At 43.8% G+C, this 104,833-nt stretch carries 76 protein-coding genes; 42 read left to right on the top strand and 34 right to left on the bottom strand.

The window, feature by feature from the left end:
* Positions 1 to 265: 265 nt before the first annotated feature.
* Positions 266 to 709 carry a DUF2314 domain-containing protein gene (locus ACO1R6_RS05790; RefSeq protein WP_486262979.1) on the bottom strand — a complete coding sequence of 148 codons (444 nt, stop codon included), beginning with the start codon at positions 707 to 709 and terminating at the stop codon, positions 266 to 268.
* Positions 710 to 1,407: 698 nt separating this feature from the next.
* Positions 1,408 to 2,859 carry a tyrosine-type recombinase/integrase gene (locus tag ACO1R6_RS05795; protein WP_486262981.1) on the bottom strand — a complete coding sequence of 484 codons (1,452 nt, stop codon included), beginning with the start codon at positions 2,857 to 2,859 and terminating at the stop codon, positions 1,408 to 1,410.
* Between the two features lie 107 nt (positions 2,860 to 2,966).
* On the opposite strand from ACO1R6_RS05795, the gene ACO1R6_RS05800 reads away from it, so the two are divergent.
* On the top strand, positions 2,967 to 3,347 hold the full coding sequence (locus ACO1R6_RS05800; RefSeq protein ID WP_486262983.1) for a DUF2116 family Zn-ribbon domain-containing protein: 381 nt from the start codon (positions 2,967 to 2,969) through the stop codon (positions 3,345 to 3,347).
* A gap of 114 nt (positions 3,348 to 3,461) precedes the next feature.
* Here the strand turns inward: ACO1R6_RS05800 and ACO1R6_RS05805 are convergent, their stop codons facing one another.
* From ACO1R6_RS05805 to ACO1R6_RS05850, 10 genes are all read right to left on the bottom strand, one after another.
* Complete coding sequence (locus ACO1R6_RS05805; RefSeq protein WP_486262985.1) at positions 3,462 to 5,228, bottom strand: glycoside hydrolase family 28 protein; 1,767 nt, start codon at positions 5,226 to 5,228, stop codon at positions 3,462 to 3,464.
* A 27-nt stretch (positions 5,229 to 5,255) separates the two neighbouring features.
* On the bottom strand, positions 5,256 to 6,956 hold the full coding sequence (locus ACO1R6_RS05810; protein WP_486262987.1) for a glycoside hydrolase family 43 protein: 1,701 nt from the start codon (positions 6,954 to 6,956) through the stop codon (positions 5,256 to 5,258).
* A 36-nt stretch (positions 6,957 to 6,992) separates the two neighbouring features.
* Positions 6,993 to 7,991 (bottom strand): pectinesterase family protein, encoded by a 999-nt coding sequence (locus ACO1R6_RS05815; protein ID WP_486262989.1) that lies wholly within the window; start codon positions 7,989 to 7,991, stop codon positions 6,993 to 6,995.
* A 154-nt stretch (positions 7,992 to 8,145) separates the two neighbouring features.
* Positions 8,146 to 8,550 carry a VOC family protein gene (locus ACO1R6_RS05820; protein ID WP_486262991.1) on the bottom strand — a complete coding sequence of 135 codons (405 nt, stop codon included), beginning with the start codon at positions 8,548 to 8,550 and terminating at the stop codon, positions 8,146 to 8,148.
* Between the two features lie 88 nt (positions 8,551 to 8,638).
* On the bottom strand, positions 8,639 to 9,613 hold the full coding sequence (locus ACO1R6_RS05825; RefSeq protein WP_486262993.1) for a pectinesterase family protein: 975 nt from the start codon (positions 9,611 to 9,613) through the stop codon (positions 8,639 to 8,641).
* A 6-nt stretch (positions 9,614 to 9,619) separates the two neighbouring features.
* The gene (locus tag ACO1R6_RS05830) at positions 9,620 to 10,381 is read right to left on the bottom strand and encodes a rhamnogalacturonan acetylesterase (RefSeq protein WP_486262995.1); all 762 of its coding nucleotides are present in this window, start codon (positions 10,379 to 10,381) and stop codon (positions 9,620 to 9,622) included.
* A gap of 8 nt (positions 10,382 to 10,389) precedes the next feature.
* Complete coding sequence (locus tag ACO1R6_RS05835; protein ID WP_486262997.1) at positions 10,390 to 11,817, bottom strand: pectate lyase family protein; 1,428 nt, start codon at positions 11,815 to 11,817, stop codon at positions 10,390 to 10,392.
* Between the two features lie 132 nt (positions 11,818 to 11,949).
* Complete coding sequence (locus ACO1R6_RS05840) at positions 11,950 to 13,596, bottom strand: DUF4957 domain-containing protein (RefSeq protein ID WP_486262999.1); 1,647 nt, start codon at positions 13,594 to 13,596, stop codon at positions 11,950 to 11,952.
* Positions 13,597 to 13,634: 38 nt separating this feature from the next.
* Positions 13,635 to 15,485, bottom strand: coding sequence for a RagB/SusD family nutrient uptake outer membrane protein (locus tag ACO1R6_RS05845; protein WP_486263001.1), 1,851 nt, complete (start codon positions 15,483 to 15,485; stop codon positions 13,635 to 13,637).
* 18 nt (positions 15,486 to 15,503) lie between these two features.
* Complete coding sequence (locus ACO1R6_RS05850; RefSeq protein WP_486263003.1) at positions 15,504 to 18,773, bottom strand: SusC/RagA family TonB-linked outer membrane protein; 3,270 nt, start codon at positions 18,771 to 18,773, stop codon at positions 15,504 to 15,506.
* 856 nt (positions 18,774 to 19,629) lie between these two features.
* On the opposite strand from ACO1R6_RS05850, the gene ACO1R6_RS05855 reads away from it, so the two are divergent.
* From ACO1R6_RS05855 to ACO1R6_RS05875, 5 genes are all read left to right on the top strand, one after another.
* Entirely contained in the window at positions 19,630 to 20,658 is a 1,029-nt protein-coding gene (locus ACO1R6_RS05855; RefSeq protein WP_486263005.1) for a LacI family DNA-binding transcriptional regulator, read from the top strand.
* A gap of 750 nt (positions 20,659 to 21,408) precedes the next feature.
* The gene (gene rhaT, locus ACO1R6_RS05860) at positions 21,409 to 22,479 is read left to right on the top strand and encodes an L-rhamnose/proton symporter RhaT (protein WP_486263007.1); all 1,071 of its coding nucleotides are present in this window, start codon (positions 21,409 to 21,411) and stop codon (positions 22,477 to 22,479) included.
* Between the two features lie 223 nt (positions 22,480 to 22,702).
* Complete coding sequence (locus tag ACO1R6_RS05865; RefSeq protein ID WP_486263009.1) at positions 22,703 to 24,829, top strand: bifunctional aldolase/short-chain dehydrogenase; 2,127 nt, start codon at positions 22,703 to 22,705, stop codon at positions 24,827 to 24,829.
* Between the two features lie 259 nt (positions 24,830 to 25,088).
* Positions 25,089 to 26,372 (top strand): sugar isomerase, encoded by a 1,284-nt coding sequence (locus ACO1R6_RS05870; RefSeq protein WP_486263011.1) that lies wholly within the window; start codon positions 25,089 to 25,091, stop codon positions 26,370 to 26,372.
* A gap of 145 nt (positions 26,373 to 26,517) precedes the next feature.
* Positions 26,518 to 27,840 carry an FGGY-family carbohydrate kinase gene (locus ACO1R6_RS05875; RefSeq protein WP_486263013.1) on the top strand — a complete coding sequence of 441 codons (1,323 nt, stop codon included), beginning with the start codon at positions 26,518 to 26,520 and terminating at the stop codon, positions 27,838 to 27,840.
* Positions 27,841 to 27,884: 44 nt separating this feature from the next.
* Here ACO1R6_RS05875 and ACO1R6_RS05880 read toward each other — a convergent pair whose 3' ends face one another.
* The 9 genes from ACO1R6_RS05880 to ACO1R6_RS05920 all read right to left on the bottom strand — a co-directional run bounded on the left by ACO1R6_RS05880 (position 27,885) and on the right by ACO1R6_RS05920 (position 34,529).
* Positions 27,885 to 28,712, bottom strand: a complete 828-nt coding sequence (locus tag ACO1R6_RS05880) for a CPBP family intramembrane glutamic endopeptidase (protein ID WP_486263014.1) — start codon at positions 28,710 to 28,712, stop codon at positions 27,885 to 27,887.
* 166 nt (positions 28,713 to 28,878) lie between these two features.
* On the bottom strand, positions 28,879 to 29,430 hold the full coding sequence (locus tag ACO1R6_RS05885) for a DNA-3-methyladenine glycosylase I (RefSeq protein ID WP_486263016.1): 552 nt from the start codon (positions 29,428 to 29,430) through the stop codon (positions 28,879 to 28,881).
* A 138-nt stretch (positions 29,431 to 29,568) separates the two neighbouring features.
* Positions 29,569 to 30,069, bottom strand: a complete 501-nt coding sequence (locus tag ACO1R6_RS05890; RefSeq protein WP_486263018.1) for a GNAT family N-acetyltransferase — start codon at positions 30,067 to 30,069, stop codon at positions 29,569 to 29,571.
* Between the two features lie 84 nt (positions 30,070 to 30,153).
* Positions 30,154 to 30,705 (bottom strand): N-acetylmuramoyl-L-alanine amidase, encoded by a 552-nt coding sequence (locus ACO1R6_RS05895; protein ID WP_486263019.1) that lies wholly within the window; start codon positions 30,703 to 30,705, stop codon positions 30,154 to 30,156.
* Positions 30,706 to 30,848: 143 nt separating this feature from the next.
* Positions 30,849 to 31,265 (bottom strand): arsenate reductase ArsC, encoded by a 417-nt coding sequence (locus ACO1R6_RS05900; RefSeq protein WP_486263020.1) that lies wholly within the window; start codon positions 31,263 to 31,265, stop codon positions 30,849 to 30,851.
* A gap of 389 nt (positions 31,266 to 31,654) precedes the next feature.
* Complete coding sequence (locus ACO1R6_RS05905) at positions 31,655 to 32,125, bottom strand: DUF6428 family protein (RefSeq protein ID WP_486263022.1); 471 nt, start codon at positions 32,123 to 32,125, stop codon at positions 31,655 to 31,657.
* 57 nt (positions 32,126 to 32,182) lie between these two features.
* The gene (locus ACO1R6_RS05910; protein WP_486263112.1) at positions 32,183 to 32,509 is read right to left on the bottom strand and encodes an ArsR/SmtB family transcription factor; all 327 of its coding nucleotides are present in this window, start codon (positions 32,507 to 32,509) and stop codon (positions 32,183 to 32,185) included.
* Positions 32,510 to 32,732: 223 nt separating this feature from the next.
* Positions 32,733 to 33,566 (bottom strand): hypothetical protein, encoded by an 834-nt coding sequence (locus ACO1R6_RS05915; RefSeq protein WP_486263023.1) that lies wholly within the window; start codon positions 33,564 to 33,566, stop codon positions 32,733 to 32,735.
* A gap of 126 nt (positions 33,567 to 33,692) precedes the next feature.
* Positions 33,693 to 34,529: a DUF2726 domain-containing protein gene (locus tag ACO1R6_RS05920; protein WP_486263025.1), complete on the bottom strand. Its 837-nt coding sequence runs from the start codon at positions 34,527 to 34,529 to the stop codon at positions 33,693 to 33,695.
* 342 nt (positions 34,530 to 34,871) lie between these two features.
* Between ACO1R6_RS05920 and ACO1R6_RS05925 the strand changes: the two genes are divergently transcribed.
* Entirely contained in the window at positions 34,872 to 36,194 is a 1,323-nt protein-coding gene (locus ACO1R6_RS05925; RefSeq protein ID WP_486263026.1) for a BNR repeat-containing protein, read from the top strand.
* Between the two features lie 244 nt (positions 36,195 to 36,438).
* On the opposite strand, the gene ACO1R6_RS05930 is transcribed toward ACO1R6_RS05925, so the two are convergent.
* Positions 36,439 to 37,728, bottom strand: coding sequence for a dicarboxylate/amino acid:cation symporter (locus ACO1R6_RS05930; protein WP_486263027.1), 1,290 nt, complete (start codon positions 37,726 to 37,728; stop codon positions 36,439 to 36,441).
* A gap of 416 nt (positions 37,729 to 38,144) precedes the next feature.
* Between ACO1R6_RS05930 and ACO1R6_RS05935 the strand changes: the two genes are divergently transcribed.
* Positions 38,145 to 38,714, top strand: coding sequence for a hypothetical protein (locus ACO1R6_RS05935; RefSeq protein ID WP_486263028.1), 570 nt, complete (start codon positions 38,145 to 38,147; stop codon positions 38,712 to 38,714).
* A gap of 1 nt (position 38,715) precedes the next feature.
* Here the strand turns inward: ACO1R6_RS05935 and ACO1R6_RS05940 are convergent, their stop codons facing one another.
* On the bottom strand, positions 38,716 to 39,294 hold the full coding sequence (locus ACO1R6_RS05940) for an exonuclease domain-containing protein (RefSeq protein WP_486263030.1): 579 nt from the start codon (positions 39,292 to 39,294) through the stop codon (positions 38,716 to 38,718).
* A 289-nt stretch (positions 39,295 to 39,583) separates the two neighbouring features.
* Between ACO1R6_RS05940 and ACO1R6_RS05945 the strand changes: the two genes are divergently transcribed.
* The 3 genes from ACO1R6_RS05945 to rfbD all read left to right on the top strand — a co-directional run bounded on the left by ACO1R6_RS05945 (position 39,584) and on the right by rfbD (position 42,401).
* Positions 39,584 to 40,063, top strand: coding sequence for a hypothetical protein (locus tag ACO1R6_RS05945; protein ID WP_486263032.1), 480 nt, complete (start codon positions 39,584 to 39,586; stop codon positions 40,061 to 40,063).
* Positions 40,064 to 40,602: 539 nt separating this feature from the next.
* Positions 40,603 to 41,265 (top strand): hypothetical protein, encoded by a 663-nt coding sequence (locus ACO1R6_RS05950; protein WP_486263033.1) that lies wholly within the window; start codon positions 40,603 to 40,605, stop codon positions 41,263 to 41,265.
* Positions 41,266 to 41,540: 275 nt separating this feature from the next.
* Positions 41,541 to 42,401 carry a dTDP-4-dehydrorhamnose reductase gene (rfbD, locus tag ACO1R6_RS05955; protein ID WP_486263035.1) on the top strand — a complete coding sequence of 287 codons (861 nt, stop codon included), beginning with the start codon at positions 41,541 to 41,543 and terminating at the stop codon, positions 42,399 to 42,401.
* Between the two features lie 308 nt (positions 42,402 to 42,709).
* On the opposite strand, the gene ACO1R6_RS05960 is transcribed toward rfbD, so the two are convergent.
* The gene (locus tag ACO1R6_RS05960) at positions 42,710 to 45,325 is read right to left on the bottom strand and encodes an alpha-L-rhamnosidase-related protein (RefSeq protein WP_486263037.1); all 2,616 of its coding nucleotides are present in this window, start codon (positions 45,323 to 45,325) and stop codon (positions 42,710 to 42,712) included.
* A gap of 522 nt (positions 45,326 to 45,847) precedes the next feature.
* Between ACO1R6_RS05960 and ACO1R6_RS05965 the strand changes: the two genes are divergently transcribed.
* From ACO1R6_RS05965 to ACO1R6_RS05990, 6 genes are all read left to right on the top strand, one after another.
* The gene (locus ACO1R6_RS05965; RefSeq protein ID WP_486263038.1) at positions 45,848 to 46,567 is read left to right on the top strand and encodes an SGNH/GDSL hydrolase family protein; all 720 of its coding nucleotides are present in this window, start codon (positions 45,848 to 45,850) and stop codon (positions 46,565 to 46,567) included.
* A 193-nt stretch (positions 46,568 to 46,760) separates the two neighbouring features.
* A complete protein-coding gene (locus tag ACO1R6_RS05970; RefSeq protein ID WP_486263040.1) occupies positions 46,761 to 47,195 on the top strand; it encodes a nucleoside deaminase in 435 nt (144 codons plus the stop codon).
* Positions 47,196 to 47,479: 284 nt separating this feature from the next.
* Positions 47,480 to 47,752, top strand: a complete 273-nt coding sequence (locus tag ACO1R6_RS05975; protein WP_486263041.1) for a hypothetical protein — start codon at positions 47,480 to 47,482, stop codon at positions 47,750 to 47,752.
* A 169-nt stretch (positions 47,753 to 47,921) separates the two neighbouring features.
* On the top strand, positions 47,922 to 48,767 hold the full coding sequence (locus ACO1R6_RS05980) for a phosphatase PAP2 family protein (protein ID WP_486263043.1): 846 nt from the start codon (positions 47,922 to 47,924) through the stop codon (positions 48,765 to 48,767).
* Between the two features lie 254 nt (positions 48,768 to 49,021).
* Positions 49,022 to 49,804 carry a HipA family kinase gene (locus tag ACO1R6_RS05985; RefSeq protein WP_486263045.1) on the top strand — a complete coding sequence of 261 codons (783 nt, stop codon included), beginning with the start codon at positions 49,022 to 49,024 and terminating at the stop codon, positions 49,802 to 49,804.
* Positions 49,782 to 50,165, top strand: a complete 384-nt coding sequence (locus tag ACO1R6_RS05990) for a DUF3037 domain-containing protein (RefSeq protein ID WP_486263046.1) — start codon at positions 49,782 to 49,784, stop codon at positions 50,163 to 50,165. Before ACO1R6_RS05985 ends, ACO1R6_RS05990 begins: the two co-directional genes overlap by 23 nt.
* A 41-nt stretch (positions 50,166 to 50,206) precedes the next feature.
* Here ACO1R6_RS05990 and ACO1R6_RS05995 read toward each other — a convergent pair whose 3' ends face one another.
* The 5 genes from ACO1R6_RS05995 to rhaM all read right to left on the bottom strand — a co-directional run bounded on the left by ACO1R6_RS05995 (position 50,207) and on the right by rhaM (position 59,967).
* Complete coding sequence (locus tag ACO1R6_RS05995) at positions 50,207 to 50,500, bottom strand: hypothetical protein (protein WP_486263048.1); 294 nt, start codon at positions 50,498 to 50,500, stop codon at positions 50,207 to 50,209.
* 412 nt (positions 50,501 to 50,912) lie between these two features.
* Complete coding sequence (locus tag ACO1R6_RS06000; RefSeq protein WP_486263049.1) at positions 50,913 to 52,754, bottom strand: RagB/SusD family nutrient uptake outer membrane protein; 1,842 nt, start codon at positions 52,752 to 52,754, stop codon at positions 50,913 to 50,915.
* Between the two features lie 48 nt (positions 52,755 to 52,802).
* Positions 52,803 to 56,183 carry a SusC/RagA family TonB-linked outer membrane protein gene (locus tag ACO1R6_RS06005; RefSeq protein WP_486263051.1) on the bottom strand — a complete coding sequence of 1,127 codons (3,381 nt, stop codon included), beginning with the start codon at positions 56,181 to 56,183 and terminating at the stop codon, positions 52,803 to 52,805.
* 542 nt (positions 56,184 to 56,725) lie between these two features.
* Entirely contained in the window at positions 56,726 to 59,572 is a 2,847-nt protein-coding gene (locus ACO1R6_RS06010) for a glycosyl hydrolase (RefSeq protein ID WP_486263053.1), read from the bottom strand.
* An 83-nt stretch (positions 59,573 to 59,655) separates the two neighbouring features.
* Positions 59,656 to 59,967, bottom strand: a complete 312-nt coding sequence (gene rhaM / locus ACO1R6_RS06015) for an L-rhamnose mutarotase (protein WP_486263055.1) — start codon at positions 59,965 to 59,967, stop codon at positions 59,656 to 59,658.
* 397 nt (positions 59,968 to 60,364) lie between these two features.
* Here rhaM and ACO1R6_RS06020 point away from each other — a divergent pair, with 397 nt between their 5' ends.
* Entirely contained in the window at positions 60,365 to 61,615 is a 1,251-nt protein-coding gene (locus ACO1R6_RS06020; protein WP_486263057.1) for a redoxin domain-containing protein, read from the top strand.
* Positions 61,616 to 61,982: 367 nt separating this feature from the next.
* Here ACO1R6_RS06020 and ACO1R6_RS06025 read toward each other — a convergent pair whose 3' ends face one another.
* Both ACO1R6_RS06025 and ACO1R6_RS06030 read right to left on the bottom strand, forming a co-directional pair.
* Positions 61,983 to 62,999: a GntR family transcriptional regulator gene (locus ACO1R6_RS06025; RefSeq protein WP_486263058.1), complete on the bottom strand. Its 1,017-nt coding sequence runs from the start codon at positions 62,997 to 62,999 to the stop codon at positions 61,983 to 61,985.
* A gap of 279 nt (positions 63,000 to 63,278) precedes the next feature.
* Positions 63,279 to 64,151, bottom strand: a complete 873-nt coding sequence (locus ACO1R6_RS06030) for an AraC family transcriptional regulator (protein WP_486263060.1) — start codon at positions 64,149 to 64,151, stop codon at positions 63,279 to 63,281.
* Positions 64,152 to 64,423: 272 nt separating this feature from the next.
* Here ACO1R6_RS06030 and ACO1R6_RS06035 point away from each other — a divergent pair, with 272 nt between their 5' ends.
* The 14 genes from ACO1R6_RS06035 to ACO1R6_RS06100 all read left to right on the top strand — a co-directional run bounded on the left by ACO1R6_RS06035 (position 64,424) and on the right by ACO1R6_RS06100 (position 85,399).
* A complete protein-coding gene (locus ACO1R6_RS06035) occupies positions 64,424 to 65,167 on the top strand; it encodes a (Fe-S)-binding protein (RefSeq protein ID WP_486263062.1) in 744 nt (247 codons plus the stop codon).
* On the top strand, positions 65,160 to 66,551 hold the full coding sequence (locus tag ACO1R6_RS06040) for a lactate utilization protein B (protein ID WP_486263064.1): 1,392 nt from the start codon (positions 65,160 to 65,162) through the stop codon (positions 66,549 to 66,551). Before ACO1R6_RS06035 ends, ACO1R6_RS06040 begins: the two co-directional genes overlap by 8 nt.
* Complete coding sequence (locus ACO1R6_RS06045; protein WP_486263065.1) at positions 66,544 to 67,149, top strand: LutC/YkgG family protein; 606 nt, start codon at positions 66,544 to 66,546, stop codon at positions 67,147 to 67,149. Before ACO1R6_RS06040 ends, ACO1R6_RS06045 begins: the two co-directional genes overlap by 8 nt.
* A 344-nt stretch (positions 67,150 to 67,493) precedes the next feature.
* Positions 67,494 to 68,210 (top strand): 3-keto-disaccharide hydrolase, encoded by a 717-nt coding sequence (locus ACO1R6_RS06050; protein ID WP_486263067.1) that lies wholly within the window; start codon positions 67,494 to 67,496, stop codon positions 68,208 to 68,210.
* Between the two features lie 306 nt (positions 68,211 to 68,516).
* Positions 68,517 to 69,713 carry an alpha/beta hydrolase gene (locus ACO1R6_RS06055; RefSeq protein WP_486263069.1) on the top strand — a complete coding sequence of 399 codons (1,197 nt, stop codon included), beginning with the start codon at positions 68,517 to 68,519 and terminating at the stop codon, positions 69,711 to 69,713.
* A gap of 118 nt (positions 69,714 to 69,831) precedes the next feature.
* Complete coding sequence (locus ACO1R6_RS06060) at positions 69,832 to 70,935, top strand: FUSC family protein (protein WP_486263071.1); 1,104 nt, start codon at positions 69,832 to 69,834, stop codon at positions 70,933 to 70,935.
* A 495-nt stretch (positions 70,936 to 71,430) separates the two neighbouring features.
* Complete coding sequence (locus ACO1R6_RS06065; RefSeq protein ID WP_486263073.1) at positions 71,431 to 74,790, top strand: SusC/RagA family TonB-linked outer membrane protein; 3,360 nt, start codon at positions 71,431 to 71,433, stop codon at positions 74,788 to 74,790.
* Between the two features lie 27 nt (positions 74,791 to 74,817).
* The gene (locus ACO1R6_RS06070) at positions 74,818 to 76,317 is read left to right on the top strand and encodes a SusD/RagB family nutrient-binding outer membrane lipoprotein (protein ID WP_486263075.1); all 1,500 of its coding nucleotides are present in this window, start codon (positions 74,818 to 74,820) and stop codon (positions 76,315 to 76,317) included.
* 631 nt (positions 76,318 to 76,948) lie between these two features.
* Complete coding sequence (locus ACO1R6_RS06075; RefSeq protein ID WP_486263076.1) at positions 76,949 to 79,819, top strand: AsmA family protein; 2,871 nt, start codon at positions 76,949 to 76,951, stop codon at positions 79,817 to 79,819.
* Positions 79,820 to 79,975: 156 nt separating this feature from the next.
* A complete protein-coding gene (gene bioB / locus ACO1R6_RS06080; RefSeq protein ID WP_486263078.1) occupies positions 79,976 to 80,974 on the top strand; it encodes a biotin synthase BioB in 999 nt (332 codons plus the stop codon).
* A gap of 3 nt (positions 80,975 to 80,977) precedes the next feature.
* A complete protein-coding gene (locus ACO1R6_RS06085; RefSeq protein ID WP_486263080.1) occupies positions 80,978 to 82,108 on the top strand; it encodes an aminotransferase class I/II-fold pyridoxal phosphate-dependent enzyme in 1,131 nt (376 codons plus the stop codon).
* Positions 82,105 to 82,728 (top strand): dethiobiotin synthase, encoded by a 624-nt coding sequence (gene bioD / locus ACO1R6_RS06090; protein ID WP_486263082.1) that lies wholly within the window; start codon positions 82,105 to 82,107, stop codon positions 82,726 to 82,728. Before ACO1R6_RS06085 ends, bioD begins: the two co-directional genes overlap by 4 nt.
* Positions 82,729 to 82,844: 116 nt before the next feature.
* Positions 82,845 to 84,137 carry an adenosylmethionine--8-amino-7-oxononanoate transaminase gene (gene bioA / locus ACO1R6_RS06095; RefSeq protein WP_486263084.1) on the top strand — a complete coding sequence of 431 codons (1,293 nt, stop codon included), beginning with the start codon at positions 82,845 to 82,847 and terminating at the stop codon, positions 84,135 to 84,137.
* A gap of 74 nt (positions 84,138 to 84,211) precedes the next feature.
* The gene (locus ACO1R6_RS06100; protein WP_486263085.1) at positions 84,212 to 85,399 is read left to right on the top strand and encodes a beta-ketoacyl synthase N-terminal-like domain-containing protein; all 1,188 of its coding nucleotides are present in this window, start codon (positions 84,212 to 84,214) and stop codon (positions 85,397 to 85,399) included.
* 42 nt (positions 85,400 to 85,441) lie between these two features.
* On the opposite strand, the gene ACO1R6_RS06105 is transcribed toward ACO1R6_RS06100, so the two are convergent.
* A complete protein-coding gene (locus tag ACO1R6_RS06105; protein ID WP_486263087.1) occupies positions 85,442 to 86,422 on the bottom strand; it encodes a universal stress protein in 981 nt (326 codons plus the stop codon).
* A gap of 608 nt (positions 86,423 to 87,030) precedes the next feature.
* On the opposite strand from ACO1R6_RS06105, the gene ACO1R6_RS06110 reads away from it, so the two are divergent.
* Positions 87,031 to 88,059 (top strand): DUF6920 family protein, encoded by a 1,029-nt coding sequence (locus ACO1R6_RS06110; protein WP_486263089.1) that lies wholly within the window; start codon positions 87,031 to 87,033, stop codon positions 88,057 to 88,059.
* A gap of 9 nt (positions 88,060 to 88,068) precedes the next feature.
* On the opposite strand, the gene ACO1R6_RS06115 is transcribed toward ACO1R6_RS06110, so the two are convergent.
* Together ACO1R6_RS06115 and ACO1R6_RS06120 are read right to left on the bottom strand one after the other, a co-directional pair.
* Entirely contained in the window at positions 88,069 to 88,542 is a 474-nt protein-coding gene (locus ACO1R6_RS06115; RefSeq protein ID WP_486263091.1) for a hypothetical protein, read from the bottom strand.
* 183 nt (positions 88,543 to 88,725) lie between these two features.
* On the bottom strand, positions 88,726 to 90,582 hold the full coding sequence (locus tag ACO1R6_RS06120; RefSeq protein ID WP_486263093.1) for a pyruvate kinase: 1,857 nt from the start codon (positions 90,580 to 90,582) through the stop codon (positions 88,726 to 88,728).
* A 536-nt stretch (positions 90,583 to 91,118) separates the two neighbouring features.
* On the opposite strand from ACO1R6_RS06120, the gene ACO1R6_RS06125 reads away from it, so the two are divergent.
* The 9 genes from ACO1R6_RS06125 to ACO1R6_RS06165 form a co-directional block, all read left to right on the top strand.
* The gene (locus tag ACO1R6_RS06125; RefSeq protein WP_486263095.1) at positions 91,119 to 91,307 is read left to right on the top strand and encodes a hypothetical protein; all 189 of its coding nucleotides are present in this window, start codon (positions 91,119 to 91,121) and stop codon (positions 91,305 to 91,307) included.
* A 679-nt stretch (positions 91,308 to 91,986) separates the two neighbouring features.
* Positions 91,987 to 92,808 carry a hypothetical protein gene (locus ACO1R6_RS06130; RefSeq protein WP_486263097.1) on the top strand — a complete coding sequence of 274 codons (822 nt, stop codon included), beginning with the start codon at positions 91,987 to 91,989 and terminating at the stop codon, positions 92,806 to 92,808.
* Between the two features lie 74 nt (positions 92,809 to 92,882).
* Positions 92,883 to 93,791, top strand: coding sequence for a bestrophin family protein (locus ACO1R6_RS06135; protein WP_486263099.1), 909 nt, complete (start codon positions 92,883 to 92,885; stop codon positions 93,789 to 93,791).
* A 592-nt stretch (positions 93,792 to 94,383) separates the two neighbouring features.
* Positions 94,384 to 94,962, top strand: a complete 579-nt coding sequence (locus ACO1R6_RS06140) for an RNA polymerase sigma factor (protein ID WP_486263101.1) — start codon at positions 94,384 to 94,386, stop codon at positions 94,960 to 94,962.
* A 73-nt stretch (positions 94,963 to 95,035) separates the two neighbouring features.
* Complete coding sequence (locus ACO1R6_RS06145) at positions 95,036 to 96,199, top strand: FecR family protein (RefSeq protein WP_486263103.1); 1,164 nt, start codon at positions 95,036 to 95,038, stop codon at positions 96,197 to 96,199.
* 202 nt (positions 96,200 to 96,401) lie between these two features.
* Complete coding sequence (locus ACO1R6_RS06150) at positions 96,402 to 99,722, top strand: TonB-dependent receptor (RefSeq protein ID WP_486263105.1); 3,321 nt, start codon at positions 96,402 to 96,404, stop codon at positions 99,720 to 99,722.
* Between the two features lie 9 nt (positions 99,723 to 99,731).
* A complete protein-coding gene (locus ACO1R6_RS06155; RefSeq protein WP_486263107.1) occupies positions 99,732 to 101,564 on the top strand; it encodes a RagB/SusD family nutrient uptake outer membrane protein in 1,833 nt (610 codons plus the stop codon).
* Between the two features lie 84 nt (positions 101,565 to 101,648).
* Positions 101,649 to 102,608, top strand: coding sequence for a discoidin domain-containing protein (locus ACO1R6_RS06160; protein ID WP_486263109.1), 960 nt, complete (start codon positions 101,649 to 101,651; stop codon positions 102,606 to 102,608).
* Between the two features lie 345 nt (positions 102,609 to 102,953).
* Positions 102,954 to 104,833 (top strand): beta-N-acetylhexosaminidase (locus tag ACO1R6_RS06165; RefSeq protein ID WP_486263111.1); only part of this gene is annotated, 1,880 nt, incomplete at its 3' end.

Consider the following 104,833-nt stretch of genomic DNA (forward strand, 5'->3'; position numbering starts at 1 on the left):
AATCTTTTTTCCCTCCATAATATATGAACCAGTCGGGTTAATTTTTCCACCTGCCCATATGATACAACAGATAGCAAAATCAGCACTAGAGTAAGGAAGGGTTTTGAATTCATTATTTTATAAATAACAGCTAACGGAACGAAGCTTTGTAAAGTAGCGGGATTTGAAAAATTGCTGCTTCAATTACTTCCTACCGTTGATTTATGTGTTGTAGCTTAAATGTAGTTTGTCAGCCGCTATTTTACAAAGCTTGTGTTGTGCGCTATTATTTTCCTAATGAATGGTTCAAAAAGTCACCTGCTACCACAGAATCGGCCCTGTAAACAGTGAAATCCTCGATTTTCTTTAAATCAATTGATACGCTATCTCCGAATCGTACATTTTTGACTTTTATTGCATCATTTCCAATAGTACCGTAAGCAATGTCACCCCTTAACGAGTAAACATCAATCCACATATGTTCTACTCCGTTCTCATCCGTAAAGCTTGCGTTTACAAAAAAGTCGAGACTATCATTTGTTGGTGTAAAAAGCTTTTTAAATGTTATGATTTCAGTTTGTGCCCTTTGAACAGCGTCCTGGTAAGGCGAATCTGTCACACGAATAGTTCTTGTATTAGTGTCCCGTTCCCAGTTATTTGTTGTTGCACTCCTGTTCTCACAAGCCAACAAGAAAAGTGAAAAGACTATTAAGAAAAAATATTTTTTCATTAGTAGAACTCTATAGCGCACAACGGTCTCGTGTAAAAGGTCGGCTGGGAGACTGAAACGCAGTTTCATGTCGGACGGCAGACCGCTTGCAGGCAGAGATGGAACGTCGGCCGGGATAAAACCAGCTGCCTTTTACACATTGTTAGGCTGCGTTATTCTCTTTCTTCTGCTGATTCCTTTTCTAGTTTTGGCCTGATTTGCGAAAAAGAGCCGCTAAACAGCCAATCGAAGTTCACTAAGTTTCTGTCCGTCCGTTTTTGGCCTGTTTTTCTGAAATCAGGTCGAAAACGCATTCCTGGAGTCGGGTTGCACACGTTGCCGATAAATTCTTTCTGCTCAAACGCCTGGCCAATTCCTCTTCTGCAACCTTTCCTGGTCGAAGTTGGGCGGCGATTTCAATTATAGTGAAGCTAATCTAATTCTTTTCTTGGCTTCTTTGGTCGGTTTTCCAACTCTTGCTGAATTTTCTGCTTCAAGTCCGACGATAGTTCTTTTAATGCAGCCTAACTATTATGTATACGTAATAATTACGTTTATATCGCCTTTAACAGCAGATAGAAACTATTAAATAAAGTATTAATAATCAAACTATTACCCTTAATTAAATTTTTCATATTCGTTTAACCAATTACGGTTACAGAATTTCTGGTTCTATTTTCTTTTGAAAAATTAATTTTTTTTCCAATATATTAAAAAAGCTAAATATCTAAACCGTCTAAGGGGCTAATTATTTTCTCTAAGCCGTGCTGGGTAATATGGGTATATATTTCGGTGGTTTTGCTGGAATTATGCCCCAATAGTGCCTGAATATACCTAAGATCGGTTCCCTGCTCTAATAAATGCGTGGCAAATGAATGGCGCAGGGTGTGTGGTGTAGCAGCTTGCTTAATACCAGCTTTTTGCAAAGCCGCCCGAAACACATTCCGAATACTTTCTACCGAATAAGCCCCACCATCCTGGCCTTCAAACAACCATACTTTCGGCTTATATTTCCTGTAATACAGCCGTAGCGCATCCAGCAACCGGGGCGATAATAAGGTAGTACGGTCTTTGTACCCCTTGCCCCCTCTTATCAGTAACAAACGCCGTTGCGACTGTACATCTGTGAGCTTTAGGTTTATCACTTCGCCAATACGTAGGCCCCCGGAGTAAAGCAATTGCAGCAAACAACGGTGCTTTAGATTTTCAGGTGCTTTCAGAATAGCGGCAACTTGCTCTTTGCTCAATACTTTGGGTAACTTCTTTTCTTGCGCTGGTCGGTTTACTTCGGCTAAACCCATGTCCAGTCGGCCCAACAGTTTACAATAATAGAACTTAATTGCATTAATTGACTGGTTAATATAAGTATACGACTGTCCTTTGGCCTGTAAGACCATGTGATACTGATTTACCTGGCCCGGAGTAAAGTTATTGATACTATCTAACCCCTGCGCGGCATAGGTATTCAGAAACCGGAGCAGCAGGGCATGATAGGTACGCATGGTCCGGCGGCTATAGTTCAGCAACTGCATTTTTTCCAGGTAAGCCAAAGGGCAGGGCAAAAAATGCGGCTCGGCTACAAATAGTTGCTCCCACAGCTTTTTAAGTAAGCTTAGATCTTTTACCTGTATTTGCTGGGATAAAGCCAGGTGCGCCAAAGGTATAAGCTCGGCTACGAGTAAATGAAGTTTGCCAGCCTCCGCCCAAGTCAGAAAGCAACCATAAGTACGGCTCCATTTTACTTGCCTGAGTTCTTTTAAAGCCTTATACAAGTTGCTTTCGGGTGGGTATAGTAGCCGCAGGTACGTTTTGCCTTCGTGTTGGAGCGGCACCAGCTTTACAAGTGGCTTTCCGGCAGGCTTCGGTAAAGAAGTTATTACATCAGAATTGCCCGTGGTTAATACAGTTTTGCTAGCCGGGAGCCTGCTTGGGCGGTGTAAATACCGGGTATTTACCGCCGCCACGCCTGCAAAATGGGCTAAGGTTTGGGCCAGCGCTTGCGGCGAATGGTGCATTACGTAGCATTTATACGTTTTGCTGTATTTAATCCAGGAAGCTGTTTTTAATTTCTGGCTGATGGCCGGTTGGGGTTTGTTCCAGCACTTTATAAACGATTTGCCCTGGTGCTCCAAAAAATTTAGATAAAGTATGGGTAAAGCAGATGGTTGCATACGTAACAACAGTATAACCTAAAGATACACCTGCCCCTAGTCATAGCTTTTCATATAAGCGTATATATCCGTAAATATCCGCTTATAAATTCGGCTAATATGTTATTATGGAAAGTAGAACTTCTGTTTGCCAAGTCTGTGGACAATCTATTGTAGGCCGCAGCGATAAGAAATTTTGTTCAGACCATTGCCGGGCCCAGGTGAATAATCAGAAGAAAAAAATGGATACCGGCGAGCGGTTAATTTTAGATATTAATCGTATTCTGCGCAAAAACCGAAGCATCCTGAAAACGTTGAGTCCGTTAGGTAAAACCACTACCCGGCAAGCGTACCTCGTGTTGCAAGGATTTGACTTCAATTATTTTACTCACCAATACCAGACCCGGCAGGGCAATATTTATAATTTTTGTTATGATTATGGCTATTTGCTATTGCCTGAAGAAAAAATATTACTGGTAAATTGGCAAAACTATATGGTGCCAAAATAAGCTAACTACCCGCTATTCTTGTAAAAAAAGAGCCGGTTAAAAAATTAACCGGCTCTAAGTATCACTACTTACTCCTAATCTTATTGAAGAAAATGTAGCATAGAAATATTCCGGTTACTGCAAAACCAACGCTTTAGCATTTAAATCTTTACTTTTAGAAACCTGCTCATTCGGATTTTTAAAATCTGCCTTTGCCAGCTTAACATTTTGGGTGAGTGGCCCCATCACCTTCACCACGGGCTCTTTGGTATTGGCGTAAGTTAAACCCTGGATGTCGAAATTTTTGCTGTTATAAATGGTCAGTGCCGAACCTTTTTCGGCCAGTATTTTTACATTTTTAAGTTTAATACCGTCAGCATCTACGGCCGAAATGCCTTTTTTTGCTTTTAAAGTGGCATTTTCGAGGCTCACGTTTTGCAGGTTCATTTCGGGTAAGCCCTGCAGCACCAAGGCCTGGTCGGCACCGGCTACGGTAATATTTTTCATGTAAATATTCCGGAACGAAGGCGTTTCTTCGGTAACGGGCACCAGTTTTTCGTTGCGGGCTTCGGTGCTGGCTTTTTGGTCGGCCTCGAGTACCGGCGAGTTGCCACCGTAAAATAAATTAAAACTAATGGCTTCGGTCGGGATATTGATCATGTCGATGTTCGAAATCCAGATATTTTCGACGAGGCCACCCCGCCCCCGGGTGCTTTTAAAACGCAAGCCAATATCGGTACCCATAAACGTACAATTAGATACGTGCACATTTTTAACGCCGCCCGACATTTCGCTGCCTACCACAAAACCGCCGTGGCCGTGGTACACCACATTATTTTTTACAATTACGTTTTCGGTAGGTATGCCACGCTCCCGGCCATCTTTGTCTTTACCCGATTTAAAACAAATGGCATCGTCGCCTACGTCAAAAATATTATCGTGCACCACCGCATTTTTACAAGACTCTAAATCCAGGCCATCGCCGTTTTGCGAAAACCAGGGGTTCCGCACATTCAAATTCCGGAGCGTTACGTCTTCGCACATGAGCGGGTGCAAATTCCAGGCCGGCGAATTCTGGAAAGTAGGCCCATCCAGAAGTACTTTTTTGCAGCTAATCAGGCTTACCATTACCGGGCGCATAAAATCTTTTACGGCTTCAAACTGTTCTTTCCGGGTAAAATTAGGCACGTTAAAATTATCTTTGGTGTCGCCATTTTTCGAAATTTCCGACGGATACCAGGTATTGCCATCGTCGCTTAATACCCCACCGGAACTTACCAGGGTTTTCCATTGCGCCGCCGTAAGCTTGCTTTTCTTTACCGGCCGCCAGGCCTCGCCGGAACCATCAAACGTGCCGCTACCGGTAATGGCTACGTTCTCCAGGTTTTTACCCGAAATAGGAGATTGGCAACGGTACGTGTTCAGGCCCTCAAAACTGGTTTGTACCAGCGGGTAATCGTTTAAATCTTTGCTGAATATAACCATTGAGCCGGCCTCGGCGTGCAGGTTGATATTGCTGCGCAGCACAATGGGGCCGGTAAGCCACAAACCACGCGGAATAACTACCGTACCGCCACCTTTAACCGCCGCAGCCGCAATGGCTTTTTCAAAAGCTGCCGTATTTTTGGTCAGGCCATCGCCTACTGCCCCAAAATCAGTAATCCGGATGGTATTATTCGGGATTTGGGGCTCTTTAACCCGTGGCATACTAAACTCCAGGCCGGTATATAAATCGGTGGTGGTTTGGGTCTGAGCAGCCGTAGCGGTGGCGGTAGTAACGGGGCTGGCCGCTGCAGTAGCCGAACTGGTGGGCTGCGGCTGACACGCCGAAAATAATAGTCCGGAAAGGGCGGTTAATACGCCTACCCGGTATAACTTTAAATTATCTTTACGCTGATTCATTATCTATAAAACTAAAAGGTACATTCTTTATTTTGAAGCCGGTAAACTGGCATTGCTATTACTTTCTACAGGTTCTACCCGGAACCAGTCAAAATCGGCAAAGCCAGAATCGTTGGTCTGGGATTCGCGGGTACAGAAAAGCCCCATTTTAGCCCCTTTCCAGCGGGCCACTTCGGCCGGAAATTCCTCGCCTACGGCGGTAAAGGTTTGGCCATCGAGGCTGTAAGCAAAGCGGCATTTTGCACCGTTGGTTACCTGCACCCGTAAATAAATTGTTGGGTTATTTACTTTCAATATTTCTTTTTCCATCTCGGGCAACCCTTTTACCGCGTCTTTCCCGAGGGTATACACCAGGTACAGGCCTTCTTTTTTATTTTTGAGCGCCAGGTTAGCATAACTAAAACCCATAATTACCAGGCCGGCTTTTTCATTTTCGAGTTTAGGATTGGGTTTAAAAGTAAGTTTAGTGGTGGCCATAAATTCATCGGCCGGAAATTTCTGCAACAACACATTGGGCGCTTCCCACAAGTTTTTGCTATTGGCCGGCAGTTTATCAGAATACAGACGCAAAGCCCCACTGGCCGGATTTACAAAGGCCCAGGTAGCTTTGGGGTTGGCTTGCCACTGCCACTGCAAACCCAGCGTTGTGCCGTTAAACTCGTCGGTTTCGGGGGGTGTTTGGCGGGGATACGTTTTTTTAACATTTGGTTTGCGGTAAACCAGCACCGGTTCGCCTTTACCATCGCCATTTTTATCTTCTCCAATAACTGGCCAGTCGTTTACCCATTGCATAGGCTGCAGATGCACTACCCGGCCGTATTGTTCTTTGTCCTGAAAATGCAAAAACCAATCTTCGCCGGTGGTGGTGGTTACCCAGGCTCCCTGGTGCGGACCATTTACCGGCGTATGGCCCTGGTCCATGGCTACCTGGCGCTCGTAAGGGCCGTATACCTGTTTACTGCGCAAAATTAATTGCCAACCAGTAGCTACCCCGCCCGCCGGGGCAAAAATGTAGTAATAACCGTTGCGTTTGTAAAATTTTGGTCCTTCAATGGTGGGGTCCAGTTCGTGCCCGTCGTACACAATTTTACCTTCGTCCAGGGTTTGGGTGCCGGTCGCATTCATTTTTTTTACGGCAATTATACTTTTTATACCGGCCCGACTACCGGCGTAGGCATACACCAAATAAGCCTGGCCATCTTCGTCCCACAAGGGACACGGGTCAATCAAACCTTTGCCTTCGGCTACTAAAATTGGGTCGGACCACGGGCCGGTGGGGTGTTTGGCTTTAGTTAAATAAATACCAAAATCAGGATCGGGGTAATAAATATAATATTCTTGTTGGTGGTACCGGATGGCGGGCGCCCAAACACCTTCGCCGTGGCGGGGTACGGCAAAATGCTCGAACGGCGGCTGCCGTTTTAAGGCATGGCCAATGAGAGCCCAGTTTACCAAATCTTTCGAATGCAGAATGGGCAAGCCCGGTACATCTTCAAACGATGACGAAATCATGTAAAAATCATCGCCTACGCGTATCGCATCCGGATCCGAGTAATCGGCGTTTAACACTGGGTTTTTATAAGTACCATTGCCCTGGTCGGCGACCCACACTTTAGAGACATAAGGTTCTGTTTGCGGCCCAACCGATTGTTTTAAGCTTTTTTTCTGGGCGTAAATGCTAAAGTTTAAACAGGTTAGTAAAGCAGGTATTAAATATATTTTTATCATGTAAATTAAAAGATGTCGGCTTCTATTTAAACGAATTTAGCGTTCCGTTTGGGTAGGATTCCATTCATTTTCGCGCCGGAAAATATTGCCTATGGTATATTTTTTAATTTCCCTGGCGGTTAAGCTTTGTGCCCATTTTACCCGGCCTGTTGGGTTGCCGCCCGCGCCGGTACTGCCGTATTCGGCGTAGAAAGCAGTATTTTCGTTCGCCGGGTTACGCCAGTTATCCCAACCAGCCGGTACAATGTGGCTGCCCATTTCGGTCCGGATAAAAACAGTTTTGGCAGCAGGACGCCAAGGCCGGCCCAGGTAAACTTTCTGGGCTTCGGGCGCCGCTGTAAGTTTGCAGTCTAAGAAAACGTAGCCAAACTTTTGCGCCGGGCTGGTAGCCGCTGCCGTTATGTAAGAATTGGCTAAACTGTGCACGGTGCAGTTCTGAAAAACCGCAGTGGCTTCCCCGAAAATAAAATCAGTAGTACCTTCGATGTAACAATTTTGGTAATATTGGCGGCTCCCGGTAGTAGCGGTATATAAAGTATCCTGGTTGCCCAACAGCCGGCAATTCCGGATAATGATCCGGTCGCCTTCTACGTGCAAGGCTACCGCCTGCCCTACCCGGCCCGCCGTGTTTTGAATGGTTAAATTTTCGGCAATAAAATCATCGCCCTGCACCAGCACGGTATAAGACGTAAAGGTCATGTATTTGTCGTGGCCAGAGACGTCTTTGCCGCCCGGGTAAGGTTTGCCAGTGTGATCGTTGTGGGTAATGATGGTATTTTCCGGGCTCTCGCCCCGTAGCGTAATTTTCTTTTTCCAGGAAGGTATAATAAGCTTTTCGGGGTAAATGCCTTGTTTAATATGTATGGTAACTTGCTCCTGCGATAAATCGCGTACCGCATTTACAGCTTCCTGAATGGTCTTAAAATTGCCGCTGCCATCCTGCGCCACCGTAAAGGAAGTTGGGTAAGTTGTAGCCTGCCCCAGGACCGGCCACCCACTCAGAAATAATAAAAAAGTTAAAATAAATTTATGCATGAAAATAGCTTTGGGCTAGTTCCCCAATATTAAAAACAGATTCAATCCAGCCTCATTCTTACATACCACCCTGGCATCAGGCAATATTTTCGCTGCCGTTTACCGCTGTTTAACTTACCTCACGAATCTCACCCAGGCTTTTGGCCCGAATATTTTACTTGACCACTTCGGTTGCGGCTAACATGGGCTGACCTCTTTTACAAAGCTGAAGTGCCAACCCCCAGGGGTCGCGTAGCATTATTAAATGTGAGCCATCTGGCAGTTGCTGGTCATTTTCTAGGGTGGCGCCAGCCGCCAGCAGCTTCTCTTTATCGGCGGCAGGGTTGGCCGAAACAAACGCCAGGTGCACCTGTAAAGGATTCATTTGCCGGTAAGCCGGTACTTCGTTCGCCGGGTTGGTATAAATTTCAACCATAACCCGGCCGCTGTCGTCGGCCATAAAAGTGGTATAAGGCGCCTCTGTACTTTGCCTAATTATTTGCAAACCTAAATTTTGATGGTACCAATCGGCCATAGCCAAAGGTGCCGATACGTTTAAGGCAAAATGCTCTATTTTCATAATTTTAGTTAGCTAAATATTTCCTCCCGAAAAACTCAGGAGAACTGCTTTTTAGACTTGGTTAGTATGTAATCAGCCGTTGAAATAATTACCGCGCCGGAGTGGTATACGCTACTCCCGGTTGCCAATCGCCGAGAACTTTTTCCGGAGTAAAAGCTTTTGCTTCTTCATCGGTGAGCTGTTTGGCCCATTTTACCCGTGCTTTGGCGTTAGCCCCCGGACCGCTACTTTTGTACTCGGCGTAAAAAGCTGATTTTTCGGCTTCGGGTTTGCCCCAGTTGTGCCAACCTTCGGGTTTTATCTGGTTACCTAATTTACAGTTCAGAAATAAGGTTTTGGCGTAAGGCCGCCACGGCCTGCCCAGATAAAAAGAGTTTTCGGGAGCACTGCCGGTTATGGTGCAGTTCCGGAAAACATAACCGTACGCCGCACCTGGCATTGTAGAAGCCGCCGTAATATACCCGCTTTGCTTTGTATAAATTTCGCAGTTATCGAAGTAAGCCGTAGACCAGCCAAAAATAAAATCGACGGTACCTTCTATGTAGCAATTCTGATAATATTGCCGGCTTTTTTCGCCGTAAGTATAAAGGGTATCCTGGTTGCCTAAAAACCGGCAGTTTTTAAAATAAACCCGGTCGCCTTCTATCCGTACGGCTACCGCCTGCCCCACCGGTCCGGCACTGTTCTGGAATGTAATATTTTCGGCCGTGAAATCGCTGGCAAAAATAAAAAAGCTGGAGGAACCGGTGGTGCCAATTTCTTCGCCAAAGCGGTTCTTTTTCTGGGCAAAATCGTCGTAGGTCAGAATTGTTTTTTTAACATCTTCCCCCATAAAAATTACTGATTGTTTTGAAGCTGGCAGTACCAGTTTTTCTTTGTACGTACCGTTTTTAATAAATATAGTAGTCTTGTTTTTGCGGAAATCGGGCACGGCATTAATGGCTTCCTGCACGGTCTTAAACGTGCCGCTGCCATCCTGGGCTACAATAAAATCGTATTTGGTTTGGGCAAAAACCGGGTTAAACAAGAGCCAGGCCAAACTAAATATCAAAATATTTTTCATGTTACTTTATTCTTTATCCTTTTTAATAAACCGGGTGGCCAAATCCAAGTTCAGGTTCTTTATTTCGGCGTAAACCAGTTGGGCCATTTTACGGGCACCTAATTCGTTAAAATGGGTATTATCGTCTTTACCGGCCGGGTAGTTGGGGTGTTCGCCGGGAGTAAGTTGCAGAAATAATAATTTCGAGTTTTCCGGCCCCATTTGCTTGAGCAAGGCCTGGCTTTTCAGGTCTAAATCAATAAAGGCTACTTTCTGATCTTTGGCTACCTCCCGTACCAGTTGTGAATACGCTTCGTGGGTACTTACAAGGTTGCCGGCCGCATCGAAACTGCGCCGGGCCACCGGGGTTAACAGAACCGGAATGACTTTTTTCTGCCGGGTTTCGGAGACAAATTTTTTAAGATTCGCTATAAATTCTGCTTCGGTGGCGTAGCTTTTTTTGGTTTTCACCTCGTCGTTGTGCCCAAACTGAATAAACACATAATCGCCCGCCTGCAGATTCTCGGCTACTGGTTGCCACAGGCCTTCGGCGATAAAGGTTTTGGTGCTGCGGCCGTTCTTGGCCCGGTTATCTATTTCAACTGATGCATCGAAAAAATAGACAAACGGCATTCCCCAGCCCGTTTCGGGGTAGGCCGCGGTTTCTTTCCGGGCCATGGTAGAATCGCCGATTAAATATACTTTTATCTTTTTTTGCTGAGGCCAAGTAAATGCCAGCAAAAAGCTGATGCTTAGAACCCCACCTAAAACCAAAAATAAATTTCTCATTTAAAATGCTATTTAGAGCTGGTTAAGCTATTTAAATACACTTCGATATTGGTATAATATTTATCTAGTTTAAAGCCTGAGGCATCATTCGGGTCCTGCGGATTTAGGTTATTTTGTTTTTCCCAGCTATCGGGTAAGCCATCCTGGTCAGCATCGGGAGGTGCGTCAGTTGTTTTAAGTTCGGGCCAGCCTCCCACGTCTTTTTGCGAATCGATAAGGCCATTTTTATTTTTACCGGCCTGGGCATTGTTATTTTTTACAGCCGCTACTATCCGGGCATCTACCGCATCGCGTTGGTAACTGGCTCCGGCCCCGGCCAGAACTGCTTCATAAGCTTGTAAAGCCGATTGCTCCGGTAACGACAGCACGGCAAAAGCCTGATTTACCTTAACCGAATCGGGATGTTCGCATTGTACTCCACCCGCCCAGTTATTTTCCGAAATTTTAGAGTTGCCCTCCACCACATTGCCGTTCACAAAGAACTTACCGTAGGGTTGGGAAGGATTAATTACCCGGTTTCTTTTACTTGCAACCGTAGCCGGACCCGGCTTTAAATAATTATTAACAATATTGTACCGGCCTCTTTCTCCGCCGTAAATATTGTTTTCGCCCCAATTATAAACCACATTATTCCGGAAATCTACCAGTTCATTGGGCGAGTTAGGCGTAGTACTGGACCCACTGAAACGGGGCGTACGGCTGTTGTGATTGGCAATCAGATTGTAACTAAACGTAGCTCCTTCGCCGCCCCAAATGCCACCATAACCGTGGTCGCCTTTTTCGTGTACCGAGTGGTTCAGGCTTTCCGAAATAATACACCACTGTAGCGTAAAATTTTTGTTCCGGTAAAACGAGGCGCACTCATCGGTGGCCCAGCTCATAGAGCAATGGTCGATAATAATATTCTGCTGGCCTTTGTTGCCGCTGAAAGCATCGGCTTGCTGCCCTTTTTCGTCGCCCATCCGGAAACGTAAGTACCGGATAATGACGTTATCGGCTTTAATGCTAACGGGGTAGTTTTTAAGGCAAATACCGTCGCCGGGTGCCGACTGTCCCGCCAGGGTTAAATCGCCATTGTTTATATCTAAAGGCGACTCCAGGGCAATGTTGCCGGAAATAGTAAATAAAATTATGCGGGCACCTTTTTTCCGGATGGCTTCGCGCAAGCTGCCCGGCCCGCTGTCGTTTAGGTTGGTTACCAGAATTACTTTGCCGCCCCGGCCACCGGTGGTGTATTTGCCAAAGCCTTCGGCTCCTGGAAACGCCAAAGTTTGCCCGGGGGCTGGCGTAGTATTATTTTCCGGTACTGGTTTGCTTACCGGCTCCGGGTTAAGGGCAATACTTTGGCCGGTTGGCTGGGCACAACTGCCCGAAGTAAGCGCACTTATTAATAACCAGCTAAAACCTAATTTATACTTAATTGCGTTTTGTAACATTTTATGCTTTCAGTACCCGCTAAAAAGCCGGGTAGTTACTAATCAATAATCTTTAATAGCACCCGAAATAAGTTAGGTGCGGCAAATAAAAATTGCGGCCATTTCGGGCCGCAATTTTTCTGATACTGGCCATTAACGAGTCCACCGCTGATCCCCAATTGCCCCACCCGTTTTACCAGCTGTTCTGAGTTCAGAATTAGCCGGCAAGGTAAAGTTAGTAGTGGCCGCTGTCCATCCTAAATCTATTGTTTTATTATTAGCTAACTGAACATAGTTTGGGAACGTGAGCGCCACAACTGGTGTAGCACCCGTGGTTAGGTTAAAATAATTGTTGTTCTCAAATTTCATTTCAGAACCCGTAGCAGCGGCCCGTAACAAAGATGCACCAACCGTTGCACCAGGCTTCGGAACATTGGCCAGGATACTATTCTGCATTGTAAAATTAACCGGGTTAGCATTGGCATCGAACAACACATTATTGCGGTTTTCAAAACCAAAATTATTAATGGTAACTTGGTTAATTAACACTGTTGGTTTCTGGGCCATGGTAATATTTGTACCCCACGAAATAAATGCCCGCGCCGTATTGTAAAACGTAGAATTGGTTAGTTCCAGAGTATTAAACTCCATTTTATCCAGAAGAATATAATTATATGTAGAGGCCCCGTTATCGTACGCCAAACAATTATTAAATCGGATAAAATCAATTTTATGCGCATTGTTACCACCCCGATTACCTCTAATCAAACAATTGGCAGTATTATGAATAACGGCATTTTCCACCAAGATTGATTTAAAAGTCGTCGCATCGGCTTCAGCATTTAATCCCGACAAATTAATAAAGTAGGAAGCATTACCGGGCCCGCCATCAAACTCAATTCCGGATATTTTTATCCCGGCACCGGTTCCTTTTAAGGTAAATTCTTTGAAGAACACCTTTGTATTATTGGGATTGCCCGATACCGATTGCAATGTTATAAGCTTTTCACTGATAACCGTAGCCGCACCAGAAAGGTCGTAAGTACCGGACTCCAAGCCAATTACATCATTATTAGTAGCAGTGTTAATGGCCGCCGTTAATTCATCGGCAGTAGCTACCGTGAGGGTAAAGATACTTGGCTCTTTGGTGGTGAAAGTAACAACTCCTTTGCTTTTGGTGTTCTGGAAAATTTCGGCGGAGTAATTTGTATTTGGAAGTAAATTGGTAAGTAGCTTTTGATTAGCAGCAATATCGGTTGCATTAACCGGTACTTCCACCGGAGCACTGCCAGACCGGGTTAACACAATTTTAGTTAAGCCGGCAGTAGGACGCCAACGAAGCAAAACGCTTTTATCTTTTAAATCAGCGCTTAAGATGGGCTGAAAAATCTGCTCTCCCCGAATCATAAAACCGGAACTTACCACCCATTTAGATTCAGGAATATTATTTGCCGGATTGGTTTTAACCCGGGCAAAATATTTTTGCTTTACCGCTATATTCTCATCAGTGATAATTACACCCGCCGTATCGGTAACTACTGTATACACTACCGGACTTTGAAAAAGTGTATCTGTGGTAACTTCTACGGTGTAAGAAACTTCGGCTGGATTTACGTATAAGGCTTCTTTCCAGGTAAGCTTAACGGTTGTTTCGGCCCCGGATGCCTGGATGGCTCCCGTTGGCATAAACATTCTGGCCGGTACAAATTTGTCGGTAGTATCTTCTTTACAGGCGTTTAAACCCAATAAAGTTAAAACAACTACCGGTGCCAGCAAATTTAGAATTTTATATTTTTTCATGATGTATTCGCTAATATTTTAAAGTCTAAGGCCGCTGGTTAATAGCCGTAATCCTGGGTAAGGTTATAGTTCTGGTTCAGGATATCGGCATGAATCGGGAATAGCTCTTTCCGGTTTGGCTGAAACTGGCTGGCAAAACCCCGTACTGCCCCGGTAATGTGATCTTCGGTAACGGCCGCGCGCCAGTTGCGGGTGGTGTAACCGCTGGGGGCCGTACTGGCGTTTAATCCGGGTTCAAACATAACCTTGTTAATCGGTGCTTTACCATTCGGGAAATCGGCACTGTAAAAATCAAAAGAGGCTACTTCCTGTGGCACCGTTGGGCTGTTTAACAAAGGCGTTGGTTTAAAGTAAACGTAACGCGGCACAGTAGCATACTGGCCGGTACCATCTTTAAAGGCCCGCAGTTTATCGCGGGTTTCCTGAATTTTAGCAGCCAGTAAATTCCACCGGATTAAATCGTATTTCCGGATACCTTCGCCCCCAAACTCTAATAAACGTTCTTGTACAACGGCATTAAAAAATGTTTCTTTGGCGGTAGGTATGGTACCTATTTTATCTTCGTTACCCGCAAAGGCTCTTTTTCTTACCTGCTCTAAAGCCGAAATAGCCTGGACCGACGGGCTGCCATTCAGTTCATTATCTGCTTCGGCAAACATCAACAACACATCGGCGTAGCGTAAAAGCGGCCAGTTAATACCCAGCGTTTGGTTAGTGCCGGCAATACCGGTCCAATACTTCCGGAACTTACCATCCCGCATCAGGATTGAAGTAGTCAGGAGTTTATTGTTGGTGGCATCTACCTCAAAAAATGCAATGGTTACATCGCGGCGTACATCACTGGGGTTAAACTCATAAAAATAAGTCGGCAATGCCTCTAACTGACCATTGGCCTGACCAAAGCTGGAAGTCGCATTTATCCGCAAACCATTAGAATAACCTAACTTACTGTCGGTACGGGCGCCACCACCAAAGGCACCGGCTTCAAAGATTAACTCGTTGTTCGGGTCCTGGCGGTTACCGGTGTGCAAGCTCCGGAACACATTTTCATAAACCGGATTAAGGCCATATTGCCCACTCTGAATAATATCCCGGGTTTCGTCGTAGGCAATCTGGTAAAAATTGCGGTAATCGGGTTTGCGTTCCATCTGCCGCGACTCCCGTCGCAAGGAATACCCGCCCCGCGCCAAAGCAATGCGGGCACGTAAGCCTTTTACAGCCGCTTTGGTAACGCGCGTGCTGGGGTCGCCGGATTCAGTACGCCAAGGCACCAAATCAGATGCTACTTTTAAATCTTCGAGCAAGCGGTCGTAAATAATATCACGGTCGGTTTTAGGCAGGTATAAATCCGGGATATCAGCCGATGGCTCAAATTGGGCCGGAACATCGCCCCAGTTGCGAATGAGCTCGTAGTAAAACTGCGCCCGCAGGGTTAATACCTCGCCGTATAGTTTACGCATAGCGGCTTGCTCGGCAGCGGTACCGCTGGTATACAACGGCGAAACCGGAATATATTTGATACAAATGTTAGCCCGCTCAATGCCGTTGTACAACTGCAAAAAAGGGTTTTTTATCTCGGAATTATTTACATCTACGCCGTAGTGGCTAATGCCCCGGCGGTCCTGCCCGTTGTAATCGCCGGAAATCCGGAAATCTTCGCCTCCATTGGGATACAGGGTAGAAATACGGCTACCGTATCCATCGTCGCCCATTAACCGGTTGTAAACCGCTGTTACGGCCGAATTGGTATAACTCAGGCTGCTGAAAGTTGCTTCCTGCGAAACAGTTGAAGGATTTTCAACATCGAGGTAATCTTTACAGGAGGAGAGCGGCAATAAACTACCGCAGGCCAGGGTAAAAATTAAAGTTTTAAAATATTTATTTTTCATTTTTAATTAGCTCTTAACTTAAAAAGTAATATTTACCCCACCTAAAATATAGCGGCTGCGCGGGTATGCGGCATAATCTACGGCCGGGGTAAGCGGGTTACTGCGGCGGGTATTGGCTTCTGGGTCGTAGCCGGAGTAACCGGTTATGGTCCATAAGTTATTAACCGTACCGTACACCCGGAACTTAGAGAATATTTTGGTGCGACTAATCAGGCTTTCGGGTAAAGTATAGCCCAAGGTTAAGTTGCTCAGACGCAGGAAAGAGCCGTCTTCAATCGCAAAAGAGTGCAGGAAGTACTGACCGGCCGGTGGGCTCCAATATTTGGTATTCTGGTTCATGGCCGCCAATTGCTCCGGATCAGATACCAACTGTCCGGCTTCGTTGTACCATTTCCAGCGATCGGTCATAATATCTAACATGTTGTTGTCGCGGTATAAATATTGGGTGGTAAACTCAATTTTATTCGCGTTATACACTTTGTTTCCTAATGAAAAGTTCATGAATAAACTCATGTCGAAGCCCTTATAAGTAAACTGTTGGTTAAAACCACCCGTAAACTTTGGCTGCGCATTACCCAATACCGTCCGGTCATCGGGTCCAATCATCATGTTTTGGGAATCGGAAAGCTTTTTCAGTTTTAAATCGCCGGGTTGCGGCGCATTATTACCCAAAGCTACCTCGCGGCTGTTCGGAATACCTTCTTTTAAAACGTAAGTCCAGGTGTTATTGGCTGCGTTAAAAGTGGCATTAAAATCATCCAGCTTATAGAAACCATCGGTTACATAGCCGTAGAACTGACCAACCGGTTTACCTACTTCTACAATATAATCCTGGAAGGTATTGGCGTTACCAATCCAACCGGAGCCAAGGGTGTAAGAATTTAGCGGCTGCCCATTAGAATTTAAGCCTAAGCTCATTACCTTATTCTGGTTATGGGCAATGTTAAAGTTAGCGTTCCAGGTAAAATCCTTGCGGTCGATTACCACCCCGTTTAACTGCAGCTCTACCCCTTTGTTTTGGGTTTCCCCTACATTCTGAAGCTGGTTGCTATAACCACTGGTTTGCGGAATTTGGGCCAGCAACAATAAATTACTGGTGGTATTTAAATAAAAATCGAGCGAACCCGAAACGCGGTTGTTCAGAATAGAGTAATCGAGACCTACGTTGCGCGACAGTGTAGATTCCCATTTAATATTGCGGTTGGCCAAACTGTTAGAAGCAAAACCCGGGGTAACGGCTTCACCGTAAGCATAGCCATCGTTGGCCGAGGCCGTAAACATGGTTTTCCAGAGATCCAGGTCGATGCGGTTATTACCCACCGCGCCCATACTTACCCGCAGTTTTAAATCTGATAACCAGTTGCGGGTACCGGCCATAAAGCTTTCGTCGGCAATATGCCAGGCCAAAGCGGCCGACGGGAACCAACCTACCCGGTTTTCGGGGGCAAACAACGATGAGGCATCGCGGCGGATGCTAAACGTAGCCCGGTATTTATCCTTTAAGCTATAGTTTACACTACTAAACCACGATGATAAACGCTGGCCCGACTCGGCGGTACTGGGTGCCTCCTGCATTAAGCCATTGGGTGGAGTAGCTTTCTGAATTCCGGCAAAAGCCTGGTCTGGGGTTATATCGGTAGGTAACCAACGGGTAGTTACGTTATTCGATTTAGAATCGCGCTGCCAGATTTCCTGACCAATCATGGCCGTAATGGTATGGTTTTCCAGAAACTTGGTGCGGTAATTCAGGGTATTGGAATTGGTAACACTAAACTGGTTACCGCCGGTCATTTGGACCACCGGCTGGGCATTATTTTGCCGGGCAATACCGGTAACTACCCCGTTAAAAGTATTTTGGTTTTGGTCGGTGTTGGTAATACCCACTACGCTTTTAAAAGTAAGGCCTTTCAGGAGTTCGTAGCTAAACCAGCCGTTTACCAGCACATCGTTGCGGTAATTATAACGCAGTTCCTGGTTAGCCAGTAAAACCGGGCTGGTCAGGTTGGTTAAGTTGGCGTATTCGGGATCAAACTCATCTACCTGGCTTTCTAAACCGGGAGCCACAAACGGCCGGAACCGCACAGAGTTGCGTAAACGGTTGGTACCCTGCGAGCCGGTACTGGACGTACCTACTCCCTCAATGCGTTGCCGGCTGTAACGGGTATTCAGGCCAACTCTAAAACGATCGTTTATGCGGTGATCGAACTTAAAAGAAGCCAGCGTGCGCACGTAACCAGAATTAAGCATAATGCCGTCTTCGTTTACGTGGTTCAGGTTAAAATTAAAAGAAGTAGTTTTGGTACCACCGGTAATGCCTAAAATATGGGTCTGGCTACCGGCAGCACGGCCAAATACTTCGTCTTGCCAGTCGGTAAACGGCATATCGCGGTATAAATCTAAATCTTCGTAACGGCCATAGCGGTCGCGGAAAGAATTGCGGGTTTCGTCGTTGGTGTTGCGGTTGTAAATCTGGTATTGGTACTGTACGTAATCATAAGGGTTCATTACGTCGAGTTTATTTACAATGCGCCGTACGCCGGCATAACCATTATACGTTACCTGGGTAGGCATTTCCCGCCCGCCTTTGGTGGTAATGACCACTACCCCGTTGGCACCCCGTGCACCGTAAATAGCCGTAGAAGCCGCATCTTTTAACACGTCGATTGATTCAATTTCCTGCGGTGACAAAAACGACAAAGCATTCTCTACCTGAATACCATCTACAATGTACAAAGGCGCATTATCCTGGGTAATAGAAGTACCTCCCCGCACCCGAATAGAAATCTCGGCACCGGGCTGGCCTTCAGAAGTAGTTACCTGCACCCCGGCCAAACGACCGGTTAAAGCTTCGGCGGCGGTACTAACCGGAATATCCTGGATCTGCTTGGCCCCTACCGATGACACCGAACTGGTTAATTCGCTGCGCGGCACAGCCGTATACCCAATTACTACTACTTCTTCTAAAGCTTTGGTATCGGGTTTTAACGAAACGTTTATGGTGGTACGGTTATTAATGGCTACCTCCTGGGTGGTGTAACCAATAAAAGTAATAACCAGCGTACCGTTACCGTCGGGTACACTTAAAGCAAATTTACCTTCTGGGTCGGTTGCTGTGCCATTACTGGTTCCCTTTAAGATAACTGTAACGCCTGGTAAGCCGCCGCCGTTCTCGTCGGTAACTTTTCCCTGCACATTAAGCCCCTGGGCCAGCGCCTGACTTACAGCCGCCAAGAGTAAGAGCAGCAGCAGGATACACTTCTCTTTCTTTATAAATAAAATTGAATGCATAAATAATATAAGTGGGTGATTGAAATAGAGTGAATAATGTTGTGTAAAAAGTAACAGCGTCTTTCTATAAAAACTAAGAATCAGTCAATTTAAAAGCTTAATTGCGGCGCCAAAAGTTCAAAACAGCTCTTACTTCTTTTTAGAAATTTACCGGCTGCTTTTTCTTCTTCTTTTAGGTTTATTTTTTAGTCATGGCCTCTTAGCTACTGGCTTGTGAGACCTGGTTTAGCATAAACCCTGAAGGATTGAAGTGCCGATTTACCGCTAAGGCAAAACAAGCAGGCTATTAGATTCTAAATTCTTAAAATCTGGACAACCCGGTAAAAGTTTAAGGCACGCGGGGTGCTGCGGAAGGTGGCGATATATAAAGGAAAGCCGAAGAGTTATATAATATTACATGGGGTATAATTATATTAGTGGTGGCGGATATGTGATCGAGTACGGGCATTTCAGGAAACAAAAAGGATGATGGTTTTAATAATCTGAATAAACAATGAATTGGAACCTGAATTTTAAGCTGCGCCTGGCTTTATAATTAACTTAAAAGGCCTGATTAGTATTTTGGCCTTCTTGATTTAGTTATAACGAAAATATTACCGGCTTTATTCTGCCTCTAAAATTCACCTGTTCCTTTAAACTATTAAAGTACAAATTATTAAACTGGTTAAATTCAATGGTAATAAAATTTGCCGGATAATTAACCATAGTAAAAGAAGAATATTTATGCAATCGATCCCGGGATCGATTGCATAAATCCAGTGCACCTGGCAAGGCAGGCTTATTTTTACCCGTTATAACCGGCAGTTTTCTTATCTTTACAATTTAATGCAGCATAAACCATTACCTGCAAGGCCAGATGTATAAACCGACCACTATAAAAGATATTGCCAAGGCCTTAGGATTATCCACTTCTACGGTGTCAAGGGCATTGCGGGGCGGTTACGAAATTAGTGAAGAAACAAAGCGCCTGGTAATGGATTACGCCGAGAAAATTAATTACCGGCCCAACCCCATTGCGCTTAGTTTAAAGGAACGAAGAAGCTATTCTATTGGTGTAATTGTGTGCGAAGTAGCCAATAGCTTTTTCTCCCAGGCTATCAACGGCATCGAATCTATTGCCTACAACAAAGGGTACCACGTTATTATTTCGCAAAGCCACGACTCGTACGACCGGGAGGTAATAAACGTGCAACACCTGGCTAACCGGTCGGTCGACGGCTTGTTGGTTTCCATGTCAGCTGAAACAACAGATTTTTCTCATTTAATCCGCCTGCACGAAGAAGGCTTACCCATGGTCTTTTTTGATCGGGTAATTGAAGAAATTAATACCCATAAAGTTACCGCCAACAACACCAAAGGCGCTTTTGAAGCCACCGAATTTTTAATTAAAGAAGGCCACACCCAAATAGCCCATCTGGCCAATGCGCCACACCTGTCTATTACCCACGAACGGTTAGCCGGCTACCAGGCGGCCCTGCAGCATTATGGTTTGCCGTTTAACCCAGATTACGTACATTATTGCCACCACGGTGGCATGATTTACGAAGAGGTAGAAGAGGCCGTAAATAAATTCTTAAATATGCCGGATAAACCTGATGCGCTTTTTATTGCCAGCGACCGTCTGAGTACTGGTTGTTTAACGGCCCTGAAAGTTCAGCAACAGAAAGGATTAACCCAAATTAGTTTGGCCGGCTTTTCTAATTCAGAAGTAATAAATTTACTCCAGCAGTCTTTTACTTATATCCGGCAGCCTGCTTTTGAAATGGGGCGTGTCGCCACCGAAATGTTAATTGAATTAATAGAAAACAACAAACCGGTTAAAGAATTCAAAAACTTGGTGCTGGATACCGAATTATTTTCTACGGATGATTTAAGAATATCCTGATACCACCGGCGGCTTAGAAAGTAAAGCAAACGGAAACCCTGCTTACCAGAACCAGCCTAGCACTGATTGGAACTGGTGTTGTTATTACCGCCAATATTAAAGCTTCTGTCAGACTACGCTCTGGTATCTTTGCCGCCAGGGTGGCGGTTTCATTTAATTTATTAAAGGCTAAATAGCTTCAATTAAAATAATCTTATTAGGCGCTCATAACAGCATATCTAGGCAACTATCCTGCTCTGTCCTGTTTATTAAAAGTTGTTTTCTTCTTTTAACATAAATTAAAACCAGAATTTATTTCTGTTCTAAATGCCAGTGAATTTATCTGGTTCAATCCCAAAATACTATCCTTTTAGTTCGTCCGGCAATTGTTTTACCAGGTAATCTCCACATTGCTAAATATTTAGCTAAATACCCAAGCAGTATATAAATCTACTTTAAACCGGTAGCAAATCAGTAGGTGGTACCACCAGTAGTGGCTGAGCTTTAAATAATACCTATTGGTGTTTTTAAGTCCGGCAGTTCAAAACTTTTTTACCTTTTACGCCCACCGCAAGGATACCGCAGGATAGCGGGACTTGACAGTTTTCTTATTTTCGTGGCTCTAGTTAGTAGCGCTGCTGCTTTATGAAATTTAGCTACTAAATATAAGCTGTTCGCAGCCTTTCCTGAACAACACCTTTAAATATTTTATCAATATATTTTAATATTACCTATAATTGTTAATATTACCATTCTAAAAAAGATAAATTCATGCAAGTAATCTTAGGCCTTCTTTACCATTTTATCGGGGGGTTTGCTTCCGGCAGCTTTTATATACCTTATAGTAAAGTAAAAAAATGGGCCTGGGAAAGTTACTGGTTGGTGGGTGGTATTTTTTCCTGGCTTATTGTACCGCCGTTGGGAGCAGCCCTAACGGCCCCCGGCTACCTTGAAACTTTATTTAATACCGATACAACTACCTTATTTTACACCTACCTGATGGGTTTGCTTTGGGGCATTGGCGGCTTAACGTTTGGCTTAACCATGCGGTATTTGGGTTTATCGTTGGGTATGGCCATTGTACTGGGTTTTTGCTCGGCGTTTGGCACCTTAATACCCCCCATCTTTTACGAAATATTCGGTACGTCGGGTAATTCCAAAACCATTAGCGAATTACTCAGTACCACTTCCGGCCAGGTAACTTTTGCGGGTGTACTGCTTTGCCTCGTCGGAATAGCTATTTGCGGCAAAGCCGGCACCATGAAAGAAAATGAGCTTTCGGCCGAACAAAAAACCGAGAATATAAAAGAATTTAACTTTCCAAAAGGCTTATTGGTAGCTATTTTTTCGGGGGTACTCAGCGCTTTTATGTCGTTTGGTTACGAAACCGGCAAACCTATTGCCGAAGCCACCGTTGCTAAAGGTATTGATCCGCTCTGGCAAAACAACCCGACGCTGGTGGTCATTTTACTGGGGGGGTTAACAACTAACCTTATCTGGTGTATTTATTTAAATATCAAAAATAAAACCGGCGGCGATTATTTAAACCGCGCTACCCCATTGGCCCGTAATTATTTGTTTTCGGCCATTGCCGGTACTACCTGGTATTTGCAGTTCTTTTTTTACGGTATGGGCGAAAGCCTTTTCTCGGCCAATGGTTTAGGTTTCTCCAGCTGGACCTTACACATGGCTTTTATCATTATTGTGAGTAATATCTGGGGCATTTATTTTAATGAATGGAAAGGGGCCAGCGCCAAAACCATGCGGGTAATAATTTTGGGTATTGCTACCGTTATTTTATCTACCGTGGTAGTAGGTTACGGCAATTACTTAGCTGCTTAAACCGCTGGTTTTAAGCATACTTACTTACCATTCTGGTATACTGGTTTAGGCAGGTAAGCAAAAGAAAGCGCCCTAATTTCTAAAATAGGTAATTTATTCAGGATAGTACAGGATGCAATTATTCCTTGACCTGCTTAAGTTTGTTTTGGATGGAAAGTTTTGTTGTTTAATAAGTAGAATTTTAAATTTATTTACGATACCTAACTAAAAAGAGGCATTTAATATGGAAAACTCAATTGATACAATTGCTTATAAATATGTAAGTTACCTTTGGGATGACGAAGTAGCCCGTTCTTTGGAACACGATGAAGTAGCACTATTAATCTACCGTTCTAATTTATTGGGGGCCGATTTACGCTTAACCAATTATGCCGGCGGCAATACCAGTTGCAAAGTAATGGAAAAAGACCCGCTTACCGGCCAGGAGGTAGAAGTAATGTGGGTAAAAGGTTCGGGCGGCGACCTGGGAACTTTAAAGAAAAGCGGTTTGGCTGCCCTGTACGTCGAAAAGCTGCATAGCCTGAAAAACCGCTACCGCGGCCTGGAAAACGAAGACGAAATGGTAGGGCTCTTTAACCATTGCATTTACGATCTCGATTCCAAAGCGCCTTCTATCGATACACCTTTGCACGCTTTTTTACCTTTTAAACACATCGATCACCTCCACCCCGATGCTATTATTGCCATTGCAGCCTCTAAAAACGGAGAGCAAATTACGAAAGAACTTTTCGGCGGGAAAATAGCCTGGGTAAAGTGGCAACGCCCAGGTTTTGATTTGGGTTTACTTCTGGAAAAAACCGTACAGGAAAATCCGGGTATTAATGGTTTAATATTAGGTAGCCATGGTTTGTTTACCTGGGGTGATACGGCTTACGAAAGCTACATCAATACCCTGGAAACCATTGAAAAGGCCTCAGAATACCTGAACGCGAACTACGGCAAAAAAGGACCGGTATTTGGCGGTTCTAAAATGAATGCCTTACCCAAAGCCGAGCGTTTAGAGAAAGCCAGCACCTTAATTCCATTGCTGCGCGGTTTATGCTCCAGCCAGAACCGCATGATCGGCCACTTTACCGACGACGACCGGGTTTTAGAATACATCAACAGCCACGACTTAGGCAAACTAGCACCAATGGGTACCAGTTGCCCTGACCATTTTTTACGCACCAAAATTCGGCCGCTGGTATTAAATCTGGCCCCGGAAGCAGATCTATCGGATACCGAAAAGTTAAAAGCCCAGTTGGTGCAGCAGTTTGAAGATTACCGCGCCGACTATACCGCCTATTACGAGCGTTGCAAACACGGTAACAGCCCGGCCGTACGCGACCCTAATCCGGTTATAATTTTGTACCCGGGGGTAGGAATGTTTTCGTTTGCCAAAGATAAACAAACCGCCCGCGTATCGAGCGAATTTTATATTAACGCCATTAACGTTATGCGTGGCGCCGAAGCCATCTCGGAATACCAGGGTTTACCCGAGCAGGAAGCCTTTAACATTGAATATTGGCTCTTAGAAGAAGCGAAACTCCAGCGCATGCCCAAAGAAAAACCTTTGTCGCGTAAAATTGCTTTTGTTACCGGCGGTTCGGGCGGTATCGGGAAAGCCATTGCCGAAAAACTGGCCCAGGAAGGTGCCTGCGTGGTTATTACCGACATGAACGAAGCGGCTCTGAACGAAGTAAACGATGAATTTAAAAAATCTTTCGGCCGTGATACAGCGGCTATAGCGCCGCTAAATGTTACGGATACGCAAGCCATTGTAAATGCCTTTAAAACCGCCAATTTAAGCTTTGGCGGGGTAGATATTGTTGTAAACTGCGCTGGTTTATCTATTTCTAAATCAATAGCCGAAACCACCGAAGCTGATTATGATATTTTGCAGGATGTTTTGGTAAAAGGCCAGTTTTTGGTCTCGAAAGAGGCTCTGGGTATTTTGCGTAAGCAGCAATCTGGCGGCGATATTGTAAATATTGTAAGTAAAAATGCGTTGGTTTCCGGGCCCAACAATGTGGCTTACGGCACCGCCAAAGCCGCACAATTACACATGTCGAGGTTAATGGCCGCCGAACTGGGTCCCGAAAAAATACGGGTAAACGTAGTAAACCCAGATGCCGTAATTCGCGGCAGCAAAATTTGGGAAAGTGGCTGGGCAGCCGGCCGGGCCAAAGCTTACGGCATTAGCATTGAAGAATTACCGGCTTACTACGCCAAACGCACCGTTTTAAACGAAGAAATATTAGCCGAAGATATTGCCAATGCGGTTTTCCTGTGCGTGGGTGGCTTGCTAAACAAAAGCACAGGCAACGTTATAAACGTAGATGGCGGCGTACCGGCAGCATTTGTCCGGTAAAATAATTTTATAAGATTAATATAGCTGGTAACCGGGCAGGTAAGGTATAGGTTAAAAATTTGGGTGGTTTATTAACTTTACTTTTATTGGGTTCCCCACACCCGGTAAATAAACTGCTCCGGTACCACTATATTAATTTTAATAATTATGACCTGTTTAGGTTAAATCAGCCTTTTACCGGTTAATCTGTTTGATACCGGCAAACACTTGTACAATCTTCTTTTGCCCATACCACCGCCAGTATTTAATCCCTGACTTTATGATTTTAGATAAATCGCTGCTCGAGCAGCACAATGAACAGGAACATACCAAACACCAGAAAAAATTTAAAGCCTTAGCCGATGTGCTTACCGACGAAGGCCACGCCGTTGAGGCGGTTTTGGCCCAGTTAGCGGCTTTTCAGGTGGCTATTCCCAGTTGGGCCTTGGGCACCGGCGGCACACGGTTTGGCCGTTTTGCCGGTGGTGGTGAGCCCCGCAGCCTCGAAGAAAAAATAGAAGATGTAGGTTTGCTGCACGCCCTTAACCAATCCAGTGGGGCCATTTCCTTGCACATTCCCTGGGATATTCCGGAAAACCCCAAAGCCATTCAGCAATTGGCGGCCTCTTTTGAGTTAAAGTTCGATGCCGTAAATTCAAATACCTTCCAGGACCAGGCCGATCAGGAATATTCTTACAAATTTGGTTCGCTTTCGCACACCGATAAGGCCGTGCGGGACCAAGCCATTGCCCACAACGTAGAGGTAATAAAACACGGCGTAGAACTAGGCTCTAAATCTTTGACCATCTGGTTATCCGACGGCACGGATTTTCCGGGCCAGCAAAACTTCCGCCGGTCTTTTGCCCGCACGTTAGATTCTTTTGAAAAAATATACGCCCAACTACCCAGCGACTGGAAAGTATTTATTGAGTACAAACCTTACGAACCGCATTTTTATTCTACGGTAGTGGCCGATTGGGGCTCTTCCCTCCTGTTTTGTCAAAAGCTCGGCGATAAAGCTTTGGGTTTGGTAGATTTGGGCCATCACTTACCCAATACCAACATCGAGCAAATTGTTTCGCGGTTTTTAATGGAAGGCAAGTTAGGCGGCTTTCACTTCAATGATTCTAAATACGGCGACGATGATTTAACCGTAGGTGCCATGCGGCCTTACCAGTTATTCTTAATATTTAACGAATTGGTAGACGGCATGACCAGTGCGGAAGTAAAAAATCCGGAACTAAGCTGGATGATTGACGCCAGCCACAATGTAAAAGATCCGCTCGAAGACTTGTTGCAATCGGTAGAGGCCATTAAAATTGCTTATGCCCAGGCTTTGATTATTGATCGGCCGGCCCTGGAAAAAGCCCAGGCTGAGAACGATGTGACCCTGGCCCAGGAAATATTGCAAAATGCTTACCGCACCGATGTGCGCCCTTTATTGGCCCAGGCCCGCTTACAAGCCGGCGCGGCGGTAAACCCCGTTGGTTTTTACCGCGATCAAAAAGTGCGCAAAACCTTGATAAAGCAGCGCGGCGAAAAAACTTTTTCGACGGGCTTGTAAATATTTAATTAAATTGAGTTGGTTGGTATTAGATAAAACGGTCAACTAAAATTTAGTAAAATTTACCGGTACATTTAAAATAAACAACCTAAGAGCCTTTTGCCGGCTTGCATTGCCTTTACATTAAAGTTTAAAATATTAAATTATGGTTCCTTGTGTCGCCGTTTTCGATATTGGTAAAACAAATAAAAAGTGTATTCTATTCGATCATTATTTTAACATCATTCACGAAATAGAAACCCGCTTTGCCGAAATTACCGACGATGATGGCGAGCCCTGTGAAGACCTGGATAAATTAACGGCCTGGCTGCTGGCCACCTGGAAAGAACTGGAAGCTGACCTGCGGTTCGAAATTATTGGGGTAAACTTTACCACGTATGGCGCCAGCTTTGTGCATTTAAATGCCCAAAACAAACCGGCCACCCCGCTTTACAATTATTTAAAACCCTTTCCGGAAGATTTAGAAAAACAGTTTTACGGCCGCTACGGCGATAAATTATCATTTGCCACGGTTACTGCTTCGCCCATTCTGGGTATGTTAAACTCAGGTTTACAGATTTATTGGCTTAAGTACAAAAAGCCCGAGCTGTTTTCTAAAGTTAAAACCTCGTTGCACCTGCCGCAATATTGTGCTTTTTTATTTACGGGCAACATGGTTTCAGAATTTACCAGTATTGGCTGCCACACCGCTTTGTGGAATTTTGAAGCCAAACATTACCACAACTGGGTGTACGAAGAAAATATTATCAGCCTGCTGCCCCGTATAACCGAGCACACGAATAAATTTAACACCACCTTCCGGAAAAAACGTATTCCGGCCGGCATTGGTCTGCACGACAGCTCGGCGGCTTTAATTCCTTATTTACACAAATACACCGATCCGTTTTTGCTCTTGTCTACGGGTACCTGGGGGATTACGCTAAATCCGTTTGCCCAAGAAAACCTTACCAAAGCCGAACTGCAACGCGACTGCTTAACTTATATTACTTACAGCGGTAATCCGGTAAAAGCCTCGCGGGTATTTATTGGCAATGAACACGAAGAACAGGTAAAAAAATTAGCGGCGCATTTTCAGAAACCCACCGATTATTTTAAGATAGTTAATTTTAACCCAGCGTACGTTAAAGCGGCGGCTTTAGAACCAGTAGCAGCCAATACAACAGAATCAACCCAATTGCAGCCCACCGCCCGTTTAAACATAGATTTAGATTGTACCCAGTTCGATAGTTATGAAGAAGCCTACCATGCGCTGATGCAAAAAATAACCGAACCCCAGATAGATGCCATCCGGCTAGCCGCCGAATACAACCTAGATAATTTCCAATATTTACTGGTAGACGGCGGGTTCAGCAAAAACAAAATATTTATGCACCTGTTGCAGGATAGTTTCCCCAATTTAAGTATTGTTGTTTCAGAAAATTCGCAGGGAACGGCTTTGGGTGCCGCCATGCTGATGAATGTTTGGTAAACACCGCGCCGCTTTGCCCTCTGAATGGCATTAATTCTTTTGGTTTATACCGGTTGCACTGCCGGATCCAGGCTGTTCTCAGAACGCTTAAATTCGGCATTTAAGTAATACAAGCCCGCGGCCAACGTAAATATTGCTGCCACTATCGTTAAACTCAAATTTACATAACCGCCGTACATTTCCGGCAAAGGTTTATCCATCATGGCTTTGGCATCAGAAAAATGCAACGACACAAAAGCTGCAAGGTTATTAACCAAATGAATCAGAATTGTTAAGGTTAGTTTCCGGGTTTTATAATAAACCCAGCCCATAAAAATACCCCCTACAAAAGCACCCAGAAATTGCCAGGGGTTTAAATGCACCAGGCCAAACAATATACTTGAAAAAAAGATAGCTTTTACCGGGGCATATTTTTGTAAGAGCCCGTTCAAAATGATGCCCCTAAATATCAATTCTTCCAATACGGGAGCAGCAATAACCAGGGTGATAAAAGAGAAAAAACCTTTTTGCTCGGCAAATTTTAAAAATAAATCTTTCACAAATTCGGGCATAGGCAATAAATAAACAAGCGGCGATACCACGCCTATTTGCAGTGCTACCATTGTTACTGCCACCAACGCAATTGTTTTAGCCGAGCCCAAAGTAAAATTATACCCATTTACACCCGTCCGATTTACTTTCCGGCGGTGCACAATCCAGAAAGGAATGCCCATGGCTATAAGGTAATAAAAGAAAAAGGATATTTCTTTGGTGGTAAATTTATCTAGTACCAAACTCACCGGGCTCAGCAATACCATAGAAAGAATTACAAGGCCTACAATTCCCCAACTTTGTCTTTTATCGGGGTAACTGCTTGTGCTTTCTGCTATCATCTATTTTTATATTTATTTATAATTTTCATTTACAATAAGAGTGTTTAAACTCCGGGCAAGAAAAGTAAGATTTGTATGCATAAACAACTTAAACCTTTTCTTCTCTAACTCAGCTATTGCAGAATTTGCACTGAGTGCACATCAAATATAAACCAAACACTGGCTTTTAATTTTGGAGCCACTTGGGATTATGGGTTAATATTTTTTCGTAAACGGGGCAACCGGGGTGGTGGGCACCGGGTAAATAGCCAATACTCATTAAAAATTCGTTTACAATTTCGCCGCCGGTAAAACGGAAAGTTTTCTTAAACAGCTTTACCCATTCGGGCTTGTTTTTAGGATGATGCATTTCCAGCCATTTTTCAAAAGAGCCAAATTCCTGCTGCAGGACCAGAATGGTTTTGGCATTTTCGATAGCGGCATTAATTTTTAACCGGTTCCGGATAATGCCCGGATTGTTTAAAAGGCGTTCCTGGTCTTCTAAAGTGTAAGCGGCCACTTTTTTAATATCGAAATTATCATAGGCTTGCCGGAAAGTGGCTTCTTTCTTTAAAATGGTTTCCCAACTTAAACCCGCCTGGTTAATTTCCAGTATTAACCGCCCAAATAACTCATTATCATCGTAAATGGGGAAACCATAATGTAAATCGTGGTAATTTTTATGCAGGGCCTTTTTCTCGGCAGGTTGCATGATTTCGATGTACTGGCAATAAGACATGTGGGTATAATTTGAAAAATAGCAGGTAAATTTTATATAAGTGAAACTAGCAATTATAGCTAATAGCGCTAATTAGTAACTGAAATCATAATATCAATATTTCAGCGTAATTTAGCTTTTAACAACAAAGGCAAAGTGTTAGAAGGTACCGGAATAAAGCAATAATTTATTATTTTCAACTTTAATCTCTTTATCAAACTGTAGCCCCAGTTTGGTTAACAACTTTATAGAACTTACATTATTGGGCTTGGTAGTGGCCAAAATGGTGGTTGTACCGGATTTGGTGGTTACGTGTATTAGAACTTCTTTTGCCGCTTCGTACGCGTAACCCTGGCCAAAATATTGGGGCAGAAAGGCAAAGCCAATATCAAAATGCGCCAGGTAGCTTCGTTTCATAAAAGTAATTACCCCGACCGGCACGTATGAATCTTTAAGCCTAACCACCCAATAATAACAAGCTGGGGTGCCGTTTACCTTGTTTATATAGCCAATCGCATCCGCAGTAGAATATACCTTTCTGTCGCCAATAAATTGTAGCCACCCGTTGGTATTAAGCAACTCCCGGATAAAAGCGTGATCGACTACCGACAGGCGCGTAAGCTTAAGTCTGGCCGTAGTAATATCTGTAAACGCTACCATTTTCTTAAATAAAATTAACAAACAGAAACATTATTTTGGCCCCTGAAATAAAACAATCTGGTTAATCTAAATTCTGGCGGCAGTTTACTTATGCAGGTAGGCAAGTATGCTTTTGGCCAATTGGGTTTGGCCTTTATCGCTCATTAAATAATTTTTATCGGCTTCGTTCGATAAAAAACCTAATTCTAATGTTACTGCCGGACTAAGTGAATCTTTTAAAATAAGCTGATTTGTTTTTTTAACTTCGCCGGCTGGTAAATCTTTTTTGGCCACTACCCGCACGAGTTTTTGGGCGTGCACCAGCGATTCTTTAAAATATGGGTTTTGCTCACTTACCAATGCGGCAACGCCTTTGGCTGCTTTATCTTCGCTCATTCCCAGATGCAGGGAAATAACCAAATCGGGCTTAAGCTGGTTTATCTTTTCTACCCGCATACCAACCGAAGTACTACTATCAGAACGCCCAATCAGAATTAGTTGGATAGTATTATCCTGGTTAAAGGCTTGTATTTTCTGAGCAATATTTCCAACAATTTCCTTTTCATAAGCGCCGCCGGCAATATAACCAAAATCTTTACCGCCGTGCCCCACATCAATTACTATAACCTTGTTGTTTTTATATGGCTTAAAAGACATTAATATTACGGTTAACGAAAGAACTAAGCATTTAAATAAATTCTTCATAAGATTAAACCCCAATAATATTGCTTTAAATACGGCAGCACCAGCCCCTGAAGTAAGAATAAACTTTGTATTTCAGACTGGCAGCAGCCTTCAATTTACAAATTTGTTTTTACAAAATGCTGGCAGTAATCTTTTATCTGTTGCCGTACCTCTCTGAATTCTGCTTTTACTTCTTCGTCGGTTCCGGTAGCTTTGGCCGGGTCGGGGAAATTATGATGAAATTTCTGAGCCTTAGACGGGAAAACAGGACAACGTTCCTGGGCATTATCGCAAACTGTAAGTACAAAATCAAAATCCAGGTTGCGGTATTCATCTACGTGATTAGAGGTATGGCCCGCAATATCAATGCCGTCTTCTTGCATGGTGGCAATTGCTTTGGGGTTTACGCCGTGCGTTTCGATGCCGGCACTATAGATTTCGGCTTTATCGCCGGCAAAATGCCGCAAGTAAGCTTCCGCTATCTGGCTTCTGCAACTATTGCCGGTGCAAAGCACAAGTATCTTTTTTTTCATGTTTTTAATCTAATATTTAATTAATATTTAACCAGAACTTGTCAGATACAAATCTAAAAAACAACTACCTCTACCCCCTGCCATCAGCATACATAACTTACTCTGGTTCATTTTGCAGCATTTGAAGAACTCCAGAACCTTGGTTCCAAAAGATTCTTTTGTTCAGAAAGTTAAACAGGTAATTAAGCTTTACAATAAGTTACCGATATGGCTTTCTACCCAGAAGATTTCCTCCGAATATAACGGAAGTAGAAAATAAAATTTAAAGCAAATGAGGCATTTGATTTTTGTATCGTAGTGTTAACACCAATGCCTCTTGAACTAAGTTGGGGAGCTAAATTAGTTTTTTAAGATAGCTACATTTTAGCTATTTGTTCCAACAGCTATAATTAGCAGCAACCCGAATTGGGGGTACAACCAGCCGAAGTAGTTTGTAACGTTATGAAACTAAGTTCTTTTTTCTCGGCCGGTACGCCGCAGGCATCTTTTGCCAAACAAGCCGTTGTTTTGCTTTTTAACACAAAGGTATTGCCATTAAAATCTAACTGGTATTTGCCAATTGTATTACTTTGGTATTCTACCTCAATTTCTAAATCCTCGATTCCTAATTTTTCTTCCGAAAGCTTTATTATGCTGAGCAATTTTTTGGGTTTTAACCGATGCTCAAAATCGTTGGCATCCCAAAGCTGAAAGTTCACAACTTTTTCGTTGCGGATTACGCCTCCACAATCAATAAAATTTTTGGTAATAATGCCCACCTCGGTAACATGAAAATGTTCGGGAACAAAACTCCCGTTTTCCAATTCAAAGGCAACGTTCTCTAAGGTTGGCAAAATTGCTTTTACTTCTGATAATTTCATTTTATTTGGTTTAAAAGGTTTATTGTAATATTACGATGGTGTAATGCGAAAAAAGTTTTAACAGCATTTTTTAGACGTAATGGTGTCTAAAACATTAGAAAAATAAGCTTTTAGCAAGTAAAAGTTTTTCTCGTCGAGGCAATAGCAAATGGCGTTACCCTCAATGTTGCCTTTAATGAGTCCGGCGTTTTTAAGTTCTTTTAAATGCTGCGAAACGGTTGGTTGGGCCAAAGGCAGTTCATTCACAATGTCGCCACAAATACACGCGTTTACCTTTAGCAAATATTCAATAATGGCAATCCTGGCCGGATGCCCCAAGGCTTTGGCAATGGTTGCCAATTGGTTTTGCGCATCGGTAAAGTTTTCTTTCTTGGTGGTACCCATTAGGTTAATTTTACTAATCGCAATATTACGATAAAGAAGATTATAAGCCAAATTAATCATGCTTTAAATTAAAATTGAGGAAACTGGTTTTGATTGGTGTTAACGGACGGCGGTATGAAACTTTGGGGAAATTGAGGCTGCGTTCTTATCACCCGATACGAACCTTGTTGCGAGGCAGAATGTTTGACAGACCACTTAAACCCCAATGTTTTATAACCGCTTGTTAGGGCATGTTATTTTTCCATTTAATAGTTCCATTTTCAATACTCTCAGACCTATTCAATTTTTCTATTTTGGGATACATATCTTTATTCTCAAATGTCAACTTTAAAAAATAAGCTGCAACGAACTCAAAATATCCATTATCAAATACATCTTTTGAAAAAACAAAATTGAAACCTCTTAATTTATAGGCTACACTGGGAAAACAAATTCCATCGCATATTCTTTTATCATTATGTAATAATTGAGATGAATATATTGCACTGTAAGCATAGTCTTTACATGTCTCAATATTAGCCTTTGCAAATTGGTTCGCAAAAAAGATGTTCTTTTTTAATAATGTTTTATAATCTTCATCGGTTCGACCTTCTCTCATTTTTGGTTCAAGCGATTCTACAGCAATAGGGATATTTGTACCAGTTGATTGAGCTTTATCTGAGTGACAGATTAGGTTGATTTCAATATCTCTCTTGAGTTTCCACTCACCAATAGTAATAAAAAACACACTTTTATCACTTTTCCTTAATTCATCTTGACAAGCTTCAATTGCTGCATTATCAATTGAACCTGCTGCATAAAATACACTTTCCCCTTCTAAATTAGCTCGACCTAATTGTGTTGCAGGCTTTGGATTATAAGATAATCTGGATATTTGGTCAAATGGCTTTTCATCACACACTTGGCCTCTAAATATTCTCGAACCTGTTACAAAGGGGAAATTGTTATATGGTAATCCTGTAGCTTTATATAAATTTGTTCGAATATCCTCAATACTTAATTCTTGCAAATTCATTAATTCGAGAGCCTTAATCTTTTCTTCTAAACTATTTTCCATAGATGTTTTTTTATTGAGGTCTCAGAAAGTTATTATTTCAATTCTGCTCAATTTTTTAGGTGTGAGTTTAATATGCCCTAACGTACTTGTGTAAACGACGGCGAGGCCGTCGGCCGATGCTGACGTTTACACGTTGTTAGCTTGCGTAATTTTATTTAGGAACATTTCAAAAACTTCTATCATACTTCTATTTTCCTTCTTTCGTAAGCGGTGGAGAGTGAAACCGGCAGTTTGGAATATTAGGTCTTTTTTCTCGTCATTATTCCTGCTATGCTCTAAGTCATGCCAGCTACTATCGAGTTCAATAAAGTAAATCGGTTTATAGGTATTCTTGTCTACGATACATAAATCAATCGTTGATTTGAAAAAGAAGCTTGCTACTTCCTTGTTAAGTAAATTGCAGACTTTTGAATCTATTATTGTGCTTAATGCTGCATTAGGTAAAAGGATTACATTATCCAATCTATTAAAAGCTGCCAAATAAAGTTCTTTCTCCTGAGGCGAATTAAATATTTCCTTTTGAAACAAGAGTTTTCCTGTTTCTCCGATTTTGACATTTAGGTTCGCGCTAATTGTACTTGTTTCAATGCGAGAAGCAATATCCTTGTCATTCTCTTTGAGAAATACCTGCGCATCTTGATTATTCTTTAGTACCTGAGCATAAGAAACTGTTCTATGTTTGTCGAAAAGGTACTCTGCAATCCTTTGCAGACCATTCTCTGAAAATTTCAAGGAAGAGTTTTTATCTTGATGCAATTGAAACAATCTCGCTAGTACTGCAAAATGCCCAGTATCACCCTCTGTTTCATATCGTTTTATTTCACTTACTAGGTAATTTTCAAAAAGGCTAAAAGTTGGATTGTCCGCTAAGTCGTTGCAGTTAGAATTATTAGATAAAATTTTATTTAAACTCTTCCAATCCTTTGTGCTTAAACATGACAAGCACTGTTCAGCAATGTTCATTTCATTATTTTATTTATTGCTGCTAACTACCCGATAAGCGGAACTTGTTCCGGTTATTAGCACTATGGGTGGAGTAATCTTAACCATATAACAAGTAGCCGCTTAAGCGGATTTAAAATAAATTTTTACCGAGCCCCGGAGAATAGCTCCTTCCGGGCAATAATCTACTGGTTAATGGTTTACTTCTAAATATAGAAAAGTTAATTCGATATGTATAATCCCTTTCGAACATAAAATATCTTTTAAAGCCGCGACCACTTAAAATAAAATTTAATCAAACAAAATTTAGTTTTAATCGCATTTAGTTTAATATTTAAAGATTAAAATTCATGTATTTGCTTTATGTACAAATTACCTGGTATTAAAAAATTAGGGATAAGTTGCTTTATTCTATTTCTGGTTATGGCCGGAGGCTTGGCGCCCGCGTTGCTGGCTCAAAATCCCGTGGGCTTAGGTTGGTCTAAAAATGCGGTAAACGTGGCCGTGTTCCGGAAAAATTCGGTGGTTAGCCATAACAACGAGCAATTTACCGCTTACTACGATTCGGCGGGGTACGTAACACTGGCCAAACGCAAGCTAAATACTCAAAAATGGGAAGTAGTTAGAACGCAGTACCGGGGCAATGTACGCGATGCGCACAACGTCATTAGCATAATAGTAGATGGGCAAGGCTATCTGCACCTGTCCTGGGACCACCACAACAATCCTTTGCGGTACAGCCGCAGCGTAAAACCGGGCTCGCTGGAATTAACCGAACTTTTACCCATGACGGCTAAGGGCGAAAGCAAAGTAACCTACCCCGAATTTTACCGGTTACCCAACGGCGATTTACTTTTCTTGTACCGGGATGGCGGCTCCGGCAACGGCAACCTGGTTTTAAACCAATACAACCATGTAAAGAAAGAATGGACCAGACTGCACGATGTTTTGATTGATGGCGAAGGCGAAAGAAATGCGTACTGGCAAGCGGCCGTATCGGCAAACGGCACCTTGCATTTGTCGTGGGTGTGGCGCGAAACGCCCGATGTGGCCTCGAACCACGACCTTTGTTATGCCCGTTCCAGCGATGGCGGTAAAACCTGGGAAAAAAGTAACGGCGAAAAATACCAGATGCCCATTAACGCCCGTATGGCCGAATACGCCCTGAAAATTCCGGAGAAAAGTGAGCTCATTAACCAAACCTCGATGTACGCCGATGCGGCGGGTAACCCGTATATTGCTACTTACTGGCGGCCAGCCGGCACCACCGTTCCCCAGTACCACGTGGTGTACCACAATGGCCAGCAATGGCAATCCCGGCAGGTTACCAACCGTACTACACCTTTTAGCTTAAGTGGTGGCGGCACCAAGAAAATTCCGATTTCCCGGCCCCAGGTAATGGTTGCTGACAAAGGCAGTAAAAAAACAGTTTACCTGGTTTACCGCGACATAGAACGCAACGACAAAGCAACGCTGGCCCAATGCCTGGATTTAAAGAAAAACAACTGGCAAATAACTGATTTAAACAACCAACCTTTGGGCAATTGGGAACCCAGCTATGATACCGAACTTTGGAAAAAAGCAAATATTTTGCATTTGTTTGTGCAACGTACCGGCCAGGGCGACGGAGAAAAACTGGAAAATGTAGCCCCGCAACCAGTTTATATCTTAGAAAAGAAACCGTAAACAGGGCCGGTATAATTTCTTACAAAGAACTTGTTTCGTGTTTGCCTATATGGATTAACTGCTAACAGTGGTGGTGATATCACTGTCAAATTGAAAGCTTTTATCAGACTACTTCCTGGTGAAAACACCCGGCAAGGTCAACCGTTTATGCCATTTACAAAACCCTAAGCAGATTTATAAATAGAAAAGAGCACCTTTTATTTAGATGCTCTTTTTTGATTTTGCTCACTTTCTGCAACAAATATTATTGTAATACCTTTTCTTCGGCCAAGGTTTCTTCCGGTACAATGGTTTTACCGGCCAGGGCCAGTTCGTGGCGCACCGGGTCAAACTCGTTTTCGCTTTTGGCTATAACAATGGTAGCTACCCCATTGCCAATTAAATTCGTAATAGCCCGCGCTTCCGACATAAACCGATCTACGCCCAGCAGTAAAGCCATACCTTCTACCGGAATAACTTTTAATGCCCCTAAGGTAGAGGCCAACACAATAAATCCGCCCCCGGTTACAGCCGCTGCACCTTTAGAGGTAACCATTAAAATACCAATAATGGTTAACTCCTGCGTTAAACTTAAATCAATAGCAAATACCTGCGCCAGAAATATTACCGCCATCGATAAATAAATGGTAGTACCATCTAAGTTAAACGAATAGCCCGTAGGAATAACCAGGCCCACCACCGATTTTGAGCAGCCAAAGCGCTCTAGTTTGCGCATAATCTGGGGCAACACCGACTCAGAAGAAGAAGTGCCCAGTACAATCAGGATTTCTTCTTTAATAAACTTTAAATATCGCCACAAACTAAAACCGTAAAAGCGGCAAATAAGGTTAAGCACCACAAAAATAAACAGGAACATGGTGGCATAAACACTAAGCATTAATTTACCCAACGGCAGCAAAGTGGCTAAGCCAAATTTACCAACACTATAGGCCATACCGCCAAAAGCCCCAATGGGCGCCAGCTTCATGACCATGCCCAGAATGTTAAAAAATATTTTCGATAACTTCTCGAACGTAGCGATAACCGAATGCCCGGCCGCTTCCATTTTAGACAAGCCTACGCCAAACAAAACCGAAAACAAAAGCACTTGTAAAATATCGCCTTTGGCAAAGGCCTCTACCACGTTAGAAGGTACAATGTGTACAAAAAAATCGACCCAGTTAATTTCCTGCGCGCCTTTCTCGTAATTAGAAATATCGCCTTTGGCTAAATTATTTACCGCCAAACCGGCGCCGGGCTTGGCCAGGTTTGCAATTACAATGCCTATAACCAAAGCAAACGTGGTTACTATCTCAAAATACAGCAAGGCTTTGCCCCCTACCCGACCCACTTTTTTAAGATTGCCCATGCTGCTAATACCCAGCACAATGGTTAGGAAAATAACCGGCGCAATAACCATTTTAATCAGGTTAATAAAAACATCGCCGATGGGTTTAAGCTGGGCCCCGGTGTCGGGGAAAAAAGCACCTACCAAAATACCCAAAACAATGGCTACAAGTACCCGGAAGGTAAGGTTTTGCGAAAGACGTTTCATTTATTTTTTTGTAATCTGCTGTTCGCCCGCAAGACTAAGAAGACAGTTATAATTGTGCCGGGCCCGGTTAAAACGAGTGCCTTTTCTATTATAATCCGATTATCTGCTTAAATGTCCTGGGAAAAGCGATGTAATAAGGGATATTTATTTTATTCCGCAAAATATTAATAGTTAATCTTACCACCAAAGATTATTCTAATAACCAGCATAAATGAATTTGCCCGTTAGAAATTTTTAAGCCTGCGGCTAAATTATCTTTAACATAAAATCTGGCTTATGTTTACCCGCTTTTTGTAAAAGCTTTACAGCAGCCTGAAAACCGGTTCTGGTTTATTATATTTTGAGGGGTACATGCAACTAATGGACGTTTTTCTGGCTCTTTAAAGCGAGACCTAATTAAAACCACCATTAAAACTATGAAATCTTTTTTAAGCATTTTTATGCTTATGTTTTTGCTGGGCTACCCGGCCGCCTGGGCCCAGGATAGTACCCAGGTTACCTCCGCAGTAGTTAAAACAGACCCACCTTACCGTTTAGCCGTTGGTTTACAGTTAACCGGCATTGGCTTTGGTTTTCTTAACCCAAAAGGTTTTACGTTAAAGCATTTTGTTAAAGAAAATGTGGCTATCGAATACGTACTCACACCCGGTGGCCGCAATATTATCAGTTCGGGCTTATTGGTGCAAAAACATTTTCCGGTTGCCGATGCCGATAACCTGACCTGGTACCTGGGGGCTGGCGCCAACCTGGATGTGTACCGTTACCAGCCGATAACCAACCTGCCCGAGCCGGCCAAAGAAAAAGTGACAACCACTACTACTTTTCTGGGTACGCTGGGCGCCGAGTATTTTTTCCCAAAGGCACCTTTTACCTTATCTGCCGATATTAAAACCGGTATTTGGGGCTTTAGTGGTTATGGTTTAGCTAACCGGTACAATAATATTTACGGCCTCCGGCCCAATTTATCTTTCCGGTATATTTTCTGATTTACCTGTTGTACTGCTGGCGCAGTAACCGCACCACATCCAAAGCATCGTCCAAGGCATCGTGTGTAACCGTAGTATCGGTAAAGCCGGCACGTTTTTTACATTCTTCCAAAGAAGGCATTCTTTCGTCTTCTTTAAAGTTCAGGTAAAAAATGGCCGGATCTAATATTTGCTGGCTAAGCCGGATGTGGTCGCGCCAATGGGGCAGGCATTTGAGAAAAGCCAAATCAAAGGCTGCAAAATTTTTTCCGGCTGCAATCAGTCGCACATACTCTTTTCCCTCGTCGGGCTCAAAGCCATTATTAACCAGAAAATCTTTAAACTGTGCGGCCAGTTCGTGGGCTTCGCAAATGGTAGCGGCACCTGTAGGCTGTACCAACTCCTGAAAAATACGAGCATTCAGGTTTAAGGCAAAAGCCTGCCCGTGGTACTCGGGGTGTTTCACAATGCGTTTAAACCGGGGCAGATTTTCGAGCTCCGTGGTTTTATTCGTATTTTCTATTACGGCACCAAACTCAATTATTTGGTGGCGGTTGGGGTTGGTACCCGTTGTTTCTAAGTCGATGGATACGTAGCGCATGCTTTTTATACTGACCTGCGCCTATTTTGGATGTGCTTGTTATTATATAAGTTAGTGGTCCGTTTTATGTTGTAAGCAATACGATTTTATAATATTGATTTTCAATCATTAATAAAATAAACCTGCCATGTAGTTTTTATTATTTTACATAAATATTTTAACCCTGAACTATAGCAGCGGCTACCCTGCCTTTACTTACCTCCCAGCCCAGGTAAATTCCGGAGAAAACCAGGAGAGGCAAATATTTTAAATAATATTTTTTATCTTGGGGCTCACTAATGCCACTACTATGAGATTGCTCCAAAACAACCTAATATTCTGTTGCCTGGCCGCCATCTTTCTTGCTACGGGTTGTGCGCAACAACAATTTCCGGCTACCGGTAACGCGGGCCATCAAACATCTGCCGCCAGTACAACCAATACCACCCCGGTAGCCACCCGCACCTACCTCGAAGGCAAATGGGAATACACCATGAGCAGCCCGGAGCAGGAACCTTTTTCGGGAGTAATATCGGTGCAACGGGGCGGATCTGCTGGTTATTCGGGCTGGATTTCGGTTAGCAATATTAACTACGAAGCCCAAACCGCCATTACCAAAGCCGAACTACAAGGCGAAAATTTTATTTATGCCGGCGAAGTTAAAACCTTACAAGGCAGTTTTCCTTTTGAACTGAAAGGCACCATTAAAGGCGATAAAATGGAAGGCCAAAACAAAGTACAAACGCAAAACGGCCCCGTGGTATTTAAAGTAATTGCCACCCGGCGATAAAATTTAAACAAAAAGAATACAAGTAATATATTCCCGTTTTCACGTTTTCTGACCAGTTAGGTCTAATTTCAAGAACAAATCACGTGCAACTAATAAGGTCGAAAATAATTGGAACACTAAAAATTGAGACGATGATGGCAGGGAATCTCGCTGTCATTAACGACATCAAGAATGCCCCGAATAAAATAATCATTCCCTGCCGCTCGATTGAGCATGGAGAGGAAATCATCAGCAAAATCAAATCATCTAAGCCTGGGGAAAAGCTTTTCCTTTAGATTAGATGCAATGCGTGCAGTCCGACTTCGGAAAAGCTTTTTGGCCGGTTTTTCTGAAATCAGAGTAAAAACAGACAAACAGAAAAGGAAGAATTAATCTTCGGTAAGCTGTTTTCGGGCTATTTCCCACAAAACAGGTTAAAAACAAAAAGAAGACGCGCGGTTACAGAAAAGAAAAACTAGACCTAACAACGTGTAAACCTCACCTCGGCCGACGGCCTTCGGCGTCGTTTACACAAGTACGTTGGGCCACATTTGTAAGATATGTTTAGTCAGAAAAACTTTAATCATAACTTTCTTAAGAGGTTAGAGCCCTTCTTTCTTGAAAATGGCTATAAGCTTGTAATATCGAAAAATGAGTTTGTAAAAAGGGAAAAAGAAAGAGAATTATCGGTTAAAGTTTTTTCTACCTTATGGAGCTATAATTATTCCCTCCACATAAGCTTGGGATTGAAGTTTTTAGAAGCAGAGAAAATTCACAAAGGTTTTCTGAAGCAAAATCCTAATATGAGTAAAGCTTATATGGGGGTTGGTGGAGAAATAGGTGACATTATCTACAACGAAGGGGAATTTTTAGAAAAAAGGAAATCCTTAGAAGGCCTGGAGATAGAAAAGGAGTCCGATATTGAGAAGGCAGAGCAAAAAACCAAAAAAATTTACTTTTCGGAAATTGAGCCTTTCTTCATGAAGTACGGTGATGTACGCTATACGGAGGAGGTATTGAATACTTTTACTGATAAAACTCCGAAGATTTGCAAAAATCCACACTTTAGGATGAGGCTAGGGTTGGTTCTTGCTAAACTTACTAAAAGGGAAAGCTATGAATGGTTGGAGAGGGAATATTTGACCATGAACGGTGGAGGTGATATGAATGAAACCTTGCAGGCTGAGTTTGTCGACTTTGTGAGCTTTTTGAGAAACAAATAAAACGAGGCCCAACAATACCTATAGTGCATAAACGCACCATAGCCTAGCCCGTAATTTCCAGTACGCTGGGTAAAAATCCGGCACGTATTTGTCTAAAACTAAGTCTGCGTAATTGCGGCTTTAAAAGCGCGTTTGCTGAAAAATCTGGAAAGCACCATTGCATTTTAAACTATTTGCTAACTTGCTCCCGAATCTGAAAAAACAGTAAACCAAGATCCATAATACTTTTTACCCGTTTATGGCTTACGCTACCTGCATTTCAAAATTTAAATTTAATGGAGAATGTGATTGTTTTTGGCGCTTCGGGCCAGTTGGGGCAATGCTTGCAAGTGGCGGCCCGCGAAAAAAACGTAAAAAATATTTATTTCTTACCCAAGGCCGAAGCTAATATTCTGGATTACGAAACGCTGAGCCAGACGTTTGCGGCTTATCAACCCCAATATTGTATAAATTGTGCGGCGTACACCGCCGTAGACAAAGCCGAAGACGAACCGGAGATTGCCCGGCAAATTAACCGCGATGGCGTAGAAAACCTGGGTAAATTATGCCGGGAGTATAATACCGTTTTGGTACACGTTTCTACTGATTTTGTATTTGCTGGCACCGGTTATTTGCCGCTTACCGAAACCGATGAAACTAACCCAATTAATATTTACGGAAAATCTAAACTGGCCGGCGAACAAATAATTGCCGATATTATACCTAACTACTTTATCATTCGGACCAGTTGGCTTTACTCTGAGTTTGGCAACAACTTTGTAAAAACCATGCTGCGGCTGGGTAAAGAAAAAGAAGAACTTAGAATAATCTGGGACCAGGTGGGTACACCTACTTACGCCATGGATTTGGCCGTTTGTATCCTAACCATTATAGAAACCAACAGCCAGGAATTTGGCCTTTACCACTACAGCAACGAAGGGCTTACCTCCTGGTACGATTTTGCCAAAAGTATTTTTAACCTGAGCCAAACGCAGGTAAAAGCCATACCGGTACGCACCGCCGAATACATAACCCGGGCCGTGCGCCCCACTTACTCGGTTATGGACAAAGCCAAAATCAAGCAAAACCTACAGATAGAAATACCGCATTGGCAAGATAGTTTAGCACGGTGCCTGCAAAAACTAAAAGAAAATTAATTTGTAGAAAAACCAGTTAACGGCTCTCTTAAATATTTTAGGGATTAAACAATTGTTCATTTAAAACTTATTTAGAGCAAATCTCTAAAAGCGGCAAAAGGCACATTGCGCCATAAACGATTTTATCATTACCCGTTGATTTTGCTGCTTATTTGCTGGCCAGAAAAGCAATTACAAAGGACTGCGAGTTACCTTTTCCAAAACACGTAACAGGTTCTTATTAAGCTAAACCCAGCTAAAAATTTTTATTCTTAGCTGGGTTTAGAAATATTGCCGGTCAGTCAAATATTAAGTTACAAATGCCTGGCTTAATCAATTTTTATAAACCGGATGTGGTCTAGCCAAGCTTGGTTTATTTCGCCGTGCATATTTTGGGTATGCGGCAGGTATGCTACCGAGAACAAGGTGTTTCCTTTTTCTAAATACGTAATTACGGCGTTACTATAACCCCAATCGTCCCAGTTATCGGCCCCGCGCTGGGGCATTACCAAGGTGCCAATTAATTTATCGCCTTTGCGTAAAGCCCGGAAAGCACATTTATTATCGGTTTCGATGGGGCCGTTGCCGTTGGCGTATTTTACATCAATGGCATAGGTGCCGGTTTCGGGAATGGCGGCATGCACCAATAGCACCGTATTTTGCTGCCGATTTATTTCTATATACCCTTGCGCGTTTACTTCACCAATTTTATACACCAAAGTATTGGTGGACGTTATAATAACCGGTTCACTGGCAAAAGATTCTTGACCGGCTGCATCTATGGCTATTACCTGGTATTGGGCATAATTTTGTGCGGCTTTAAAATTGAAATAAGTAGCCGTGGTATAGCCCAATGGCTGGCCATTTTTTAGTACCTGGTAGCTTACCGCGTGGTCGACGGGTGCCCAATGAATACCCGATTCGGTGAGGTTTACTGTGGGCGTTTGCGGGGTAATGCATTCGTCTACCTGCGTAAAAGAATCTACAGCTTCTGGTTCATCGGCTAATTTAATTTTTATTTCCTGCGGGCCAATTAAATCTGGGGGTACAATCGCGTCTGGGAATGCTTGTCCGTTTAAAGTAAAAGATTCTATTCGGCTACCTTTTCCTTCGAGGTAAATATGCAGGTTAGCCTGGCGATATTTAAAATCGGTCAGGCAGTGGGCTCTGGCAAAAGCCGGGGGCACGTAGGGCTGAAAAATTAAGCCGGCGGGCGTAAAGTGCAGGCCAAAAAATATTTTGTACACCAGGCTTAAACTACCCGCCAGGCTCCACAACATATTATCTGAATTAACCTGGGTACCACCGTAATCGCCGGTAGCCGCCACAAAGTTTTCTTTATTCGTTAAAAACAAGGCGGCTGCCCGGTACTGGGCACTGATAGCAGCGGTGAGAGCAGCCTGGTTGGTACTGATAGCGGCGGCCCAAGTCCAATAACCTTGTACAAATGGCCAAACAGCTTTGTTGTGGTACGGCAATATTTGTGGTATCTGCGGAAAAATACAACTAATGCCGTAGTGCCCCACGGGCGTATGTAGCACTATCCTTTGCCTTTGTTCGGCATCGGCAATTCCAAATAAAACGCACAAAGCTTCCCCCAGGGCATCGGCCCGCGGCGAAAGTATTTTATAATGACGGCCGTAGCGGTACTGCCCGTAATAACCGGCTTCGGGTTGCCACAAATATTTATTTATACCGGCCTTAATATTCTGAGCTATTTGCGCGTATTTGGCGGCAGCTGTCGGTTCGTTTAAAATCTGGGCCATTTGGCTTAAAACCGAGTTGGCCTGGTAATGCACGGCGTTGGTACCTAAACATTCCGATTCAAAAATATCGGCCGGTTGCATCCAGGCGGGGTAGGTTTGCTCGCGCCAATCTAAAAACGAAGATTCGCCGCAAACTAAGCCGGTCTGGTGGTCGTAAACGTTTAAATAATCGTCTTCTAAAGATTGCCGGATAATGCTGTACGCCTGGCATAGCCAATCCCGATCGCCGGTTACAACAAATATTTCCCAGGCCGCAACGGCCCAAATCTGCCGGTCGGTAGATATCGGGTAAGCGCCGCCGGTACCGGTATCCTGCACAATGCGGCCTCGCTTTACTTTCTTTAACAAACTATTTTGCGAAACGGCCGGTGCCACAGCCGCCAACGCCAAAATAATGCTGTAACTAATATCACGGGTCCAGACACCCGCCCACTCCTTGCCGGTCCGGAAAGTATTATCGGGTTCTATCGCTTGCACCAATTCTTCCAGCGACAGGTTATACAGTGCATCAGCCAAAGGCAAACCCGATTGGTAACCCGGATAATTACAAATATCTTTACTTAATCTCCAGCGCGACCAGGGATCGTTTTCGTTGGGCCGGTGGGGGTTCAGGATTAAAGTAATTTCGTAAATACCGGTGCCGGTTATATCTTTTAATTCTAAATCTGGCCGCAAAGCTAAATCGGCAAAATTCCAGGTTAAAGGGGCGGCACTACCCGCTACAAAAACGCCTTTAAAATCGGTTGCCTGTATTTGCTGGTTGTGGTAGGTAGTATAAAACCCCTGGTTATTAAACGCGGCCAGTACTTCCCGTAAATCCAACCGAATTTTAAAAGGCGTGTTGGGCGCCAGAAACACATTATCGGGCAAAGGTTGGTGGTCGGTGAACTGGTGGCCAAATTTAATAAGGGGTGTTTCGCAGGCAATTCCCATTCCGGTACAATAAATAGAATGGTTCTGGCCGTATTCCATTTCATTGTCGTGCCCATTCAGGCTAAATTTAAAGAAAATATGCGGGGCTAAATATTTATGCGTTAAGCTTTCGTAGTTAGAAATTATTTCGGTGGCCGATAATGCCTGGGCAATATAATTTTCTTGCCGGACACTATCGGGCGTAATGGTATAATGTTCGGTTTTATAAACAGGGTTTAATGTTGTTTGCGGTTCCCTTTTAACCATTCAAATTTGTGTTTAAACCAATCTAACTCAAAACGTAGGCTAATGTTAAAATAAAAATATTTATATCTGCTAGTGGCAAAACGCTCGCCCTCTATAAATATTTGCCTTACACCAACTCTACGGTTAATAATTAATTATACGGCCAAACTAAACACGGTAAAGTCAAAAAAGAAATAATTAGCTAAAAGAAGGATTAAATCCGTTTATATACCGTAAGGCGTAAAATTTAAATACTTAGCCTTACGGCTGTAAATAGTAACTTTTACCCGGTTCACTCCCTCACCTTTTTCGCTATAATTTTTCTTTATATTCCCTTAAGTGGCCTAAATAAATTATTCAATTACATCCAATTAATTTTAAAATAATGACTGCTACAGCCTAAAACAGCGTCAAACTTCTACCAAAAAGCAAATTAACACTGGCAAAGCACGTGCAGAAATATCGCAATATCGATAATTTTTATATATTTGAACAGCTAGTATTAGGGCAATAGGGCCAGCCAGTTCTAAACCTGAATCGTTCATGAAAATATTATTTATCGGCGATAGCATTTTCAAGGGCAGCCAGGGGGTAAATTTTCTGCGGTTTTTAGCATTTAAACACCCCCATTGGGAAATTGAAAATGCCGGCGTAAACGGCGAAACATTAAACCGCATTTCGGAAAGATTAAAACAAAAACTCGCCGAAAACAAGGCCTACCAATTTATTGTGCTGGGTGCCGGTTACAACGATATTTTACTGCCGGCCTTTCAGGAAAAAGGTTTTCTGTTCCGGAAAGCGCTACAGCACCTACTAAATAAAAATTACCAACCACAAAGTTCGGCGGTGGCTTTCGAAAAAAAACTCCGGGCTACCATTAAATTTATGCAGGCCAACTGCTCGGCCAGAATTGTTTTAACCACCTTGGGTTGCCTAAATGAAAACCTGGCATTTGAACTAAACAGAAAAAGAGAAGCTTACAATCAGGTTATCAGAAGATTGGCCCAGGAATACAATTGTGCTGTGGCCGATGTTGCGCCCAAGTTTGATAAAATATTGGGTAAACAACCTACCCGCGATTATTTCCTGAAAAGCTTCCTGAACACCGCCCTGCTGGATTTGGTACAATGTAAATATTTGCACCGGGCCGATAAATTGAGCCGCGAACGCCATTTGCGCCTAACCATAGACGGCGTACACCTGAATAGCCGCGGAGCCGAAATATTTATGAAAGAAATTGAAAAGCAACTTTTGGTAAAATAGCTTCTGCCAAATTAGGGTTATACTGGTTCTAATTAAGCCTTACAATCTTGCACTGGCTGCCTGTTTAGCCAGTGTACATAATTTATTCTAAATTTATTTTAAAGCTTTTGCAGCCTTCTGTAAACAAGGCAGTATACAGGCGTAATTACCAGTCTTACGTAAGGCTGTTTTATATTATTTAAAACTAATAATTATGGATGAATTTATGCAACTAGCCATTGCCGAAGCGCAGAAAAGCCGGCAGGAAGGCGGTATTCCGATTGGGTCGGTACTGGTACAAGCGGGCAAGGTGGTTGCCCAGGGGCACAATAAACGGGTACAAGAAAACAACCCAATACTGCACGGCGAAATGGATTGCCTGAACAATGCCGGCCGGATAGGCAGCTACCGGAACACAGTTATTTACTCTACTTTAATGCCGTGTTATATGTGTGCGGGTACCATTGTGCAGTTTAAAATTCCCAAATTAATAGTCGGCGAATCGCAGACTTTTAGTGGTGCGCGGGAGTTTATGGAAGCCCACGGCGTAGAAGTGATTGACTTAAACTTACCGGAATGTATTAAAATGATGCAAGATTTTATTCAGGAAAAACCAACGCTCTGGCACGAAGACATCATGGAATTGTAATAGAAATATATTTTTTACTGGGGAGTAACAAAATTTATAAAAGTATTTTATTGGGTTTAATTCACTATAATATATCTTTTTGTTAAATAAGCATTTACATGTGGCAGAGCAAGTAAATTCAGTTATTAAAAAACCGGTTGAACAGCTATTTTTGCTTAATAAATGGAATGTTGTAAGACCAAAATTCAGCTTATTTTTAATTTTAATACATTTTTTTTAAACATTAAAAATAAGTCCTACGTTTTCATAGGACATAAACTCATTTTAAAAGAAATTATAAAACTATGGACGCACAAGAATTAAAAAACAAAGCCGATAATTTTAACCCGGAACGTAAAGAAGGACCAGTGGCCGCTGCCATTGAAAAATATACCTCAAAACTTCCTTCTGACTTATTTTTATGGGCTGCTTTAGGTTCGATGGCTGTATCGGCCACGCTTAAAATCCTGAAAAAAGACGAAGAAGCTTTATTTGTAGGCCAGTGGCCAGCCCCATTCTTATTGCTGGGACTTTATAATAAATTAGTTAAAATGGAAGGCTACGAAAAAGATAAGTAATAGCTGATTCTATTGTTAAGCAAAAAAGGCTGCCTGTACGGGGCAGCCTTTTTTGCTTACTATTATTTTGCTCACACCCATTTACCTAATCCCGAAAACTTCTATAAAATTTAAATGAATGACCCACTTTTATTCATTACCTCAATCCGAACTAACTGGCCGATCAGGTATGGAAAAATTTAAATCTTATTGGCTGGCCCTTGTTTTTATAATGGGAGTAAGTACCGGCAATTTGCAAGCCCAGCAAACCGATACCCTTAAAAAATACCAGGACTCTTTGCTGGTGGCTAAACCCAAAGCACCTTTTTTTAAATCCAAAATCTTTAAAGCCACCATTGTACCGGCCGTTTTAATTGGCTATGGTGTAAGCACCATTAAAGACAACGGTTTTTATAGCAGCTATGATGCCCAGCGGGATATCAGAAAGGCGTTTCCTAATTTTAAAACCCGCGTAGACGATGCCTTGGTTTTTGCCCCGTTTGTAGAGCTGGCTGTGGTAAACTTACTCCAGATAAAATCTAACAACGATTTTTTAAATACGTCGCTCTTAATTTTAAAAGCCGAAGCGGTAAATGCCGTATTGGTGTTGGGTATTAAAAATACAGCTAACCAAATGCGCCCCAACGGCGAAAACAATTATTCTTTTCCGTCGGGGCATACGGCCCATGCTTTTTTAGCGGCTTCTATTTTGCATTCCGAACTGCGGCACAAGAGCCAGTGGTACGGTATTGGTGCCTATACCATTGCTACCGGTGTAGGCGCTTTGCGCATGTTAAATAATGCCCATTGGCAATCCGATGTGTTTGCCGGGGCGGGTATTGGTATTTTATCGGCCCACATGGCTTACCTGTCGCACCGCAACCGTTGGGGCCGTAAACCAACTTTTGTATTTACCCCTACTTATATTTTTGGGGCGCCGGGCGTAGCCATATCGCTCAACCTAAATAAAACTTACCAGAAATTACCCGCTAGTGAACGCAGCCTACCTGCTCATCCGCAGTTAGAATTTAAATAAGCAAGTAATGAGTTTTAAGTGATAAAATATTTAAAGCATTGTATCTTATAAAATTACCTTAATAAATAGTGTTAGATAATTTTTACTGGTACTTAAAATAAAACAACTAACCTCAATTTAAACAAACCGGCGCTTGGGTTTAGCTATAAAGTAAATACTTTTGACCTTCATAAAAAGCTTGCCCGTAAGTACCCGCAGTATTTACACCCAAATGGATAAAAAGGCCGGTAAACGCAAAAATGAACAATAGCCCCATGCACCTCCGTACCGTGCAGGTAACCCGCTACATAACGCCCCTGCGCGAAGGTGGCTCGTTGCCCGCCATTGTAGAAGCCGACGATGGTTTTATGTATGCCCTAAAATTCAGGGGCGCCGGCCAGGGCGTAAAAGCTTTAATTGCCGAATTAATTGCCGGTGAAATTGCGCGTACTTTAGGTTTAAAAATACCTGAGCTAGTTTTTGCGCAACTCGATGAAGCTTTTGGCCGCACCGAACCCGACGAAGAAATTCAGGATTTACTCCGGGCCAGCGAAGGCCTTAACCTGGCCTTGCATTATCTTTCGGGCGCCATTACCTTTGATGCCCTGGTAAATACCGTTGACGCCCGGCTGGCTTCGCAAATTGTATGGCTGGATTGCCTCATTACCAACGTAGACCGTACGCCCCGCAACACCAATATGCTTATGTGGCACAAAGAACTGTGGTTAATAGACCACGGCGCTTCTTTTTATTTTCATCATTCGGGTCAGGATCCTGCCGAACAGGCCAAGCGTCCGTTTGCCCAGATAAAAGATCACGTATTATTGCCTTTTGCCACCGAACTGGCGACCATAGATGCCGAATACCGGGCGGTACTCACCCCCGATAAAATTAGGGCTATAATTGCGCTAATACCGGATGATTGGCTACAAAACGAACCAACTTTTACCTCGCCCGAAGAGCAACGCCAGATGTATACCCGGTTCCTGGAGACCCGGATTGCCCATTCCCCCATATTTGTAGAAGGAGCGCAACATGCCAGAAAAGCACTTATTTGAATACGCCATAATCCGGGTGGTGCCCTGCGTAGAACGAGAAGAATTTATGAATGTAGGGGTAATATTATATTGTTCGGCGCAAGGCTTTTTGCAAACCCGTTTTCACCTGAACGAAAAGCGGCTGCAGGCATTTTCAGAAAAGCTGGATTTTGCGGAACTACAAACGCGTTTAGAGGCCTTTGCCAGAATTTGCGCCGGCCGGCGTGAGGGCGGTGTTATCGGGCAACTGCCTATTGCGGCGCGTTTCCGGTGGCTTACTGCTACCCGCAGCACTGTTGTACAAACATCGGCGGTGCACCCAGGCCTGCTTGCCCAACCCCAGGATACGTTAGATAGCTTGTTTAACCAGCTGGTTTTGTGAAAGCGTTCGGGCGTTTGTAAATACACCGAGGCTCTTAATTTTTATTCTATTTTAGAAGCATTTTCGCGGAACTGGTATTCTAAACTGGCTTGCTTTTCCAAACTATTTTGGATTTCGGTTTCCAGCGGATGGTGTTGCAATAAAGCGTATTTAGCCCAGAACGCCGGGTTGTGCTTAAATTTGGTAGCTTCCAGTTCTGTTGCCCAGGGCAATTGCCGGCTTTGCTTTACCGACCGGAATCTTTGGGTAAGTACGGTATCTATCCAGGCGGTATGTATGTTTACCTGGTAGGTTTTAGAATCCAGGTTTATTAACCGGGGAACCGTTACTTGCATAAAGGCAGGGTAATATTTGCCATTTATTTGGCGGTATTTTAAGTGTACCGTTTCCGTAACTTCTTCAAATAACGCGTTGGTTCTTTTAAATTCTACAATCGCATAATTGGTGGTATTAATTTTTAAAAATCCGCTAATCTTGCCCGAATAATCATCTACAAAAGAAAGGTGTAAAATAGTATCGTGGCCCTGTAGGGTTTTATCGAGCAGCTTAAAACTGTGTGCCGTGGCAAAATGACCTTGGGGGTTTAGGATAGTTTGGTCGCGGCCAGAGGCCGGTAGAAAACCTCACCAGCGGGACGCTGGCGAGAACTTTTGGTTAACCGCACAAGTAATTTTGCCTTGGTATTATGCATCAGAGATAAAAGAAGAAGGCTGGAAATATTCCAGCCTTCTTCTTTTAAAAACACTACTAATAACCGGGGTTTTGTTCTGCTGCTTTATCGGTTTCGGCTAGCGGAGCGCCATTTTTCCATAAGCGGTCGATGTGGTCTTGCGGAATGGGCCGTAACTTATGTTTTTCTTCAATCCGTTGGGCTTTGGGATTAAACAGTTTTACCCGCTCTACCAAGGTTTCGGTGCGCTGCAAATCGTTCCAACGGTACAGTTCGCCCAGGAGTTCGCGGGTTCTTTCGTTTAAAATAAAATGAATAAACCGGGCCTGCTTGGTTGTGGCCGATGGTGGATATTTTTCGGCGGGTACGTTGTTTTCAAACTGGGTTTCCGTTACGGTTATTTCATTATAGGTGCTGTTTAGGTCGCCTTTGGTACCACCTTCGGTAAACCAATATTCCTGGGGTTTAGCCTCGCCGGCTTTGTAAGCCGCCCGCTCACGCAGTTTGTTAATATATTCCAGCGCTTTGGTATAATTGCCTTTACGGCCGTGCGCCTCTGCTCCAATTAAATAGGTTTCGCCGAGGCGGGCCAGAATACCGTCGCGGGTACCAAATTCGGTGGTAATATCAGCGCGCAGCGGATCCAGGAATTTAAGCAAGGTCGGGAAATTCTGCTCGGTGTATTTATTCCGCGGAATCCAGGTATAAGGGCGGCGGGCAACGGCAGCATCGCTTACGTTGTTGTGTAAAGTTACGTAAACTGCGGTATCGCCTACTCTAAATTTAGGCCGGCCTACTAAACTGGGATTGGGAGCCGTAGCGGCGGTCCAGGTGGGTGGCGTACCTCCATTGCTAAAGTAAGTTAGTTTAAAGCTTTTGTAAAACCGCGAATCGTTTTTGCGGTCGAAAATATCCAGCGCGTAATCGGTAGGCATTAAGCGCCGGAAAGGACGACCGTTGGCAATATCGCGCACCATACCCGGAATTACATCGTAGGTCATTTGGTAATACAGGTGCACCCGGTTACCGGCTCCGTTTAGTAAAAGCGCATTGGTATTAAACTGCGCGGCAAATATTACTTCGTTGCCGGCTTGCTGTATGCGGTCTTGGTTCTGAATATTCCATAAATCGGCGTAATTATTTTGTAATGCATATTGGCCGGAAGTCAGTACCAAATCGGCGTAGTAAGCGGCGCTGTCCATGTCGGTAGGTTTCTGGCCCCGTTGCTCGGTAACTGCACTGCCGCGGGTTAAGTAAGCGCTGGCCAGAAAATGACGGGCAGCCCCTTTGGTAGCGCGGCCCATCTGGCTTTGGGTAGCCGGCAAAATAGCTTCGGCTTCGCGTAAATCTTTAATAATTAGCTTATACACTTCCGGAACCGGCGAACGGTTAAACTCTAACCGAATGTTGGTAGAACCTTCCAGCACCAGCGGAATAGCCCCAAACTGTTGCACCAATTTAAAATAATAAAAAGCCCGCAGAAAACGTAGTTCGGCAATTCTTAAATTTTTACCGGCATCGTCTTTTAAAACACCGGTACCCGTAATATTGGGTATGCCTTGTATGGCCAGGTTGCAGCGGTTTATGGCACTGTAATATTCGGTCCACATATCGTGTATGTAACCGGCGGCTGTACTCGGATTTAGTTCCGGCCCATAGGTGTTCCAGAATTTAAACTGGCCGTCGGCGGCGTTCATGTACTCATCTACGCCGTAGTTGTTCATGGTAAAGCTTTGCTCGCCATTAAACGTCCAACGCAAACTACTGTACGAGGCGTTAATCAAATCTTCCATACCTCGCTCCGTGTTGTAATAACTATACGAAACCGTAGATACCAGGTCTTCCTCTAAATAATCTTTGCAGGAAGGTGCTACCAATAGCGTTCCTATCAAGGATAAATATATACTTATTTTTTTCATGAAATTTCTGCTGATTTAATACAAATAATATGGTTTGCGTAACCGGTATTAAAACCCGATGCGTACCCCAAATTGTAAACTCTTATCGCTAAAGTTGGTACCTACTATCTGGTCGCCCAGAATCTGAGACTGCGTACGGGCTGTAGACGAAACTACCGGTGTATAAGAAAACTCCGGGTCCATGCCTTTGTATTTGGTAAAGAGCAAAGGATTAAACGCCGATACATAAATATTCAGGCTTTCCATTTTAAGCCGCGAGGTAATATTTTGCGGGAAATTGTAGCCCAACGTAACGGTGCGTAACTTTACAAATGAGGCTTTGGTTACTAAATAAGAATCGGGGTTTTCAGGACGCTCCTGGTCCATATTGGGGCGCGGATACACATTGCTCGGGTTGGTGGGCGTCCAATATTCTACATCCCGATCGGGGTAGCGGCCGGTTAAGGTTGGGCGGTACCACGAACTCCGGACCGACTGGCCAATGCGGGCGTAAAACAAAAACGATAAATCTATGCCTTTGTAGTTAATGGCATTGGCAATACTGCCGCTCCACTTGGGTACGTTAGTACCTAAAATTACCCGGTCCTGCTGGTTAATAACGCCATTGTTGTCTAAATCCTGAAACTTGCCCTGACCCGGAATTTTGCCATAACGGGCTGCTTCATCTACTTCCTCAGACTGCCAAACGCCAATGGGGTTAACATCGTAATACACCACAGTAGGTTGCCCAATAAACCAGCGGTTACCAATATCGTCGCGTTCACCGCCATAGAGTTCGGTAATTTCTTCTTTGTTGCGGCCATAAATAACATCGGTAGTCCAGCGCAGCCCACCGGGGGTATTCAGGTTTACACTCGATAAAGATACTTCAAGACCCCGGTTGCGCACGGCACCAATATTTTCCTGCACAAAACCAAAGCCGGAGGCCGTGGGTACCTGGCGGTCCATAATCAGGTCGGTGGTGTTAGATTCGTACACATCTACGGTACCGGTAAGGCGGTTGCCTAAAAACGCAAAATCAACCCCGGCATTCACCATAGCAGTACTCTCCCATTTTAAATTAGGATTGGCAATCTGGTCGGGCCGGAAGCCCCAGGCGGCAGCATCGCCGTAGGTATAACGGGTTTTGGCCAGGGCACCCTGCGTGGTATATGGGCTTACGGCGGAGTTACCGGTTTTACCGTAACCTACCCGCAGCTTTAAATCGTCCAGAACGGCAATATTGCTTAAAAAGCTTTCTTCTTTCATTTTCCAAGCCAAAGCAAAAGACGGGAAGAAATCCCACTTTTGACCGGGCGCTAAAACCGAAGCGCCATCGTACCGTCCCGAAACCGTCAATAAATATTTATCGCGGAAAGAATAATTTACCCGGCCCATCCAGCTAAATAATTTGCGTTCGTTGTAATCTGTGTCGAAAGATTCGGGACCGGTATTGTTGGTAGAACCCAGTTTATAAAATTGCTGCGAGTCGTAAGGCAAATTATTTACCTGAATAGCCGAAGACTCGAACCGATCTTTCTGAATAGATTGCAGCGCGGTTACGCTTATGCTGTGCTGTTCGTTAATTTGCTTGTTATAAAAAAGCAGATTTTCGAGTACGTAGGCAAAACGTTGTTCCTGGTCGTAGTTGGCCTGGGAAGCCGCCCCGGTGCGCTCGCTGGTAAGCGAACCGTAGTACACCCCACGGCGATATTGCCTAAAATCCGGACCAAAGTTGGCGCGGTATTTTAATCCTTTCGCAATATTTACTTCGGCGTAATAACTACCAAAAAACCGATTCGTCCGCCGGTTTTCGGTGGCGTTGGTAATATTATACAGCGGGTTATAAATTAAGGCATCGTTACCGGGTAAGGGAATTAAGTTGCCTTCGGCATTACGGGGTACGGCAATGGGCAATTGACCTACCGCCCGACCGTATAAATCGGTACCGTAATCCTGGTCGGCCAGACTGGCGGTACCGGAACCGCCTACTTTAATAGCCTCGCTTATTTTATACTCTATTCCCAGGCGTACATTGTACCGCTCGTAGCCCATGGCTTTAATGGTGGGTTTCTCGTTAAAATATCCCAATGATAAAATTACACTTATTAAATCGGAGCCGCCCGAAACGCTCACCTGGTGGTTTTGGCGCACCCCGGTTTGCAGTACCATGTCGGCCCAGTCGGTGGTTCTTACTTTACTGGGGTCGTAAATAGGAATTTCGGTTATGCTGTTGGGGTTTATCAGGCGAGCCAGTGCGGCGGCATTGCCCCGGTAGCGAATTAAATCCTGCTCGTAATATTTCTGAAAAGCGGCACGTTCTTCGTCGGTAACGGGCCGGGTTTTGGGTATGCGGTTATCCTTGTCTAACCATTCGTAACCGGCTGCCACCGATTCCCACATGTTCAGGTCGGTCGATAAATTACCACCCGTGCTACTAAAATCTTCGTTGGGGTCGGCATAAGGGTAACGATATGTTTTTCCGTTGCTGTTGCGCCGGGCCTCGCGCCGCAGCTCTATCCATTCGCCGCCATCCATCATATCCAGCGGAGCTAGCGGCTTAGATAGTCCAACGTAGCCATCGTAATTAACTTTAGCTTTGCCGGATTTGCCTTTTTTGGTGGTTACCAATATTACCCCGTTAGCCCCCCTCGAACCGTAAATAGCCGTGGCCGAAGCATCTTTTAATACTTCTACCGATGCCACATCCGCCGGGTTAAAATCGTTTATACCCGAGCCTTCGGCCAGCGGGATGCCGTCTACCACGTACAAAGGGTTGTTGGTAGCTTTTAAAGAACGATTACCCCTGATGCGGATAACCGGTGCCTCGCCGGGCCGGGAATTATTCTGCGATACATCTACCCCGGCGGCCCGGCCTTGTAAAGCCTGCGAAACGTTAGCCACCGGTACTTCCTGGATTTTTTCAGCCGATACCGACGACAACGAACCGGTTACATCGCTTTTTTTAACGGTACCGTAACCTACCACTACCACTTCTTCCAAAGCTTTGGTATCAGACGCCATCGATACATTAAGCGTAGTGCGGTTGTTTACCGGCACCTCCTGCACTTTATAACCAATAAAAGAAAAGACCAAAGTTGCATTACCGGTTGGTACCGTTAAGGTATAACTCCCGTCAGAATTTGTAGTAGTACCGTTGGTAGTGCCTTTTATTTGCACACTAACTCCCGGCAAGCCTTCGCCTTTTTCGTCGGTTACCCGGCCCTTAATGGGCACATCTACCATTACCGATAAATTGGAGCTCCCCCATTCAGTTATTTTATTTCTATCCAAATTAACAGTGGGCTTTACTGCATTCAGATGTTTGGCATTATCTTTACTATCCGCAATAGAAGTATTGCTGGGTTTAGCTACCGCTGACTGGGGCCAGCCTCCGGCTAAGGAGATGGCCAAGGCCAGGTACGGCACAAAGTGTACTTTTTTTTTCATTTGAAAATTGTTTAGTGTAGGAAATAGGGGTTGTATTTAGCAAGGAACTGAGTAATTATATCAAAAAAATTTAAAATTTCCATCCTGCTCTAACCGGTTTAATCTTTAGAAACAATATGAATTTTCAAATTTTTCAAAAAGACAGTTATTCCGATATAAATTCTCTGGGCTATTCCGAAAGACCTTAGAAAAATATTCCTTTCGTGCGTTAAAAAATAATTTTTAATTAATAAACCGGCTTGGCTAATTTGCAGAGGCTTACAACTTTGGGCTTTTAGCTAAAAATTCACTTTATTGGGCGGCACAATATTTTGCCATCTAAAGTATAATTAATACACCCGTTTACCCAAACATCTTTTCTAAACTAACCACGTATTGTACAACACCAAATATTGTTAAACCACGGGTTAAGAAATAAAGTTAAATTTTTATGAAAAGGGAATCGCACTGGAAATCTAACTTTTTAATTTACCTGATTGTAACCATTATTTTCCTGGTTTTAATTGTTGGTGGTATATTCTTATTCCGCAAATAACATTGGGTTAATTTTGTTTGAATCGTGGGTAAGCGGTTAAAGTTACCGGACCCAGTAATCCCGAAGGCATGGGGTTCCAGGCCGAGGCATCAAAAGGTTTATAATTAATGTTAACAAAATTGATTTCGTGGTACCGCCGCCAGGCTATTTTTTGCTGATCCAGGTAGCGGATACGGTTGGCCATTAAATTAACTACTTCTACCCGCAGGGTATTTTTACCGGGTTTTAAATATTGCCCAACCCGCGCCCGGAAAGGAATACTCCATAAAATACCAACTTCCTGCTCATTAAGCCAGACCCGGGCACTTTCGTTTACCTGACCTAAATCCAGCACGTATTCGCCAGATTTTTTACCTGGCAAGTTAAAGGTAAGGGTGTACGCACCGGAACCGGAAAAAAATTCAGCGTTATTATCGGGGAGCTGGGTCCAGGAAATTAGTTGTTTTAATTTTTGCGGAGCGGGTAAATGAGGGCCGCCTTGCGTAAATTGCAACGCCCATTCGCCTTTTATTTCCTGCGGAGAATTGCCGTTTTCGAGATATGGCCAAGCCGTTAAACCGGTAGCTGCTGATTTCAAAGTTTTCAATATTAAGGCTTCGCCCGCTAATAACTGTACCTTAACCTGGGTTTGGGTTTTGTTTTTTGCAGTTTGGGCTAATCCCGCTTGGCCGCTTTGTGGATCCATGAGTACAACAGCGGCCGCCTCGGTATTTAGCGTTAAGGTGGTATAGATGGGCTGGGCAGTATGATTTACCAGGTAATAATACTTGCCTTCGGGAATTTCGCGTCGGATAAATTTAAGTCCCGTATCGGTTAAAGTTTCGCGGTTTACCCCGACAGCGGCCAAAGCTTTAGGAACATTATTGCTTAACAGGATTTGTCCTTTACCGGTTTTAAATACCTGAATCCCACTGCCTGACTCAGTAAATTTAAGCGAACCGATAAGTTGATTTAACTGCAGGCGCTGGTTTGCCAAGTCGTGTTGCCCCGGAACATCTGCGGGTAGTTGTTCTATTATTACTGTAGCCCCGGCTTTAGCCAGTTCCAGAATATTTGCAAAGGTTTTTAAAGGTATATAGTTGGCCTGGGGCACGAGTAATACTTTATGGCTGGGTGCTGTTGCACTGGTTTGAATTAACCCATTGTTTACGGTAGCCGTAGCCAGCATGCGGTCCGAAATAAAGTCTAAAGCATAGCCGGTGGCCATTAAGTTTTTTACCTGCTTGTAAAAAGGTGTGGGGTGTAGCCATTCGTCGATGGCATGCACCGTAAAAAGTTTTTCGCGGCCTTCCGGCTGATTCCAATAATCATAAACGGGCCAATATACCACCAGCTCGTTATCGGGTTGGCCTGCTTGCAAAACTGATTGCGTACGGGCAATATAATCGTTAATACCCCGGAAATGCGGCCACAAACTATTAGCCGGGGTAAGGTTTAAAGAAGCATAAAATAACCAACCCGGCCAGGCCACATCGTCCGGCGAATACGTTACGCCGTGGTAAAACACATGGTTTATACCCGCTAAAAACGCCTGTTCTACTTCGGGTTTGCACTGCGCAAACGAATTTTTAAAATGTTCGCCCAGCCAGGTAAATGTTTCGCTCGATACCAGGTTTTTACCAGCAGCATGCGCCCCCGAAGAAGCAAATTTTAACATAATAGGGTCCGGATCAACGTTCCGGATGTCGGCACTGTCGCGGCGCAAACCTGGAATCGGGAAATAACTGGAACCAAAGGTTTCGCCTTCCGGAATATCTACGGCGGCGTACAAATCGAGTAAATTACCTGGCGAGCCGTGGGCCTGGTTTTTGGTAATACTTTGGCGTTGGTGGGCCCAATTAGTCCAGGGACGCGTAAAATTATACAGCAACAACTCTCCCATAGTTTCCCGGTAGTCTGCTTTCAGGCGGGCAATTGCTTCTGTTTTTTCTTCGCTTACCAGTTCCCGCAGGTAAGGCGCCAGATTGTACCCGCGGCGTTTTTTAAACTCATCCAGAAACGAAGGCGTCCAATCGGCCCCGTAAACCTCATAACTATCGTTATAAAAAGCCCTTACACCGTGGTTATTGGGGCCAAAGGCCTGGTTAAAGCGATCCAGGTAAGCCGCCACCGCCTCTTTATTCAAATGATCGAGGGTAAAACCCACCCCACCGGGCGCAGCCCGTTTTACCATTTGCCTAGTTTTACCGCTAAACGCCGCGTATAGGTCCCAATTACCAGATTTTGGCTGCCAAAGCAATTTCCCGGCGGGCGTTACTTTATCGGTAATATTTAAAACTTCGCCTTGGTTGCCGTAAGCCATTAAAGCTACCAGCACCACGTCCTGAGCGGGCTGTTTGGGGTCTGTAACCGTAATGGTGTTTGATAGTACTTGTCCGGCTTTTAGCGCATATTTCTGAATAATAAGTTTAGAAGCGGCAAACCCAGGCTTTACTTGCGGTCCGCCAAAAGGCCAGCCAGTGCCTTGGGTCAGGTCTACACCCATACCCTGTTGCTGGGCAGTTTTTACCGTAAAATCGAGCATTTGCATCCACTGCGGAGACAAAAATTCCAGGTAGCGGTTCTCGTGGCCTATGGCCCCGTAAATAGGTGCAATTTCTACGCCTCCCAGGCCGGCCTGGGCATATTCGGTTAGCAAGCGGCTAATATTTTTTTCGTCTACGGCGCTGCCCATCCACCACCAACGGGTCCAGGGGCGGTTTTCTTTTTTTATTTCGGGCCATACGCCGGCATTTGCTTTAACTTCTAAATTGGGAGCAGGTAAATTAGGGGCAGTTTGGGATGGCCGGCAATGAAATAAAGCCGCTACGCTTAAGGTAATTACCCACCTGAATATATTTTTTCGTACGGCCATTTAAATTAAGAGTAGATGTGGTTGATATTTAAAGAGAAAAGCAAAACGGCCATTATATAAGCTACCTATCTATTCTAAATAACTTAAGGTAAGTAAAAAACTTCTTTTAAAGGAACTGAAACCGGCGAATTATCAGGGTTGGTATCCATTATATCGGCCATGTAAGCCCACCATTTCTGCACAATGGCGGTACTACCCAAATCTTGCGACGAATGGCCCGCTTGTTTTTGCACGGCAAAAAGGGTATTTGTATCGGTATCCAGAAAAATTGAATAATCGCTTACGCCTGCATCTTTGAGTAGTTGCGCCAGTTCGGGCCAAATTTCGTTGTGGCGTTTTTGGTATTCGGCTGCATAGCCCGGCTTTAACTTCATTTTAAAGGCAAATCGCTGCATAAACTTTAGTGATATGGTTTAGAAGTATTTTGCTAATAAATAAAATTTATCTCAAATAAAATTCACTTCAACATTATTCTTTTCATTCCTGCCGCTATTTATATCAGTTTGCTTAAAGGAAACTATTTATATTTAAAGGCAAGAATATAATTTTATTGATTACGATACCACCCCTAACAGCTCCCGAATTTAATCTTTTAAAAAGGCTAAAGTATAATTCTACGCACGAAAGGCTATCCTGCAGTATCCTGTTACGGGTATTTATTTCATTTAATATTCTGTGCCCTGGCAAAATATTTATAAAAAAAACTTTTTAGTTATATAGATTTTCCACAGAATTATTATATTGAACGGCTCTCCTGAAACCCTGAAATACTGTTCTTAAACGCTTAAAACTATGGTTGCTACAAGAAATTTTATTTTCCTTTTTTTGTGCCTCTTTGGTTTGGCCGCCTGCCAGCAAGAGGTAAAAATTTTGAAAGGGCGGGTATACGAGATAACCGGGCAAGTAGCTAACTGCGAAGGGTGCGAAGTAGTTTTGCAGCTTTTTGATTACAACCAGTATAAAACAGTAGACCAAACGCCTATCGAAATAGATACGGTGCAAAACGGCACTTTTACAATAACCGGTAGAATTACCCGGCCGGGATTTTACGAAATTTTGATTAAAGAACCCAAAATCAGTAATCCGGTTTCGGCGAGAATTTATTTACCTACCCGCTCGGTAAAAATTACGGCCGATGTGCAGGGCCTGCCCAACTCCAACCAACTTGTTGGCCAAACCAACCTAGTTAGACCGGGCACTTTCAGTAAAATAAAGGTCAGTTCATCTTCGCCGTTACAGGAAAAGATAACCGAATATTATTTAATACAGGATAGCCTTAGTTTAGAATATGAGAAAAAAGATGCCCTAACAATAAAAATGTTCCGGGCTACTTTTACCTCAGAAAACCGGCAATTAATGAACGCCTGGGCCGATTCGGTGCGACTAATGCCTAATCAGTACCTGCACTTTAAAGCAAAGGCCGCCGATGAATTTATTCGCCGAAACCCGGAATCGGAAGTTGCTATATTGGCCATGTTGGAAAATATTCACGAAAGCTCCACCCATTACCGGTTTAAACAATATTTTGAAGCCTTACCCGTAAACCAGCAAAATACTTACTATGGCCAAAAACTGGCACAAAAACTAAATCAGCCTCCTAAAGCCAAAAAAGCCCGTCAGTCGTGGGTTGGGGGCAAAATAACGTATTTAAAAGGCAGAACCCCGGCCGGCGAAGAAATAGATGCGCAGCAAATATTTAAAGAAAATAAATTTACGCTTGTAAATTTCTGGGCTTCGTGGCACAGCCATTCCCGGTCACAAATGCCGGAATTTCAGAAAGTTTACCAGCAGCACCAAGATCAGGGCTTTGAAATTATTGCCGTTTCCTTCGACCGCAGCCAATCGGCCTGGACCCAGACCATTGCCGATGCCAAATTAACTTTCCGGCAAGTATCGGAGCTAAACGGCGATTTGGCGAGTGAGTACAAACGGTTCCGGATAAGAGAATTACCATTTAATATTCTTTTCGACGAGAATGGCACCATGGTAGCTGTAGACCTCACGCCGCAGGAACTGGCAGCGAAATTAAAGAAATCTTTGTAAGGGTTTGATAAAATTAAAAAGAGCCGCAGTTTTGGTTTAAATTCAATAAACTTCCGGATTTTAGGACTATTTTAAATAAAATATTATTGACATTTGATAGTTTAAGACATAATACTGGCGTAGGGTTCTTCTGCCTAGAAGGCATTACAGGCAAAAACCAGGTTGGGTTTAGTATTTGCTTATCTAACGCAACCAGAAGGTTCTTAACATAATACAGGAGCGGGAGTCTTGGGCTAAGCTACCATGCAACTTAATATTGAGTATTTATTATAGACCGGTGTATTTTTTTCAACTTAAAACCCATAAAAAATGCCTCGCCGTTTTGCAACAGCGAGGCTGGTAATTTTAAGGTTTTCTCCTTAATAAATCAAAGAGAATTGCGGCGGATAAGGGTGAAGGGGTTCCGAATTTTACCAATTCGTTTATTTAATATCATGTAAGCGGCGGTTTCGCCCATTTTTTCGTGGTCTGTAGAAATTACTGTAATACCATTGGCCAATATCTCTTTAAGCGGGGTATCGTTGTAAGAAATAATGCCAATATCCTGGCCCAGTTCTAAATTATTAACCCGGCTGTATTTTATCAGGTCTACCAAATCAGTTTCTTCCAGCACAATAAAGGCGGTTTTGGCCGAAATAGATTCTTCGTCGAGGCCATCTACAATGCTGCAATCGAAAGAAGTTTCCTGGCAAAACCGCTGAAAACCTTTTACAATTTCGATGGGGTAATGAATATCTTTGGGGTACACCAGCACCAGCTTTTGGTATTTGTATAATAAATCAATACCTGAGTGCAAAGCATTATTAATATCTCTTTCAAAATCCTGGTAAATGGCGGCACATTCGCCGTTGTAGCGGTCTATGTTTTTATCGAGCAAAACCAGTTTTTGCGGCGGAATCCGGAGAATGGTTTCCATAATGGTGCTGGCGTGCTCGTAAAAATGTGGCATAATTACAAAGTAATTATACTTATTCAGGTTTTCTTTAATCAGGTTTTCGCAAACCTGGCCATCGTAATGATGAATTTGCAAATCGACAATGGCGTTCTCGCCGAGGCTTTTTAAAAGCGAATAGTAAATGGTTTTTTTATAGGCGCTTAATTTGTTAAACAGCAACAGCACCCGGATTCTATTCACCGAAAATTTTTGGCAGATATAGTTGCCTTTGCCCCGCACGGAGTTAATAATACCCCGCTCCCGCAGTTCTTTATACGCTTTCTCAACGGTATCGCGCGAGAGATAATACATCTCGCTGGTTTCGTTTATAGACGGAATACGCTGACCATGTTTTAAAATTCCTTCTTCAATATCGGCAATAATGGCATTAACCACCTGCAGGTATTTAGGCGTGGTTGAGGTTTCGTCAATACGGTCCAGAAGTTCCATGCTCGCGTAGTAGCTAAACTGAGTATATGAGCTATTCTGTTTTAAATTTAAAAATAAATTCGAATTATTTAAATTTTTAAGCAAAAATATTACCTTAAGCAACCATTATTTTTAAAATTCTTCAATTATAGTATTTAAACATTATTAAACAAATTGGTTATTCAATATAATTTGAGCTTTATAAACCAGCTATTATTGTAATTTTATTAACCAAACAGACAGAATATTGAATAGCTTTGTATTTGTTAATTATTTTGTTGTGCTTTGGTTGAGCAGCGATTAAATACGGGCGCTATGGAGTTTAAAATAGGTCTGGGGCGTAAATCGGGTAATAGCTTTAAAGGCGCGATTAAAATTCGAGAAATTCCCAAAACCACTTTCTAAACTTACCTGGGCAATACTCAGGCGGTCTTCCATTAACAATTTACAAGCGTGGCCTACCCTTATTTCGGTTATAAACTGTGAGTACGTTTTGCGGGTATGGGTTTTAAAATACCGGCAAAAAGCGTTTGGCGATAAATGGGCTACGGCCGCCACCTCGTCGAGCTTAATTTTACCGGCAAAATTGACCAAGGTATAAGCGTAAATTTTTGCCAGCCGCCGGGTATCGGTTTCGTTTAAAGATACCTGAAAACCCGCACTGGATAAAAACACCGTTTCAGTAGATTCGGCAATTTGCTGCAGCATTTGTAATAGTAAAATAATGCGGTTTAAACCCTGGGCCGTGGTTAACGCCTGCATTTGTTGGCCAATAATTTCCTGGGTTTGGCCTTTAATCTGGATGCCCCGCCGGGCTTTGGTAAATAATTCGCGTAGGTTAGCCAACTCGGGTAAATTTAAAAAGTTGTCGCCCCAAAAAGCGGCATCAAATTGCACTACCGTGGCCTGGCAACCGGGCGCACCGGGTTCTGGCCCTACCGGGTTTTCGCTGCGCCAAAAATGTGGCAGGTTAGAGCCCAATAATATTAAATCGCCCGCTTGGAAATGCTGGATGCTGTCGCCTACAAACCGGATGCCGCTTCCCGCTTGCACGTAAGTTAGCTCTAATTCGGCGTGGTAATGCCACTGGTTATAAAACAAAGGATTTACCTGCGGCCGCACAGCAAAAGATTGTTCGGGAGCAACTTCTACTTTAAGCAAAAAAGGCTTCATACATTAATTTTAACCAGTTCTGGCTGGTAAAAGGTAAATTTATGGTAATATATCATTAAATCTGGTTAAAAAATTGGTTTTACCCTACAGCTCTTTTCTTTTTATTTGTAACCGAAGGTTTAGTTAAAAGCAGCTTGTAAAGAATTATTCCTTTATTAAATAAGAAAGCCATCCAGCGCAGCCGCAATCTTAAAATATATTATCTTGGCTGATGGAGAATGACCTTAACTAAACTACCACCACAATTTGTAATTTAAATCAGCGCAATGCTTATGAAGGTAGGATTATTTATTCCGTGCTACGTAGACCAGTTTTACCCCCAGGTAGCCATTGCCACCCTGCAATTATTAGAAAAATTAGGGGTAGACGTGGATTATCCTTTAAACCAAACCTGTTGCGGGCAGCCCATGGCCAACTCGGGTTTTGCCAGCTACAGCAAAGGCTGCGATGCTTTATTTACTCAAAATTTTGCTCAGTACGATTATATTGTATCGCCGTCGGGGAGTTGTGTACTGCACGTAAAAGACCACCTGCACGATGCTAAAAATCCGGCGGGCGCCCAGCACATTCGCCGGCACATTTACGAACTCTGCGAATTTTTAACTGATGTACTACAGGTAAAAGAGTTAGAGGCTTCTTTTCCGCACAAAGTAGGTTTTCATATTAGCTGCCACGGCCAGCGCGGTTTGCATTTAACCCAAATGTCGGAGTTGGTGGCCGAAGATTTTTCCAAACCCGGTTATTTATTGAGTATGGTAAAAGACCTACAGCTAATACCTTTAAACCGCAAAGACGAGTGCTGCGGCTTTGGCGGCACCTTTTGCGTATCGGAAGAAGCCGTTTCGGTAAAAATGGGCAAAGACCGGGTGCAGGATCATCTAGAGCACGAGGCTGAATTTATTACCGGCGGCGATGTATCTTGTTTAATGCACCTGGAAGGTATTTTGCGCCGACAGCAAAGCCCGGTTAAGGTAGTTCATATTGCAGAAATTTTAAACGGCCAAACCCATGGATAAACTTAAACCCACCCCCGACCACGCCACTGCCGCCGAAGAGTTTTTAAAAGACGAAGAACGTGCCAACTGGCACGACCAGGCCCTTTGGTTTATCCGGCAAAAACGTGATGTAGCTTCTAAGCAAATACCCGATTGGGAACTTCTGCGCGAAACAGCCTCGCAAATAAAACTAAACGTACTGGGCAATTTAGATAATTATTTAGAGCAGTTCGAGAAGAATGCCCTGGCTAATGGTATTCGGGTGCACTGGGCCGCCAATGCTGCCGAGCACAACCAAATAGTATTAAATATTATCCGGGAAAACAATATTCAGAAGCTGGTTAAAAGCAAATCGATGCTGACGGAAGAATGCCACCTGAACGATTATTTGCTGGAACATGGCATTGATGTAATTGATACCGATTTAGGCGAACGGGTAGTACAACTGGCACAGGAGCCGCCCAGCCACATTGTTTTGCCGTGTATCCATAAACGCAAAGAAGAAGTTGGCGAGCTGTTTCATATTCATTTAGGAACCGAAAAAGGAGCCAGTGACCCGGCTTATCTTACGGAAGCGGCCCGCCAGCATTTACGCGAAAAGTTTTTAACCTCAGATTTAGCCATAACCGGGGTTAATTTTGCCATTGCCGAAACTGGTGGTTTTGTAGTGTGTACAAACGAAGGCAACGCCGATATGGGTGCGCACCTGGCTAAAGTGCATATTGCCTGTATGGGCATCGAAAAAATAATACCTAAAGCCGAGAACCTGGGGGTATTTTTGCGCTTACTTGCCCGGAGTGCTACCGGCCAGCCCATTACAACCTACTCCAGCCACTTTCACCGCCCGGCACCCGGCCAGGAAATGCATTTGGTGCTGGTAGATAATGGCCGCAGTGTACAGTTGGGCCGTCCCGATTTTTACCAATCGCTTAAATGTATCCGGTGCGGGGCGTGTATTAATACGTGTCCGGTTTACCGGCGTAGCGGCGGCCACAGTTACCATTATGCTATATCCGGGCCTATTGGGGCTATTCTGGCCCCCAACATGGATATGCGCCAGAATGCCGATTTGCCTTTTGCCTCTACCTTGTGCGGCTCTTGTACCAACGTATGCCCGGTTAAAATAGATATTCATAACCAATTGTACCAATGGCGTCAGGTGCTGGCGGCCGAAGGGTATGTGCCGCAAAGTAAAAAACAAAGCATGAAAGCCATGGCTACTGTTTTATCTAATCCTAAATTATACCGGGTGGCCGGTAAATCGGGAAGGTTTATGATGCGCTTGCTACCGGGCTTAGCCAATAATAGAACGTTTAACCCCTGGGCGAAACAACGCGAAATGCCGGCGCCGCCCAAAGAAAGCTTCCGGGATTGGTACATCAAAAACAAAAAGAAAAATGACTAGCCGCGAAAAAATATTAACCCAGGTGCGCCGGAATAAACCCGCCACGGTTCCCCTGCCCCAAAACGTACCATTTGCCACCGTAGCCCCCGAAGAAAAATTAAATTTATTTACCAAGAGTTTACAAGGCGTAGGCGGCGTGGTGCACCTGGTAAAAGATTTAAACCAGGTAGGCCAGGAACTAGAAAAAGCTTTCCCGGGTACTGAACGCCTTTTAAATACGGTACCGGGTATTCCGTACGGCCTGGCTCCTACCGCTGCTCTGGCCGCGGGGCACGTGTTACAAAACCTGGAACTGGCCATCGTGGCTGGCTCATTGGGCGTAGCCGAAAATGGAGCTATTTGGGTTTCCGTTGCAAATTTACCGACCCGGGTTTTGCCTTTTATTTGTGAACACCTGGTTTTGGTACTACCTGCCGCTAAAATTGTAGGTACCATGCACGAGGCCTATGCGGCTTTGCCCCTGCCTTTCCCCGATTTTGGGGTATTTATTTCCGGTCCGTCGCGCACCGCCGATATTGAACAATCGCTGGTAATTGGTGCCCACGGTCCTAAACGCGCCCATATCTTTATTGTAGAGGATTTTAACAACAGCCTTTAATTTACGCGAAAATTGCTTAGGTAAGTTTATCAACGGGGTGGCGTCCAAATCGGTTATAACTGGTTTACACCCGTGTAAGCCAGGTTTAAATATTACCTTTTAAGGACCGGTTACATTTTGCTGATAGTAATATTTATTTTAACTTGTTAGCGAAGGCCATAACCGGCCTTTTTGCTTAACTTCATTGCATGAAAATACCCATTATTATTGCGCTGGTTTTATTATTTTTTATTCTTATCCGCTCGCGGGTAAAGAAAAGAAAATAATTACGGCTATCTTATTAGTAACAGTACCCGCTTTCTGATTAAATATTTTAAGACATCCCAACGGCAAAGGTATATTTTATGAAAAATATTATACTTATACTATTAGCAGTAAGCACCTTGGTAGCCTTTACTTTGCCGGATAGGCCTTTACGCCAGGGAGCTAAAAACAAAGCCAAAAGCCTTTTTAACGGTAAAGATTTAACCGGCTGGCACATAGATGTGCCCGAGATGGATAAAGACGCCAAGGCCCGTAACCCGTTTATTGTGCGCAACGGCATGTTGGTTAGTTTGGGTTCGCCGGGTGGCCACCTGATAACCGATGCCCAGTACCAAAACTTTCGCCTCGAACTGGAATACCGTTTTGCCGGCAAACCCGGTAATTGTGGCGCCTTGGTATTTGTATCTACGCCCCGCGCCCTTTACGACATGTTTCCGAAATCGATAGAAGTGCAAATGATGCACCAGAATGCCGGCGACTTTTGGTGCATCCAGGAAGATATCTCCGTACCGGATATGGAAAAGCGTCGCGGGCCAAAAGAAAAATGGGGCGTAAACGGCGATAAACTGCGCCGCATTCCTAACTTAACCGATGGCTCCGAAAAACCGTTGGGCGAGTGGAATGCCTTAACAATTGAATGCGTCGGCAATAATATTAAGGTTTGGGTAAATAACGATATGGTCAATCATGGGTTTAACGCCACCGCCCAACAAGGCCAGATTGCTTTACAATCCGAAGGGGCCGAAGTGGAATTCCGAAAAGTGCTGCTGACACCGATTGCCAAAATCAGAGAATGAAATCAGGTTCATTTTTTTTAGGAGCTAAGGACATGTTTAAATTTGGCCTAATTCAATTAAATAAGTCCTTTTACAAGAATTTCAGAATAATATTGTCCGCAGGTAATCGATTAAACTCCTCCGGAATGATCGTGAAGAAGAGTAAAGCGTTTCTTTATCCGTTATATCTTAAAAACAAGACATATATTCAAAAGATATAAAATGTATATTGTCTTTATACCTTTTCACTAAATCTCTATTTATAATAGAGACAACCGCTGTTCCCGCTTCTTCAAAAAGCTTATTTGGCTACTAAAATATATTCCCATGAAAAGAAGCAATATTTATGCTTTACTCCTAATGCTCTGGAGCATAATGCTATTAAACAACGCTACGGCATTGGCGCAAGCTTACGATCCGCAGTTGCTGTGCCAGGGCCGCTACTTTACCGAAGCCGAAGGCAAAGCCGCCCTAGAAAAATTTGCTGCAACTTACCACAACCGGAAAGAATGGGAGAAACGGGCCGACCGCATCCGGCGCGGAATTATTGAAGGAGCTAACCTGGCTGGCTTACCCACCCAAACGCCCCTAAACCCCATTGCGCACAGCAAACGAACCTATAATGGCTATACCGTAGAAAATATTGCCTTTGAGAGTATGCCGGGCATATTTGTAACGGGTAATTTGTACCGGCCTGTACAAGCCCAAAAATCTTATGCTGCCATTTTATCGCCGCATGGGCACGGCCCCGACCCACGCTTTGGCGAATCTGTGCAAAAACGCTGCGCGGCGCTGGCCCGGATGGGGGCCATTGTACTGGCTTACGACATGATTGGTACTGCCGATGCTTCCCAAACAACGCACAAACACCCCCTGGCCTTGCAAATTCAAACCCACAACAGTCGGCGGGCCGTAGATTATTTACTTTCTTTACCGGGTGTCGATAAAAACCGGATTGGGATAACCGGCGAATCAGGTGGCGGCACCCAAACCTTTTTGTTAACGGCTCTCGATAAAAGAATCTCTGTTTCGGTACCGGTAGTAATGGTATCGGCTTACTTTTTTGGCGGCTGCACCTGCGAAAGCGGTATGCCCATCCACAAAAGCACCGACCACCAAACCAGCAACGTTGAAATTGCTGCTTTAGCGGCCCCGCGGCCCATGTTGCTGGTTTCGGACGGTAAAGACTGGACTAACAATACGCCCGAAGTGGAGTACCCTTATATTCAGAATATTTACCGGTTGTACGGCAAAGAAAACCTGGTCCAAAATATACATTTACCCACCGAAGGCCACGATTATGGGCCTAATAAACGAAAAGGCGTTTACCCGTTTCTGGCTCAACACCTGCAGCTTAACTTAGCCAGCATACAAAATGCCCAAGGCGAAATAGATGAAAGTTTTATTACCGTAGAAAAGCCAGATGTACTGCGGGTTTTTAGCACCGCTCACCCCCGTCCGGCGCGGGCAGTAGTCGGCGACGAAGCCGTAACCGCCCTGCTTAAATCGTACGCAAAAAAATAATTCTAACTGCTACAAAGTAGCATTATTGGTCTATTTAAAACTGAAATGGACTTAATAAAATTCTTTCGCGTTAAACTATATAGAAATCTTTGGAACAGAACCCCAGTAAGCTTGTCGTGTGAATAAAGTTGTAACCATATTAAACAAGTTTGGCCTTACCCTTCAGATAGTTAAAACCGCCTTTGCCGCAGCCTTTTCCTGGTTTGTTGCCACCCAATTGCTGCACTCCGATTACCCATATTTTGCAACGGTAGCGGCTATTATTACCGTTCAGGTTACCGTCGCCGATTCCGTTGACAAAGCCACACAACGCATTATTGGGATTATTGGCGGCGTTTTGCTCAGTATGTTACTGGGGCATTGGTTTCAGATTAGCGCCGTCTCTATTTTCTTCATTATTTTAATTGGTATGGCCATTGCCAAGGCCCTGCGGATGAATAACCAAATAATTTCGCAGGTGGCTATTAGTTCGCTGCTGGTGCTGGCTTTTGGGCAAACCCAGGAAGGTTATGCTTACGAGCGGATTATCGAAACCATTTTGGGCTCGGGCATTGCAGTACTCATTAACGCTTTAATTGTGCCGCAAAATGCCGTACCCGATGTCGAGCGTAGCTTAAATACGTATAGTAACCTTTCGGCCGCTACCCTGAGAAGTTTAACCAGCTTACTTAACGTACAGGATACCAGCCTTAAAACCGGCCGGACAGAAGTAGATGCCTTGCTTAAAGAAGAAGAAAATTGCCGCAAAGCGTTGGAACTGGCCGAACAAAGCCTAAAGTACAATCCTTTACTGTCACACAAAAGAGCACGCCTGGCCCAGCTCACCGAAGGCATTCACCAACTGGTCCGGATAACCATTCAGATTCGGGGTATCCGTCGCAGCCTGTCCGATTTAAGAATGAAAAAGCCTATTCCGCTTTCCCAACCCGAAGCCCATTGTCTGCAAATAGCCATGGAAGCTACCGCCGATTGTATCTTGGTTTACGGGCAAACGGCCATTCTGGCGTCCGAAGAAAACCTGAAAAACTTAGAAGGCACCATTCACCAGGCATTATTGGCCCAGGACCATTGCCTCCAGAACTTAAATAAAATTACCTCGCTGGCCACCTTACGCGATATTGGCAGCATTCTCACCGACTTGGGCCGGATAGTTTCGGAAGCCGGCAGCCCGACCCCCACATTTGCGCCGCCCGTGCCCACCAAAGATAAAGTAGAAATCTAGACCTAATTATTTGATTTTAACCAGAAAAATATTAATTTTTAGTTGATTTTAAAGGAATCATGTCCTCCTGGTAAATGTCTACCGCAGCGCATTTTACAAGCCAAAACTACTAACTAAATACTCCACAGGCTTATAATTTGGGTAATTTCTATTGATAAAGTCAGTGTTTTACGTGCACCAGATTTTAATAACTTAAATTTTGAAAGATTAGCTTAATTATTAACCTTATTGTATATTCAGGCTTTAAAGCACCTTAAAATGGCAAGCCATTAAATGACGTTTTAAGGGCCATTTCACCCCTGCTGGATTTTGGTTTTAAATACAAAGCACATCAACCTGCTGCTCTAATTAGAACCAGTTTATACGGAATATTTTGTTTTTGTGAATGATTCTTTGGGAGTATTAAACAAGAATCAAAAAAGGACGGTGCCGGCAGATTACGTTTACAATCAAATTTTACCATTTTACCTATAATATTTTTTATTAAAATAATCTATGAATTTAAAATTACTTTCTGTTAGGGCAATTGGCATTAATTTAATGCTTACTGCTTTGCCCAGCCTGGCATTTGCACAGGCACTACCGGCTATTAGCCCCAATCATTTGTTAGTTAAAAAACCAGTGGTGCAAACCTTTACAGCCAGCGCCCGGATTTTGCCGACTAACGTTGATAAAATGGTAAAGGGCCGGGTGGTAGACCAAAAAGGCGAATCCTTGATTGGGGTAAGCGTGCTGGTAAAGGGTAGCACCCGCGGTACAGCTACCGATGTATCTGGCAGATTTGAAATTGCGGTGGATGATGCGGGCGCGACCTTGGTATTCTCGTACGTGGGCTATGTGCGCAAAGAAGTGGCAGTTGGTAACCAAACCGAGATTACGGTCACCTTAGAAAACGATGCCCAAGTTTTATCGGAAGTGGTGGTAACGGCCCTGGGTATTAAGCGGGAGAAAAAAGCATTGGGCTACTCGGTGCAGGAAATTGGCGGCGAAGCCATTTCTACGGCCAAAGAAGCCAACCTGGCCACTACCCTGGCTGGTAAAATGGCGGGGGTACAGGTAACCCGTTCGGCTAATGGAGCAGGCGGCTCGTCAAAAGTTGTAATCCGGGGCAATAATTCTTTGGTTGGTAACAGCCAGCCTTTGTACGTAATCGACGGCATTCCCATGGATAATAGCAACCCCAATTCACCGAGCAGCAGCGGCGGTATTGATTACGGCGATGGTATTTCAAATATTAATCCCGAAGACGTTGAATCTATTTCGGTTTTAAAAGGGCCCAATGCGGCCGCGCTTTACGGGCAACGCGGCAGTAACGGGGTGGTTTTAATTACCACCAAATCGGGTAAAGCGCAAAAAGGGATTGGCGTAAAATACGGTATTGATTATTCGGTAGGTGATGCCTTGGTTTTACCGGATTTTCAGGACGAATACGGCCAGGGCCTGGACGGCAACTTTACGCATTTTAGAGGCAACGATGGCAAAATTTATACCTGGGCCGCTGCGCAAGCCGGCAATATACCAGGTATGCCCAAAACCAGCGGTGGCCGCGACCGGTTTACCCGCAGTAGCTGGGGCCCCAGAATGGATGGCCAAACCTACGAAGACCAGTGGGGCAATGTGTTAAACTTTACGCCACAGCCCAATACGTTTCAGAAGTTTTTTAACACCGAAACGCAAATGGTGAATAATGTAAGCTTAGAGGGCGGCACCGATAAAATTAATTTCCGGCTGTCCTACGGCAATACCAATATTAACGGGTACACGCCTGGCAATACTTTAGACCGGCACAATATTAACCTGAGAACGGTAGCCAAAATAACTTCTAAACTGGAACTGGATGCCAAAGCCAATTACATCGACCAGAAAGGAGCTAACCGGCCTACTGTTTCCGATGCCAGCGACAATCCGGCCTATATTTTTATCAGTCAACCGCGCAGCATGGGCATGGATATTCTGGCTAACTCAGCCTGGACCGCCGAAGATGTGAGCAAGCAATTGGGTTATGGTACCGTGCCGTTTGTGGGTATGGAAAAAACTTACGCCACCAACTCCTCTACGGCCAATCCTTACTGGACCCGCGACCATACCTATAATTCTGATGATCGGCAACGCTTAATTGGTTTAATCCGGCTGAGCTACCAATTTAACGACTGGGCCAGACTTACCGCCAAAACCGGTACCGACTTTTACACCGACCAGCGTTACCGGCACCGCGAAATAGGCACTTACCAGAGCACCAACCGCAACGGCGATATTTCGGAGCAAGTTACCCGTAACCGCGAAGACAACAGCGATGTGCTTTTGTCTTTAACGCCCCAGTTCTCCGATAATTTTTCGGTAGGCTTAAACCTGGGGGCTAGCCACCAGAAATTTTATTCCCGCACCACGGGCAATACCGGTACCGAATTTATTGTGCCTAAATTATACGCCATTAACAACACGCTTATCAACTCTTATATTTACCGCTTAACCGAGAGCTCCATCAATTCGGTTTATTTATCCGGCCAGGTAGGTTTTAGAGAATATTTCTTCTTGGATTTTTCGGCCCGCAACGACTGGTCTTCTACCCTTTCGCCGGAAAATAACTCGTTTTTCTACCCGGCTATTAGTTCCAGCCTGGTCCTGACCGATGCCCTAAATATTCAGAGCAATGTGTTAAGTTTCCTTAAACTAAGAGGTTCGGTTGCGCAGGCGGGTAGTTCCGGTTCGCCGTACCAGTTAACCGGCACTTATTCTTTGGATCAGAATGCCCACGGCGGCGTACCCCTGGCTTCTTTTTCGTCTACCATTCCGGATCCTAACTTAAAAAATGAGCTTACTACCTCCGTTGAAGTAGGCGTGGAAGCCCGTATTTTCCAGAACCGGGCCGGTTTGGCGTTTGCCTATTATAACGCCAGTACCGAAAACCAAATATTAGATGTGCCCTTACCTCCTTCCAGTACGTTTACCTCGCGCCGGATTAACGCAGGAGAAATTCGTAACCGCGGTATTGAATTAACTTTAAACGGAACACCAGTAAAAACCAGCTCGGGCTTTACCTGGGATGCTACCTTTAATTTTTCCCGTAACCGCAACCAGGTGGTTTCGCTGGCCGAAGGCGTAGATCGGTATATTCTAGGCTCGGACCGCGGCGTTAACGTGGTAGCCGAACCTGGTAAATCTTTTGGTACCATTATCGGCAACGGTTTTCAGTGGCTGCGCGATGAGAACGGCAACCGCCTGATTGATCCGGATACCGGTTTGCCTTTAAAAACCAACGGTAAAATTTTGTACGAAATTGGCAATGCGTTGCCTAATTGGTTAGGCGGTTTTAACAACAGTTTCCGGTACAAAGGCTTAGCCCTTTCGGCATTAATTGATATTAGTCAGGGTGGTAAAATTTATTCCCAAAGCTTGCGCGAAGAACTGGTTTACGGTACTATTAAAAAAACTTTACCCGGCCGCGACGGCACCTATGTAGCCGATGGGGTAGTCGCCAACAAATCGGCCGATGGCACCTGGACCGGTACCGGGCAAGTGAATACCAAGCAAGTGCGGGCCCAGGATTACTGGAACGTAGTAGCGCCGGATAAAGACAATGTGGTACCCGAAGAAATGCTGAACGATGCCAGCTACGTTATGTTCCGGGAGCTAACCCTTAATTATGCTTTGCCTTCGGCACTGGTAAACCGCACGCCTTTTAAAGGTATCCGGGCTGGTATTTATGGCCGCAACCTGTTTTACCTGCAACGCAAAACCGAAGGTTTTGCCCCGGAAGCGTCTTCGTTTAACGTAAGTAACTCTTCTTTAGGCTTAGAGTCTACGGCCCTGCCTTTGTTGCGTTATTTTGGCGTAAGCCTGAATGTTGAATTATAATTTTATCATCTGCTTTTATTTACCTTCATGAAAAACATATTTAAATCAATAGTATTAACCGGCGTGGTTCTTTTTACGCAGGCCTGTACCAAAGACTTTGAGAAAATAAACACCCCACCCACTTCTGTAACCTCCATCGATCCGGGTTTGGTTTTAAGTAAAGTACAGAAAGATGCGGCCTTTGCCGAAGGCATAGAATACCCGAACAACCAATACGGCTCCTGGATTCAGCACTGGGGCGGCGGGGTATTAATATCCAGTTCGCGCTACATCGAACAAAGCGACAACGCTGCCTGGAGTAACCATTACACTCTAATTCGGAACCTGGCCCAAATCCGGAACGATATTTTAAAAGGCCAGGAAGAGAATCCGGCTGGCCGCACCAAACTGGCTATTGCTAAAATTGTAGAAATTTCGCTCTGGCAACGCCTTACCGATTTGTTCGGTGATGTTCCTTATTCCGAATCGGCTTTGGGCATTGCTGATATCAAAACCAAACCGGCTTTTGATACCCAGGAATCAATTTACAAATCGTTAATTGCGGATATTGATGCGGCCATGGCCCAACTTAATCCAAGCGATGCCAGCTACGGCAACGCCGATTTCTATTATAAAGGCGATGTAAACAAGTGGAAAAAATACGCCAATTCGCTTAAATTAAGATTAGGCATGCGTATTCGGTACGCCGATCCAGCTTTGGCGCAAAAGACCGTAACCGAGGCCATGGGGCAGCCTTTACTCGAAAGTAACAGCGACAATGCGGCTATTCCTACTTACAACAACGCTACTAACGCCAACGTGCACCCCATCTTAAACCATTTTTTGGCCGGTAGCCCCGACCTGAAATATTTGGCCGCACCTTTTGTTGCGCAATTGGTTACTACCAACGACCCGCGTTTGCCCCGCATTGCCCAACCTACGGCCAATTCGGTTAAGGCGGGGGCCCCGGCTTACCGCGGCATTGGCGTAGCCCTTACCGATGCTATATTAAAAACAATTGTACGGGACGATTATTCAACAGCTTCTACCCAAACGTTCTTTAACCGTTCTTATAGCCCGGCCATTCCGTGTATTGTTTACTCGTTTTCGGATGTGGCATTTTATAAAGCCGAAGCGGCCCTGGAAGGTTGGGGTGCTACGCCGGAGCAGGCCGAAGGTTTTTACCAGGCAGGTGTAAGAGCAGCCCTGACGCAGGAACCGTATAATATTACCACTGTGCCCGCCAATTTTGCCAGTCAGCTTTCTTTTACCGGCCTGACCAAAGAACAAAAGCTGGAAAAAATAGGAACCCAGAAATGGATTCAATTATTTGGCCGGTCTTACGAAGCCTATATTGAATGGCGTCGCATGGGTTACCCCAACCTGCAACCAGGCCCCAATGCCGGCTCTACCAATGGCACCATTCCGCGCCGTACCATTTATTCATCGCAGGAGGCTTTGCTAAACGAAGATAACTACAAGGCCGCCGTTGCCAGAATGTCGAACGGCGATTCTTATGTTTCTAAAGTTTGGTGGGATAAACGATAAAAACTACCAGGGTTAAAATTTATATATTGAGCTTTAATCCTGGGCAATATTTTTAGCCTGCAAATGAAGGTAATTTACTAATACTCTAATTTAGGTAAGAGCCCGCTAATTATTTAAAAAGTGATTAGCAGGCTCTTCTGTTTTATAGGTCACTAGAACTTGCAAAAATATTCTTTAGCCATGCGGCTGTAAAATATTATTATTTTATCGATTGTTATGTGGGCTTAAGAGATTAAGGTCATGTAGCGATAAGCGTAAAAAGACCTTCATCTCTTATACATATTGAACTTGTTTAGTGTTTTGTAAAATAGCAGGAACCGCTCCAATTGGTGGTGTTATCACCGCCAATATTTTAGCTTCTGCCGGACTACTTGCTGGTGAAAACATGCGGCAAGGGCAAATGCTAATACCATTTACAAAACCCTAAACAGCTTCATTATCTAAAATATTATAGGCAGCAGTATGGAGCAGAACTAATCCAAGCCGGTTTTGGTAAAAATTAAAGTCGCATCAACTTTATTCTGGCAAATTGGTTAATAGAAATAGGTAAGTTGCCACTTTATAAAATCAGCGCGACTGCTCTACTTACATGTTAAGGAATAAAATTACCAAAGGCTTTCTATACGGTTTCTTGATTTTACTATTTCTGGGCATTTTGGGCCTGGAAATATTTGCCCGTTTATATCGCGAAAAAGCGGGTGCTTACCTCCGGGAACAATTTAGCCACCAATCAGATTTAGTTTTACAGCCTTTTGAAACCAATATTTCAGTTTGGCGACATTTTCCGCGGCTTACTTTCACCTTCAGTAATATTTCTATTATTGATACCATTGGTCCCAAACCCGTACAGGTTTTAAGACTCAAGCGCGCCAGTGTTACCGTACCGCTTACCCAGTTCCGGCCCGATCGCCTGAAAATTAACCGCGTTGCCTTAGACGATCTACATTTTTACGAGCAGGTAGACAGCAGTGGCACCAAGGCCGGTTTGCGGTTCCGGTCTAACCCAAATGCCGATACCACAGGGAATAAATTGCCTTTTCTAATTCCGGAAATTATTCTGCGTAATGTCCAAATCAGCAGCCAGAATAAATTTAAAAAAAGTGCTTACCTTTTTAAGGTTAAAGAAGCCAATTTAAATGCTCGTCTGCACCAAGGGCAAATATTTTTAAAAGGATTGTTAAACGGTACAATCGGGCACATCAGCAACAAACGGGTTCGTATGTTCCGCAATCGGCCTTTTACCTTAAACCTGCACTACCAATATTTGCTAAACCAGAAAAAAGCCTTTTTTAACCAAACTTATGCCGTTGTAAACCAGGATAGCATTGCCATTAGTGGTTGGCATATCCGGTTGCCCCAGGGTATGGGTTCTGATTTAAATCTTACTTTAAAAGGTAAGCAGCCCATGCTTTATATTTTTAAGCAGTTGCTGCCGCCGGCTGCCCAACCATTTTTGCAACGGATTACTTCAGACAGCCACATGCGGTTTACTTACCACATTACCGGCACCAGCGGTCCCCGGGTAACACCGCGTAATAAAATAGATTTTGTGGTGCAAAACGGGCAGTTTTATTTACCCTTGAGCAAAAGGTATATAAAAGCGGTAAACTTAACGGGTAATATGGATAACGGCACGCAACATCGGCCCGAAACCAGCTTGTTTCGAATTTCAGATTTAAGTGCCCGCACCGGCGACGGACAAATAAAGGTGCAGCTAGAAGTAAATAATTTTATCCGGCCGGCTTTTGCCCTGCGGGGCCAGGGACAAATATCTTTAAACGAACTTACCGGGCTGGTGCAATTGCCGTTAACAGCCGTAGGCGGCGGTTCGTTGGCCGGCGAAATAGACTTTAGCGGCACCTTACCCGATACGCTGCAAGCCAGCACACCTGATTGGCGCGGTAAAGGCCAGGTGCAGGTACAAAATGCCAGTTTCCGGCCCGTAGGGCTAACGGTAAATTGCCGCGGGGTAAATGGTATTTTGCGCATTACCAACAGTGTGCTGCAATTGCAAAAATTAAGCGGCAAGGTGGGCGGACAACCTTTTCGTTTATCGGCCTCGATAAATAATTATTTGGCTTACCTGTTACAAACACCCGGTATGCTAACTGCCAAAGCCGATATTTTTGCTGCTTCTTTAGACTCCGACTGGTTAGATCTGGAAAGCCTGACCGAACAAAATGACAAATCCAGCGTCTTTCCTACTAAAAACCAGAATAAAACCAGTAGTGCTACAAAATCAGGAAAAATGCAACCCGTTCCGGATTCGCCGGTAGCAGAACAACGCGACTTAGACAACCTGCAGCGCTTACGCAGCCAGGTTAATTTAGAGATAAACAACATAAATTTGCCGGGCCAGGAACAGCTAAAAGCGGTTAAGGTACAGGTAAATCAAAAAGGGCGGCGCATAGATTTAACCCATTTGCGTTTTAAAACCAACGGCGGCGGCCGGGCCAATGCCCACGGCGGTTTTGTATTAACCAAAGCCGGCATTCAGCGGCCGGTACTACGGGTAAAGCTGCATTATCCTTTTATAAACCTGCAACAATTTATGCTGGATTTAGCGGCTGTAAAGCGCGATGCGCAAAAACCGGCAGCAACCGAAACCCAGGTTAGTGCCACTCAGAAAAACCGGTACTTAAAAGAAGAAGACTACCTGATAGATTTGCATCTGACGGCCAACCGCCTGGAATATTTATACCTAAAAGGTACTGGATTAAACCTGCAAGCTAACCTAAACCGGCACCGGGTAAAATTATCGGATTTACGGGTGCACGCGGTAGGCAGACAAATTGATGCCCGTGGCGAAATGCAACTGGATGCCCCCGGCAATAATTTACCCGTAAAACTCCGCACTGAGGTAAGTAATATAGATTTGCAACGCCTGTTTACCCTGGCCGAAAGCATGGAACTAGACGTATTGAGCAGTCGGAATATCAAAGGCACGGCCAATTGCAATTTAAATGTAACCACTACCCTCGACAATACCTTTTCGCCGAGTTTTGCCGGTACCATTGCTTATGCGCAAGCCCGGTTTAAAAACATGGAATTAATTCAGGTAGAACCCATTCAGAATGCTTTAAAATTTCTGCGGAAAGAACGCACGCAACACCTTTACTTCGAAGATGTAAATACGTCTTTTATTATGAAGGAAAATTACTTTATTACCCGCCGTTTGCCGCTCAACAGCAACCTGACGGCATTTGAAATGAGTGGTACATATGCCATGGGCGGCGGGGCCAAATTAAACATGGATATTAACGTTTTTAACGTTTTATTTGGCAACAACCGGCGGCGCATCGAAAAAATAAAATCCGACTCCTTGTCTTTGAATACGCAGGGCCGCAAACAACACCTGGTAATTACCCGCGAACAAAGCAAATACAAAGTAAAGCTGAGTAACCGGCGCGAACGCGAAGCCAATCGGGTAGCCTTGCAGCAGGAGTTTAACCAATACCTCCGGCAGCACCAAATTGATACGGTTTTTACCATGCAACGATAAAAGCCGGCCACCTGGTAAATACCTTTAAATATTTACAGGTTAAATTCTTAACTACCGTTATCTTTTGCCAGATGAATATGGTAAACCAGTAAGAGCAAAATTATTTTCATTTGCACTTTTTTCTTACGTACTTTCGTCGTGCTAAAATTTAAAGATATGAGCCTGGAAAGCCTGCAAGCAGATATAAGAACCAATTGGTCTTTAGAAGAAATTAAAAATATTTACGAAAAACCGTTGCTGGAATTAATGTACGAAGCCTCTACCGTACACCGTACATTCCACACGGGCAGCGAAGTACAGGTTTGCACCCTTTTATCGGTTAAAACCGGCGGCTGCCCCGAAGATTGTGCGTACTGTCCGCAGGCGGCCCGCTACCATACCGATGTAAAAGTACAAGCCCTTTTACCCGAGGAAACCGTACTGGCGGCGGCACAAAAAGCCAAAGAAGCCGGTTCTACCCGTTTTTGTATGGGCGCCGCCTGGCGCGAAGTGCGCGACAACCGCGATTTTGACCGGGTATTAAATGTAGTTACCAAAGTAAATAATTTGGGACTGGAAGTTTGCTGCACCCTGGGTATGTTAAACGAATACCAAGCCCAGCGCTTAAAAGAAGCCGGTTTATACGCCTATAACCACAACTTGGATACATCGGCCGAGCATTACGATAAAATTATTACTACCCGCAAATACGACGACCGCTTAAATACCCTGGAGAACGTACGACAAGCCGGTATTTCGGTGTGTAGCGGCGGCATAATTGGTTTAGGCGAAACCGATGAAGACCGCATTGAAATGCTGCACGTGCTGGCCAATTTGCCGGAGCATCCCGAATCGGTGCCAGTAAATGCTTTGGTACCGGTACCAGGCACTCCCCTCGAAAATCAACCCCGGGTATCGGTTTGGGAAATGATTCGCATGATTGCTACGGCCCGCATTATTATGCCCCGTACCATGGTTCGGTTATCGGCGGGTCGTACTGAAATGAGTTTACCCGAACAGGCCTTGTGTTTTATGGCCGGAGCCAATTCTATCTTTTCCGGCGATAAATTATTAACTACGCCCAATCCGGGCGTGAATGAAGATCAGCTTATGTTCCAGCTTTTGGGTTTAACTCCCCGCAAAGCTTTTAAAGAGGCCACCGAACTGGTTAATTAAAGCATGATGCAACTGCCCGAAAATTTGCGGCAGAAGTTAGCGGCGCGGGAAAGCCTGGGCAATTTACGCCGATTAAAGATTACTTCGGGCCAGATAGATTTCTGTACGAATGATTATTTAGGCCTGGCCCGGTCTTTTGCCTTGCGGGCAGCGGTAGAAAACGCGCTGCCCGCCTACGCTCATTTACCCTGGGGAGCTACCGGCTCCCGGCTTTTGTCGGGTAATACGCTTTTGCTGGAAGAAACCGAAGCCCAGATTGCCCGTTTTCATAGCGCTACAGCTGCTTTAATCTTTAATTCGGGTTATGCCGCCAACACCGGGTTCTTTTCGGCTTTGCCTCAGCGCGGCGATACTATTTTTTACGATGAGGCTAGCCATGCATCAATGAAAGATGGTATCCGGTTAAGTTTTGCGAAAGCTTTTCCGTTCCGGCACAACAACCCCGCCGATTTACGGGCAAAATTTAAACACGCCGCGGGCCAGGTATATGTAGCCGTAGAATCACTGTATTCTATGGACGGCGATTATGCCCCTTTATCGGAACTAGCCACCATTTGCCAGGAAGAAGGCGCTTACCTAGTGGTAGACGAAGCCCATTCCAACGGTTTATTTGGTTCGCAAGGCGAAGGTCTGGTACAGGCCCTCCAATTACAAGAACAAGTATTTGCCCGCATCATGACTTTTGGCAAAGCGTTAGGTAGCCACGGAGCCGCCGTTGTTGGTTCTAAAGATTTAATTAATTATTTAATAAATTTTAGCCGACCCTTTATATATACTACCGCCTTACCGTTGCACGCTATTTTAACTATAAAATGTGCCTATCAGTTGCTACCCAGTTTCACGCCTGCACGGGCGCGGGTTATGCAATTGGCCGCTTACCTTCGGCAGAAATTAACAGCTTTGCTGGGGATAAATATTAATCCGGCGGTTAGCCCCATTAATGCTATCCGGCCCGGTTCGGTTAACCGCGTGCAGCAAATGGCAGAGGCTTTACAAACCAATTTTTTCGATGTGTGGCCCATTTACAGCCCCACGGTACCGGCTGGCCAGGAACAACTGCGGGTAATTGTGCACGCTTATAATTCCGAAACCGAAATCGACGATTTAATTTCTATCTTAGCTAAACAAGCATGAGGCGAATATTTGTAACCGGTATTGGCACCGATGTAGGCAAAACCGTAGTAGCCGCCATTTTAACTGAAGCTTTAACCGCCGATTACTGGAAACCGGTACAAACGGGTAACCTGGCCCAAACCGATACGGCAACCGTACAGCAATTAATTGCGAATAAACAATCAAAATTTCACCCGGAAACTTATAGCTTACCGGCGCCTTTATCGCCGCACGCCGCCGCCGAGCTCGAAAATATTTCTTTAAATCCGGCTCATATTAGCGTACCCGCCACTTTAAATAAGTTAATTATAGAAGGTGCCGGCGGCTTAATGGTGCCCTTAAACAAAGATTATCTGATGCTGGATCTGATTAAAGATTTAGCGGCCGAAGTTGTGTTGGTGTCGCGGAATTATTTGGGGAGCATCAACCATACGCTCTTATCGCTCGAAATATTAAAAGCCCGGCAAATACCGGTTACCGGACTGATATTTAACGGCGAACCCAATAAAGCCAGCGAAGAATTTATTCTGGATTACAGCGGCTGCCCTTACTTATTTTCGGTTTTGCCCGAAGAAGAGATTGACAGGCAGGTAATAAAGAAGTATGCACCTTTGGCCCAAAAAGCTTTGTTGAATAATTAATTGCCTTTGATTAAAAGCTTAAAAGGCCGGTAAATAAATTCGTTTAACTCAAAAGCCTCATTTTTACTTTATCTTTGCCGGCATTCAATCTTTTAAGTGGCCCATTTACCTGTAAAATGAATTTAGCCCAACAAGATAGCCAAATAATCTGGCACCCTTATACCCAAATGCAAACGGCGGCGTTGCCCATACCCATTGTGCAAGCCAGCGAAGCCGTACTCACCGCGGCTAACGGCAAAACCTACATCGATGCGGTATCGTCGTGGTGGGTTACACTGCACGGACATAGCCACCCGTATATCCAGGAAAAAATAACCCAACAGTTAAAGCAGCTCGATCACGTAATATTTGCCGGGTTTACCCACCAGCCCGCCGTTGAGCTGGCCCGAAATTTATTACAGATTTTACCGGCCAACCAACAACGTATTTTTTATTCTGATAACGGTTCTACAGCGGTTGAAGTAGCATTAAAAATGGCTTTCCAGTACTGGGATAACCAAGGTCAGCCCAAAAATAAAATTATTGCTTTCCGGGATAGTTACCACGGCGATACGTTTGGCGCCATGTCGGTGAGCAGCCGCAGCGCGTTTACCCGGCCGTTTGCGCAATATTTATTTGAGGTTTTATTTATTGATGTTCCGGTACCCGGCAAAGAGGCCGATTGCTTAAGTCAGTTACAGGAATATTCCCAACGCCCCGATGTAGCTGCTTTTATTTTTGAGCCGCTGGTACTGGGTACCGCCGGCATGGTTATGTACCAACCCGACATATTAGATAGATTAGTAACAGTTTGTCAGCAGCACCAGATTTTAACCATTGCCGACGAAGTAATGACTGGCTTTGGCCGCACCGGTCTAAATTTTGCCTGCGATTATTTACAGACTGAGCCGGATATATTCTGCTTGTCTAAAGGGCTTACCGGGGGCACCATGGCTTTGGGCGTAACCTCCTGCACCACCAAAATATATGCGGGCTTTCTGAGTCCGGATGCCGCAAAAACTTTTTTTCATGGGCATTCTTATACGGCTAATCCCATTGCCTGCACGGCAGGCATTGCCAGTTACGAACTGCTTATCTCTCCCGAAACAAAAGAAAAAATCAGGCAAATTGCCGCACATCACCAGGTGTTTAAAAACACCTGGCAAAGCCATCCGGCCGTAAAAGAAATCAGGCAAACGGGCACTATTGTGGCGGTAGAATTTAACGTGGGAGCTACGTCTTATTTCAGCCAGGTCCGGAACAAGCTTTATAATTTTGCCCTGGAAAACGGTGTGTTGCTGCGCCCCCTGGGAAATATTATTTACGTGCTTCCCCCCTACTGTATTACGGCAGAACAATTGCAAACGGTATATGGCGTAATTACCCAAATGGCTGAATTAATAGCCGCGCCAACAGCAGATATCGAATAATATTACAGAGCCGAAAAAGCCAGATTAAACTTAAACCGAATACCTTTAAATAAACTTAAACGCATTTATTTGCTTTGACAGACTATATCGTGATTCGGGGCTTTGGGGCCATCTCGCCGCTGGGGTTAGGGCCTGCCGACATGGCCAAGGCTTACCAGGAGGGTAAACCGGCTTTCCAGTATAAAATATTTAACGGCGAATTAGCCCCCGTTGGAGCTTTAAACCCGGCGGCCGAAGCCGCGATAAATAACTTAGCGCAGGAAAAAAGAGCTTACCAAGGCCTCGACCGCTCGGTATTAATGGCCATTCATGCCGGCCGGCAAGCAGTAGCCCAGGCCGGTTGGCAACAAGAAAATAGTTTGGCCATTAACCTGGGATCTTCGCGCGGCGCTACCGGCTTGTTTGAGGAATATTTACAGGCGTTTGGTCAAACCGGCACCGTTCCGGTACAAACATCGCCGGTTACTACATTGGGCAATATTTCGTCGTGGTTGGCCCAGGATTTAAGTGCCCAGGGGCCGGTTATTAGTCATTCGGTTACGTGCAGCACCGGCCTGCAGGCTTTAGCCAACGGCGTGGCCTGGTTAAAAGCCGGTATGGCCCGCAAATTTCTGGCGGGAGCAGCCGAAGCGCCGCTTACGCCTTTTACGGTGGCGCAAATGAAAGCCCTGGGCATTTACGCCACCGGCGAAAGCAATTTCCCGTGCCGCCCCCATAATCCGGAAAAGAAAAACACCTTTGTTTTGGGCGAAGGCGCGGCGGTATTTGCCCTAGAAAAAATAAGCGACCAAGAATTACATGCGGGCAATCCGGCGCAAATAATTATTGAAGCTATAGGCTTTGGCTTTGAAAAAATTAACAGCAAAACCGGAATTTCGCCAGAAGGCTATAATTTTCAATCGGCCATTCAGGATGCTTTTACCTATTTCGAGGCGCCCCCGCAGGTAGATTTGATTATTATGCATGCCCCCGGCACGGTAGCCGGCGATGCCGCCGAGTTAAATGCCCTGCGAAATATATTCGGTCCAGACCATTTACCTCCTATTACGTCCAATAAATGGTTGCTGGGCCATACCTTGGGCGCTTCGGCTACTTTAAGCTTGGGTTATGCTGTACATATTTTAGAGACCCAACACTATTTAAATATTCCGGGCACCAACCACTTACCCCAACCTAAACCCGGCTCTATTAAACGAATTTTAATAACCGCAGCGGGCTTTGGCGGCAATGCCGCCGCCCTGCTGGTTCGTACCGCAGCTTAAAGCAGCATTCTATTGGGCGTTAGGTATTTCTTTAACGGTTACTTAATGCTTTACCGGCCTAGCAGCAAACGGCAGGGTTAAAAAGGGCATAAATGGCTTTTCGGTTAGCTGTCCGGTTACAGTTTGGCCCAAAAGTTTTTCCAGGAAAGTATGGTTTTTAGGCGCAGCAATTAATAAATCGGCGGCTTGTTCGGTGGCAAATTCCTGAATACCGCCCGGTATATTTCTGCGTTGCCGGAAATATACTTTAAAATCTTTACCCGCTAGTTGTTCGCCCAAGCTGGCCAGCGCTTTAATGGTTTTTTCCTGTACAGTACCTACATCTGCCTGCCCGTATAAGTGCAAAACTTTTAATTCGGCAGCAAATAAATCGGCTACACCTTTTACTATTCTTAAATTTTCTATTGTCGGTAATTGGTTCAGGTCGGTAGCAAAAACTATGTTTTTAAAAGGTTTGTAGGTAGTGTGGGGTGGCAATGCCAATACTGGCACTTCGCCTGCGCCAATAATAGCGGCCACGGTACTGCCTAAAAACGCCTGACTTAAGGCATTTGCTCCGCGGGTACTCATTACGAGTAAATCGGCTTGGTGGGTATGCGCAACCCTTAAAATTTCTTCGGCGGGCCAACCAAATTTTGCCTGAGTTTTAATTTTAACTGCGGCTAAGTTGGCTATCGCCTGGTCTGGTTTTATTACGTGATAACTACCGGCCAAAGGCCATTCTGTTTCGGGTTCATCCGCAAGTGGTTCAACAGCATTTTCCTTAGAAATAAAATTTAAGGTAAAATCCTGTTGATTCTCGGCCCGAACCTCTGCCGCAAATTCTTTTAATATTATATTTTTCTCTTCTTCCAAAGCACTTACGGCATCCGGCATGTGCGTGGCATTGGCAAACGTAAGAGGTTGGTGAAAAACATGCACCAGCACAATTCTGGCTTTAACGTGAGCCGCCAGATTTAAAGCAAATACCAAAGCATTTCTGGATTCAATCGAATAATCGGTAGGGACTAATATTGTTTTCATGGCAGTAGCGTTAATATTTTAAGTTCGGTACAAACACCCACGAGCGCCTGTTATAAATTATAAATCTACGTTCTTAACCGCACCTTTAAACTGATATGCGTTGGTTTCTCCGATGATTCTTATCAATGCAACTGAATTAGTACAAATCTTTAAACAAAGGTGTAATGCACTTGATTTATTCAGACCAGATTGTCCAGGCCATTACTAACAGATATTTATTTTTCTGCGGCTTAAATAACTACTTTTCTCGAAATAGAATTATTAACTAACTATTTGGGTAGTTGTTAAAACATCCACTTAAAGCTATAAGCTTCAACTTTAACACAGTTCAGGATTTAAACAATCTTATGTATAAAGCTTTTTAGTCCAAGATGATATATATCAATTTAATTCTCTGGTTTAAAAACTACTTTAGCCCCCGAAACCTTTCTTCTGGCGCTAAAATAGGCTAAAAAATGTTACGCTTTGGTTTTACTTTTATTTTGTTAATACACGGGGTTATGCATTTACTGGGCTTTGTTAAAGTCTTCCATATTGCTCTTTATCAACCGCCAAATGTTAACTCCCTGCTTTCCGGAACAGCCTTTTCCTTTAAAACAGTTGGTATTTTGTGGCTTCTGGCTGCAACTTTTTTTATGCTGGCCGCCGTTTTGTTTGTTATTAAAAAAGATTGGTGGTGGATACCCGGCACCCTGGCGGTAATAGTTTCGCAAATATTAATTTTTATGTATTGGCCGGAGGCCAAGTTTGGTACCATTGGTAATATTATTGCTGCCATAGCCCTGGCGGTAGGTTTTGGCACTTGGCATTTTAATAAAATGGTGCGTCACGAACTTATTTCGTACCAGAACCTACCGGCTACGCCCCCCCTAGTAGTTACCCCCGAAATGGTAAAAATATTGCCGCCCGTAGTACAAAAATGGTTGCACCAAACGCAGTGCATTGGTAAAGAATTGACGTATGCCGTGCATTTACAGCAACGCGGCGAAATGAAAATAAACCCGGAAAGTAAATGGATGCCCTTTACCGCAGAACAATATTTTACCGTAAATACGCCAAGCTTTTTGTGGCAGACCAAAGTACAACCTTCGGCCTGGCTACACTTGCTGGGCCGCGACAAATACATAAATGGCCGGGGCCATATGCTCATTAAATTACTCTCGTTGGTGCCGGTAGCCAATAGCAGCGGCAAAGAAACCGACCAGGGTAGTTTGCTCCGTTACCTGGCCGAAATCATTTGGTTTCCGTCGGCGGCGCTCCAACCTTATATTACCTGGGAAACCATAGATGCCACTAGTGCCAGGGCCACCATGCGCTACGGCGGCATTACCGCCAATGGGGTATTTAAATTTAACCTGGCCGGCGATGTAGTAAGTTTTACAGCCCGGCGCTATTATTCCCGGCCCGAAGGAGCCACGCTAGAAGACTGGCTAGTAACGGTAGACGAAAATAGTTACCAGGAATTTGACGGGATCCGGATACCCACCCAGGCCACCCTTACCTGGAAATTAAAGAACAGCGATTTTACCTGGTTTAGGGTTAAAATAACAGATATTGCTTACAACGGTACAAACAAAATTTACGGCAATGCCACCCCCCATATTGCACCGAAGGTAAATACACACGCCATTAAATAACCAGGTTTATCAGGGCCGTACTACCAACGGGAATTTGGTGGTATAATTTTTACCGTTTTTGGTTAAAGTTATTTCAAAAGTGGCATTGTCCGTAGTAGCCCCGGTTGTTTGTACCTGCGGATTTTTATTGTTGGGGTTAATGGTTAAGGTGGTGCCTACGGCCCGGTAGTTAATGGTATAATCATTTGTAACATCGGCTTGGGGCGTTACGCTTTCGTCTTCCAGGGTAATGGTACCGGCGTACAGGGTATTGGCATCGAGGGTAATGGTATTGGGTGAGGTTTTGCCATTTACACCCGTTGGTTCGTTGTAATAGACAATTACATCTTGTTTACCCTTGGGTGCATCTAAAATTAAATTTATACCCGTTACTATATCCTCCGGCGTTACTTCATCCTTTTTCTTCTTTTTACAAGCCAATTCGGTTAAGCATACACTGGTTATGATTAACAGCATCAGGAAAGAGGTAAATCTGGATTTCATAAAGAATACATTTAATTGTTTTTAGAACAGCTTCCGGTGGAAACAAGGTACATTAAGTTAACGGCGCCTGCAAATTAAAATTATGGCTATTAAACGGAATAATGCTCTTTTTAGCCACCCGCTAAAATATTAATATAATTACTCCGGCTGATAAAGTTAATTAGGGCTAAAGCTAAATAAATTTTACGGGTTGCTTTCGGCAAAAAAATCATTCATTTCCGAAACGTTTAAGCTCCGTAACATAGCCGTTTTTTTGTACTGGTGGTGCTGCATGCGTTTTAAAATGCCATCCAGCATTTCTATGGCCGCCACTACGTAAGTACCTTTATTGAGCATTACGCAATCGGCCCGCTGCGACATGGCAGCATCGGTTATTTCGGCGCGGGATGGCCTGCCTTTTTTTGCCAGCTTTTCTAACACCTGAGTAGCCCAAACCACCGGCAGGTGCGCTGCTTCGCAAAGCCACAAAATTTCTTCCTGCACTTCGGCCAAACGCTCCCAGCCACATTCCACGGCCAAATCGCCGCGCGCAATCATTATGCCGGCCGGATAACTGCGCATAACAGTCATTAACAAATGCGGCAGGTTGCGGAAACCTTCTTTTGTTTCTATTTTAAGCATAATGCCCAAATGGCTCGCTCCTAATTTTTGCAATTCGGCTTGCAGCGCTTCTACCATAGCCGGCTGGTTTACAAACGACAGATTTACAACATCGGCGTGTTTTGCCACAAAGGCTAAATCGTGCTTATCCTTATCGGTAAGCTTATCAATGCTTAAGTTGCTCTCGGGTAAATTTATGCCTTTATCGGCGCGTAAGCGGCTACCCAATGGGCCAGCAGCCGTAATTTTAATTATCAGCGAGGCTTTAGTCACTTCCTGAATTTCTCCTTCAATTTCGCCGTCGTCGAACAAAACCGGCTGACCAGCTTTTACCTGGGTAAATATTTCGGGCAAGGTACAGGCAATATGGGCCCGTTGTACCACCTGGCCTTGTTCATCCAGTTGGGCCGGCTCGCCGGGCACCAGGTCTTTGTGTAACACCAGGTAGTCGTCTTTATGCAATAAAATAGGTACTTCCAGATGTGGCAACTCCGCTACTTCGGTAATCCGCCGGGGTAAGTCGCGGTTTTGGATTTGTAAAATAGTGCCCGTGCTGATGTAGGAAGTTTTAAACAAATGGGCCACTACCCCGCCGGTTTCTTTTTGGGTTACGTACAGTAAACGCTTGCGGCCCCGGTCGTCTTTAAACTTTATAATATCGTCGGGTTGTAGCTGATTAACCCATAGCGGTTCTACGGGCAGTACAGCATCGGTTTTTACCGGCGGTTTAAGGTTAACACCCGAAAGCCATATTTTAGCGGGTGCCTGAATTTGCCCGGTAATGCTCCGGAGCGGGTGCACCGCCACCAGTTTGGGGCCCGGCTTTAAGGGACCGGTGCGCAGTTTAGGCCCCATTAAATCAAATAATATTTTACATGGTATGCCCAGCTCTTTTTCGGCCCGCCGGATATTTTTAACCATTTTTTCCCAGATTATTTTGTCATCATGGGCGCAATTAATGCGGGCGCAGTTCATACCCGTTTTTAACAACTGCCTTACCAACTCATAATCAGTAGCCATTTCGGTACCTAATGTAACCATAATCCGGGTTTCCCTACCCGGAGAGCCGGGCCCCAGTAAATCCTGAATATGTTCCTGCAGCAAAACTTCGCTTTGCTCAAAAGAGGTGGCTGGTTTAGTAACCGGTGCCGCTTGCCGGGTTTGTAATAAATTTAACTGGTGCCGCACCGCCAATAAATTTGCCATTACGTGCCCCTCTGATCGGCCCAAAGACGACAAGCCCAGTTTACTTAATTGCTCCTGCAGTTCGCGCAAATCGTGGCGCCGGAAACTTAAATAATGCAATAAATTTGATTTACTATTCCGGAAGGACGAATGAGTCGCCGCCGCCGCAAACTTTTTTTCAAATTTTAAAGCTTCCTGAATAAGTAAATCTATCCGGGAGATTATTCCCTGCAGCGTGGCCGAATCGAGGTGCATAAGATTATGGGGTTATCTGTATTTTTTAGATTTAATACTTACTACTATGGGCTAAATCCTTATTACCTGGTATCCAGTGTTTATCGGAATACTTCTGATACGTATACGGGATAATTAAATAATTCTGAATGATTATCTGGGTAAAATTATGATTGCCTCTGTAAATTCCTTGCTTTTACGCGGTGCTGTTTAACTAAAGCGTATGTAAAATTCCTGTTTTATTAAGATAAGCCAACAACCTAACTTATACCAAAAAAAGGATATTTCTTTTGGTGTTATAAGTAGCTTTGGGTAGTACACCTGCGCCTTAGCTAAACTACTTTAAGCCAGACGTTTATAATAAATCTCTTACTTAAATGAGTTCCTACCGGGCTCATCTATTAAGCTCATATTGACTTAATTTTAGATTCAGCAAATATTTCGTCAGGTAATATTTTAACTAAATAGCTTATTTTTTTAACCTCCGAAAGAATCAAAATGGCGTAAAATTGCGTTTAAATAGCTTAATTACAAATTGTAATCTAAAGAGACAGCCCATGAAAGTTTTTTTTGCTAGACTGGAAAAGATTGGATCTTTAAACAAATTAATCTGGTTCTTTTTTGCGGTATTGGCTGCGGTGGTAATAACCCTTTTATTTTCCGATACGCTTTTCCCCGATAAAGGCTTTGAAAGTAAATATGGTACCTACGAAGGCAAAAACCAGTCTATTTACCTCAAAGAGTAAAGTTTAATTGTTTCGCTTTATTAACGTAGGCTAAAACCATTTCTGTATTTAACTACTTGCCTTTCAAAAAGTATTTAGGACAGATTTAATGAATTAGTTAATTAATGCTTACCATAGAATAGGTAGGCAAAATGAGATGCTTTTAAATTAGAAATCACCCTATTATTTTATTCTGGTGGTTATTATTCCATCTATTCAGAGCCTGTTAGATGTTTATTAATTTTTAAACCTAATTCCACTTAGGTGGTTGAGATAACAGCAATTCACTTCTGTTATTAAATAAACATGCTCTCATCCTCATTCCTATTAAGACAAATACATAAACACTATATATTTAAAGCGATTTATTAATAAAACTAGTATTTTATTCATCCATAACACTAAATCTAAACTCATTTTTAATATAATTTTAATTTAATCAAAATATATAGGTCAAATTTCTACCAAGTCTATAATAAATATAAAAACAGCTTTAATAATTTATTTTACCCGTTTTTCTATTTTATACCAGAATAAAAAAGAAAACAGACACATTAAAGAACGCTTAAAAAAGCCTGGATTTTGAGCAAAACAACTTTTATTACATTTTAATATGGTATTAACGGGAGCTTAATTAGGGTAATAGATTTTTGCGACATTAAAAATAATGTGGCACCAATACTATTGAACCTATTAACTTATGAAAAAAATAGCTATCCCAACGAATTTATCCAATCAGTCTTTAAATCTAATAAAGTATGGTCTGCAAATAATGAAAGGCGAGACCTGCCAGATTTTTCTGCTTCACCTTATTCCGCTTCCAGATTCTATTCCTGATCTTTTAATGCTCCCCCGCGAAGAAGACCGGTTAGAAAGCGTAAACAGCGCTTTTAATAAAACCCTGGAACGCATACGAAAAGCCTATGCCGTGGAGATAAGCAATTTAGAAGTGGTGCACCTGTACGGCGAAGACCCGCTCAAAGTCAGAAACTTTATCGACAACTTAGCCATAGACTTGGTGCTGAGCCCGGTTGTAGATAAAAAAAGCAACGTAAAAAATACTTTTGACTCCTTCAGCAGCTTGATAAAAGATATTTCCTGCCCGGTGCTTTACATTCCGGACAACTTAGAGGCTATGCCTTTCCGGAAAATTGCTTACGTACTGGATACCGACGACAGATATACCCTTTTGCTCGATGATTTACTCATAAATCTTACATCCAGTAAAAATTACCATATTACCTTTTTAGTGGTATTTAAACCAGGCACCAATATGGATAAACTGGAATACGTACTTAATAAAGTTTACCTGAATGAGAAGCTAAAAGAACTAAATTGTTCTTTCCATTTAATTCAGGAAAATGATTTTACCGGTGGGGTATACACCTTTTTAGAAGAATTTAAGGTAGACCTGCTGGTAACCGGCCGCAAAAAGAATTTATTCGGCAACATTTTTACCCGCAAAAGAATCTCCAGCGAAGTGTCTAAGCACACCCGGGTACCTTTTCTCACCCTTACTTAGAGCCTAACCGCTAACCCAAAATTGGTATTAAAATCAGTTAAAAAAATTAGCCTTAAAGCTTAATCCAGATTTCTATGCTTCTTAAAACCAAGATTCCGGTATCGTACATACTGGGTAATATAAAATATGAAATATGTTTTGTAACAATTTATGTTACGCTTATTGGCATAACCGATAAATTTTTCCATGTGATGAATATTTCCATTCCGCTAGGCGTACCCATGGTTTTGGGTACAGTACTATCGTTACTGCTGGCTTTTAAATCTAACCAGGCTTATGACCGGTGGTGGGAAGCCAGAATTGTGTGGGGGGCCATTGTTAATGATTCGCGTACCCTTACCCGGCAACTGCTTAATTTTATGTCTGACCCGTACATGTCAGTTCAGGTAAAGAACTTTCAGGATCGGTTTATTAATCGTCAGATTGCCTGGTGTTATAGTCTGGGACAAACGCTCCGCAGCGAATCGCCCACCGAAGGCTTGCAAAAATACCTCGAGCCCGAAGAACTTAATTTTGTTATGAACCACGACAATGTACCCAACGCGTTATTACAACTACACGGCCGCGACTTAAAAATGCTTTTGGAAGAAGACCAGATTAATACGTTTCAGCAGGTTGAGCTAGAAAATACACTTACGCGCCTCTGCGACGCCATGGGAAAATGCGAGAGAATTAAGAATACGGTATTCCCGGTTACGTATAGCCTCTACATCCACTTTTCTTTATTTATTTTTATTCTGTTACTGCCCTTTGCGCTGCTCGATACGTTTGGTATTATGGTTATTCCCATGGTGGTTACCATTGCTGCCTCCTTCTTTCTCATCGAAAAAATGGCTATCCACCTGCAGGATCCCTTTGAGAAAAAGCCAACTGATACGCCCGTGACGACTATAGCCAGAACCATAGACCGCAACTTAAGGCAAATGACCAACGACCATCAAGTACCAGATAAAATTAATTACGGTAGCTTTTACGTACTTTAACCATCCATGTGAATAAAGCTGGGTTAACTTGGTTTTAAAGTTGTAACTCTAAAATTTAAACTAAACAAATCTATTACCCTATCGCCATTGTTAAACAATGGCGATATTTTTTATTATAACTTTTAATATAAAGTAAATCAAGCAGAAAAATTGTCGGGCATGAATCTTAAGCCTAGATATGAGCTAGTCGTAATAAAAAAAGCAGTATTCTTAACGTTTTTAGAAGTAGCCGAGAAAGAAAATTAATTAAAAAGAAAAAAGGAGAACGTAGGCTCCCCAATGGGGTAAGGCACCCCTTAATGCAGCCGAAACTGGTTAATAGTAGAGGGAGAATGGGTTTGATGAGCAATTTGCTGGTATCCGGCAGTAAGTTCCAAACTTTAATTGTGATTGATGAATATTTATATAAATACCTGATCCAGGTTTTCCAATTAATTTGACTGTACATTCTCATCATCTTTAATTAATTTAAATAGATTTAAGAATTATGTAATAAATATTCTGAAAGCAGAACTATTAATAAGGTAATTAACTGCTTAAATTAGTTTTGGTACTTAAATCTTAATTAAATATATTTAAGTGCAAATCTTGTATGATTGATCATAGCACCCTTTCCGATCTAGAACTAATAGCCTTATTAAGGCAGGGGCAGCATTTGGCCTTTACTCAGATTTTTAACCGGTACAACGGGCTTTTGTATATCTATGCGCTCAAAGTAATTAAGGATAAAAAAGAAGCAGAAGATGTGGTGCAGGAAATATTTATATCTCTTTGGGATAAGCGGGAAAATTTCGAACTCAAATCTTCGCTTTCAGCTTATTTATTTAGCGCCGTCCGGTATAAGTTTCTGGATTTAGTTGCAAAACAAAAAGTCAGGCTAGATTACACTGCAGAATTCCAGGCCTTTATCAATAAAGGCAGTTACTCTACAGATGATTATATAAATGAAAAGGAACTGGAAAGTTTAGTGGAGAAAGAAGTGGCCGTTTTGCCCCGCAAAATGCAGGAAGTATTTAAGTTTAGCCGCGATGCGGGCCTGTCTCACCGGGAAATTGCCCAGGAACTAAGTATTTCGGAAAAGACCGTCCGGAACCATATAAACCATGCCCTCAACATTTTACGATTAAAGTTAGGTATCATTTCCTTTCTCTCAATTTTATTTCCGCTATAATTATTTATTTTTTTAGGCCATAAGCCTTATTAACCCGACATGTAGTAGAAGTGGGTAGTCAACCGCTTTTACAATGGATAAGCATAAAGCTGAAGAATTACTTAAAAAGTACGCGCAGGGCCTCTGTACACCCGAAGAAAAAACGCTGGTGGAGTCCGGTTTTTTGCACGAACTAAAAAAGGATACCTTTCCCCCTTCCGAAGAAGAAATAGAAGCGGCGAGTGAGCGGATGCGCGCAAAAGTAAATGCGCATGTTTCTGTAGCACCCCATAACCGTACTATTCATTTTAACCGCAGAACCATCTATAGCAAAATTTCTGTAGCTGCCAGCATATTACTTTTAGTCTGTTTTAGTCTATACTTTTACAGAACCCACCAACCCGTTACCTCAATGCCGCCGGTTAGCCAAAACCAGGATATAAAGCCCGCTGGCAATAAAGCCACTTTAACCTTGGCAAACGGAAAAAAGATTTTGTTAGATGATGCCACTAGCGGCAAGCTGGCCGAAGAAGCCGGCATGGTTATAACCAAAGCCCAGGATGGGCAACTAGTTTATAACTTTTATGCCCGTAACAGCCCGGAAGATGAGCCTAATGCCGAGCGTGCTACTTACAATACTATTGAAACCCCCATTGGCGGCAAATACCAGGTAATACTGGCCGATGGCTCACATATATGGTTAAATTCAGCTTCTTCCATCCGCTTTCCGGTGCAATTCACGGCCCAGATCCGGAAGGTTGAAATAACTGGCGAAGTTTATTTTGAAGTAGCAAAAAATCCTGCTAAACCTTTTCAGGTGGCCGCCCAAAACCAGCTTATAGAAGTACTGGGTACGCATTTTAATGTAAATACTTATAAAGATGATAACGACATTAAAACCACACTGATAGAAGGCAGCGTGGCCATACAAGCCGGAGACAACAGAATAGTGCTTAAACCTGGTGAGCAATCGTTGGTAAACGAGGCGGCGGTTATCAGAACGGCGGCTGTAGATACAGAAGAAGTAATGGCCTGGAAAGAAGGCTTCTTTGTATTTAATAATACGCCTATTCTAATGGTAATAAAACAACTCGAGCGCTGGTATGGGGTAGAGTTTGAAACCACCAACCTGCCGCCTTACAAGTTTAATGGCAAAATTTCCAGACAGGTAACCGTGGCAGAAGTTTTACAAATGATGGAAATAACCAGTGGTATAACCTTTAAAACAGCAGGAAGGAGAATATATATGTTAAAATAATTACGCCCGGCAGTAACCAGGGCGCGGGAACGCCCTGGCAGTAAGAAAGGCATTTAGCCTATCAGCCTTTATAGTAAGATTAAATTTAAACCTAATTATTTTAAATTATATGAATTTAAACATTCATAGTACGCATATTATAAGCCGCAAAACTTTACGTCTGGGAAATTATGCTATTCGTTCTTTTAGGTTGCTTTTAATTATGAAACTTATCTTTTTACTAACCACCATAATTAGCTTACAGGCAACCGCTGCCGTTTTTTCGCAGAAAGTTACCCTTATCGAGAAAAATGCCCCACTGGAAAAAGTTTTACAAGCTATAAGCAAGCAAACCGGCTACGATTTGCTATATGAAGCTAATTATTTAAATAAAGCGCGTCCGGTTACCATTAATATTAAGAATGCCCCAGTGAAAGATGCGCTGGAAAAGTGCTTTAGCGACCAACCCTTTACCTATGTTCTTTTAAAAAATACCATCCTGATAAAGAGCATCCCCGAAATAAATAATACCCCGCTTACCAAGGCAGCCAGTTGGGTACTAAATGGTACGGTGGTAGATGAAAAAGGTGGCCCATTGCCCGGGGCAACCGTTCAAATAAAAGGGACGACCAAAGGTGCCTCTACAGACCTGAACGGTAAATTCATGATAGAAGTAGAATCGGAGAATGATTCTATTATGGTTTCTTTTTTGGGCTATATAACCCAGACCATTAGAATAAATAATAACCGAAATGTTACCGTAAAACTTTTACCGGATGTTGAAGGGCAAAAACTAAATGAAGTGGTGGTGGTTGGCTTTGGCACTCAGAAAAAACAAAGTGCCGTAGGTTCTCAATCAACCGTTAACCCGGCTGAATTAAAAACGCCGGTCAGGGATTTAACCACGGTGCTGGCCGGTCGTTTGTCGGGTATTGTGGCCGCCCAACGGGGAGGCGCGCCGGGAGCCGAAACAAATAATTTATTTATTCGGGGAGTCGGAACGTTTGCATCCAGTCCGCAGGGACCATTGTTAGTGGTAGATGGTGTGCCCGATCGTAGCATCAGTAATATTGATCCCGAAGACATTGAAAGCTTTACCGTTTTAAAAGATGCCAGCTCTACCGCCGTTTACGGTACCAGAGGTGCCAATGGCGTTATTCTGATAACCACTAAAAGAGGAAAAGTAGGCCGGCCGCTCATTAATGCGGAGTTTAATAAGGGTATAAATAAATTTACTTTCTTGCCCGAATTTATTGATGGCCCGGAGTTTATGACCTTGTACAACGAAGGCTTAACCATGCGGGGGCGTACGCCTTTGTACACCGAAGAAAGAATAAATAAGCATCGTTCCGGCGAAGATCCGGATTTATACCCGAATGTAAATTGGTACGAAGAGTTATTTAAAGATTACGGAGAAAATACCCGGTTAAATTTGAATGTGAATGGCGGCTCCGAAAATGCCAATTATTACATTTCTGCCGGTTATTTTGGTGAAACCGGTTTATTTAAAACCGAAAATATAGAAGCTTATAACTCCGAATTAAAGTTAGACCGGTTTAACTTTACGAGTAATGTAAATGTAAATCTTACCAGTACTACTAAACTAGATTTAGGTATAAACGGATTTCTGACCAACGTGAACCTGCCGGCTTTCGGCATTAATGATCTTTTTACCTTAGCTACCAGTTCTGCCCCGCACGTAATTCCAACGCAATATTCTAATGGCCAGTGGCCCCAGTTGCCGGGCACCCTAATAAGCCCCTACATGGCTCTTACGCAATCTGGGGTACGAAACAGCCAATATTCTACCGTACGCTCCAACATCCGGGTTACGCAAGATTTAAAAATGCTGGTAAAGGGATTAAGTGCCACGAGTATGTTTGCCTTTGATGTAAATGCAGCCAGCCTTTTAACCAGAAGCCGTACCCTGCAAACCTATTATGCCTCCCGCCGAGACAACGATGGTAATTTAATAACCGAAATTTCTTCTCCCGGCAATGAAGCATTAGGGTTTAGTGTTGCCCGGCAAATGGACCGCAGATTATACGCCGAAGCTGCCCTGAATTACAAGCGTGATTTTAACCGGCACAGTGTATCGGGTTTATTGTTATTTAACCAATCCGATTTCAGTAACGCCAATGTTACAACCTACCAGGCTTTTATTCCTTACCGGCAGCGAAATTATGTGGGTCGGGCCACGTACGGCCTGGACAACAAATATTTTGCCGAGGGGAATTTTTCATATTCCGGCTCCGATAATTTTATTCCCAGCAAACGTTATGGATTTTTCCCTTCTTTTGGCGTAGGCTGGATTGTATCTAACGAAGATTTTTATAAACCTATTAGCAATATCTTGCCGTTCTTTAAACTCCGGTATAGCTATGGTTTATCGGGCAATGCCGCCGTAAACGATCCCAACCTGCGCTTTTTATATCTTACCCGCATTGGCGATATGGGTAGGTACACCTTTGGCGAGCCCGGATCTTACCGCGATTTTGTGGGCCTAGGCGAAACCCGGATTGGCGGCGATGTACAATGGGAAACCTCTTATCGCCAAAACTTAGGCATAGAACTAAATATTCTTAAAAATATTGATTTAACCGTAGAGTTATTTAAAGAAAGAAGAGAAGGCATTTTATTGCCTAATTATGTAATTCCTTATAGCTCTGGCTATACCATAGATAATATTCCTTATAACAATATTGGTAAAACCAAAAACAAAGGCATAGACATAACCCTGGAATATAATAAATCCTGGACGGAAAAGAAATTTGTTTCTTTTAGAGGGGTGTTTAACTATAACCAGAACTTAGCAGTTTTTGATGGCTTACCCGAATGGCGGTACCCGTATTTAAACCGCATAGGCCAGCGTATTAGCCAGCGTTTTGGGTACATTGCTACCGGCTTGTTTCAAACCCAGGAAGAAATAGAAAATGCCGCAATACAGGCCGGTGATGTACGGCCGGGCGATATTCGATATAAAGATTTAAACGGCGACGGTATAATTAACAGCGATGACCAAACCGCTATTGGCTACGGCGATATTCCGCGCATTATTTATGGTTTAAGCGTTGGCGGGGGAATAAAAGGATTTGATATAAGCCTGTTTTTCCAGGGCGTAGGCCAGGTAGATTTTAGTTATAATGCCGGCCGGGGTACCACCCCATTTAGCGAGGGGCCAACTTATGGCAATATGTACAAAAAAGTTCAGGATCGCTGGACGCCCGAGAACCCGAACCCCAATGCTTTTTACCCCCGGTTATCAACCAACCAGGATATTACCACCAATTATTACACCAGCACCTGGTGGATTCAGCGGGCCGATTACCTCCGGTTAAAACAAGCTGAAATTGGCTATACGCTAAATCAAAGTGCGTTTTTAACCAATGCACACATAAAAAAAGTAAGGCTGTTCCTGAATGGTACCAACCTGCTCACTTTCTCACCCTGGAAATTCTGGGACCCGGAACTGGGCAATGGCACCGGGACCATTTATCCGAATATAACTACTTATAACTTAGGGGTACGTGTTAATTTCCAATAAAATCAGAAAATGAAAAAGTTAATAAATATTAAAGTACGGTTTGTTTTATTCTGGTTATTAACCTTTGTTACCACCAGTTGTAAAGACGATTATTTTGATACGCAGCCGGATAATATTGTAACCATAGAAAAAATATTTACCAACCGGGAGCAAACCGAAAGGTGGCTGGCCGGGCTGTATACCGATATTCCGAATACCTGGAATCTGAATAATTTTGTTTATGTTTTTACCACCACCACCGACGAACTGGATGCCGGTAACTGGAATACCCCGGCCCTGAATAGCGGTGCTATAAGTTCAGGTAATACCCCAACCAAGTTTACCACTTATTACCGAAATATCCGGCTGGCTACTATTTTCCTTGAAAATATTGACCGGAATACCGAACTTCAGGTGTTAGCAAACGGTCCGGAATTAATACTGCAATACAAAGGCGAAGCCCAATTTTTACGGGCCTATTATTACTGGTTACTTATGAAAGAACTGGGCCCGGTAGTAATTATGCCTTTAAAATCTGTTAGTCCGGAAGATGTTTTGCAAATACCCCGTAGCAGTTGGGACGAGTGCGTCGCATTTGTGCTAAATGAAGTTGCCGAAGCCAAAAAGAATTTACCGCTCGATAATTATATAGTAGGAACTACCCAGTTCGATAATACCCAGGTGGGCCGCATTAACCAGGTAATTGCCACGGCTTTGGAATCGCAGATTTTGCTGTATCATGCCAGCCCCTTGTATAATGGCAACTCCGAAATGGCCGACTTTAAAAACCTGGACGGAAAGCAACTAATTAGCCAAACGTATGATGCTGCCCGCTGGGCTCAGGCGGCCCAGGCCGCTAAAGCCGCTATTGATATTGCCGAAAGACAAGGCAAAAGTTTGTACCGGGTAAACGATGCCAATCCGTTTCAGGCGGCTTTTCTTTCTACCCGCAATTTATTTTGGGACGGTGCCAAAGCCGAAGGCGTTTGGTTACGGCCCGAAAGTGGGATAAGAGATTGGGAATTTACGGGTGCCCCCCGCTCCATTCAGGGTACTGCCTATAATGGGCACGCGGTGGTGCAGCGTTTGGTAGATGAATTTAGAATGGCTGATGGTTCTCCTATAACCGGTAACCCGACTTATAAGGAAAATGAGTATGTAAATACCACTACGGCGTATTATGTGGCAGGTACCAACAGAATGTATACCAACCGCGAACCGCGCTTTTATTCCTACATTACCTTTAACGGGGCTTTAAATCCGGGAGTACCCAAAGCGGGCGCTAATAATGCCCGGGTTGAGTTTTTTAATACTGGTACCTCCGGCAAAGCCGGTGCCCCCCGCGATTGGCCAAGAACCGGTTATACCGTTCGCAAAAATATTCCGCCCACTTTTAGTGCCAATCCTTACGTTACTATCGGGCGCCCAACCATGTTAATCCGGTTAGCGGAGTTGTATTTAAATTACGCCGAAGCTTTAAACGAGTCGGACCCGCAACACCCCGATGTATTAACTTATTTAAATGCCGTCCGGACCAGAGGTGGTTTGCCGGCCTTGCAAGGTGGCACCCAGGAGCAGTTGCGCAGAGAAATTCGTTTAGAAAGACGCATTGAACTTTCTTTTGAAGGTCATCGGTATTTTGATGTCCGCCGCTGGAAAATAGCCGACAAAGAAGGCGCTAACCAGGGTGGCGAATTTTATGGGATGAATGTAAATGCCGGCACCTCTTTATCCGACCCTAGTTTCCATGTGCGCACCTTGGCGTTTACCCGGGCTCCCTGGCAGCGTAAATTTTATTTTATGCCTTATGGCCAGAACGAAATGGACCGCAATAAATCTTTGGTTCAGTTTCCGGGATATTAATCGATATTTTTTTGTGCCGAGACCAATTATTGGGGTGTATTATCCCCGCTAAGTATTAATAACATTAAGAAAAATTATAAGAAGATGTTCAGACTAAAAAATATACTTTTTTTGGCCCTGGTACTGGTTTTTGGGGCCTGCAGCGAGGATGTTCCGCCTTACGAAGAACTGACTGACTCCAAAGAAGGAGCCCGCATATTTATTGCCAAAGCAAATTTGGGCGTGCAAAATTTAACCATCTTTCCTTATACCGATGACGAACGTATGTTCCAGTTTAATGCGGGTTTCGGGGCGCTGGGCTTGCCCGCTAACGATATACAAGTTTCTTTTCAGGAAGACAGCCGCGTGTTTGATAGCATTAATAATATTCAGGTGGCAAATGGTTTAGAGCCGTACGAGCACTTTCCGGCGGGTGCCTATACCCTAGATAAATTAGATTTAACCATTCCGAAAGGCGGCTTATCATCGGACCTAGCCACCCTGAAATACAAATCAAAGCAGTTTGATGCCGCTAAAAATTACCTTTTGCCTTTAAGTATTAAATCGGCATCGGGTTATGCTTTAAATCCTTTAGCTAAAACACTTTTAATTGTAGCTCCTAAGCTCGAAGCCCGGCCGGCCAATACTACCGGCTGGGTGGCAACCGCCTCAACCGAGCAGCCCACCGGCGAAAATACCGGTTTAGCCTCGGCTGTTTTGGATGGCAATATTAATACCATCTGGCACGCCCGCTATAGCCCGGGCCCGGAAGCTACTTACCCGCACTGGATTAGCATCGACATGAAAAAGCAATATTATGTTACTAAAATTGCCATGGCCCCGCGCCAGAACAACCCCCGCGGATTTACCCGCTTTAAGTTAGAAGGCAGCACCGATGGCGTCAACTGGTTTGTATTAGGCGATAATTTAACTTTCGAGCCGGGCAATATTAATTACCAGACTTACCCCATAACACCGCAATATTTAAAGAATATTAAATTAACCATGCTCTCTGGGTTACAGGGGCTTAGTTTTTTGTCGGAGTTTGTGGTTTATTCTTATTAATTACACAAAAAACAGCGTGCCGGGGCCAATAATTTTATAAAACTTACCGCCTTACCCTGGCGCAGCGGATTAAGCAAAAAGTGTCTGGTTTTAACTAATAAATTAACCTCTGCTAAACGGGTTACCAAAACAGAAAGCATTCGCAGTACTTTAATTACCTGTTTTAAACACCTAAGTAAATGAACAAAAATAGCTTTAAATAATCAGGGTTTATTCTGCTGTTATGCTGTATAGCAACTTTTGTTTTACCTGTAGTAAAGCACAAGCCGCTTGCAGCACAACCGGTTCGGGTAGTTTAATCTATTTTTATTCATTTGCCTGATTATTAAAATATTAAAATAATACATGAAGCATCACAAAATTAGTTTCTCCTTTATTTTATTCGTTTTATTCTTTTATTCCTTTACGGTTAGGTCGCAGCAAACCGAGGTAGCTTTAATACCGGAGCCGCAAAAGAAAGCATTGCTGACCGGTACATTTTCATTATCGGCTAAAACGCCCTTGGTTTATGCCGGCGAAGATGCACGGGCCGCCGCCGAATTATGGAATGCGTTTTTATTCAGTAACTACGGCTATAAGCTTAAATTAACCAAAGGCAGTAGTGCTCCGGCCGGCAGTATTTTTATTAAAACTGATAAAAATGCCGCTTCCGAAGCCTATTCTTTAACTATAAAAAACAATAAAATTGAGTTGAGTGGCAAAGCTGCCGGGTTATTTTACGGGGTACAAACCTTGGAACAATTAGCGCCTTTGCAAAAAAGTACCGCACTTAAATTTCCGAATATCAGCATCCAGGATGCACCCCGGTTTGGTTACCGCGGCCTGATGCTGGACGTAAGCCGCCATTTCTTTTCGGTAGAATATGTAAAGCAGTTTATTGATGTTATGGCCCATTACAAACTAAACCGGTTTCACTGGCATTTAACCGACGACCAGGGCTGGCGCATCGAAATAAAAAAATATCCGAAACTGCAAACCGTTGGGGCCTGGCGCGAACCCATGGATAATATTCGCAACTCGCCGTTTACCAAAAATGGCCGCTACGGCGGATATTATACCCAGGAGGAAATAAAAGACGTGGTAGCCTTTGCTGCGAAACGCCATATTACCGTTATTCCGGAAATAGAAATGCCTGGCCACTCCACGGCGGCTTTGGCTTCTTATCCGCAGTTGGGTTGCACCGGCGGTCCCTATACCGTATTACGCCACGGCATGATTAACAAAGAAGTATATTGTGCCGGCAGCGATTCTACGTTTGCCTTTTTGCAGGATGTACTAACCGAAGTAATGCCTTTGTTCCCGAGCCAATATATTCATATCGGCGGCGACGAAACCCCCAAAGAACGCTGGAGCCAATGCCCGCGCTGCCAGGCCCGCATTAAAAAAGAAGGCCTGAAAAACGAGCACGAACTGCAGAGTTATTTTATTCAGCGCATCGAGAAATTTGTAAACAGCAAAGGCCGTAAAATTATTGGCTGGGACGAAATATTAGAAGGCGGTTTGGCCCCCAACGCTACGGTAATGAGCTGGCGCGGCGAAAGCGGTGGTATTGCCGCTGCCCGCCAGAAGCACGATGTAATTATGAGCCCCTACACCTACTTATACCTGGATTATTACCAGGGCAGCCGCAGTACCGAGCCCCCCGCTTTCCCGGCTTTTTTGCCCCTGGTTACCGTGTATAACTACGAGCCTTTATCCGATTCTTTAACCAAAGAGCAGCATCAATATATAAAAGGCGTGCAAGGCAATGTGTGGGGCGAAAATATTAGCACCGGCTCCCACGTCGATTACATGACGTATCCCCGGGCTTTAGCCGTATCTGAAATTGCCTGGTCGCCGGCCACTGCTAAAAACTACGACCGCTTTTTGCAGCGCTTACCGGTACGTTTGGCCGCTATGGAAAAAGCAAAAGTAAACTTCAGGATTCCGGAGCCGGTAGGTTTTAAAGATATGATTACCACCGAAAGCAGTGTTATCCTTAACCTGGCCCCTACAGTAAAAGGCGCCACCGTTTATTATACCACCGATGGCAGCGAACCAACCAGCAGCAGCAGCAAGCAATACACTCAGCCGGTTACCTTAAATTTAACTGAGAATGAACCCGTTGTAGTAAAAACGCAGGTGGTATTGCCCTCCGGACGGAAAAGCGCGGTTTATCCGGCAACTTATACCCGAAAAGCCTTTAAACCGGCCGCAAGTGTGCAACCAACCAAGCCTGGAATTAC

It is taken from the genome of Adhaeribacter sp. (assembly GCF_057359045.1).

What these genes read in the sequence shown, in the direction of transcription:
- ACO1R6_RS05790 (WP_486262979.1), bottom strand. Translation starts at nt 709, where the DNA reads ATGAAAAAATATTTTTTCTTAATAGTCTTTTCACTTTTCTTGTTGGCT.
- ACO1R6_RS05795 (WP_486262981.1), bottom strand. Translation starts at nt 2,859, where the DNA reads ATGCAACCATCTGCTTTACCCATACTTTATCTAAATTTTTTGGAGCAC.
- ACO1R6_RS05800 (WP_486262983.1), top strand. Translation starts at nt 2,967, where the DNA reads ATGGAAAGTAGAACTTCTGTTTGCCAAGTCTGTGGACAATCTATTGTA.
- ACO1R6_RS05805 (WP_486262985.1), bottom strand. Translation starts at nt 5,228, where the DNA reads ATGAATCAGCGTAAAGATAATTTAAAGTTATACCGGGTAGGCGTATTA.
- ACO1R6_RS05810 (WP_486262987.1), bottom strand. Translation starts at nt 6,956, where the DNA reads ATGATAAAAATATATTTAATACCTGCTTTACTAACCTGTTTAAACTTT.
- ACO1R6_RS05815 (WP_486262989.1), bottom strand. Translation starts at nt 7,991, where the DNA reads ATGCATAAATTTATTTTAACTTTTTTATTATTTCTGAGTGGGTGGCCG.
- ACO1R6_RS05820 (WP_486262991.1), bottom strand. Translation starts at nt 8,550, where the DNA reads ATGAAAATAGAGCATTTTGCCTTAAACGTATCGGCACCTTTGGCTATG.
- ACO1R6_RS05825 (WP_486262993.1), bottom strand. Translation starts at nt 9,613, where the DNA reads ATGAAAAATATTTTGATATTTAGTTTGGCCTGGCTCTTGTTTAACCCG.
- ACO1R6_RS05830 (WP_486262995.1), bottom strand. Translation starts at nt 10,381, where the DNA reads ATGAGAAATTTATTTTTGGTTTTAGGTGGGGTTCTAAGCATCAGCTTT.
- ACO1R6_RS05835 (WP_486262997.1), bottom strand. Translation starts at nt 11,817, where the DNA reads ATGTTACAAAACGCAATTAAGTATAAATTAGGTTTTAGCTGGTTATTA.
- ACO1R6_RS05840 (WP_486262999.1), bottom strand. Translation starts at nt 13,596, where the DNA reads ATGAAAAAATATAAAATTCTAAATTTGCTGGCACCGGTAGTTGTTTTA.
- ACO1R6_RS05845 (WP_486263001.1), bottom strand. Translation starts at nt 15,485, where the DNA reads ATGAAAAATAAATATTTTAAAACTTTAATTTTTACCCTGGCCTGCGGT.
- ACO1R6_RS05850 (WP_486263003.1), bottom strand. Translation starts at nt 18,773, where the DNA reads ATGCATTCAATTTTATTTATAAAGAAAGAGAAGTGTATCCTGCTGCTG.
- ACO1R6_RS05855 (WP_486263005.1), top strand. Translation starts at nt 19,630, where the DNA reads ATGTATAAACCGACCACTATAAAAGATATTGCCAAGGCCTTAGGATTA.
- rhaT (WP_486263007.1), top strand. Translation starts at nt 21,409, where the DNA reads ATGCAAGTAATCTTAGGCCTTCTTTACCATTTTATCGGGGGGTTTGCT.
- ACO1R6_RS05865 (WP_486263009.1), top strand. Translation starts at nt 22,703, where the DNA reads ATGGAAAACTCAATTGATACAATTGCTTATAAATATGTAAGTTACCTT.
- ACO1R6_RS05870 (WP_486263011.1), top strand. Translation starts at nt 25,089, where the DNA reads ATGATTTTAGATAAATCGCTGCTCGAGCAGCACAATGAACAGGAACAT.
- ACO1R6_RS05875 (WP_486263013.1), top strand. Translation starts at nt 26,518, where the DNA reads ATGGTTCCTTGTGTCGCCGTTTTCGATATTGGTAAAACAAATAAAAAG.
- ACO1R6_RS05880 (WP_486263014.1), bottom strand. Translation starts at nt 28,712, where the DNA reads ATGATAGCAGAAAGCACAAGCAGTTACCCCGATAAAAGACAAAGTTGG.
- ACO1R6_RS05885 (WP_486263016.1), bottom strand. Translation starts at nt 29,430, where the DNA reads ATGTCTTATTGCCAGTACATCGAAATCATGCAACCTGCCGAGAAAAAG.
- ACO1R6_RS05890 (WP_486263018.1), bottom strand. Translation starts at nt 30,069, where the DNA reads ATGGTAGCGTTTACAGATATTACTACGGCCAGACTTAAGCTTACGCGC.
- ACO1R6_RS05895 (WP_486263019.1), bottom strand. Translation starts at nt 30,705, where the DNA reads ATGTCTTTTAAGCCATATAAAAACAACAAGGTTATAGTAATTGATGTG.
- ACO1R6_RS05900 (WP_486263020.1), bottom strand. Translation starts at nt 31,265, where the DNA reads ATGAAAAAAAAGATACTTGTGCTTTGCACCGGCAATAGTTGCAGAAGC.
- ACO1R6_RS05905 (WP_486263022.1), bottom strand. Translation starts at nt 32,125, where the DNA reads ATGAAATTATCAGAAGTAAAAGCAATTTTGCCAACCTTAGAGAACGTT.
- ACO1R6_RS05910 (WP_486263112.1), bottom strand. Translation starts at nt 32,509, where the DNA reads ATGGGTACCACCAAGAAAGAAAACTTTACCGATGCGCAAAACCAATTG.
- ACO1R6_RS05915 (WP_486263023.1), bottom strand. Translation starts at nt 33,566, where the DNA reads ATGGAAAATAGTTTAGAAGAAAAGATTAAGGCTCTCGAATTAATGAAT.
- ACO1R6_RS05920 (WP_486263025.1), bottom strand. Translation starts at nt 34,529, where the DNA reads ATGAACATTGCTGAACAGTGCTTGTCATGTTTAAGCACAAAGGATTGG.
- ACO1R6_RS05925 (WP_486263026.1), top strand. Translation starts at nt 34,872, where the DNA reads ATGTACAAATTACCTGGTATTAAAAAATTAGGGATAAGTTGCTTTATT.
- ACO1R6_RS05930 (WP_486263027.1), bottom strand. Translation starts at nt 37,728, where the DNA reads ATGAAACGTCTTTCGCAAAACCTTACCTTCCGGGTACTTGTAGCCATT.
- ACO1R6_RS05935 (WP_486263028.1), top strand. Translation starts at nt 38,145, where the DNA reads ATGAAATCTTTTTTAAGCATTTTTATGCTTATGTTTTTGCTGGGCTAC.
- ACO1R6_RS05940 (WP_486263030.1), bottom strand. Translation starts at nt 39,294, where the DNA reads ATGCGCTACGTATCCATCGACTTAGAAACAACGGGTACCAACCCCAAC.
- ACO1R6_RS05945 (WP_486263032.1), top strand. Translation starts at nt 39,584, where the DNA reads ATGAGATTGCTCCAAAACAACCTAATATTCTGTTGCCTGGCCGCCATC.
- ACO1R6_RS05950 (WP_486263033.1), top strand. Translation starts at nt 40,603, where the DNA reads ATGTTTAGTCAGAAAAACTTTAATCATAACTTTCTTAAGAGGTTAGAG.
- rfbD (WP_486263035.1), top strand. Translation starts at nt 41,541, where the DNA reads ATGGAGAATGTGATTGTTTTTGGCGCTTCGGGCCAGTTGGGGCAATGC.
- ACO1R6_RS05960 (WP_486263037.1), bottom strand. Translation starts at nt 45,325, where the DNA reads ATGGTTAAAAGGGAACCGCAAACAACATTAAACCCTGTTTATAAAACC.
- ACO1R6_RS05965 (WP_486263038.1), top strand. Translation starts at nt 45,848, where the DNA reads ATGAAAATATTATTTATCGGCGATAGCATTTTCAAGGGCAGCCAGGGG.
- ACO1R6_RS05970 (WP_486263040.1), top strand. Translation starts at nt 46,761, where the DNA reads ATGGATGAATTTATGCAACTAGCCATTGCCGAAGCGCAGAAAAGCCGG.
- ACO1R6_RS05975 (WP_486263041.1), top strand. Translation starts at nt 47,480, where the DNA reads ATGGACGCACAAGAATTAAAAAACAAAGCCGATAATTTTAACCCGGAA.
- ACO1R6_RS05980 (WP_486263043.1), top strand. Translation starts at nt 47,922, where the DNA reads ATGGAAAAATTTAAATCTTATTGGCTGGCCCTTGTTTTTATAATGGGA.
- ACO1R6_RS05985 (WP_486263045.1), top strand. Translation starts at nt 49,022, where the DNA reads ATGCACCTCCGTACCGTGCAGGTAACCCGCTACATAACGCCCCTGCGC.
- ACO1R6_RS05990 (WP_486263046.1), top strand. Translation starts at nt 49,782, where the DNA reads ATGCCAGAAAAGCACTTATTTGAATACGCCATAATCCGGGTGGTGCCC.
- ACO1R6_RS05995 (WP_486263048.1), bottom strand. Translation starts at nt 50,500, where the DNA reads ATGCAAGTAACGGTTCCCCGGTTAATAAACCTGGATTCTAAAACCTAC.
- ACO1R6_RS06000 (WP_486263049.1), bottom strand. Translation starts at nt 52,754, where the DNA reads ATGAAAAAAATAAGTATATATTTATCCTTGATAGGAACGCTATTGGTA.
- ACO1R6_RS06005 (WP_486263051.1), bottom strand. Translation starts at nt 56,183, where the DNA reads ATGAAAAAAAAAGTACACTTTGTGCCGTACCTGGCCTTGGCCATCTCC.
- ACO1R6_RS06010 (WP_486263053.1), bottom strand. Translation starts at nt 59,572, where the DNA reads ATGGCCGTACGAAAAAATATATTCAGGTGGGTAATTACCTTAAGCGTA.
- rhaM (WP_486263055.1), bottom strand. Translation starts at nt 59,967, where the DNA reads ATGCAGCGATTTGCCTTTAAAATGAAGTTAAAGCCGGGCTATGCAGCC.
- ACO1R6_RS06020 (WP_486263057.1), top strand. Translation starts at nt 60,365, where the DNA reads ATGGTTGCTACAAGAAATTTTATTTTCCTTTTTTTGTGCCTCTTTGGT.
- ACO1R6_RS06025 (WP_486263058.1), bottom strand. Translation starts at nt 62,999, where the DNA reads ATGGAACTTCTGGACCGTATTGACGAAACCTCAACCACGCCTAAATAC.
- ACO1R6_RS06030 (WP_486263060.1), bottom strand. Translation starts at nt 64,151, where the DNA reads ATGAAGCCTTTTTTGCTTAAAGTAGAAGTTGCTCCCGAACAATCTTTT.
- ACO1R6_RS06035 (WP_486263062.1), top strand. Translation starts at nt 64,424, where the DNA reads ATGAAGGTAGGATTATTTATTCCGTGCTACGTAGACCAGTTTTACCCC.
- ACO1R6_RS06040 (WP_486263064.1), top strand. Translation starts at nt 65,160, where the DNA reads ATGGATAAACTTAAACCCACCCCCGACCACGCCACTGCCGCCGAAGAG.
- ACO1R6_RS06045 (WP_486263065.1), top strand. Translation starts at nt 66,544, where the DNA reads ATGACTAGCCGCGAAAAAATATTAACCCAGGTGCGCCGGAATAAACCC.
- ACO1R6_RS06050 (WP_486263067.1), top strand. Translation starts at nt 67,494, where the DNA reads ATGAAAAATATTATACTTATACTATTAGCAGTAAGCACCTTGGTAGCC.
- ACO1R6_RS06055 (WP_486263069.1), top strand. Translation starts at nt 68,517, where the DNA reads ATGAAAAGAAGCAATATTTATGCTTTACTCCTAATGCTCTGGAGCATA.
- ACO1R6_RS06065 (WP_486263073.1), top strand. Translation starts at nt 71,431, where the DNA reads ATGAATTTAAAATTACTTTCTGTTAGGGCAATTGGCATTAATTTAATG.
- ACO1R6_RS06070 (WP_486263075.1), top strand. Translation starts at nt 74,818, where the DNA reads ATGAAAAACATATTTAAATCAATAGTATTAACCGGCGTGGTTCTTTTT.
- bioB (WP_486263078.1), top strand. Translation starts at nt 79,976, where the DNA reads ATGAGCCTGGAAAGCCTGCAAGCAGATATAAGAACCAATTGGTCTTTA.
- ACO1R6_RS06085 (WP_486263080.1), top strand. Translation starts at nt 80,978, where the DNA reads ATGATGCAACTGCCCGAAAATTTGCGGCAGAAGTTAGCGGCGCGGGAA.
- bioD (WP_486263082.1), top strand. Translation starts at nt 82,105, where the DNA reads ATGAGGCGAATATTTGTAACCGGTATTGGCACCGATGTAGGCAAAACC.
- bioA (WP_486263084.1), top strand. Translation starts at nt 82,845, where the DNA reads ATGAATTTAGCCCAACAAGATAGCCAAATAATCTGGCACCCTTATACC.
- ACO1R6_RS06105 (WP_486263087.1), bottom strand. Translation starts at nt 86,422, where the DNA reads ATGAAAACAATATTAGTCCCTACCGATTATTCGATTGAATCCAGAAAT.
- ACO1R6_RS06115 (WP_486263091.1), bottom strand. Translation starts at nt 88,542, where the DNA reads ATGAAATCCAGATTTACCTCTTTCCTGATGCTGTTAATCATAACCAGT.
- ACO1R6_RS06120 (WP_486263093.1), bottom strand. Translation starts at nt 90,582, where the DNA reads ATGCACCTCGATTCGGCCACGCTGCAGGGAATAATCTCCCGGATAGAT.
- ACO1R6_RS06125 (WP_486263095.1), top strand. Translation starts at nt 91,119, where the DNA reads ATGAAAGTTTTTTTTGCTAGACTGGAAAAGATTGGATCTTTAAACAAA.
- ACO1R6_RS06130 (WP_486263097.1), top strand. Translation starts at nt 91,987, where the DNA reads ATGAAAAAAATAGCTATCCCAACGAATTTATCCAATCAGTCTTTAAAT.
- ACO1R6_RS06135 (WP_486263099.1), top strand. Translation starts at nt 92,883, where the DNA reads ATGCTTCTTAAAACCAAGATTCCGGTATCGTACATACTGGGTAATATA.
- ACO1R6_RS06140 (WP_486263101.1), top strand. Translation starts at nt 94,384, where the DNA reads ATGATTGATCATAGCACCCTTTCCGATCTAGAACTAATAGCCTTATTA.
- ACO1R6_RS06145 (WP_486263103.1), top strand. Translation starts at nt 95,036, where the DNA reads ATGGATAAGCATAAAGCTGAAGAATTACTTAAAAAGTACGCGCAGGGC.
- ACO1R6_RS06150 (WP_486263105.1), top strand. Translation starts at nt 96,402, where the DNA reads ATGAAACTTATCTTTTTACTAACCACCATAATTAGCTTACAGGCAACC.
- ACO1R6_RS06155 (WP_486263107.1), top strand. Translation starts at nt 99,732, where the DNA reads ATGAAAAAGTTAATAAATATTAAAGTACGGTTTGTTTTATTCTGGTTA.
- ACO1R6_RS06160 (WP_486263109.1), top strand. Translation starts at nt 101,649, where the DNA reads ATGTTCAGACTAAAAAATATACTTTTTTTGGCCCTGGTACTGGTTTTT.